We start from the raw sequence: 113923 nt of genomic DNA, 5'->3' as shown, positions 1-113923 counted from the left end.
CGCCACCGACCTGAGCACGCCGAGCACCCGGAGCAGCACGTACTGGCTGCTCGCCGACTGCTGGAACATCGTCCGCCGCGGCCTGACCCACTACCAGCGCCAGCCGGTCAACATCGCCTGGCAACTGGGCTTCCCGATCCTGTCCGTGCTGCTCTACGGCTATGTCTTCGGCAGCGCGATGACGGTACCGGGCGGCGGGGACTACCAGGACTTCCTGATGCCGGGCATGTTCGTGATGACCATGGCGTTCGGCTTCATCAACACGGCGACCGTCGTGGTCTACGACTCCACCAAGGGCGTCATCGACCGCTTCCGCTCCATGCCGATGGCCTCCTCGGCCGTGGTGGCCGGGCGTGGCGTCACCGATCTGCTCGTGGCCTGCGCCGAGTTGGCGATCATGATGCTGACGGCCCTCGCCATGGGCTGGCGCCCGGACGGCGGCTTCGGCTTCCTCGCCGCGTTCGGACTGCTGCTCTGGCTGCGGTTCGCGCTGATCTGGATCGGTGTGTGGCTCGGCCTGCTGGTGCCCAACCCGGAGGCGGCGGGCGGTCTGTTCGCCGTCGCCTTCCCGCTGACGATGATCTCCAGCATCTTCGTCGCACCGCAGTTGATGCCCGACTGGCTGGGCTGGGTGGCGGCCTGGAACCCGATCTCCTCCACGGCGGCGGCGACCCGTGAGCTGTTCGGAACGCCGGTCGGGGGCGGTGACTCCTGGGTGGAGCAGCACGCGCTGCTGATGGCCGGGGTGTGGCCGGTGATCCTGACGGCGATCTTCCTTCCGCTGGCCGTACGGCGGTTCAGGAAGCTGAGCCGCTAGCGGCCGGAGCGGTCGCCCACCTCCGGCCGGATCGGCCGCACATCTCCCGGCCGGATCGGCCGCACACCTCCCGGCCCGATCGGCCGCACACCCCCAGAGTCTTGACGTGTTCATGTTGTGTCAGTTCTCTGGGAGGTGCGCGGCACGATGGGAGCGCTCCCAGTCTGTTCCGGGTGCCGCGCTCTCCCCTCCCCGAGGAACCCGAGAGGAAGCAGCCACATGTTCCGCACTCTGCGCAGAGCGCTGTGTGTTGCCGCGGCGCTCCTGTTACCGCTGGCGGGCGTGCAGTCGGCCCGGGCGGACGGCACCGCCGAGGCCGCCGGTGCCGGTTACTGGCACACCAGCGGCCGGCAGATCCTGGACGCGGCCGGGCAGCCGGTCCGTATCGCCGGCATCAACTGGTTCGGCTTCGAGACCGGCAACCACGTCGTCCACGGCCTGTGGGCCCGCGACTACAAGAGCATGATCGACCAGATGAGGTCGCTCGGCTACAACACCCTCCGCATGCCCTACAGCGACGACATCCTCAAGCCGGGCACCATGCCGGACAGCATCAACACCGACGGCAAGAACACGGACCTGCGCGGGCTGACGTCCCTCCAGGTCCTGGACAGGATCGTCGCCTACGCGGGGCAGTCCGGCCTCAAGGTCGTCCTGGACCGCCACCGTCCGGACGCGGCGGGCCAGTCGGCCCTCTGGTACACCGCGTCGGTCCCCGAGTCGACGTGGATCACCAACCTCAAGGCCCTGGCCGCGCGCTACAAGGGCAACTCCACCGTGATCGGCATCGACCTGCACAACGAGCCGCACGACCCGGCCTGCTGGGGCTGCGGCGACACTTCCCGCGACTGGCGCCTGGCCGCCCAGCGCGCGGGCAACGCGGTGCTGTCGGTCAACCCCGATCTGCTGATCATGGTCGAGGGCGTGCAGTCGTTCAACGGCACGAGCGGCTGGTGGGGCGGCAACCTCATGGGCGTGGCGCAGTACCCGGTCCAGCTGGACGTCCCGGACCGGCTGGTGTACTCGGCGCACGACTACGCGACGTCGGTGGCGCAGCAGTCCTGGTTCTCGGACCCGTCCTTCCCCGCCAACCTGCCGGGGATCTGGGACAAGTACTGGGGCTACGTCTTCAAGCAGAACATCGCCCCGGTGTGGCTCGGCGAGTTCGGTACGACCCTTCAGCCCGCGGTGGACCAGAAGTGGCTGGCCGAGCTGGTGACGTACCTGCGCTCGACGTCGGCGTACGGGGCCGACAGCTTCCACTGGACGTTCTGGTCCTGGAACCCCAACTCCGGTGACACCGGCGGCATCCTGAAGGACGACTGGCAGACGGTCGACACCGCGAAGGACGCGTACCTGGCGTCCGTCAAGGCGCCTGCCTTCGACTCCGGCACCCCCGGCCCCGGGCCCGGCGACCCCGGCGGCTCCACGCCCGCCTGCACCGCCGCCTACACCATCAGCAGCGACTGGGGCGGCGGGTTCAACGCCGAGGTGAAGGTGAGCAACACGGGCGGCGTTCCGTTGAAGTCCTGGCAGGTGAGCTGGACTTGGAGCGGCTCCCAGAAGGTCACGAGCATGTGGAACGCGTCGCACACCCAGAGCGGGGCGACCGTCACGGCGGTCAACGCCGCGCACAACGGGAGTGTGCCGGTGGCGGGTTCGGCGAGCTTCGGCCTGGGCGGTGCGCCCGGTGGTGGGAGCGTGCCGGGCCTTCGGTGCACGGCCACGTGATCACGGAGTGAGGCGGTACGCCCGGTGGCCGCCGGGCGTACCGGGGGCGGCGCGGCCTGTCCGAAATGGCCAGAACTCACCGTTTCCCAGGGGTGTCTGAGAACTTGCTATGACTCGATTCGGTCAAGTCTTGGTCGAATGCGTACGTGTGGCGTGTGCTCTTCCGAAACGATGCGGCACGGCCCGTGTCCCTCACGGGCCCAACCCCCCTCACCGTTGCGAGAGAACTCCATGAGAAGAAGCGCAGCCGTCCTGTGCGGCGCCACGGTCGTCCTGGCCGGGACGCTCACCGCCGCCCCCGCCGACGCCAGCGCGTCGCACTCCGCGAACACCGCCGTGACGACCGCCGCGGCGAAGGTCACCTGGAAGAAGTGCGGGACCGACGACGCCCCGACGCTCCAGTGCGGGTCGGTCAAGGTACCGCTCGACTACGCGAAGCCGCGGGGGAAGCAGATCACGCTGGCGCTGTCCCGCGTGCCGCACACCGCCTCGAAGTCCCAGGGCCCGCTGCTGGTCAACCCCGGTGGCCCCGGCGGCAGCGGTCTGTCGCTGGCCTCGTTCGTCGCGTCCTCCCTGCCCAAGGCGGTCGCCGCCCAGTACGACGTGATCGGCTTCGACCCGCGCGGAGTGGGCGAGAGCCAGCCCGCCCTCGACTGCAAGCCGGGCCATTTCGACCCGGTCCGCCCCGACTCCGTGCCCAGCACGCCGGCGCTGGAGAAGGCCAACCTCGCGCGCGCCAAGGCCTTCGCGAAGGCCTGCGGCACGAAGTACAAGGACGTCCTGCCGTACATCGACACGGTCAGCGCCGTGAAGGACATGGACTCCATCCGCAAGGCCCTCGGCGCGTCGAAGATCAACTACTTCGGCTACTCGTACGGCACCTACCTGGGCGCGGTCTACGCCAAGCTGTTCCCCGAGCGGGTGCGGCGCCTGGTGCTGGACTCGATCGTCGACCCGACCGGCGTCTGGTACGACGACAACATCCAGCAGGACTACGCCTTCGACAAGCGCCACAAGGCGCTCATGGCGTGGATAGCCAAGTACAACGGCACCTACAAGCTCGGCACCGACCCGAAGAAGATCGAGGCCAAGTGGTACGCCATGCGGGCGGCCCTGGCCAAGAAGCCCGCGGGCGGCAAGGTGGGCGCCTCCGAGCTGGAGGACATCTTCATACCCGGCGGCTACAACAACGCCTACTGGCCCACGCTCGCCCAGACGTTCGCGGCCTACGTCAACAACCACGACACCGCCGCACTGGTCAAGGCCTACGACACCATCGCGGCGATCGACGCCTCCGGCGACAACGGCTACAGCGTCTACACCGCGGTGCAGTGCCGTGACGTGTCCTGGCCGCGCGACTGGAAGCAGTGGCGCAAGGACAACTGGGCGGTGTACGAGAAGGCGCCGTTCATGGCCTGGAACAACGCCTGGTACAACGCGCCGTGCGCGTTCTGGCCGACGAAGTCGCTGAAGCCGGTGAACGTCTCCAACAGCAAGCTCCCGCCGGTGCTGCTGTTCCAGGCGACGGACGACGCGGCCACCCCCTACCAGGGCGGCGTCACCATGCACCGCCTGCTGAAGGGCTCCAGCCTGGTGGTGGAGCAGGGCGGCGGCAACCACGGCATCACGCTGAGCGGCAACGCCTGCCTCGACAAGCACCTCGCCACGTACCTGACCAACGGCAAGGTCCCGCACGGCAACGGCGTGGCGGACGCGGTCTGCAAGAAGACCGCCGACCCGAAGCCGCAGGCCGCGGCGCAGCGGGCGGCCGGCGCGACGCAGCCCGCCGTCGCGGGGGTCGGCGACAGCCTGCGCGGCATCCTGGGGTTCGGCCGCTGAGCGACCCGGTGACCCGGGCCTGACGGAACGACACGGGGGCGCCCGGCGATGTTCGCCGGGCGCCCTTAAGATGTCCGGTCATGGGGGAGCGCGCATGAACGACGACATGGTGGATGTCCCGGCGGGGCCCGTCACGCTGTCCGACCGGCGGACGCAGCGCAGTTGGGCGGTGGAGGTCGCGTCGTTCCGGATGTCGGCGTTCCCGGTCACGCAGGAGTGGTACGCCCAGGTCACCGGCGAGCGTCCGAGCACGGCCCGGGGTGAGCTCCTGCCCGTGGAGGGCGTGTCCTGGTGGGACGCGATCCGGTTCTGCAACGCCCTGTCCCGGAGCGAGGGTCTGACCCCCGCCTACGCGGTCCGGCCCGGCGCCGAGGCCGCCGGCTGGGACACCACCGCCGACGGCTACCGGCTGCCGACCGAGGCCGAGTGGGAACACGCCTGCCGGGCCGGCGGCACCGGCCCCCGCTATGGCCCGCTCGACGAGATCGCCTGGTACCGCGGCAACGCCGACGACCGCGTCCACCCTGTGGGCGGCAAGCAGCCCAACGCCTGGGGCCTGTACGACATGCTGGGCAACGTCTGGGACTGGTGCTGGGACATCTACGACCCCGAGGTCTACGGCACCTACCGGGTGCTGCGCGGCGGCGGCTGGTCCGACGAGCACTGGAGCTGCCGCGCCTCGGTGCGCCGCCGGAGCCATCCGACGTTCCGGATCGACGACGTGGGGTTCCGGGTGGCGCGCTCGACGCCGGCCTGAGCACGGGAGAGGGCGCCCCGCACCGGCGGGACGCCCTCGACACTCACCCGCGCGAGAAGGTCAGAGCTTCTCGATCACGTAGTCGACGCACTTCGTGAGCGCCTCGATGTCCGCCGGGTCGATCGCCGGGAACATCGCGACGCGCAGCTGGTTGCGGCCCAGCTTGCGGTACGGCTCGGTGTCGACGATGCCGTTGGCGCGCAGCACCTTCGCGACGGCGGCGGCGTCGACCTCGTCGGTGAAGTCGATCGTGCCGATGACCTGCGAGCGCTTGGCCGGGTCGGTGACGAACGGGTTGGCGTACTTGATGTCCTCGGCCCAGCCGTACAGCGTGCGGGCGGAGGTGGCGGTGCGCCGGACCGACCAGTCCAGGCCGCCCTGGCCGTTGATCCACTCCAGCTGCTGGTTCAGCAGGAAGAGGGTGGCCAGCGCCGGGGTGTTGTACGTCTGGTTCTTGCGGGAGTTGTCGATCGCCGTCGGCAGCGAGAAGAACTCCGGGATGTGGCGGCCCGAGGCGTGGACGCGCTCGGCGCGCTCGATCGCGGCCGGGGAGAACACGCCGATCCACAGGCCGCCGTCGGAGGCGAAGGACTTCTGCGGGGCGAAGTAGTAGACGTCCGTCTCGGAGACGTCGACGGGCAGGCCGCCGGCGCCGGAGGTGGCGTCCACCAGGACCAGGGCGCCCTCGTCGGCACCGGCCACGCGCTTGATCGGCATGGCGACACCGGTCGAGGTCTCGTTGTGGGTGAACGCGTAGACGTCCACGCCCGCCTCGGCGACCGCCTCGGGGTGGGTGCCCGGGTCGGACGCGATGACGTCCGGCTCGGCCAGCCACGGGGCCAGCTTGGCGGCCTTGGCGAACTTCGAGGAGAACTCGCCGAAGTTCAGGTGCTGCGACTTGTTCTCGATCAGGCCGTGCGTCGCGATGTCCCAGAACGCGGTGGAGCCGCCGTTGCCGAGGATCACCTCGTAGCCGTCGGGGAGCTGGAACAGTTCGCTGATGCCCTCGCGCACCTGGCCGACCAGGTTCTTGACGGGGGCCTGGCGGTGGGAGGTGCCCATGAGGGAGGTGCCGGTGGCGGCGAGGGCGTCCAGCGCCTCCGTCCGCACCTTGGAGGGACCCGCGCCGAAACGTCCGTCCGCGGGCTTGATGTCAGAGGGAATCTGGATCTCAGCCACGGAGGGGAGCGTAGCCGTTTCCGGAAACGCGGGCGAAACGTCGTCCGTCGGGTGAGACGGAAAGTGGACGGGTCAGCGCGGGGCCGGGCCGGGCCAGACGGCCGAGGCGTCGTCGCGGTGCGGGTCCGGCAGCCGGAGGGGACGCACGGCGACGGGCCGGACCCCGTCCTCGCCGGCGGCCGTCCAGGGGGCGGGGCGGCCGGAGTAGCACAGGGTGGTGAGGACGAAGACGCCGTCGGCGTAGACCTCGACGTACTCACCGACGGTGAGGACGCGCAGGCGGGTGGCGGGTTCCGGCAGGAGGGTCTCGCCGAGCGGGATGCCGTCGGGGCCGGTGACGCGGAGGTTCTTGCCGTCGCAGCCGACCGTGAGCGCGGGCCGGTCCCCGTCGGAGACATGCGTGCGCAGGGTGATGTCGGTGCGTCCCGAGAGGTCGACGTCGCCGACCGCGTGCAGGGGGGCGTCGTAGGTCTCCTCGCCGAGCCAGGGGTCCAGGCCGGGCCACCATTCCAGGCGGGGGGCCGCGTCCCGCGGTACGACGAGGGACTTGGGCTGGGCGAGCATGCCGCGGCAGCGCTCACCCGTGTCCGTCAGGCCGACGCGGCGCGGGGTGGTGTGCAGCACGACGCGGGAGCCGTCGGGGGCGGTGACGACGCGCGGGGCGTACGCGCCCGTCGGGCCGAGCGGGCCGCGGCGGGTCCACGGGCCGCGCAGGCGCGGAGCGGTCCACGCCTCGAAGCCCCGGGTGGCGCCGATGGAGCCGAGCAGCAGCCAGCCGCCGTCGTCGAGGCGCTCCAGGACCGGGCACTCGAACTCGTCGACGTCACCGGGGGAGACCAGCGGCGGGTGGACGGTCCAGTGCTCCAGGTCCGCGGAGGTCGCCCAGGCGACGCAGCCGCCGACCTCGACGGGCAGGGCGGCGTCGGCGGCGCAGACCAGCATGACCCAGCCGTCGGACTCGTCGTCGCGTACGACGAAGGGGTCGCGCCAGCCCATGCGTTCGCCCGTGCGGTACCAGCGCCCGTCCGCCTCGACGACCGGCCCGGTGCCGTGGCGGCGCCAGCCGGTGCCGTCGGTGCGCTCGGAGCGGGCCAGGCCGACCGATTGCAGGGGCCAGCCGCCCGGGGTGAGTCCGGAGACGGCGGTGTAGAGCATGGCCGTGCCGGTGCCCTGCGGGACGGCGTGCATGGTCCACACCGCCTGCTGGTCGAAGTTGCCCGGCAGGCCGTTGCCGAAGGCCGTGCCCTGCGGTTCCCAGTGGACCAGGTCGGTGGAGGTGGCCCGGCCGTAGGAGGTCTCCATGCGCAGGTGGTCGAACTCGTCCGTCCACGGCCCCTGGAGGTGCAGCACGGTGTAGGTGCCGTCCGCGTGGCGCAGGAGGTCGAAGTCGTTCACGCAGAGGCCGGGCGGCGCGTATCGCATGGACAGGTCCTGTCTGCCGACAGCGGCACTCAAACGTGTGCGCTGTAATCGTGCTGGTGGGAGTTCCTCTGGGAGTCAGCCGAAGTAAATCCGAACGCAAACGCTTGCGCAACCGCAGGTGCGGGTTTACGGTCTCGTCACTCCCTCACACGCCGATGTGTTCCGGACGACCCCGAACGGACGGCGTGCCCCCGATCTAGGAGCGTCCCGTGACGGTCAGCATCACCGATGTCGCCGAGGCCACCGGGGTCTCGGCGTCCACCGTGTCCCGCGCCCTGCGCGGCCGGCCCGGCGTGTCGGAGGAGATGCGGGCCCGGATCGTCGCGGTCGCCGCCGACCTCGGCTACACCGCCTCGCGCTCGGCCTCCAGCCTGGCCAGCGGACGCACCTACACCATCGGTGTCGTCGTGCCGTACGTCGGCCGCTGGTTCTTCGGCACCGTGCTGGACGCCGCCGAGAAGGTCTTCAGCGCCGCCTGCTACGACGTCCTCCTGTACAACCTCGGCTCACCCGAGGCCCGCAAGCGCTTCTTCACCAAGCTGCCGATCCGCAAGCGGGTCGACGCCGTGCTGTCCCTGCTGATCCCCGACCCGGAGGAGGCCGCCGCCCTCAGGTCCCTGGACGTGCCGCTGGCGACCACGGTCGGCGGCGCCCGGCCCGGCTTCACGGTGGTCGGCATCGACGACCGGGGCGGCGCGGAGAGCGCTGTACGGCACCTGGTGAACCTCGGCCACCGGCGGATCGGCATGATCTCCGGCGCCAGCGAGCCGCTGCACTGGACCACCCCCCTCGACCGCCGGCAGGGCTACCTGGACGTGCTCGCCGACTCCGGGATCGAGCCCGACCCCGCCCTGGAGGCGGACGGCGGCTACACGGTCGAGGGCGGTGAGCGGGCCATGACCGAACTGCTGGCGCTGCGCCAGCCGCCGACCGCCGTGTTCGCCCAGTCCGACGAGATGGCGATGGGCGCCCTGCGCGCCCTGCGCCGGCACCGGCTGCGGGTCCCGGAGGACGTGTCCGTGGTCGGCTTCGACGATCACGAGCTGTCCGAGGTGGTCGGGCTGACCACCGTGGCCCAGCCGGTCGCGGCCCAGGGCCGGGAGGCGGCCCGGCTGCTGCTCGCGCAGCTCGACGAGCCGGACGCCGGGCCGCCGCGCCCCGTCGAGATGCCCATCCGCTTCATCCTCCGCGAGACCACCGCCCCGCCGCACACCGGCCGCCGGCGGTAACCCCGCACCCCCCGGCTTCCCCTGCTCCCCTTTCCTCCCCCCGCCCCTCCCCACCGTCCGCGCACCCACCGCACACCCGCTCGGAGGCACCACCATGATCACCGGCCACGGAAGACACCGCCGTACGGGCCTGACGGCCCTCGCCCTGCTGCCCCTGGCCGCGCTGGCCGCCTGCGGCGGGGGCGGAGGCGGCACCGACACCTCCGCCGAACAGGGCAGCGGCAAGGGCACCATCAGCGTCTGGGCCCACCAGGGCCAGGCGGGCGAGGCGACCGCGCTGCAGAACGCGGTGAAGTCCTTCAACTCCTCGCAGAGCGACGTCAAGGCCGAGCTGAAGCTCATACCGGAGAAGGACTACACGAAGACCATCACCGCCACCGACGCCGCCGAACTGCCGGACGTGCTGGAGTTCGACGGCCCGACGATGGCGAACTTCGTCTACAACAGCAAGCTCGCCCCGGTAGACGGCCACGTCTCCGCCAAGACCCTCGCCAACGCCACGGACGCGATCAAGGCGCAGGGCGAGATCGACGGCAAGCACTACGGCCTGGGCATGTTCGACGCCGGGCTCGGCCTGTACGCCAACAAGAAGCTGCTGGACGCGGCCGGCGTGACCTACCCGAAGGGCGTGGACGACGCCTGGACGGCCGAGGAGTTCGGCAAGGCCCTCACGGCACTGAAGGGCAAGGACTCCGACGGCAAGATCCTCGACATCTCGGAGCAGTACGGCCTGGCCTCCGAGTGGGGGACCTTCGGCTTCTCCCCGATCGTCTGGTCGGCCGGCGGCGCCCTGCTGAAGGACGGCAAGGCGGAGGGCGCCCTCGACAGCCCGAAGACCGTCTCCGCATTGAAGACCTTCCAGTCCTGGAAGTCCTACGTCGACCCCAACACCGACGGCAACGCCTTCGCCAAGGGCAAGGTGGCGCTGAGCTGGGTCGGCCACTGGAACTACCCGGCCTACAGCGAGGCCCTCGGGGACGACCTCGCCGTGCTGCCGCTGCCCGACTTCGGCAACGGCCCCAAGACCGGCCAGGGTTCGTGGGCGTGGGGCATCGGCGCCGACAGCAAGAACGGCAAGGCCGCAGGCACCTTCCTGGACTACCTGCTCAACGACACCAACGTCGGCGCCATGACGAAGGCCAACGGCGCGGTGCCCGCCACCAAGTCGGCCCTCGCCAAGAGCGAGCTGTACAAGAAGGGCGGCCCGCTCCAGCTCTTCGCCGACCAGCTGGCCAAGCCGTGCGGCGACAGCGACATCACCTCCTCCTGCGTCGCCGTCACCCGCCCGGTGACCGCCGGATACCCCACCGTCACGGCCAAGTTCAACACGGCCCTCAACTCGATCTACGGCGGCGCCGACCCCGAGGAAGCCCTGCGGAAGGCCGCCCGCGCCATCGACCGGGACTTCACCGACAACGCCGGCTACGAGATCCCGTAACCCGCAGGACGCATCGGCCCGGGCGGGCCGTCGGTGACATGGCGCCGCGACGACGCGGCCCGTGTGCCGGCCGGGCCCGCCCCGCCGGGAAGAGGACCCCTCCCGTGAAAACCGTGGAACCCGCGCAGGCCGCGGCCCCAGGCCGGGCGCCGCAGGCCGTCTCGTCAGCCTCCGCCAGGAAGCCCCCGCGTCCCGCGCGCGGCAACCGTGACCGGCTGCACGGGCTGCTGATGTCCGCCCCGGCGGTCGTCGGGCTGATCGCCTTCGTCGGCATCCCGTTCGGCTACGCCGTGGTGCTCTCCTTCTACAACGTCCGCCTCGGCTCGCCGCTGGAGCCCGCCTTCTTCGGCGTGGAGCACTACCGGCGGCTGTTCACCGACCCTGACCTGTCCGGCCCGTTCCTGCGAGCGCTGCTGAACAACCTGACCTTCGCCGTCGTCGTCGTACCGCTCCAGACGGGTCTCGCGCTGGCGCTGGCGATCCTGCTCAACCGCAAGCTGAAGGCGATCGGCCTGTTCCGGTCCTTCTTCTTCATGCCGGTGGTCTTCCCGATGGCGCTGGTCGCCGTGATCTGGCGGCTGATCCTCGCCCGCAGCGAGGAGGGCATGCTCAACTCCCTGCTGGACACGGTGAGTCTCGGCAACTGGGGCGCCTTCGACTGGCTCGGCGACGGCCTCACCGCGATGGCCTCGGTCATCGTGCTGTCGGTGTGGCAGGGCGTCGGCTTCCAGATGGTCATCCTGCTCGCCGGCCTCCAGCAGATCCCCGGCGAGCTCTACGAGGCCTCCCGACTGGACCGGGCCTCGCGCTGGCAGCAGTTCCGGCACGTCACCCTGCCCGGCATCCGCGGCACCCTGGTGTTCGTCGCGATGCTGACCTCGGTGCTGTCCTTCCGCGTCTTCGACCAGGTGTACGTCCTCATCCGCGGTGGCGGCCTGGACGAGGACGCCACCCGCACGGTGATGTACCAGGCCGTCACCACGGCCTTCGACCAGAACGACATCGGCCAGGCCTCGGCCGTCACGGTGGTGTTCTTCCTGATCGTCGTCGCCCTGACCATCGTCCAGCGCCGCGTCGTCCGGCCCGACAACGAGGACTGACCCGCCCATGGCCATGACCCGCACGCCCGTGCGCCGCGTCCTCGACTACACCGTCCTGAGCGTCCTGGCGTTCGTCTTCGCCCTCCCCGCCCTCTACCTCTTCCTCGGCAGCCTCAAGCCGTCCGACGAGGTCCTGAACGGCCTGTCCGGCTTCCTGCCCACCCACCTCTCCTTCGACAACTACACAGCCGTCCTCGACAGCCTGAACTCCGAGAGCACCGGCTACTTCTGGCAGTTCATGGGCGTCTCCGTGCTGCTGTCGTTCGTGGTGGTGACGGGCGGGCTGATCGTCAACTCGATGGCGGCCTACGGGCTGACGCGGCTGAAGTGGCGGGGGCAGAACGCGGTGTTCACCCTCGTCCTGCTGCTGATGCTGATCCCGTTCGAGTCGGTGGCGGTGCCGCTGTTCTACATGTTCAACGGCCAGCGCAACACCCTGTTCGTCCAGGCGCTGCCGTTCGTCGCCAACGCCTTCGCGATCTACCAGTTCCACACGTTCTTCAAGAAGATCCCGACGAGCATCGAGGAGGCGGCCAGGCTGGACGGGGCGGGCCCCTGGCGGACCTTCTTCGCGATCATCGTGCCCATGTCCAGGCCGGTGTTCGCCTCGGTCGCCATCCTCACCTTCCTCATCCAGTGGGGCTCCTTCCTGTGGCCGGTGCTGATGGTGTCCGACCCGTCCGTGCGCCCCCTGCCGCTGGAGATGAGCGTCTTCCAGGGCCAGCAGCCGCCGGACTGGGGCCAGATCCTCGCTTTCGGTGTGCTGCTGGTGCTTCCCGTGCTGATCGTCTTCGCGTTCTTCCAGCGCTGGTTCGTCGAGGGCGTGGCCGGCTCGGCCGTCAAGGGCTGAGCCCACCGTCACGGGCAGTGGCCGGATGCATCCTGGACGCATGACGGATCTCGAAGCACGGCTGCGTGCCGTCGTCCGGGGCGAGGTCGGGTTCGACGTCACGTCCCGGGCGCTGACGACCATGGACGCGTCCAACTACCGGCGGGTCCCGGCGGGCGTGGTCGCTCCGCGCGACGCCGACGACGTGGCGGCGGTGCTCGCGGTGTGCCGGGAGCGAGGCGTGCCCGTGGTGGCCCGCGGCGGCGGCACCTCCATCGCCGGGCAGGCCACCGGCACCGGTGTCGTCCTGGACTTCACCCGGCACATGAACCGGCTGGTCGCCCTGGACCCCGAGGCGCGGACGGCCGTGGTGCAGCCGGGGCTGGTGCTGGATCGGCTCCAGGAGGCCGCCGCCCCGCACGGCCTGCGCTTCGGCCCCGACCCCTCCACCCACGGCCGCTGCACGCTCGGCGGCATGATCGGCAACAACTCGTGCGGCTCGCACTCGGTGGCGTGGGGGACGACCGCGGACAGCGTGCGGGAGCTGGACGTCGTCACCGCCCGGGGCGGGCGGCTGCGGCTCGGGCGGGACTGGGCCGGGGCGCCGGACGGGCTGAGGGACCTGGCCGAGGGGGAACTCGCCCGGCTGCGCACCGGTTTCCCGGAGCTGCCCCGCCGCATCTCCGGATACGCCCTCGACGCCCTGCTGCCGGAGAACGGCGCCGACGTGGCCCGCTCCTTCTGCGGCTCCGAGGGCACGCTCGGCATCCTGACGGAGGCCGTCGTACGCCTCGTCGAGTCGCCCCGCGCGCGTGCGCTGGCCGTGCTGGGCTACGCCGACGAGAGCGCGGCGGCCGAGGCCGCGTCCGGACTGCTGCTTCTCGGCCCGCTGACGGTGGAGGGCATGGCGGCGGACCTGGTGCCGTCCACCGCCGACCTGCCGCGGGGCGGGGCCTGGCTGTTCGTCGAGACCGGCGGGGAGTCGGCGGGCGAGGCACAAGCGCGTGCGGAGGCGATCGTGCGGGCCGCCGACGTCCTGGACGCGCGCGTGGTCACCGACCCGGCCGAGCAGCGGGCACTGTGGCGGATCCGGGAGGACGCGAGCGGCACGGCGACGCGCATGCCGGACGGCACCGAGGCGTGGCCCGGCTGGGAGGACTGCGCGGTGCCACCCGCCCGGCTCGGGGCGTATCTGCGGGACTTCCGGGCGCTGATGGCGGCGCACGGGCTGCGCGGCACGCCGTACGGGCACTTCGGGGACGGCTGCATCCACGTCCGGATCGACTTCGACCTCCTCACCGAGGCCGGTGTCGCCCGCTTCCGCCGCTTCTCCGAGGAGCTCGCCGACCTGGTGGTGACGCACGGCGGGTCGCTGTCCGGGGAGCACGGCGACGGGCAGGCACGGGCCGAACTGCTGCCGCGGATGTACGGCGCCGACATGGTCGGCCTGTTCGAGCGGGTCAAGGGCGTGTGGGACCCGGACGACCTGCTCAACCCCGGGATGCTGGTCCGCCCCGCGCCCCTGGACAGCGGCCTGCGCTTCTCCGTCCTGCCCCGCGAACCGGTCGACGTGGCCTTCGGCTACCCCGCCGACGGCGGCGACTTCGCGGCGGCGGTGCGGCGCTGCGTGGGCGTCGCCAAGTGCCGTACGACCTCGGTGTCCGGCGCGGGCGTCATGTGCCCGTCCTTCCGGGCGACGGGCGCGGAGGAGCACTCCACGCGCGGGCGGGCCCGGCTGCTGCACGAGATGCTCGCCGGTGAGGTGGTCACGGACGGCTGGCGCTCCGAGGAGGTCCGGGACGCGCTGGACCTGTGCCTGTCCTGCAAGGGCTGCCGGTCGGACTGCCCGGTCGGAGTCGACATGGCCACGTACAAGGCGGAGTTCCTGCACCGGCACTACGCCGGGCGGCGCCGGCCCGCCGCGCACCACGCCCTGGGGCGGTTGCCCGTGTGGCTGCGGGTGGTGTCCCGGACGCGCACGGCGTGGCTGGTCAACGCGCTGACCGCGGTACGGCCGCTGGCCCGGGCGGCGAAACGGCTGGGCGGTATCGCGCCCGAGCGGGAGATCCCACGGCTGGCGACCCGGACGTTCAGCCGGTGGTGGGAGCGGCGCAGGGCCGGGGGTGGCGGCGAGTCTGCTCGTGGCGGTGCCGGAGGCGCAGGGCAGGGGCCGCTCGTCGTGCTGTGGCCCGACACCTTCACCGAGCACCTCTCCCCGGCCGTCGGGCAGGCAGCCGTGCGGGTGTTGGAGGCGGCCGGGCTGCGGGTGGCGCTGCCGCCGACCCTGCGGCTGGAGAAGCCCCCGGTGGGCGACGGCAGGACCGTCGCCCTCGACCCGCTGACCCTGCTGCGCGGCCGGGGCCGGGTCTGCTGCGGGCTGACGTACGTGTCGACGGGCCAGCTCGACCGGGCCCGGGCCGTCATGCGCCGCACCCTCGACCTGATGGAACCGGTCCTGGAGACCGACGCCCCGGTCGTCGTCCTGGAGCCGAGCTGCGCCGCGGCCCTGCGCACGGACGTCCCCGAGCTGCTGCACGACGATCCGCGCGCGGCCCGGCTCGCCGCGAAGGTCCTCACCTTCGCGGAGACGCTGGAGCGCCACGCCCCCGGCTGGACACCGCCGCGCGTGGACCGCCCGGTGGCCGGGCAGACCCACTGCCACCAGCACGCGGTGCTGGGCGACGCCGCCGACCGCCGGCTGCGGGAAGCGGCCCTGCTCACCGGCGAACTGAGCGGCGGCTGCTGCGGCCTCGCGGGCAACTTCGGCTTCGAGAAAGGGCACTTCGAGGTGTCCACGGCCTGCGCGGAGGAACAGCTCCTGCCGTCGGTGCGCGGCGCCCCGGACGACACGGTGGTCCTCGCGGACGGCTACTCCTGCCGCACCCAGCTGGAGCAACTGGCCGGCGTGCGGGGCAGGCACGTGGCGGAGGTACTGGCGGAGGCGCTGGACGGGGACCCCGGGCGCGAGGGGGCGTGAGGCGTTCGGGCACCGGACCGGCCCTCGGATGCGGCGTTCGGGTGCGGCGTTCGGGCCATGGGTGGGGTCCGGCCCTCGGGTGCGGCGTTCGGGCCACGGGGCCGGTGGACCCGAGTGTCTGAGCCGGGGAGGGCCGACGCCGCTCCTAGGCTCGCGGAACCAGTCACCGCCCGCCGAGGGCCGCTGCTCGAAGGAGCCCGCGCATGAGCGTCCGCGTCCAGCCGATCACCCGTGACGAGCACCTCGCGTTCGTCACGGCCCGCCCCTCCGCCAGCCACACCCAGGTGCCGTCCTGGGGCGAGGTGAAGCCCGACTGGAAGGCGGAGAGCCTCGGCTGGTTCGGCGACGGCGGGCAGCTCGTCGGCGCCGGACTGGTGCTGCTGCGCCCCCTGCCCGGGCCGCGGCTGCCCGGACTGCCGCGCTACTTCGCGTACCTGCCCGAGGGCCCCCTCCTCGACTGGCACGAGCCCGGACTCGACCGCCTGCTGGAGCCGATGCTCGCCCACTTGAGACGGCGGGGCGCCTTCGCGGTGCGCATGGGCCCGCCGGTCGTGGTGCGCCGCTGGAGCGCCGACGCGGTCAAGGCGGCCATCGCGGACCCGGCCGCCCGGCGGCTGCGCGACGTGCGGGCGACGTCGTACGAACCGAGGGCCGGCCAGGTCGCCGACCATCTGCGCCGCATGGGCTGGCGGCAGACCGAGGCCACCGGCGAGGACGGCTTCGCCGCGGGACAGCCCCGCTACGTCTTCCAGGTGCCGTTCGCCGGCCGGTCGCTGGAGGACATCCACAACGGCCTGAACCAGCAGTGGCGCCGCAACATCAAGAAGGCGGAGAAGGCCGGGGTGAAGATCGTCCGCGGCGACCTGGAGGACCTGCCGGCCTTCCACGAGCTGTACGGCGAGACCGCCGAGCGGGACCGTTTCATCCCGCGCCCGCTGCCGTACTTCCAGCGCATGTGGAGCGCGCTCACCGCCGAACACCCCGACCGGATGCGGCTCTACCTCGCCTATCACGACGGCGAGGTCCTCGCCGCGGCCACCATGCTGACCGTCGGCGACCACGTCTGGTACTCCTACGGCGCCTCCACGAGCCGCCGCCGCGAGGTCCAGCCGAGCAGCGCCCTTCAGTGGCGGATGATGACCGACGCGCACGAACTCGGCGCCTCCGTCTACGACCTGCGCGGCATCACCGACACCCTGGAGGAGTCCAGCCACCTGCTGGGCCTGCTCCGCTTCAAGGTGGGCACCGGGGGCGAGGCCGTGGAGTACCTGGGCGAATGGGACTACCCGCTCAACCGGCTGCTCCACAAGGCGTTCGACCTCTACCTATCCCGGCGGTGACGTCTCACGCCCTGGGACAGCGGCAAAAAGGGTTCACGCACCTGACGGAGTCCATTACCCTGGACTGTGCAGTGCATCGGGATGCACATTGAGTGTGTCCGGGTGTACGCACCGCACACGCGCACCACCCGGACCCCGCCTCCCCCGAGCCCAGGACCGCCCGTGACCACGCCGGAGACCACCACACCCCAGCCCACGACCGGCGCCGCCGCCCCCGCGGCCGGCCCGGGCCGTCTCGGCTCGCTCGGACCCGTGGGCCTGGTGCTCGCGGGCGGGATCTCCGTGCAGTTCGGCGGCGCGCTGGCGGTGACGCTGATGCCCAGGGCCGGGGCCCTCGGCGTCGTGGCCCTGCGCCTGCTGGTGGCGGCCGTCGTCCTGCTCGTGGTCTGCCGGCCGCGGCTGCGCGGCCACTCGCGCACCGACTGGGGCACGGTGGTCGTCTTCGGCATCACCATGGCCGCGATGAACGGCCTCTTCTACCAGGCCGTCGCACGCATTCCGCTGGGCCCCGCGGTCACGCTTGAGGTCCTCGGCCCGCTCGCCCTGTCGGTCCTCGCCTCCCGCCGCGCGATCAACGTCGTCTGGGCGGCGCTGGCCCTCATCGGCGTCTTCCTCCTCGGCGGCGGAGGCTTCGACGGTCTCGACCCCACCGGTGCGGCCTTCGCCCTGGGGGCCGGCGCCATGTGGGCGGCCTACATCGTCTTCAGCGCCCGTACGGGCCGCCGCTTCCCGCAGGCGGACGGGCTGGCGTTGGCGATGGCGGTGGGAGCGGTGCTGTTCCTGCCGCTGGGCATCGCCGAGTCGGGGACGAAGCTGCTCGACCCGGTGACACTGGGCCTGGGCGCCGCGGTCGCCCTGCTCTCCTCGGTCCTGCCCTACACCCTCGAACTCCTCGCCCTGCGCCGCCTGCCCGCCTCCACCTTCGCGATCCTGATGAGCCTCGAACCGGCCATCGCCGCGACGGCCGGCTTCCTCATCCTCGACCAGGCCCTCAGTGCCGCCGAGGCCGCCGCGATCGCCCTCGTGGTCGCGGCGAGCATGGGCGCGGTGCGCACCCAGGTGGGCCCGGGGCGGCGGAAGAAGGCGGCACTGGAGAGCACGGGCCTGGAGGGCTGACCGACTGCCCGGCGACCGACCGTCGGCTCGGTTGGGTTGCCGATTCGGGTGACCCGGTGTCGGCCCGGACCGGTCGTCGGCTGGCCTGGCCCGACCGTCCGCTTGGCCCGGGCCATCCGTCCGCTTGGCCTGGCCCGGCCGTCCGCCCGGCCCGGCCGTCCGCCTGGCCCGGTCGTCCGCCTGGCCCGGCCCGGCCGTCCGCCGGCCCCGTTGTCAGTGGTGGGTGCCACACTGCCCGGATGACCGCACCGGACCCGAAGGCCGACCTCCTGCGCTATCTCCAAGAGGCGCGTGACGCCCTGCTCTGGAAGCTCGACGGGCTCTCCGAGTACGACATCCGCCGCCCCCTGACCCCGACCGGCACCAACCTGCTGGGACTGGTCAAGCACGCCGCCGGGGTGGAAGTGGGCTACTTCGGGGACACTTTCGGCCGGCCGTTCTTCGCCGAGAACCCACCACCCTGGTGGTACACGCAGGACGCCGACCCCAACGCCGACATGTGGGCCACGCCGGACGAGTCGCGCGAGGACATCGCGGGGCTGTACCGCAGGGCGTGGGAGCACGCGGACGGCACGATCGGGGCGCTGCCGCTGGACGCCACCGGGCAGGTCCCCTGGTGGCCCGAGGAGCGGCGGGAGGCCACACTGCACCACCTCCTGGTGCGCGTGATCGCCGACACCAGCCGTCACGCCGGCCACGCCGACATCGTCCGCGAACTCATCGACGGGTCGGTCGGCCTGACGCCGGGCAAGGACAGCATGCCGCCGGGCGACCGGGCCATGTGGGAGGCCCATCGGCACCGGCTGGAGGAGGCGGCGAGGGCGGCGGACCGGAGCGGGCAGTGAGCCGGACGACGTCCCTCGGGTCGTGTCCGCGAACGGGCACGATCTAGCGCACCAGCATCCCGCGCACCGAGATCCCGTACTGCGTCCGCAGCCGCCGCAGCTCCCACAGGCCCACCGCGGTCACCGACAGCGGCGCCCCGAGCAGGAACACCGCGCGCACCGGCCCGGGCACCCCCGCGTACGCCCCGGTGAACAGATCGACCAGCGTCATCTCCCACACCAGCGTCATGGCGAGCAGCGGCGGCATCGTCTGGTGGATGTCGGCCGTGCGGAACACGTGCAGCAGGGCCAGGCCGACGCCCCAGGCGATGAACGGCAGCACCCACACCAGGACGAGCACCACGATCACCCACGTGACCACGGTCATCGCCGGGTCGGTGGCGAACCGCCCCTCGACGAAGCCGGTGAGCACCATCAGCGGGAACACGAAGACCGCGGCGATCAGGGCCACCATCGCGCCGACCGGCTTGGTGGCCCGGCGCAGCAGGTCCCGCCGGGCGGACGGCGCGGTCAGGGCCAGCAGCACACCCACGGCCACCGGGAACGTCACGGACAGCACCAGCACGCTGGACCACGACTGGTCGAGACGGTCCTCGGCGACGTCGCCCACCGAGCCGCTCACCTTGTAGGCCACCGACACCCACACCACCGCGGCCGGCCTCACCAGCGTGCGGATCCTCTGCATACGCGCGATGAAGGCGTCCTCGACGAGGTCCGGCCGGGACGGCTTGAACACTCGTCGCGCGGTGTGGATCGGGCCGATCCGCCGCCGCAGCCGTGCCACGGGGCCGGGCGGCGGGGGAGCCGGGTGCGGCATGTAGGGGTGCGGCACATGGGGCGGATGACCACCCCCGGGCGGCGGCGCCTGGGGCGGATACCCACATCCCGGCGGCGCGTACGGGCCGGGGAGGAAGGGCGGGGCCCTGGCGGGGGCGGGTACGGCGGCTGCCCGCCCGGGTTCCAGGTGCTCATTCTTGTGTCTCCCCCGACGCGCCACCGATGGAACGAGCGCGACCCGGAGTGTAGTGATCGCGCCGCTGAAGAGCACGCTTCCGGCCGCCCCGACATTTTCATGCAAGCACGCTTGATTGTTTCTGGTGCCGCTGCCATGCTCCTCAGCACGCCGCACCACCCCGCACACCGCCGTGCCCCGAGGGGAGCGCCCGTGTCCGATCCGATGCCCGTGATCGACGATCTGCGCGAGGAGAGCGAGGAACTCGACCGGCTCGTGGCCGCGTTGCCCCCGCAGCGATGGTCGCTCACGACCCCCGCGCCCGGCTGGACCGTGGCCCACCAGATCGCCCATCTCGCCTGGACGGACCGCTCGGCCCTGCTCGCCGTCACCGACGCCGACGGCTTCCGTACGCTGGTCGAGAAGGCCCTCGCCGCGCCGGACTCCTTCGTCGACCAGGGCGCCGAGGAAGGCGCGGACCTCCCGCCCGGCGAGCTCCTCGCCCGGTGGCGTGACGGCCGTACGGCACTGGAGAAGGCGCTGCGGGCCGCTCCGCCGAAGGCACGCTTCCCCTGGTACGGCCCCCCCATGTCGGCCGCCTCCATGGCGACGGCCCGCCTCATGGAGACCTGGGCCCACGGCCAGGATGTGGCCGACGCCCTGGGTGTGGTGCGTCCACCCACCGACCGGCTGCGGCATGTGGTGCGGCTCGGGGTCCGGACCCGGGACTTCGCCTACGGCGTGCACGGCTTGGCCCCGCCGGCCGACCCCTTCCGTGTCGAACTCCGCGCTCCCTCCGGCGACCTGTGGACCTACGGCCCCGAGGACGCCCCGCAGCGCGTCACCGGGCCCGCCCTCGACTTCTGCCTCCTCGTCACCCAGCGCGCCCACCGCTCCGACCTCGCCCTGCGCACCGAGGGCCCCGACACCGACCGCTGGCTCGACCTCGCCCAGGCCTTCGCGGGCCCGCCGGGCGACGGACGCCCTCCGAAGGGGCCGGCCTCGTGACGCCCGAACGCAGCGACAGGGAGGCGGTCTCGTGACGCCCCTGCGCATCGGCAACGCCTCCGGCTTCTACGGCGACCGCTTCGACGCGATGCGCGAGATGCTCACCGGCGGTGAACTCGACGTCCTCACCGGCGACTACCTCGCCGAGCTGACCATGCTCATCCTCGGCCGGGACCGCCTGAAGGACCCGGCCGCCGGATACGCCCGTACGTTTCTGCGGCAGTTGGAGGAGTGCCTGGGGCTCGCACACGAGCGGGGCGTCAGGATCGTCACCAACGCGGGCGGGCTCAACCCGGCCGGACTCGCCGATGCCATGAGGCAGTTGGCCGGCCGGCTGGGCATCCCCGTCCGGGTCGCGCACGTGGCGGGTGACGACCTCACCGCGGCGTACCCCGGCACTCTCGCCGCCCACGCCTACCTCGGCGGCTTCGGCATCGCGGAGGGCCTGCGGGCGGGCGCCGACATCGTCGTCACCGGGCGGGTGACGGACGCGTCCCTGGTCACCGGGCCCGCCGCCGCGCACTTCGGCTGGACGCCGCAGGACCACGACCGGCTCGCGGGCGCGGTGGTCGCGGGGCACGTCCTGGAGTGCGGGGCGCAGGCCACCGGCGGCAACTACGCGTTCTTCCGGGACGGCGACGTCCGCCGCCCCGGCTTCCCGCTCGCCGAGCTGCACGAGGACGGCGGCTGCGTCATCACCAAGCACCCCGGCACCGGCGGCTTCGTCGACGTCGGCACGGTCACCGCACAGCTGCTGTACGAGACGGCCGGCGCCAGGTACGCGGGCCCGGACGTCACCGCCCGGCTGGACACCGTGCGGCTGAGCCAGGACGGGCCCGACCGCGTGCGCATCGAGGGCGTGCGCGGCGAGGCACCGCCGCCCACCCTCAAAGTCGGCCTCAACCGGCTCGGCGGCTTCCGCAACGAGGTGGTCTTCGTGCTCACCGGCCTCGACGTCGAGGCCAAGGCCGCGCTGGTGCGGGAGCAGCTGGAACCGGCCCTCGCCAAAGTGTCCGACGTGCGCTGGGAGCTGGTCCGCACCGACCGCCCCGACGCGCCCACCGAGGAGACGGCGAGCGCGTTGCTGCGGCTCGTCGTACGGGACCCCGACCAGGAGGCCGTGGGGCGGGCGCTGAGCGGGGCGGCCGTGGAGCTGGCCCTCTCCGGCTACCCCGGCTTCCATGTGCTGGCCCCACCCGGAAAGGGCTCCCCCTACGGGGTCTTCGAGGATGTGTACGTCCCCCATGGTGCCGTCGACCATGGGGTGGTCCTCGACGACGGGCACCGCATTCCGGTGCCGCCGCCCCACGACACGCTCGTCCTCGACGAGGTTCCGCGGCCTGCGCTGCCCGAGCCGCTGCCGCCGGGGCCGGTCACCAGGGCAGCCCTCGGCCGTGTCGTGGGTGCCCGCAGCGGCGACAAGGGCGGCAACGCCAACGTCGGGGTGTGGGCGCGCACGGACGACGCCTGGCGGTGGCTCGCCCACGAGCTGACCGCCGACCGGTTCCGCGAACTGATCCCCGAGAGTCGCGAGCTGACCGTCGTACGGCACGTGCTGCCGAATCTGCGCGCCCTCAACTTCGTCGTCGAGGGGATCCTCGGCGCCGGTGCCGCCGCGCAAGCCCGCTTCGACCCGCAGGCCAAGGCCCTCGGCGAATGGCTGCGCTCCCGCCACCTCGACATACCGGAGGCCCTCCTGTGACCGTCCTGACCTCCGGGCTCGACCCGCACGGCGCCGACTTCCGGGCCCACCGCGAGGCGATGCTCGCCAAGCTCGCCGCCCTCGACGCCGAGCACGCCAAGGCCCTCGCGGGCGGCGGCGAGAAGTACGTCGCGCGGCATCGGGGGCGCGGCAAGCTCCTCGCCCGTGAGCGCATCGAGCTGCTCCTCGACCCCGACACGCCGTTCCTGGAACTGTCCCCGCTGGCCGGGTGGGGCAGCGACTACACCGTCGGCGCGTCCCTCGTCACCGGCATCGGGACCGTCGAGGGCGTGGAGTGCCTGATCACCGCCAACGACCCGACCGTGCGCGGCGGGGCGAGCAACCCCTGGTCGCTGAAGAAGGCCCTGCGCGCCAACGACATCGCGCTCGCCAACCGGCTGCCCTGCATCAGCCTGGTGGAGTCGGGCGGCGCCGACCTCCCCTCCCAGAAGGAGATCTTCATCCCCGGCGGCGCCATCTTCCGCGACCTCACCCGGCTCTCCGCCGCCGGGATCCCCACCGTCGCGGTCGTCTTCGGCAACTCCACGGCCGGCGGCGCCTACATCCCCGGCATGTCCGACCACGTGATCATGGTCAAGGAACGGGCGAAGGTGTTCCTCGGCGGCCCGCCGCTGGTGAAGATGGCCACCGGCGAGGAGAGCGACGACGAGTCCCTGGGCGGCGCCGAGATGCACGCCCGCACCTCGGGCCTCGCCGACTACTTCGCCGTCGACGAGCCGGACGCGCTCCGCCAGGCCCGCCGCGTGGTCGCCCGCCTCAACCACCGCAAGGCGTACGAGGATCCGGGGCCCGCCGAGCCGCCCAAGTACGACGCGGAGGAGCTGCTGGGCCTCGTCCCCGGCGACCTGAAGAGCCCCTTCGACCCGCGCGAGGTCATCGCCCGCATCGTCGACGCCTCCGACTTCGACGAGTTCAAGCCCCTGTACGGGACGAGCCTGACCACCGGCTGGGCCACCCTGCACGGCTATCCCGTGGGTGTGCTGGCGAACGCCCAGGGAGTCCTCTTCAGCGAGGAGTCCCAGAAGGCCGCCCAGTTCATCCAGCTCGCCAACCAGCGCGACATCCCCCTGCTCTTCCTCCACAACACCACCGGCTACATGGTCGGCAAGGAGTACGAGCAGGGCGGCATCATCAAACACGGCGCGATGATGATCAACGCGGTCAGCAACAGCCGCGTGCCCCACCTCTCCGTCCTCCTGGGCGCCTCCTACGGCGCCGGCCACTACGGCATGTGCGGCCGCGCCTACGACCCCCGGTTCCTGTTCGCCTGGCCCAGCGCCAAGTCGGCCGTCATGGGCCCGCAGCAGCTCGCGGGCGTCCTGTCGATCGTCGCCCGCCAGTCGGCCGCCGCCAAGGGGCAGCCCTACGACGAGGAGGCGGACGCCGCGCTGCGCGCCATGGTGGAGCAGCAGATCGAGTCGGAGTCGCTGCCGATGTTCCTGTCCGGGCGGTTGTACGACGACGGCGTCATCGACCCGCGCGACACCCGCACCGTCCTCGGCCTGTGCCTCTCCGCGATCCACACCGCCCCCTACGAGGGCGCCCGCGGCGGCTTCGGCGTCTTCCGGATGTGAGGAACCTTCAGTGATCACTTCTGTACTGGTCGCCAACCGGGGCGAGATCGCCTGCCGCGTCTTCCGCACCTGCCACGACCTGGGCATCCGTACCGTCGCCGTGCACTCGGACGCCGACGCGAACGCCCTGCACGCGCGCGTGGCCGACGTGAGCGTACGACTCCCGGGGGAGACGCCCGCCGACACGTACCTGCGCGGCGACCTGATCGTGAAGGCCGCCGTCGCCGCCGGCGCGGACGCCGTGCACCCCGGCTACGGCTTCCTCTCCGAGAACGCCGACTTCGCCCGGGCCGTCCTGGACGCGGGCCTGCGCTGGATCGGCCCGCCCCCGGACGCCATCGAGGCGATGGCGTCCAAGACCCGTGCCAAACAGCTCATGGGCATCCGGCCCCTCGCCGACGTCACGGAGGCCGACCTGCCCGTGCTGGTGAAGGCGGCGGCGGGCGGCGGCGGCCGCGGCATGCGCGTCGTCCGCCGGCTCGCCGACCTGGCGGGCGAGTTGGCCGCCGCCCGGGCCGAGGCCGCGAGCGCCTTCGGCGACGGCGAGGTCTTCGTCGAGCCGTACGTGGAGAACGGCCGGCACGTCGAGGTGCAGATCCTCGCCGACACCCACGGCGCCGTCCGGCCCCTCGGCACCCGCGACTGCTCCCTGCAGCGCCGCCATCAGAAGGTGATCGAGGAGGCCCCGGCGCCCGGCCTGCCCCGGGAGCTCGACGAGGAGGTCCGTGCCCTCGCCGTACGGGCCGCCCGGGCCGTGGACTACGTGGGCGCGGGAACGGTCGAGTTCCTCGTCGCCGACGGCCGGGCGCACTTCCTGGAGATGAACACCCGCCTCCAGGTCGAACATCCCGTCACGGAGGCCGTGTTCGGCGTCGACCTGGTGGCTGAGCAGATCCGGATCGCCGAGGGGCACCCCCTCGCGACCGACCCGCCACGCGCGCGGGGCCACGCCGTGGAGGCCCGCCTGTACGCCGAGGACCCGGCGCGCGACTGGTCCCCGCAGACCGGCACCCTGCACCGCCTGACCGTCCCCGGGCCGGTCCGCCTGGACACCGGGCACACGGACGGCGACGAGATCGGCGTCCACTACGACCCCATGCTCGCCAAGGTGGTCGCCCACGCGCCCACCCGCCCGGAGGCACTGCGCACCCTGGCCTCCGCCCTGGAACGGGCCGCGATCCACGGTCCCGTCACCAACCGCGACCTCCTGGTCCGCTCCCTGCGCCACCCCGAGTTCACCGCGGCCCGCATGGACACCGGCTTCTACGAACGCCACCTGCCGGACCTGACCGCACCGTCCCCCGACCCGCACGCCCCCCTGGCCGCCGCCCTCGCCGACGCCCGGGGCCGCTCCCGCTTCGGCGGCTGGCGCAACGTCCCCTCACAGCCGCAGACCAAGCGGTACCTGATGGCGGGCGAGGAGCACGAGGCCCGCTACCGGCACACCCGGCAGGGCCTGGAGGCGGACGGGGTGCGAGTGGTGCGCGCGGACGCGCACCTCGTGATCCTCGACGTGGACGGGGTGGAGCGGAAGTACGAGGTCACCCGCTACGGCCAGCAGGTCTACGTCAACACCACCACACTGACCGCCCTGCCCCGCTTCCCCGACCCCACCGCCCAGCACGCCCCGGGCTCCCTCCTGGCACCGATGCCCGGCACGGTCGTCCGCGTCGCCGACGGCCTGACGGCGGGGGCGGCCGTGAAGGCGGGCGAGCCCCTGCTCTGGCTGGAGGCGATGAAGATGCAGCACAAGATCACGGCCCCGGCGACCGGAACGCTGACCGACCTGTGCGTCGTACCAGGTCAGCAGGTGGAGCCGGGCGCACTGCTGGCAGTGGTGAAGGAAGCCCCGTAAGGGGCGCGGGGAACTGCGCGATCAGCCACGACGAGCCCGCACGCGAAAGGATCCCCATGGACACCGAAGAGCACACAGCCCTACGAGAAGCCGTAGCCGCACTCGGCAGACGCCACGGCCGAGAAAGCGACACCACCCGACTCTGGTCCGAGGCCGGGAAACTCGGCTACCTGGGCGTCAATCTGCCGGAGGCACACGGCGGCGGAGGCGGCGGCATCCGCGAACTCTCCATCGTCCTCGAGGAGCTCGGCGCGGCCGGCTGCCCCCTCCTCATGCTGATCGTCTCACCGGCCATCTGCGGCACCGTGATAGCCCGGTTCGGCACGGACGCCCAGAAGCAGGAGTGGCTCCCCGGCCTCGCCGACGGCACCCGCCTCATGGCCTTCGGCATCACCGAACCCGACGCCGGCTCCAACAGCCACCGCATCACCACCACGGCCCGCAGGGACGGCACCGACTGGCTCCTCACCGGCCGCAAGGTCTTCATCTCCGGCGTGGACATCGCCGACGCGACCCTCATCGTCGGCCGCACCGAAGACGCCCGCACCGGCCGGCTCAAGCCCTGCCTCTTCATCGTCCCGCGCGACACCCCCGGCTTCTCCCGCCGCCCCATCGACATGGAGCTGAACGCCGCGGAGAAGCAGTTCGAGCTGGTCCTGGACGACGTACGGCTGCCCGCCGACGCCCTGGTCGGAGACGAGGACGCCGGCCTCCTCCAGCTGTTCGCCGGCCTCAACCCCGAACGCATCATGACCGCCGCCTTCGCGATCGGCATGGGCCGTCACGCCCTGGCCGGAGCCATCGCGTACGCCCGCGACCGCAGCGTCTGGAACACCCCCATCGGCGCCCACCAGGCCATCGCCCACCCCCTCGCCCAGGCCCACATCGAGCTCGAACTCGCCCGGCTGATGATGCAGAAGGCCGCCGCCCTCTACGACGCGGGCGACGACATGGGCGCCGGCGAGGCCGCCAACATGGCCAAGTACGCCGCCGGGGAAGCCTGCGTGAAGGCCGTCGACCAGGCCGTGCACACCCTCGGCGGCAACGGCCTCACCCGCGAGTACGGACTGGCCCGGCTGATCGCGGCCTCGCGCGTGGCCCGTATCGCCCCGGTGAGCCGGGAGATGATTCTCAACTACGTCTCCCACCAGACCCTGGGCCTGCCCAAGTCGTACTGAGAACCTGAGACTTCCCGCGCCGCGAGGAGGAACCAGCCATGTTCCGCAGCGAGTACGCAGACGTCCCGCCCGTCGAAGTGCCCATCCACGACGCCGTCCTGGCCCGGGCCGCCGAATTCGGCGACATCCCGGCGCTGATCGACGGCACCGACGGCACCACCCTCACCTACGAGCAGGTCGACCGGTTCCACCGGCGCGTCGCCGCCGCCCTCGCCGAGGCCGGGGTCCGCAAGGGCGACGTCCTCGCCCTGCACAGCCCCAACACCGTCGCCTTCCCGACCGCCTTCTACGCGGCCACGCGCGCGGGTGCCACCGTCACCACCGTGCACCCGCTCGCCACCGCCGACGAGTTCGCCAAGCAGCTCAGGGACTCGGCGGCCCGCTGGATCGTCACCGTGTCACCCCTGCTGAACACCGCCCGGCGCGCCGCCGAACTCGCCGGCGGCGTACGGGAGATCTTCGTGTGCGACAGCGCGACCGGCCACCGCTCCCTGATCGACATGCTGGCCTGCACGGCCCCCGAGCCGCAGGTCGCCATCGACCCGGCCGAGGACGTCGCCGCCCTGCCGTACTCCTCCGGGACCACCGGCATCCCCAAGGGCGTGATGCTCACCCACCGGCAGATCGCCACCAACCTCGCCCAGCTCCACCCGGCCGTCCCGGCGGGCCCGGGAGACCGCGTCCTGGCGGTCCTGCCCTTCTTCCACATCTACGGCCTCACCGCCCTGATGAACGCACCCCTGCGGCAGGGCGCCACCGTCGTCGTGCTGTCCCGCTTCGACCTGCAACAGTTCCTCGCGGCCGTCCAGAACCACCGCATCACGGCCCTCTACGTGGCCCCGCCGATCGTCCTGGCCCTCGCCAAGCACCCGGCCGTCGCCCAATACGACCTGTCGTCGCTGAAGTACATCATCAGCGCCGCCGCACCCCTGGACGCCCGCCTCGCCGCCGCCTGCTCCCAGCGCCTCGGCCTGCCGCTCGGCCAGGCCTACGGCATGACGGAACTGTCGCCCGGCACCCACGTCGTCCCCCTGGACGCCATGGGCGACGCCCCGCCCGGCACCGTCGGCAAGCTCGTCGCCGGCACCGAGATGCGCATCGTCTCCCTCGACGACCCGGACAAGGACCTGCCCTCGGGCGAATCCGGCGAGATCCTCATCCGCGGCCCACAGATCATGAAGGGCTACCTCGGCCGCCCCGACGCCACCGCCGCGATGATCGACCCGGACGGCTGGCTGCACACCGGCGACGTCGGTCATGTGGACGACGTCGGCTGGCTGTTCGTCGTCGACCGGGTCAAGGAACTCATCAAGTACAAGGGCTTCCAGGTGGCCCCCGCCGAGCTGGAGGCGCTGCTCCTCACCCACCCGGGCATCGCCGACGCCGCCGTCATCGGCCGGTACGACGCCGACGGCAACGAGGTCCCGCACGCCTACGTCGTCCGCCAGCCGTCCGCCGCCGACCTCACCGAGGCCGAGATCATGATGTACGTCGCCGAGCGCGTGGCCCCCTACAAGCGGATACGCCACGTCACCTTCATCGTCGGCGTCCCCCGCGCGGCCTCCGGCAAGATCCTCCGCCGCCGGCTCAGGGAGAGCACATGACGCTGATCGCCCGTACCCGCGCACGGGCCGTGGAGACCCTGGCCCTCGACGCTCCGCACCACCGCAACGCCCTGTCGGCGGCCCTCGTCGGCGAACTGGCCGACGCCCTCACCGACGCCGCCAAGGACCCCGGCGTCCGCGCGGTCGTCCTCACCCACACCGGCACCACCTTCAGCGCGGGCGCCGACCTCAAGGACCCGCCGCCGCCCGAGGCGCTGGTCGCCCTGCTGCGGCAGATCGTCGAGCTGCCCAAGCCGGTGGTCGCCCGCGTCACCGGGCACGTCCGCGCGGGCGGCCTCGGCCTCCTGGCCGCCTGCGACATCGCGGCCGCCTCCACGGAAGCCACCTTCGCCTTCTCCGAGGTCCGCATCGGGGTCGCCCCCGCGGTCATCTCCCTGCCGATCCTGCCCCGCGCCGACCCCCGCGCCCTGGCCCGCTTCTACCTCACCGGCGAACGCTTCGACGCGGCACAAGCGCAGGCGACAGGCCTGCTCACCACGCATGGGGACGATGTCGACACGGTCCTCGACCCCATCCTCGACGGTCTGCGCCGCTCCGCCCCCGAAGCCCTGGCCGAGACGAAACGGCTGCTCACGACTAGGGTGCTGGAAGCCTTCGACCGGGACGCGGCCGACCTGACCGCGCTCTCGGCCCGGCTGTTCTCCTCCCCGCAGGCTCGCGAGGGGATGACGGCCTTCCTCGAACGACGGGATCCGGCATGGGTGGTGTGAGCACGGTCGACCGTGCGGAGAGAGTCCCCAAGCAGGACCGCAGCCGGGCCACCCGGCAGCGGCTCCTCGAAGCCGCCGTGTCCTGCCTCGCCGAACACGGCTGGGCGGGATCCACGGTCTCCGTCGTCGCCGAACGCGCCGGTGTCTCCCGCGGCGCCGCCCAGCACCACTTCCCGACGCGCGAGGACCTCTTCACCGCGGCCGTCGAGTACGTCGCCGAGGAACGCTCCACGGCACTGCGCGCCCTGTTCCCCGACGGCGCGGCCGGCGACCGGCACGCCGTCGTCGCCGCCCTGGTCGACCTCTACACCGGGCCGCTCTTCCGCGCCGCCCTCCACCTCTGGGTCGCCGCCTCCAACGAGGAGCAGCTCCGGCCCCGCGTCACCGAACTCGAATCCCGTGTCGGCCGCGAGACCCACCGCATAGCCGTCGACCTCCTCGGAGCCGACGAGTCCGTCCCCGGCGTCCGCGAATCCGTCCAGGGCCTCCTCGACATGGCCCGCGGCCTCGGCCTCGCCAACCTCCTCACGGACGACGCGGCCCGCCGGGAACGGGTGGTCGGGCAGTGGGCGGGGCTGCTGGAGGAGTCGCTGGGCTGAGGAAGCAGGTGTCAGCGCGGACGCGGGATGCGCATACCGCAGTATGCTCGGAGCATGGCGGACACGACACGCATCACGGTGACACTGCCGGCCGACCAGGTCGCCGAACTCAGGAAGCTCACCGACAACGTCTCCGGCTATGTCGCCGAGGCGGTGGCACGCCAGCTGCGGCATCAGCTGCTCGGCGCCGACCTGATGCGTCACCAGGAGGAGTACGGGGCCTTCACCGCGGAGGAACTGGCCGAGGCCCGCTCCAGGCTCTTCGGCACGACGGATGCCGGCGGTTCGGCGAGTGCTGCTTGATGGAGCACGTCGAGACGGTCGTCCTGGATTCTCAGGGGCTCTCCGCCTGGATCGCCCAGGACCGCAAGACGCTGGCCATGTTCCAGGTGCTGCACGCCATGGGCGCCGATTTCGTCATCGGCGCCAACATCATCGTGGAAGTCAGCCATGCGCGGGTGAACATGCCTCGACTGCAGTGGGCGCTCTCGCGTGTCAAGGTCGAGCCGGTGACCGAGGCCGCCGCGAAAGCGTCCGCGGAACTGCTGAAGGCCGCCGGGCTGCACGGCCACAAGTACGCGATCGACGCGACCGTCGCCGAGGTGGCATTGCGGCAGCCGGGCCCGGTGGCCGTGCTGACGTCCGATGCCGACGACATGGCGCGGCTGTGCGGCGACCGCGTCCGGCTCATCGGCATGTGAGCCTCACGGACTGAGCCGCTCCACCCGCCAGCTGCCGTCCGGCTGCTCCACGTACCGCAGGCGGTCGTGCAGCCGGTTCTCGCGGCCCTGCCAGAACTCCACCGTCTGCGGGGCCACCCGGAACCCGCCCCAGTGCGGCGGCACCGGCACCTGCTCGCCCTCCGGGTAGCGGGCGGCCAGCTCGGCGTACGCGGCGTCGATGTCGGCCCGGGTGGGGATCACCGACGACTGGGCGCTGGCCCACGCCCCCAGCTGCGAGCCGTGCGGCCGGGTGCGGAAGTACGCCGCCGTCTCGTCCCGCCCGGTCCGCCGCGCCACCCCGCTCACGATGACCTGCCGGGCCATCGGATGCCAGGGGAACAGCAGCGAGACGTACGGGTTCTCCGCCAGATCGCGCGCCTTGCGGGAGTCGTAGTTGGTGTAGAAGACGAAGCCCTGCGTGTCGAAGTGCTTCAGCAGCACCGTACGGGCGCTCGTCCGCCCCTCGGCGTCCGCCGTCGAGACGATCATGGCGTTCGGCTCGAACAGCCCGCCGTCCGTCGCGGCCTGCTTGAACCAGCGCGCGAACTGCTCGACGGGTGTCGCGGCCAGCTCGCTCTCGGAGAGGCCCTCGGCCCGGTACTGCTTGCGCATCGAGGCCAGGTCGATGGGGACGTCGTCGCGGTCGGTCACCCGGTCATCTTGCCGTACGGACGGTGTCCTTCGTCACTGCGTGGCACTGAGTGCCGTGAACCCTCCCCAAGCGTGGCACTCGGAGATATCGTTTCGGTGCCGTTCCGGTTGGGTGACCGCCATCCGAACGGGGCATCACAGGGGCAACCGGCCAGGACCGCGAGTCGCCCGTACGACCGTGGATCCACTGGACGGCGCCCGCTTCGCCAGCTGACTGACACATGGTTCGTTCGTCCCACCCCATCACACACCATCTGTCACTTACATCACGAGGAGCCGCCTGATGTCCGACTTCGTACCCGGGCTCGAAGGAGTCGTCGCGTTCGAGACGGAGATCGCCGAACCCGACAAGGAGGGCGGCGCACTCCGGTACCGGGGCGTCGACATCGAGGACCTCGTCGGTCACGTCTCGTTCGGCAACGTATGGGGTCTGCTCGTCGACGGCGCCTTCAACCCCGGTCTGCCCGCCGCCGAGCCGTTCCCCATTCCCGTGCACTCCGGCGACATCCGCGTGGACGTCCAGTCCGCCCTGGCCATGCTGGCGCCCGTCTGGGGCCTCAAGCCCCTCCTCGACATCGACGCCGAAGAGGCCCGCGAGGACCTGGCCCGAGCCGCCGTCATGGCCCTCTCCTACGTCGCCCAGTCCGCGCGCGGCCAGGGCATGCCGATGGTCCCGCAGCGGGAGATCGACAAGGCCCGGTCCGTCGTCGAACGCTTCATGATCCGCTGGCGCGGCGAGCCGGACCCCAAGCACGTGGCGGCCGTGGACGCGTACTGGACGAGCGCCGCCGAGCACGGCATGAACGCGTCCACCTTCACCGCCCGGGTCATCGCCTCGACCGGTGCGGACGTGGCGGCGGCGCTGTCCGGCGCCGTGGGCGCGATGTCCGGCCCGCTGCACGGCGGTGCCCCCTCGCGCGTCCTCGGCATGATCGAGGAGATCGAGCGCACCGGCGACGCCGAGGCCTACGTGAAGAACGCGCTCGACAAGGGCGAACGCCTCATGGGCTTCGGCCACCGCGTCTACCGCGCCGAGGACCCCCGCGCCCGGGTCCTGCGCCGCACCGCCCGCGAACTGGGCGCCCCTCGCTTCGAGGTCGCCGAGGCCCTGGAGAAGGCGGCCCTCGCGGAGCTCCACGCCCGCCGCCCCGACCGTGTCCTCGCGACGAACGTCGAGTTCTGGGCGGCCATCGTCCTGGACTTCGCCGAGGTCCCGGCCCACATGTTCACGTCCATGTTCACCTGCGCCCGCACGGCGGGCTGGTCCGCCCACATCCTGGAGCAGAAGCGCACGGGCCGCCTGGTCCGCCCCTCGGCCCGCTACGTGGGCCCGGGCACCCGCAACCCCCGCGAGATCGAGGGCTACGAGGACATCGCCCACTGACGCCCCCCCGTCACGGCCTCACCCGCCCCCGGGTGAGGCCCCCCGGCTCTTCTGCCCCCGCGAGCCGATCCAGCTCCTCCCCGATGGCCTCCCGCAACCGCTCGTGCGCGGGGCCGAGCGCATACCGCTCGTCGCACCACATCTCCCGCGGATACAGCCACACGGGCAACCGCACCCGCTCCTCGGGCTCCCACGCGTACCGAGGCCACACATGCGCGTGCAGAAACCCGTCGGTGTTCCCGAGGATCTCCAGATTGACCCGCCGGAACCCCTGCTCCACCCGCCGGCAGGCCCGCTCGACGGCCTCTCCCAGCCGGTCCATGTCGGCCAGGAACGCCAGCCGCGCGTTCCGCGGCAGCTCGGACAGCCGCTGGACGGCGGGGTCGTCGGTCAGCAGGACCGAGTAGCCCGGCAGGAACTGCACATCGCCGATCGCCGCGAACCCCGAGTCCAGCCTCCGCAGCACGGCCGGGTTCTCACCCCGCAGGGCGCTGCCGATCCGGTCGTCTCGCCATCCGTCCACCGCCATCGCCCCCGGGCACCTCGCACAACGCAGACGACCCGCGAGTCTGGTTCCTCCGGGGAGGAGCCGGCCGGACGTACCGGCGACTCGCGGGTCGGGTGACTGCTGGAGATCGGGCCGGCTGCGCGCTTCGATCACGCGCTGGTCCGGCACCGCACAGTGTGTGGTGACGGGCCGCTAGCCCGCAGCCACCTCACGCGTCCGGTTTCCATACATCTGCCGAACCACCTCCTCTCTCGTGTACCTGAACCCTAGGAAAGCGTTCGGTCTCGCATCAACCGTTTTTTTGAGACCTTGACTCCATGACGCAGCGGCGGGCGATTCTCAGCGGTTCGGTGTTCGAGGAGCGGATCGGGTACGCCCGGGCCGTCGTGGACGGGGACTGGGTGCACGTCTCGGGGACGACCGGGTTCGACTACGCGCGGATGACGATCTCCGAGGACGTGGTGGAGCAGGCCGAGCAGTGTCTGCGGAACATCGGGGCCGCGCTGGCGGAGGCCGGGTGTTCGTTCGCCGACGTCGTGCGGGTGCGGTACCTGCTGCCCGAGCGGGAGGACTTCGAGGCGTGCTGGCCGGTGCTGCGCACGTGCTTCGGAGAGGTGCGGCCGGCCGCGACGATGATGGTGTGCGGTCTCGCGGACCCCCGGATGAGGATCGAGATCGAGGTGTACGCGCGGCGGGGGAGCGGCGGCGGGTCCCTGCCGTTGATCGACTGAGCGACCGGCCCGGGGCGCCGGCCGGCCGGTCGCCGACCCCGGCGGGACGGCCTCGGCGGCGTTGACGTGGGCATTGCCGCCGTACAACGATTCCTTCAATGTTGTGGGAACCCGGTGTGCGCTGGGTCACGTTCCAGTTGAATGATTGCAAGGAGCGAACCGACGTGCCGTACGTGCGGACGCAGCCTGCAGGGGGTCCAGGTGAGTGCTTCCCGGCGTAGTGGGACCACCGACGAGCTGGGGCCGGACGAGCCCGAGCGGGATGGTTCGGATGGTTCGGATCTGCTTGCCGCTTTGCTGGACGGGATGGACGCGGCGCTGTGCGCGTTCGACGCCGACGGTGTCGTCACGCACTGGAACCGCGAGGCCGAGCGGATCCTCGGCTGGAGCGCGGACGAGGCCGTCGGGCGGCGCGGGCTCGCCGGGTGGGCCGCGCGCAGCGCGGACGCCGAGGAGGTCGAGAGCCGGTTGCTGTCGTCGATGCACGCCTCGGGGCGGCAGGTGCACGAGTTCGCGCTGCTGACCAAGGACGGCGGGCGGGTCCTCGTGCGGACGCAGTCGGCGGCCGTGCGCGGGCCCGACGGGAAGCCGGCCGGTGTGTACTGCGCGTTCAGCGAGGTGCACGCGCAGATCGATCTGGAGCGGTCGATCGCGCTGAGCGAGGCGCTGTTCGAGGACGCGAGCTGGGGTGTCGTCCTGGTGGACGTGGACCTGCGGCCGGCCGTGGTCAACGCGCACGCGGCCCGGGCGCTGGGCACGGGCCGTACGTCGGTGCTGGGGCGCCCGCTCGGTGAGCTGCTGTCGCAGGGCGTGGAGGAGCTGGAGAGCGCGCTGCAGCACGTGCTGGCGGAGGGCGCGCCGCCCGCGCCCGCCGAGGTGTGGGTGACCGTGCGTGCCGTGGAGGGCGAGCAGCGCAGGTGCTGGCGCAGCGGCTTCCTGCGACTGGCCTCGCCGCTCGCCGAGGAGCCCGTCCCGCTGGGGGTGGGCTGGCTGTTCCAGGACGTGACGGAGGCCAAGCAGGCCGAGCAGGAGGCGTCCCTGCTGCGGTTCCGTACGCAACAGCTGCACCGGGCGTCGCGGGCGGCGGCCGAGTGCGAGGACCCGGCCGAGGCGGCGACGGTCCACCTGGACTTCGCCCTGGCCGGTTTCGCCGACCACGCGCTGATCGACCGGGTCGCCGGGGGTGCGCTCAGCGACGCGGAGGCCGAGGGGCCCGTCCGGCTGGTCCGGGTCGCCGCCACGCCGTCCGGCGCGCCGGGCCCGAGCAGCCTGTCCGGGCACGCGGGCCTGCCCGTGCGGTACGCCGAGGGGCACCCGGCCCTGCAGTGCGTGGAGCGGGCGGGGGCCCTGCGGGCGAGCGCGGGCACGGCCCCGCCCGAGGCGGCCCGTGAGTGGGCCGTGGCCCGTCAGTGGCCCCCGGACGCGGTGCACGCGCTGTGCGCGGCGCTGCGCAGCCGGGGCCGGACACTGGGTGTCGTGACGTTCTTGCGGGGCGCGGGCCGCAGCGCCTTCGAGCGTTCGGACGCGCTGTACGCGGAGGACGTGGCGGTGCGGATCGCGGCGGCGCTGGATCTCGCGGGGTTGTCGGGCACGGAGTGAGCGACGCCCGGGGGCGATCCCGCCGCTGCGGGGGCGGGCAGGGTCTCCCGTGTGCCTTCGTGCGGGCGTCGCCGCCGGTTCCGGTGCCGGCGTCCGTGCCGGCCGTGGTGCCGGTTTCGGTCCCCCGGTTTGGGTCCCGGTGTCGTATCGGTCGCGGTGCCGGTTCCGGTTTCGGTGCCGGGTGTCGTGTCGGCCTCGGTACCGGCTTCAGTGCCGGTAGAAGATCCGGTCGCGGTACTGCTCCATGACCCGGGCGTTCCATTCGTGGCCGCCGTCCACGTTGCCGGAGCGCAGCAGGGGCGGTTCGACGCCCCGGTCGGCGAGGGTGGTGGCGGTCGTCGCCATGACGGCCTGGAGGAGGGCCGTGGTGACGACCGTCGAGGCGGGGGCGAAGGGGGCCGGGATGTCGTCGTGGGTGAGTGTCGCGTCGCCGACCGCGATCCCCGAGTCGAGGACGAGGTCGCAGTGGTCCTTGAGGTACGTCCCGGAGGAGTGCCGGGACTTCGTCTCTGAGGCGTAGGCCACCGAGGTCACGCCGATGACCTTCACCCCCAGGGCGCGTGCGCTCATGGCCATCTCCACGGGCAGTGCGTTGCGACCGGACAGGGAGATGATCAGCAGGGCGTCGCCCGCGCGGAGCGGCGAGCTGTCGAGGACGGCGCTCGCGAGGCCGTCGACGCGTTCCAGTGCGGAGCCGAGCGGTGCGGGCATGACGTCGACGCCGACCACGCCGGGCACGACGAGCAGGTTCATCAGGGCGAGGCCGCCGGCCCGGTAGACCAGGTCCTGCGCGGCGAGGGAGGAGTGCCCGGCGCCGAAGGCGAAGAGCCGGCCGCCGTCCGCGACGGTGTCGGCGAGGAGCGTCCCGGCCGCGGTGATGCTGTCGGTCTCCTCGTCGCGCAGCCGCCGCAGCAGGCCGATGGCGGCGTCGAGGAACGGGCCGGCCGACGCGCGGTCGCTCATACGGGGTCCCTTCGGGCAGGCCTGGGCGGCTGGTGTCGCGCATCACGGTGCGGTCTGGACCAGTGCGGTGTCAATACGGCCGGGGGAGCCGCGCGCTTCGACGCGGCGCCCGGTGCCGAGCGCCTTAAGACCCCCGAAGGGGAAGTCCGTACCCTTGCGCGCGGCCGGGTAATCCTCCGCTTCGCCTCCCACGGCACGGTTGTCGGTGGTATCCGGCAGAATTGGGTTCAGGGCCAGCGCACACGCCGGTGAGCCGTCCAGCCTCCGGCAGATCTCATTCGAGGGGCACGTATGTCCGGACTGATCGACACCACGGAGATGTATCTCCGCACCATCCTCGAGCTGGAGGAAGAGGGTGTGGTCCCCATGCGCGCCCGTATCGCCGAGCGGTTGGACCAGAGCGGGCCGACCGTGAGCCAGACCGTGGCGCGGATGGAGCGCGACGGCCTGGTGTCCGTCGCGAGCGACCGGCATCTGGAGCTGACCGACGAGGGCCGCCGGCTGGCGACGCGCGTGATGCGCAAGCACCGCCTCGCCGAGTGTCTGCTCGTCGACGTGATCGGTCTGGAGTGGGAGCAGGTCCACGCGGAGGCGTGCCGCTGGGAGCACGTGATGAGCGAGGCCGTCGAGCGCCGCGTCCTGGAGCTGCTGCGGCATCCGACGGAGTCGCCGTACGGCAATCCGATCCCTGGTCTGGAGGAGCTCGGCGAGAAGGACGGCGCCGACCCGTTCCTGGACGAGGGCATGGTGTCGCTGGCCAGCCTCGCTCCGGGCGCCGAGGGCAAGACGGTCGTGGTGCGCCGGATCGGCGAGCCGATCCAGACGGACGCGCAGCTGATGTACACGCTGAGGCGGGCGGGCGTGCAGCCCGGCTCGGTGGTGAGCGTGACGGAGTCGGCGGGCGGGGTGCTGGTGGGCAGCGGCGGCGAGGCGGCCGAGCTGGAGTCGGACGTGGCCTCCCACGTGTTCGTCGCCAAGCCCTGAGCCCGGCCGTCCCCCGCGCCGGGGCTGATGCCAACTCCCGCTGTGTGTGCGGTTGTTGTGGCGTCGGAGGTCTCTTGGCGTGATCCGGACCGAATCCGGTGTGCAGTCCTTCGAACGGCAGCGCGCGTCCGCTTCCCGTGCGAGGCTGTCGCGTGAGGCATATGACCTGAGGGCTCTGGGCCGCGGCTCGACCGTGAGGCCGCCCGGCCGGGGAAGGGGCGGGAGGATGTGCCGTGAGGACGCGGAGGGCCCCGGCGCCGTGTGGCGCCGGGGCCTGTCCTCCCCTGTGCTGACCCGGAGCCCCGAGCTCTCAGGGTCATTCCCCGCGGACCGGTTTCCCCGAGCGGTCCGCCCCCCGCTGAAGATCTCCCCGCGGAAGCGGCGATCAATCCCCGAGGATGGTCACTCGAACGAGGGGTGTTGTCCGCGAGAACCTCATCCTCGAAAGCGCATTCGATAGTCTGCGGGCGGCGCACGGCACAGGTGCACCGAGGCGCACGGCAACCAGCACGGCAGAAGGCACAGCAGGCAGAACACGGTTCACAGGACCGGCCGGCTCGGAAGGGCCGCGGTCCGCGCGAAGCTTGGGGGGTGCCAGACATGGCGCGACGCATCGACGTGACCGGCACGGGCGGCGTACGCCTGGCGGCCTGGGAGTTCGGCGACCCGCCCAAGACCGACCCGGCGCAGGACGGCCAGGGGGCGTACGACGGGCACACCGCGCCGGAGGGCTCGCCCGGCGTGCTGTTACTGCACGGCCTCATGGGCCGCGCCTCGCACTGGGCGTCCACCGCCCGCTGGCTGTCCGCGCGCCATCGCGCGATCGCCCTCGACCAGCGCGGTCACGGCCGCAGCGACAAACCCCCGCAGGGCGCCTTCACACGGGACGCCTACGTCGACGACGCCGAGGCCGCCCTGGAGGAGCTGGGCCTCGCCCCGGCCGTCCTCGTCGGCCACGCCATGGGCGCGCTGACCGCCTGGCAGCTCGCCGCCAAGCGCCCCGACCTGGTCCGCGGACTGATCATCTGCGACATGCGGGCCTCCGCGCTCGGAGCCGCATCGCAGCGCGAGTGGAGCCAGTGGTTCGACTCCTGGCCCCTGCCCTTCGCCACGCTCGCCGACGTCCGCAAGTGGTTCGGCGAGGACGACCCCTGGGTGGAGCGGCCCAATCCGGCCCGCGGCGAGTTCTACGCCGAGGTGATGGCCGAGTCCCCGGACGGCTGGCGCCCGGTCTTCGAGCCGGAGCAGATGCTCCGCTCCCGCGAGACGTGGGTGTACGACGCGCACTGGGAGGAGCTGGCCCAGGTCCGCTGCCCCGCCCTGGTCGTGCGCGGTCTGGACGGCGAGCTGGGCCGCGCCGAGGCCCAGGAGATGGTCCGCGTCCTGCCCCGCGGCCAGTACGCGGAGGTCGCCGACGCCGGCCACCTGGTGCACTACGACCAGCCGGAGGCCTGGCGCGCCGCCATCGAGCCGTTCCTGGACTCGCTGGGCGACGGCGACGGCGACGGCGACAGCAACGGCGACGACCGCGAAGGCTGACGGCCGGCCACCGGCGGGCGGGTCACCCCTTGCTGACCGCCGCCAGGATCTCCGGCAGCCGCCGGGCCGTCCGCGGAGCGGCCAGTTTCAGCCCCGCCGCCGTGAGCGCCGCCCCGTACGCCGTGCCCACCGGCAACAGCAGCCACGCCCAGTCGTCGCCGTCGGCGCTCACGTTCAGCCAGATCGTGAGCGCGATGACGGGCGCGCACAGCAGCGCGGCCGACATCATCCCGCCGAAGATGGAGATCCAGGCGAGCCCGGTCTGCCCGGGGGCGACGTTCTTGTAGCCCTCCTGCGGGATGGAGTAGGGGAAGCGGGCGGAGGTCCACGCCCCGGTCGCGAGCATCGCGCCGAGCAGGGCGAAGGACAGCCCCAGCGCCTCCGGCAGCCGCCGCCAGTCGCCCAGCATGGCCGTCGTCAGAACCGTCACGAGCGTGGCGTACGGCAGGGTGATCAGCAGCAGGGCGTACGCCCGGGCGCGCAGCTCGACGTAGGCGTCCCGGGACGAGGAGATCGTCATCGCGACCATCCAGAACGCCGAGGTGTCCTGCCCGAACTGGTTGTACATCTGGATGCCGAGCATGCCGGCGGCGAAGCACGCGAAGTACACCGACCCGGTGCCCTGCCAGGCGTTGAACACCGGCACGATCAGCCCGATGGCCAGCGACGTCACCCAGGCGGTCTTGGTCTTCGGGTCGCGCCAGACGTACCGCAGGCTGCGCTCCATGACCGTGCCCGTGCGGCCCGCGGGCAGCAGCCGGGCGAGCCCGGTCGAGGCCCGCTCCTTGGCGGCCGCCTCGGCGCTCGGCAGGGTGGATCCGTCGGGCGAGGTCATCAGCCGGGTCAGATGCCGCGACCAGAGGGCCAGGAGCGCCACCAGCGCACCGGCGGTCAGCGCCAGCTGCGCGGCGGCGAGCCCGTAAGAGCCCTCGGACACCGCGTGCACGGCCCCGACCGCCGACGCCGGCGGCACCCACTGCAGGACGTGCGCCGGCGGGTCGAGTTCACCCAGTCCCGACTGTCCGAGCCGCTGGGCGCCGAAGTTGACGATCTGCGCCCCGACCGCGATGACGAGCCCGCTGAGCACCGCGAGGTCCCGCCCCTTGCGGCTGGTCAGCAGCCGTACGTTGGCGGCGGCGACGGCTCGCGCGAGGGCCACGCACACCAGCAGGGCCAGCGCGACGGCCACCCCGCCCACCACGAACGCCGCCCCGCCCCGCGCCACCGCGATCACGGAACCGACCAGCAGGCACAGCGTGAAGAGCGGCCCGATGCCCACCAGCGAGGCCGTGAGCAGGGCCCGCACCAGCGGCCGGGGCCGCAGCGGCAGCATCACCAGCCGGGTCGGGTCGAGGGTCTCGTCACCGCTGGGGAAGAACAACGGCATCACCGCCCACCCGAGCCCCAGCACCGCCACGGCGAGCACCACCACCGACTCGGCGTGCGCGTGGCCGCGCAGTGCGATCAGGCCGATCAGCTGGAGCGCGGCGAACAGCAGGGCGAAGACGGCCGAGGTGATGTAGGCGGCCTTCCGCCCGCCGGACTGCCGCAGCCCGTTGCGCAGCAGCGACAGTTTCAGCCGTACGAAGACGGGGGTGATCGCTTCGGTGCTCACCGGGCCCCGCCACCCAGCCAGTCGAGATCGGATCCGGCGTCCCGGCTCTGCGCGCCGACGAGTTCGAGGAAGGCCCGTTGCAGCGAGGGCGCGTCCCCGCGCACCTCGGCGAGGGTGCCGGTGGCGCGGATCCGCCCGGCGGCCATCACCGCGACCCAGTCGCACAGCGACTCGACGAGCTCCATGACGTGGGAAGAGAACACGACCGTGGCGCCCGAGGCGGTGTACCGCTCCAGGACACCCCGGATGGTCTGGGCGGAGACGGGGTCGACGCCCTCGAACGGCTCGTCCAGGAACAGCACTTCGGGATTGTGGAGGAGAGCGGTGGCGAGCCCGATCTTCTTGCGCATGCCGGTCGAGTAGTCGACGACCAGCTTGTGCTGGGCCCCGGCCAGGTCGAGGACGTCCAGGAGCTGGGTGGCCCGCTTGTCGACCTCGGCGCCGGGCAGTCCGCGCAACCGCCCGTTGTACGCCAGCAGTTCCCGGCCCGACAGCCGCTCGAACAGCCGCAGCCCCTCCGGCAGCACCCCGATCCGGGCCTTCACTTCGACGGGGTCCCGCCACACGTCGTGCCCGACCACCTCGACGGTCCCGTGGTCGGGTCGCAGCAGCCCGGTCACCATCGACAAGGTGGTGGTCTTCCCGGCCCCGTTCGGCCCGACGAGACCGATGAACTTGCCCGCGGGCAACTCCAGATCGACCCCGGCGACAGCGACCTGCTGCCCGAACCGCTTCCAGAGCCCCCGCACACGCACAGCACTGACTCCCACCGCGCCTCCCTCCGTCACCTTGCACCCTACGGTTTCGGTGACGCCTCAGGGGCGCGGGGAACTGCGCGATCAACCACGGACGGACCCGCAGCCGCCACGCAACGACAACGGGGCAGACGTGGGGGCGCTCAGCGATCCCGCCCGCACGCATAGGCCAACGGCGAGATCAACTCCTCCGCATCCGGCAGCCACCGATTGGCCGGGGTCGGCCGGCAGGCCCACTGCACAGCCCCCCGAGACCCGAACCGCGTGGGCGGCGCAGCCACATACGCCCCCTCACCCAGCACCGCCAGATCCAGCGACGACACCGACCACCCCAGCTTCCGCACCAGGTCGGGCACCTTCACCCCGGCCCCCGGCAGCACGAAGAACTCCATCCGCCGGTCCGGGGTGAGCGTCACCGGCCCGAGCGTCAGCTCCATCCGCTCCATCCGCGCCAACGCCAGGAACCCGGCCGTCTCCGGCACGGAGATCGCGTCGAACGTCCGCCCCGTCGGCAGCAGGATCGACGCCGTCGGCTGCCTCTGCCACATCCGCCGCGCGACCGTCGCGCTGCCCGTCGCCTGCGTCGCCCAGTCCGGACGCGCCGGGTGCGAGCCGGGCGCCGGACACGCCGCGTCACCGCAGGAACAGCGCTGGCTGCCGTCGAGGGCTTCCAGCCAGGTGCCGGGGAACACGTCCCAGTGGCGCTCCTCGGTGTAGCGAACAGCGGTCTCCAGCAGCGAATCCCCGCGCTGCTTCGGGATCTGGGCGGCTTCGGTGCCGGCGATCGTCTCTTCCACGATGAACACAACTCTGGTCGTCACCAGGGGTTACGCCCACCCGTGTGCGCGGGGGAGAGCATCGCCCCTGTTCGCGGGGCGCATGGGTGCATGTGCGGGGGCGCGCAGGAGGATCCGTCGCGGAGCTGGGTAGCCACGAGTGGGGCCGGCAACAGCCGATACCCCGGCATTCCTCACATGCCTCGCATTTTCGTCTGGTCGGCGGGGCATTGATCTTCACGGCCGGATCTCTTCGCCGGGACGTGAGGGGTACGGCCGCGGAAGACACGTCAACTCGGTGCGTGGGCAGGCACCGCAGCCTCAGGGGGTACGCCATGGCCGCAAGGCCGCTCGTCGCCCGGCAGCCGAACGAACGGCTCCAGGCGCTCATCCAGGAAGCCGGATGCTCCAACGCCGGCCTGGCCCGCCGGGTCAACATGTGCGGTGCCGAGCACGGCCTCGACCTGCGCTACGACAAGACGTCGGTGGCGCGCTGGCTGCGCGGACAGCAGCCGCGGGGCCGCGCGCCGGCGATCATCGCCGAGGCCCTGGGCCGCAAGCTCGGCCGGACGGTCACGATCGACGAGATCGGGATGGCCAACGGCAAGAACCTCGCCTCGGGCGTGGGTCTCCAGTTCTCGCCGACGGTGCTGGGCGCCATCGAGCAGGTCTGCGAGCTGTGGCGCAGCGACGTGGGGCGGCGGGACTTCCTGTCCGGCTCCTCCGTCGCCTCGTCCGCGCTGGTCGAGCCCAGCCGGGACTGGCTGATCTCCGTGCCCGACGCGCAGGTGTCGCGCACGGCGGGGCCGCGGGTCGGGCAGTCCGACGTGCAGGCCGTGCAGGCCATGACGCAGGCGCTGGTGGACCTCGATCACCAGTACGGCAGCGGGCATGTGCGGCCGGTCGTCGTGCACTACCTCAACAGCGTGGTCTCGGGACTGCTGGCGGGGTCGTATCGGGAGGCGGTCGGGCGGGACCTGTTCGCCGCCGTGGCCCGGCTGACGGAGCTCGCCGGGTACATGGCCGTCGACACCGGGCAGCCCGGTCTGGCCCAGCGCTACTACATCCAGGCGTTGCGGCTGGCGCAGGCCGCGGGGGACCGCGGCTACGGCGGGTACGTCCTCGCGGCGTCCATGAGCCATCTCGCCGCGCAGCTCGGAAACCCGCGGGAGATCGCGCAGTTGGCACGGGCGGCGCAGGAGGGGGCGCGGGGGCGCGTGTCGCCGCGGGCGGAGTCGATGTTCCTCGCGGCTGAGGCGCGCGGGCACGCCCTCATGGGCGACGTGCGCGCCGCGCATTCGTCGGCGGGGCGCGCGGTGAGCGCCCTGGAGGCCGCCGACCCGGCCGCCGGTGACGACCCGGTGTGGATCGCGCACTTCGACGAGGCCTATCTCGCCGACGAGTTGGCGCACTGCCACCGGGACCTCGGACAGGCCGACGCGGCGGCCCGGTGTGCGCAGGAGTCGCTGGCCGGGCATCCCCGGACGCGGGCGCGCCGCCGCGCCATCGGCTATGTGCTGCTCGCCACGGCGCAGGTGCAGCAGCGTGAGATCGAGGAGGCGTGCAACACCGGCATGAAGGCCGTGGAACTGCTGGAGGGGCTGCGTTCCAACCGGGGCGCCGAGTACCTGGAGGACTTCCAGCAGCGGCTGGAGCCGTACCGGGACGAGGCGGTGGTGCGGGAGTTCGGGGCGCGACTCGACTTGCAGGCGGCGGCGTGAACAGAGGGTCTGCGAATGCGTGAACGTGAAGGAAACGGCCGTTCGGCGCGAGGGAGGTGACGTGGGCGACATGCCGTGAGCCGCCGGTGTTACCGCGCTCACAGGGCGGGCGGTCGGGCCCTGTGCTGCGTGGCACGGGGCTCTGGGGACCCGGTAGCGTGACCCGACGATTCACAAGGTCCCCCATAAGTAGGAGTCCCGGTGACGCAGAGTGGACAGGGCGAGGAGCCCTCGGCGCGCCCCGCGCGCGAAGGCATCGTGCTGCCCTCCGACGGTGGCGAACCCCTGCTGCCGGGCATGTCGGGCGGACCCGCCGACGCTTCCGGCCGCCGGCCCGCCCCGCCCTCGGCGGGCGGGCCGGCGGCGGCGGCCCCCGCGGAGGGCCAGACGTGGGGCCAGCCGTGGGGCCCCGACCAGCAGCAGACCTCGCCCCCGCCGCCGGGCCAGACCTGGCAGTCCCCGTCGCAGCAGTGGAGTACGCCGGAGCAGCCCGGGTGGGACGCCCAGGCCCCGGGTGCCCTCCCCCCGGAGGGCGGTCAGGCCCCGAACCCGTACCCCGGCACACCGGCCGACCCCGGCCCGTACGGCACGCCACAGCAGTCGGCCGGCACCGACGGCTACGCCTCGTACGGAGCCCAGGGCGGCGGCGCCCCCCTGCCTCCGGAGGGCTCCGGCACGCCCGGATCCGGCCGCCCGCCGCAGTCCGCCGCCGACTACGGGCAGCCGCCCGCCGCGGGACCGTACGGCGCCCCGGGCGGGGGAGCCGCGCAGCAGCAGGGTGCCGGCGCGTACGGGGCAGGCCCGCAGCAGCCGGGCGCCGACGCCTACGGGGATGGCCTGCCGCCTGCCTCCGGTGCGTACGGGGCCCCGGCCGGGGGCGCCCCCCTGCCCGCGCCCGCTGACGAGGGCGCGACCCCGTACATACCGCCCGTCGCGGGCGACGCCGCCGCGGCCACGCAGTATCTGCCGCCCGTCGCCCCGGCCGCCGACGAGGGGGCGACCCAGTACATACCCCCGGTGACCCCGGGGGCGCTGCCGCCCGAGATGCCCGCCGGGGAGGACCCGGAGGCGACGCGTTTCCTCGGCACCGGTCCCCTGGCCGGAGCCGGCGCGGGGCCGCTGCCGCCCGCCTCGCATCCGGACGCCGAGGCGACGCAGTACATCCCACCGGTGCCCGGCGGTGGCGACAAGCAGCCGCCCGCCGGGTTCGAGAACCTCTTCCGCGACGACCGGGGCGCCGAGGGCCCCGCCGGGGCCACCCAGCAGATGCCCCGCATCGAGCAGCCGCAGCAGCAGTCCCAGCCGCAGGCTCCGTACGGCGCTCCGCAGCCGTCCCACGCCCCGCCGGCCGGAGGCCGCTCGCGCGGGGGCCGCACCGGATCGCGCGTGCCCGTCATCGCCGCCGTCGGCATCGGCATCGCCGTCCTCGGTGTCGGCGCGGGCGCGCTGCTCGCCGGTGGCGGGGGCGGCGGTGACGACGAGGGCGGCGACAACAAGACCGTGGCCGCCTCCGCACCCGCGACGGACGACTCCGCGTCGCCGTCGGCCGACCCGGCCCGGGCCCAGGCGGTCGAACTGGACAAGCTGCTCGCCGACAGCGGCAACAGCCGCAGCACGGTGATCAACGCGGTTGCCGACGTCAAGCGCTGCGACGACCTCCCCCAGGCCGCCAAGGACCTGCGCGACGCGGCCAAGCAGCGCAACTCGCTGGTCACCCGGCTCTCCGGCATCGAGGTCGACAAGCTCCCCGACCATGCCGCGCTGACCACCGCCCTCACCAAGGCCTGGCAGGCCTCCGCCTCGGCCGACAACCACTACGCGGCCTGGGCCGACCAGACGGCCGGCAAGAAGGGCTGCAAGAAGGGCCAGGCCCGCGCCACGGGCCAGACCCAGGCCGGCAACCGGGCCAGCGGCATCGCCAGCACGGAGAAGACCAAGGCGGCCGGACTGTGGAACGGCATCGCCAGGAAGTACGGCCTGACCGAGCGCCAGCCGACCCAGCTGTGACGGGGAGGACCCGCCCGGCGTGAACTCACCGGGCGGGGACGCTCAGGAGTTCACGTCGGCGTTCTCCAGCGTCCTGGTCGTGTCGATGAAGCCCTTGCGGGCCGCGACGAGCCGCCCGTCCCGCACCACCTGAAGGGTCACGTTCGCGTTGACCAGGCGGGGGAAGCCCACCCCGGCGAGCTTGTCCTGGAAGCGCCACCGCAGCGTCGGGGTGAGCCCGCCCGTCTCGACTTCCAGGCCGTCGTCCAGGGCCTCCGCCACCGTGTCGGCACTCACCTCGCCGTCGCCGAGCGACTCGACGATCTGCCGGAACACCGTGTAGGCGATCCACGTGGTCTGCACTCCGGCGTCCGCGGGGTCGATGCGGTTGTCACCGAAGGCCTCCTCGCGGATCACCCGCTTCATCCCGTCCCAGCGCGGATCGGTCGCCACCGGGTACCAGCCGGTGATGTACGAGCCCTCGTAGGGCCCCGACGCCCCGCCGGTCGCGTCGATCACCGTCTGGTCGACGCTGCCCAGCACGGTGGCCGTCCGCACCTCGGGGTAGTCCTCGCGGGCCCGCCGGAAGGAGTCCATGAAGGTGCCGTTGCGGTCCCCCAGCGCGGGCACCACGCACCCGTCGTCCGTCCCGCCGGCGGTGGTCGTGCGCAGGGCCCGGCCGGCCTGTCCGTCGTACTCGGTGGCGTCCTCCGCCGCCCGCTGGTCGGTCGAGGCGCGGTGCCCGCCCGCCTTCAGACCGGAGTCGAGCAGCGGGGGCAGCTGGTCGCCCGCGATGGTGTCGGGCCGGATCAGCGCGACGGGCCCGCAGTCGGCGAGGGCACTGCCCAGACCGGCGAGCAGCGCGGGCTGTCCGCCGTTGACGGGGTAGGACAGGGGGCTGGTGAACTCGGCGTTGGTGATGCCGTAGCCGCCTATGTAGGGGATGCCCGCGCCCTCCAGCGAGGGGAAGAAGGAGTCCGCGTACTGGCTGTAGGATCCGACGACCGCGACCACGTTCTCCTTGGCCGCACGCCGGGCGCACTTCGCGGCGGCCACGCTGTCGTTGTGGTCGTTGCAGGTCAGCACGTCGAGCTTGCGGCCGTTGATCCCGCCGTTGGCGTTGATCCAGCGGGCGTAGGCGCGGGCGAAGGCGGGCATGCCGGGCTTGTTGGTGGCCTTGGTGTCCTGCGGGGCCCAGGTCATGACGGTGATGGTGTCGTCGTCCCCGACTCCCCCCGTGGTGCCGGGGACGACCCCGCATCCGGCGAGGAGCGACGCACACGCGACCGCCGCGCCCGCGCAGAGGACGGCGCCTCTGGCGTGGCGGGTGAGGAGGCCGGGGAGGAATGTGCTGCGGGTGCGTCGCCTGCCGGTCATGCATCCGCACGATTCCGTCACACGGCTAACCCGTGCGTGATGTCCGGTCAACAATGGGTGACGCGCAGGTGAATTGCGGGGGCCTGTGGGAGCCATATGGAGGGGAACGTACGATCGATGACCGTGCAAGCTTCGGAGAACTCTTCCCGTCGTGGCCGTCGCTCCTCCACCATGGGCGGCATGCCTGTCAACGACATGCCGTGGTGGCGCTGGCGCAGCAACGTGCGCTCGGCGCTGCACATGCTCTCCGATCCCGGGTTCCAGCGGGACGTCTGGCTGGCCGGCGTGGACGGCTACGGCGACGTGACCGACGCGGTGTACCGGCTGGTCGAGGACACCTGGCTGGACCACTGGTCCGCCGAGAAGTACGTCGGCACGATCTTCCGTGACTCGCAGGAGGCGGCCCTCGTCGACACCGCGGTGCTGCGGGTGCTGCGGATCATGCACCAGGTCGGTCCCGACGCACCGGTCGCCGCGTACCTGGAGCACGAGGCGTGGCCGGAGGCGGTCCAGGCGGCCCGGGACGCGCACGTGCGGCTCGCCGCGAGCGACGGCGAGGAGCCGGACGCGGCGCCGCGCAGCCTGGAAGTACTGCGGATCATGACCAGGTCCGCCTAGCGGGACGATTGCCGGTGGTGTCGTTCCTTGTGGGAACCTGTCCTGCATGAACGAGCAGTCCACCAGCGCCGCGGTCCCGGCCGACCAGTACGTCCTCACCCTTTCCTGCCCTGACCGCAAGGGCATCGTGCACGCCGTGTCGAGCTACCTGTTCATGACCGGTTGCAACATCGAGGACAGCCAGCAGTTCGGCGACCACGACACGGGACTGTTCTTCATGCGGGTGCACTTCTCGGCGGACGCCCCCGTGACCGTGGAGAAGCTGCGGGCGAGCTTCGCGGCGATCGGTGACTCCTTCCAGATGGACTGGCAGATCAACCGGGGCGACCAGAAGATGCGCATCCTGCTGATGGTCAGCAAGTTCGGGCACTGCCTGAACGACCTGCTGTTCCGCGCGCGGACCGGGGCGCTGCCGGTGGAGATCGCCGGAGTGGTGTCGAACCATACGGACTTCGCCGAGCTGGTGGGCTCGTACAACCTCCCCTTCCACCACATTCCGGTGACGAAGGACACGAAGGCCGAGGCGGAGGGGCGGCTGCTCGACATCGTGCGTGAGGAGGGTGTCGAGCTGGTCGTGCTCGCGCGGTACATGCAGGTGCTGTCGGACGACCTGTGCAAGGCGCTGTCCGGGCGGATCATCAACATCCACCACTCGTTCCTGCCGAGCTTCAAGGGGGCGAAGCCGTATCACCAGGCGCATGCGCGGGGTGTGAAGCTGATCGGTGCGACGGCGCACTATGTGACGGCCGATCTCGACGAGGGGCCGATCATCGAGCAGGAGGTCGAGCGGGTCGGGCATGACGTGACGCCTGAGGGGCTTGTCGCGATCGGGCGTGATGTGGAGTGCCAGGCGCTGGCCCGGGCTGTGAAGTGGCATGCCGAGCGGAGGATTCTGCTCAATGGGCGGCGGACGGTGATCTTCGCCTAGCGGGCGGGTTTGTTCCGTTTCGTGGCGCGTGCGGGCTGTTTGTGGCTTGTCGCGCGGTTCCCCGCGCCCCTTCGGGCGCGTCCCTGAGGGCGGGGCTACATCCGGCTGAGTGAAGCGGCTGCGAACAGGACGTCTCTGATCGCCTCTTTGTCACCCACCTGGCCGGCCGCCGCCTCCTGGGGAGGGACGTGGCCGGCGGCCAGGCGGCAGAACTCGACGCCGTCCAGGGCCACGTGGGCCACCTCGTGCTCGGCGGAGCCCTTCGCCCCGGGGGAGTCCAGCGGGATCAGCCACTCGCCGCCGCCCGAGCCCTCGATCTCCAGCCGGAGACTGCGGCCCGGTTCGCCCGCGGCGACCAGGTGGCGGTGGTGGGCCGGGGCGGCCAGACCGGCCCGGCGGCGCTGGGCCAGAGCCGTCGGCAGCATGCGGGCCGCCAGGTCGATCATGCGGTGCAGATGGCGCGGCGACGGCGGGTCGTAGGGGTAGTCGACGGCGTCGGCGATGTCCTCCGCGTGCACCCAGCACTCGAAGGCGCGGTCCAGCATCGCGTCGGGCAGCGGCAGTTCGAAGTCGCCGTACGACACCGGCGTCCGCTCGGCGCCGCCGCCCGTGAAGGACACCGTGCGCACGAGGCTGTGGCTCTGCTCCCGCCAGGGCGCGCGCACGGACCGGGTGGGCGGGAAGTGGGAGGCGCGCCAGAACGCCTCGGTGCGGGCCGCCGGTGTCGGACGCCGGGCCGGGGCGTCGCCCAACGGGTCGTCCAGACCGAGCGCGACCCCCACCAGGCCGTCGACGCAGAGCAGGTGCGCGATGACCCCGGCGACGGTGGTGCGGCGGCTCGTCGACTCGTCGGAGCGGAACCAGCGCAGCCGTACCGGCGCATGCCACTCGGCGTCGCCGAAGTCCTGCAGCAGCGCGTCCAGTCGCGCGGTCTCGGCGTCGTACGCGGCGGCCCACTCCGGCACGGGGACGCGTGGCGGGCGCCGCTCCAGGCAGGTGTCCAGGACGCGGGTGCGCAGCCCCGGGTCCAGGTCGAGGCTCTCGGGGCGTTGCAGCAGTCCGACCGCCTCGCGCAGCCGCCGGGCCTCGTCGGCGCAGGAGCCGCACGCGCCGAGGTGCTCCTCGACGGCCGCGGCCTCCTCGGCCGAGCACGCGGCCAGCGCCCAGGCGCCGAGCAGGGCCTTCAGCACGGGGTGTGCGAAGACGGGCGGGGCGGGCGGCGGTGGCGGGTCACCGAGGTCCCCCGTCGCGGGCAGCGGCAGCCCGCTGTCCTCCACGGAGACCCGGGGCGTCGGTATCCGCGCCGAACGCCCACGCTCCGCCCCCTCCCCGGACGCGGCCCGCCCCAGCCCGCCGGTGCTTTCCGGTGTGTCCGGTCCGCCGGTGCTTTCCGGGCTGCCGGGCGTTCCGGGCTCGTCCGGTCCGCGGGTGCTTTCCGGGCTGCTGGGCGTTCCCGGCCCGCCGGTGCCTTCCGGGGCCTCCGGCCTGCCGGGGCCTCCCAGCCCGTCCGACCTGCCCGATCCTCCCGGGCTGCCGGGGTTTTCCGGTGTGTCCGGTCCGCCGGAGTCTTGCGGGCTCCCGGAGCCGCCCGGGCCGCCCGGGGCGGGGGCGTTCTCGGCATCTCCGTCCGGGGTGCCGTTCTCGTCCCGTGTGCCGCTCTCGTGCTGGAGGGCGCCCACATCCCTGATGCCGTCCCCGTCCCGGGGGTCGGCCTGCTCGTCGTGGTCGTTCTCCCCCTCGTCGCCGTCGTACGCCTCGAAGCGGTCCGGTCCGTTCACACCGCACCCCCGTATCCGGGCGGGGCGCCCGGAGGTTCGGTGTCGTGGGCGGTGGAGAGCAGTTGCAGGCCGAGCCGCAGGCGGCGGCGGGCCTCGTCCTCGGTGATGTCGAGGTCCGTGGCCGTCTGGCGGTAGTCGCGGCGCTGGAAGTAGGCCCGCTCCAGGGCCGAGCGCAGCGGGACCGGCATGGACTGGACGATGTAGTCGGCGCGGGCGGCGACCGAGGCGCGGCGCACCCTGTGCTCCAGTTCCTCCGCCGTGCCGCCGCCGTCCCGGGCGAGGGCGGCGGTCTCGGTGGCGCGCAGCCGTTGTACCGCGAGCCGGTGCGTCAGGGTCGCGACCCAGGTGCGCAGCGGCCCCTGCCTGGGGTCGTAGGAGTCGGGATGCTCCCAGACATGGGCGAAGACCTCGCGGGTGACGCCGTCGGCGGCCCGCTCGTCGCCGAGCACGCGGTGGGCGAGGCCGTGCACGAGGGAGGCGAACCGGTCGTAGAACTCACCGAGGGCGGCCGCTTCGCCGCGGGCGAGCCGCTGCTGCATGGTGCGGTCCCAGCGAGGCGGTACGTCCTTTTTCGCCATGCGGCCCCCTCACCCCCTGCTCGTGTTCCGCGCCCGTGCTGTGTCCAGCCTCAGTCCGGCGTCTCCTCGAATGTAGTCGGCACGTCCGCTCACGCACGCCCCTTTGTGGCAATGTGCGCCCCCTGACCGGCCGCAGGTGGTAGAGGACGGCCGGCGCTCGCACCGCATGCCTTTGGGCTCGCGCCTACCCCACCGACCGTCGATCAGGCCTGACTGAAGAGGATCGAACAGGATCGAAGCCGACTAAAACAAGCCTCTTCCGCGGGGGATCCGTTTTCCGGGGTGCGTTTCAGGGAACCGCCGCTGGGCAGCCGCGCTGCAAGGAAGCGTAGGGTCTGCTTCCGGTTTGGCGATCGAAGGGCGTGGTGGTGACCTTCAAAGTGACCGGCGGCGAGCAGGGCGAATGGGCCGTGCTCCAGGTGTCGGGCGAGCTGGATCTGGTGACGTCACCGATGCTGCGTCAGCGCGTGCACGACGTGGTGGCCGAGGGTTATCACTGTCTCGTCCTGGATCTGTCCGAGGTGTTCTTCTGCGACTCCAGCGGCGTCGGCGTGCTCATCGCGGCCCGCCGGCTGATCCGCTCGTGCCAGGGCCGGCTGCGCCTCGTGCTGCCCGCCCGCGGCGCGGCCGACGGCTCCCACGTCAACCGGGTCCTCGGCGCGCTGGGCGTCCGCAGGCTGTTCGACGTGTACGGCGACGTGGAGGCGGCCCTCGGTGACGAGGGCGAACCCCTGTCCGCGTGACGGCCCGGTGACGCACCGTACGGCGAATGTCGCCGTTCCGACACGCCGTTGTCCCGGAATTCCCCCGGTCTTGGCACAAGTGACGTTTTCCCGCGTCCGAACGGCACCCTCCGTCGTACGCTCCGACCGAGACGCACCCCACCCGACGTAAGGCGGCCCGAGAGAGACATGGTCAGCAGCGAGTACGAGAGCAGGATCGCCGCCCGGTTCGCCACCTTCGACCAGGACGGCAACGGCTACATCGACCGCGAGGACTTCTACGGCGCGGCCAAGGCGCTGCTCACGGAGTTCGCCGTGGCGGCCCGGTCCGACAAGGGCCAGGCCCTGTACGGCGGTGCCGAGGCGTTCTGGCAGGGCATGGCCGGGATAGCGGACCGCGACGGCGACCAGCGCATCACGCGCGAGGAGTTCGTCAACGGCGCGGTCAAGCGCCTGCGCGACAACCCCGACCGGTTCGCCGAGATCGCCCGCCCCTTCCTGCACGCGGCCCTCGACGTCGCGGACACCGACGGCGACGGCGCGGCGACGGTCGACGAGGCCGGACGCGTCCTGAAGTGCCTGGGCGTTCCCGAGGACGTCGCCGGACCGGCCGCCGCCACGCTCGACACGGACCATGACGGCAAGGTCGGCGAGGCCGAGGTCGTCCCGGCCTTCGCCCGCTACTTCACCGTGCCCGAATAGCCCGGGCGGGGGCGTGTCCGCAGCGGGTCACGTGCCCGCGTAGCGCTCGCGCAGCTTGTACTTCAGCACCTTCCGCAGGGTCTCGCCCCGCGGAAGGGCGTCCACCACCTCCAGCCGCTCCGGCAGCTTGTGCACCGACAGTCCCTCGGCGCGCAGGAAGGCGGTGACGTCGGCGAGCGTCAAGGTCGCTGCCCCCGGCGGCTGTTCCACCACCGCGCACACCAGCTCGCCGCGCGCCGCGTCGGGCAGGCCGATCACCGCCACGTCCCCGACCGCCGGATGCCGGTGCAGCAGGTCCTCGACCTCCTGGGCCGAGATGTTCTCGCCCTTGCGGATGATCACGTCCTTCAGCCGGCCGGTGAGCACCAGGTGTCCGGTGTCCGTGAGCCGGCCGAGGTCACCGGTGCGCAGGAACCCCTCGGCGTCGAAGGCCTCCGCCGTCTGCCGCGGATCCAGGTAGCCACGGCACACGGCCTCCCCGCGCAGCCGCACCTCCCCGTCCACGATCCGGATCTCCATCCCCTCCGGCGGCCGTCCCTCGGTGGTCGCCAGCAGCTCGGGGTCGTCGTCGGGCGCGCCCATGGTGATCATCGGCACCTCGGTCATGCCGTAGCCGTGGGTGAGCCGCACGCCCATCTCCCGCACCACCGCGTGGTACAGCTCCGGCGGCTTGGGCGCCCCGCCGCCCGCCAGCAGCCGCAGTGAGGGCACCACCGGCTCGCCCGGCCGCTTCCGCTGCTCCGTCAGGAACATCGAGTAGAACGCCGTCGAGCCACCCGCCATCGTCACCCCGTGCGCGCGGTACGCCGCCAGCGCGTCCGGCAGCGCGAACTGCTCGAACAACACCGCCGGGAAGCCGTACAGCAGCAGCATCACCGTGTAGTCGGGGCCGCCGATGTGGGCGTACGGGAAGGCGATCGAGCCCACGTCGTCCGCCGAGGGGCGCAGTGCGTGCGCGAGGCAGGAGCCGCCCGCGAGCAGCGAACGGTCCGTGTGCAGCACGCCCTTGGGGTCGGAGGCCGTGCCGGACGTCCAGTAGATCCAGCGGACGGCGGTGCCGTCGGCCGGCGGGGGAGGCAGGAGGGACGGATCGCCGTCGGGCAGGTCGTCGTAGGCCTCGAAGACGCCCTTCGCGCCCAGCCGCCGGGCCATCTCCGCGTGGTCGAAGCCGCGCCAGGTGCCGGGCACCGCGAAGAACTCGGCCCTCGACTCGCGCAGCGCGAAGCCGACCTCGCGGTCCCGGTAGAAGGGGATCACCGGGGTCTGCACGGCGCCGAGCCGGGCCAGGGCGAAGGACAGCACGGCCGTCTCGACACGGGTGGGCAGCTGCCAGGCGACCACCGTGCCGGGGCGTACGCCCATGCCGTACAGCCCGGCCGCGACCCGCTCGGCCCGGGCGTGCAGAGCGCCGAAGGTCAGCGTCCGGTCGTCCTGGAGGAAGAGCGGGCGGTCGGGCGTGAGGGCCGCGCGGCGGGTGACCAGCTCCCACAGCGTGCGGGACGCGCTCAGGGCGTGCGGGGTGTCGTTCACGGCTGCCCCCTGCTGCTCGGCAAGCTCCTTGGCTGACGGGTCGTCAGGTGCGATGCTATCTGACGAGTCATCAGATAAGTACCGTCCGGCGGAGGGGACCCATGGCGACCGAACTGCCCCGCATCATCAGCGTCGACGACCACGTGATCGAACCCGCCCACCTCTTCGACACCTGGCTGCCGGCCAAGTACCGCGAGCGTGGCCCCAAGGCGGTGACCGCCGGCATCGGTGACCTCGCCTACATCGGCGGCACCTACCGCATCACCATGGACCCGGACGGGCCGCCCACCGACTGGTGGGTCTACGAGGACCTGAAGTTCCCGTACAAGCGCAACATCGCCGCCGTCGGCTTCGACCGCGACGCGATGACCCTGGAGGGCATCACCCGCGAGGAGATGCGGCCCGGCTGCTGGGACCCGAAGGAACGCCTGAAGGACATGGACCTCAACCATGTCGAGGCGAGCCTGTGCTTCCCGAGCTTCCCGCGCTTCTGCGGCCAGACCTTCGCCGAGGCGCACGACAAGGAGGTCGCCCTCGCCTGCGTGCGCGCCTACAACGACTGGATGGTCGAGGAGTGGTGCGGCGACAGCGGCGGGCGGCTCGTCCCGCTGTGCCTGATCCCGCTGTGGGACGTCGGCCTGGCGGTCGAGGAGATCCACCGCAACGCCGCCCGCGGGGTGCGCGCGGTGACCTTCTCCGAGATCCCCACCCACCTAGGGTTGCCGTCCATCCACTCCGGCTACTGGGACCCGTTCTTCGCGGCCTGCCAGGAGACCGGGACGGTCGTCAACATGCACATCGGCAGCAGCTCCCAGATGCCCGCCGCCTCCCCGGACGCCCCGCCCGCCGTCCAGGCCTCACTCAGCTTCAACAACGCGATGGCCTCGATGATGGACTTCCTCTTCAGCGGCGTCCTGGTGCGCTTCCCCCGCCTCAAACTGGCCTACTCCGAAGGCCAGATGGGCTGGATCCCCTACGCCCTGGAGCGCGCCGACGACGTCTGGGAGGAGCACCGCGCCTGGGGCGGGGTGCGGGACACCGTCCCCGAGCCGCCGTCCACGTACTACTACAGGCAGATCTTCTGCTGCTTCTTCCGCGACCGGCACGGGGTGGCGTCCCTGGACGTGGTGGGCCGTGACAACGCCACCTTCGAGACCGACTACCCGCACGTCGACTCGACCTTCCCGCACACCAAGGAGGTCGCCCTGGAGCACGTCGAGGGCCTCGACGACGAGACGGTGTACAAGCTGATGCGGGGCAACGCCATCCGGATGCTCGACCTGGACCTCGACCGCTGATGGACCTGTCGGACACGCCCGAGGAGGCCGCCTTCCGGGCCCGGCTGCGGGAGTGGCTCGCGGCGGTGCTGCCCGGCCTCCCGCCCAAGCCGTCCCCCGACGACTGGCCGGGGCGGCGCGCCTACGACCTCGGCTGGCAGCGCCGGCTCCACGACGCCGGGTACGCCGACGTCCACTGGGACGCCTCCCCGACGACCCGTCTGATCTTCCTGGAGGAGACCGAGAAGGCGGGCGCGCCCTACGTCGGTGCCAACTTCGTGGGCCTGCTGCACGCGGGTCCGACCATCGCCGCCGAGGGCACCGCGGAGCAGCGGGAGCGCTGGCTGCCGCCGATCCTGCGCGGGGAGGAGGTCTGGTGCCAGGGCTTCAGCGAACCGGGCGCCGGTTCCGACCTCGCGGCCCTGCGCACCCGCGCGCGGCGCGACGGCGACGCCTACGTGGTGACCGGCTCCAAGATCTGGACCTCCCACGCGGAAGTCGCCGACTGGTGCGAGCTGTTGGTCCGCACCGACCCCGAGGCGCCGAAGCACCGGGGCATCACCTGGCTGGCGATGCCCATGGACGCACCCGGCATCACCGTCCGGCCGCTGCGGACCCTTGCGGGGTCGGCCGAGTTCGCCGAGGTGTTCCTGGACGAGGTGCGGGTGCCGGTGGCGAACCGGGTCGGGGACGAGGACGACGGCTGGCGCGTGACCATGGTGACGCTGTCCTTCGAACGCGGCACGGCGTTCGCGGGCGAGGTCGTGGCCTGCCGGCGCGTGCTGGGCGAACTGGCCGTCGAGGCCCGCAAGAACGGCCGGTGGGACGACCCGGCACTGCGGCGCCGGCTGGGCCGGCTGCACGCCGAGTTCCGGGCGCTGTGGCGGCTCACGCAGTGGAACGTCAGTGCGGCGGAGGCGACGGGCGGGGTGCCGGGCGCCTCCGGCTCCGTCTTCAAGCTCCGCTACTCGCACGCCCGCCAGGAGCTCTACGACACCGCCGCCGCGGTACTGGGGCCCGACTGCCTGGACCTCGAACGCCCGTGGACCCTCGACCGGCTGTCCGCCCTGTCCTACACCATCGCGGCCGGCACCTCGCAGATCCAGCACGACATCATCGCCGAGCGCATCCTCGGCCTGCCCAGGGGACGGTGAGCTGCGGTGCGCTTCCGGCTGACGGACGACCAGCGGGCGCTACGGGAGGGCGTACGCGAGGTGCTCGCGCGGCGGTTCGACGGGGAGGCGCTGCGGGCGGCGGTGGACCGTGCGGACGGGGCGGGCGCCGGCTCCGGAAGCGAGGGGAGGGGGGCTGTCCCCGGCGCCGGTGACGGGGCGGACGGTTCCGGTCCGGGCGGTGGCGCCCAGCACGCTGCCGGCGGCGGCAGCGTGCTGGGCGACGGCGCGGGCCGGTTCGGTTCGGGCGGTGGGTGGCCTGCCGAGGGGCCCGGTGGTGCGGGCGGTGTGCGGGCGGCGCGGGTCGACCGGGGGTTGTGGCGGGATCTCGGGGAGCTCGGGTTCTTCGCCCTGCGGCTGCCGGAGTCGGAGGGTGGGGTCGGACTCGGGCTGCCGGAGGCCGTGTTGGTGTTCGAGGAGGCGGGGCGGATGCTGCTGCCCGGCCCGCTCGTCGCCACCCATCTCGCGGCCGGTGCCGTACCGGGCGCGGCCACCGGGGAGACGGTCGTGGCGGCCGTGGACGGCGGGCTCGTGGAATGGCTGGCGGAGGCGGACGTAGTCCGCGGCGACGCCACCGGGGCCGTCGCCCTGCGCTCGATCGACCCGCTGACGCCCCTGCACCGCGTGCCCGCCCGCCGAGCCGCGGCCGACCCCGTCGCGATCCTGCTCACCGCGGCGGAACAACTCGGCACGGCCACCCGCGTCTGCGAACTCGCGGCGCAACACGCCCGGGCGCGCGAACAGTTCGGCCGGCCCGTCGGGGCCTTCCAGGCGGTGGCGCACCTGTGCGCGGGGATCCTGGTCCGGGTCGAGACGGCCCGCGCCGCGGTCCACGCCGCCGCCGTCACCGGCGACCCGGCCGACATCGCGGCGGCCCGGCTCCTCGCCGACGAGGCCGCCGTGCGCGGCGCCCGCGACTGCCTCCAGGTGCACGGCGGCATGGGCTTCACCTGGGAGTCCGAGGTCCATCTGCATCTGAAACGCGCATGGGTTCGAACCCAGCGTGCGGGCGGTGTCACGGAGAGTGAGGAGCTGCTCGCGGCGGCGCTGGCGTCCGAAACGGTCTGACGGGCCGTCTGGCTGCGGTATCGCCGTACGCCCTCCCGGAGATGTCACGGATCGTGGCATACCGGAATCACGGAGCGTTGATATCGGCTTGTGTCCTCAGTGTGACTCGTTACGGCCTGGAGTCGATTGCCGACTCCGGTACCTTGTGTCAGATGCGAGTGGCTCCGAGCGCAGTGCGACCCCATGGCGCCGCCTGTTCGACTGCCCGCGGCGAGCGTCGCACAGTATGCCGCAGGGGTACTCCTTCGCGCTGGAATATGCCCGAAGCGCTTGTTGGCGTGACTGTACGTCAACCATGCTGTCCCACAAGGGATTCACGTTCTGTGATCCTCGTCCCGGCCGTTGTTCTGGCCATGCAGAAAATGGCTACGATCGTGGCCCTCGTGAGGCGCGAGCCTAAGTGTCCGCCGGTTCGGATGGTGTGAGCGGTGCAGGTGCTTCAAGTGCAGCTGGAGATCCGGCCCGACCCCGCAGAAGTGGGGCGAGCCCGGCGGTGGGCCCGCTCCCGCCTGGCCGGGTCCGGCATACAGGCCGATGAGCCCGTCGCCGAGACGTTGATCCTGCTCGTCTCCGAACTCGTCACCAATGCCGTGGTGCACACCGGGTGCCCGGCGGTGCTGCGGCTCTCCCTGCCGGGTGCGGCGTCCGGGGAGGCCATCGTCCGCCTCGAGGTCGCCGACCGCAGTGTCCGCGCCCCCGTGCCCCGATGCGCGGACGACGACGCGACCGGCGGCCGCGGTCTCGCCCTCGTCGACGGTCTCGCCGACCGTTGGGGCTGGAGCGCCGAGGGTACCGGCAAGCGCATCTGGTGCGAGCTGGACTGCGGTGCCGAACCGCGCGGCACCGCCGTGTGCGGGAGCCGTGTCGTGTCGTACGGCGGGGCCGCGGCGCCTCGCGAGGGGATCACCTACGAGGCGGTGTAGGGCCCGGTCGTCCGGCTGGTGACCGAGGTGTACGGGGGCACGGCGACTGAACGCTCCAGTCCTGCCGCGATGCGGTGCGCCTGGGTGTGCTTCCGTGCGCGCCTGGATCAAAAAGGGCATAAGTGGCAAACCCTCGAACGGGCGTTGACGCGTCGTAATGATTTGATCACGCTTGTGGGAACGATTCGCCGTGAGGGGACGGCGAGGGCTTCAGCGACGGGAGTCCTCGGCGAGTGTGGGTCGTGATCCGGTGTCCGTCGCCTCAGGGCCGGGGGGACCCGGGACGGGACGCTGGATCGGGGTGGCGGCGCGGGCTGCCGGGCTCGGGGTGTGCAGTGCCGCGCCGTCGGCCGTCCTTCCGCAGGGGGTGGTGAAGGGCGCCAGAACCGTCCCGGGCCGCAGGCATCCGGCCCGGGACGGTGCGGCCGCCGCCGGTCAGATGACCGGGGCCGCGATCCGGGAGTAGGTGACGGCGTTGCTCGTGCCGGCGGGAGTGGTGACGCGACGGGGCCGGTCCGGCCGGTCCCTGGTGAGAGTGACGGTGGTGCCGCCGGAGGCCGGCCCCTGTACGGGGGTGACGGAAGAAACCACAGGAGCGGCCAAAGCTGCACTCCCTCGCATGGGACACGGCCTGCAAACGAAGGGGACCCGTCCGGGCGGAGGGGGGCCACCGCCCGGACGGGCGTCATCACCTCCGCTGCGCGGAGGCCGCCAGAGGGCCGCCGGTGGACCCCTGGTGGGGAGAAATGTGCATGCGCCTCCTACTGGTCGATGCAGACGTGCGAGGAACCGGCGCAAGGCGTCCGGCGACGTCGGAGGTGTCATCGCTGCCGGGCCCCTGAGCGGGCGAAGAGACAGGTCCGGTACGTCCCCTGGGCAAGGAGAAAACCGGCATGAGCTGCCTCTGGCGTTCCCCCGGCTCGGGGATGGGCAGCCCGCCGGTTCGTACTCTCAGTGACCCACAAGGCCAACCGAGTGACAAGGGGGTGTCATCGCACGTCACCCGGACGGAGTAATGGGTGACGGGGCGCGTGGCCGGCTCCGGCACGGCGTCGGCCGGTGTCGTGGACGACACCGGCCGACTGGATCCAAGTCCCCACCAGGGGTGCCCATCGCGGTCTGCCAACATTCACTCCCGGCTTCTCCGGAGAAGCCGCAGGTGGTGCGGCTGCCGCAACCCCCGGTGCGGATGGGCAGCCCACCGGTTGGATCTCCTTCAGTAATCCACCTCCGCCACGGGACCGGCAAGACGCTCTGTGCCATGTCACGCGAATGGCCCATCGGAATATGCGACCGGCCCCGGCGCGGAACTCACTCATCCGGCTTGCCCTGAGTGCGCCCGGTCAACGGCCACGGTCAAGTGGGACTGCCGAGAGGCAGTCCGGCGCACCGACCAAGGGAGATCCCGTGCTGACCGTGAGAAGAGGGCGCTGCCTGGTGCTGGCCGCGCTGCTGGGTACGGCGGTGGCGGGTACAGTGCCGCCCGCCGCCCACAGCCTCGGCCCACGCCGGGCGGCGGCGGTGCCGTGCGGGAACGTCACCGCGCTGATCCAGGAGATCAACCAGGCCAACAGCCGTGGTTCCGGCTCCATTTCGCTCACGCCGGGCTGTGACTACCGGCTCACCGCCCCGGCCCGGTCCCCGGGTCCCAACGGCCCCAACGGGCTGCCCGTGATCACCGGGAACCTGGTCATCAGCGGCGCGTCCGCCAGCATCACCCGCGTCGCCGGCGCACCGTTCCGCATCGCCGAGGTCGCCGCCGGCGGCTCACTCACGCTCAACGGGATCACACTGGCGAACGGCAGCGCCACGGCGCCCCCGGAGGGGTCCGGGGGCGTCGTCCTCACGCAAGGGATCCTGTCGCTGGCCAACTCCCGCGTCACCGGTGGCGAGGCCGCGCGACTCGGCGGCGGGGTCGCCGTCGCCTCCGGCGGGACCGCCCGCCTGTCCAACAGCTTCGTGTCGGGCAACACCGCCTCGGACGGCGGTGGCATCCATGTCGGCACCACCGGCCGGCTGATCATGGGCGGCGGATCCGTCACGGAGAACACCGCCACCTACACCGGTGGGGGACTGGCCACCTACGGAAGCACGTCGCTCAGCAGCGTGACGGTGAGCCGCAACGACGCCGAGACCTTCGAAGGCGGAGGCCTCTTCGCCGGTGCCGGTGACCTGACCGTCAACTCGTCGACGATCGCGACGAACTCGGCCGCCTCGAACGGTGGCGGCATCGCCAACCTCGGCGCCTCGGTGCGGCTGGTCGCCACCCGTGTGACACAGAACGAGGCCGAGCTCGGCGGCGGCGGGCTGTACCACCTCGCCGGCACCTCCACACTGGTCCTCGCCACCGTCACCGGGAACACCGCGGGCGAGCAGGGCGGCGGTGTCCTCCGGGACGGCGGTGCGGTCGTGCCGGCGGGTTCCGTCATCACCGGCAACACACCCGACCAGTGCGCCCCGCCCGGGGCGGTCCTCGGCTGCTCCTCGTGAACGCTCCCCCTGGGGGCAGCCGAGCTCTTCGAGGTGCTGGATTGTTCTGCCCCCGGTTAGAGGACGGCCACGGGCGCCACCGGGGCACCTGTGGCACCCGTGAACGGCTCGGGTGTCGCAGTCAGCAGAAACGTGTAGCGGCCCGTTTCTCCACAGGCTGTGGACAATGCTTCGAGATTCCAGTTCTGCCCTTGCGGCATTCCCATCTCCACGAGATGCAGGGCGTGCACCGGCAGCCACAGTCCGTCCACCTCGGGCGGGAACACCTCGAAGGTCAAGGTGTCGTTGGCGACGGCCGCGACATCGCGCGCGTGGAACCACTCCGGCGTACGGATCGACAGCCCCGGCGACGGATACGCGTAGCCGTGCCGGTCCCCGGCCAGGAGGCTCCGGATCTGCCCGGTCCGCACGAGCACGACGTCACCGGCCCGCACCCGGGTGCCGGCCAGCTCTTCGGCGGCGTCCAGGTCCTCGGGTGTGACGGCGTACCCGCCGTCGAGCCGCTCGGATCCCCGGGCCCGGGCGACGTCCAGCAGCACTCCGCGTGAGACCACGTGCCGGACCGTACCGATGCCGCTGAAGCCGGCGCCGCCGTGCGGGGTGACGGTGTGGGCCGGGCGGCCGTTGTAGATCCGGCCCGAGTGCGAGACGTGCGGCAGCGCGTCCCAGTGTGTGGCGGCCTGGAGCCCCATGGTGACGACGTCGTCGCTGCACGCGACCGTGCCCGGGCCGAAGATCTCCTGGTTGATCTGCACCATGGCGTGCAGGGGGTTGACGCGGCCGGGGATCACGCCGGTCTGCACGCCGTCCTGCTGGAGGGGCAGCGCCAGCGGGACGCGGAGGCCGGTGCGGACGGTCGCCGCCGCCTCCCGGATCACCTGGTCGGTGATCAGGTTCAGCGTGCCGATCTCGTCGTCGGCCCCCCAACGCCCCCAGTTGTTCACGCGCTCGGCGATGTCGTGGAACGCGTCCGGCAGCGACATGAGTCCTCCCCGGGGCTTGTCTTCCCGTATCTGACGGGTCGTAGAATTTGGGAACCGACAATCTAACGGTCCGTCAGAAACCGTGGGACGGGAAGGGGCCGGGCGTGGGGAACTTCTTGGCAGGCAAGGTCGTCGCCGTCACGGGTGCCGGGCGCGGCATCGGCCGGGCGGTCGCGCTCGCCGCGGCGGCCGAGGGGGCGAAGGTCGTCGTCAACGACTACGGGGTCGCGGTCGACGGTGCCTCACCGACGAGCGAGGTCGCCGAGGCCGTCGTCAAGGAGATCGAGGCGGCGGGCGGGGAGGCGGTGGCCGTCGCCGACGACATCTCCACCATGGCGGGCGGGCAGCGGGTCGTCGACGTGGCGCTGGCGTCGTACGGGCGGCTGGACGGGGTCGTCTGCGTGGCCGGGATCCTGCGTGAGCGGATGCTGTTCAACATGACCGAGGAAGAGTGGGACCCGGTCGTCGCGACGCACCTGAAGGGCACGTTCACGGTGTTCCGGGCGGCTTCCGCGGTCATGCGGAAGCAGCGGGCCGGGACGCTGATCGGCTTCACCAGCGGCAACCACCAGGGGTCCGTCTCGCAGGCCAACTACAGCGCCGCTAAGGGCGGGATCATCTCGCTGGTGCGGAGCGCTGCGCTGGGCCTGCACAAGTACGGGGTGACCGCGAACGCGGTGGCGCCGGTGGCGCGGACGCGGATGTCGGCGGGGGTGCCGATGGAGCTGGCGGAGATCGGGGAGCCGGAGGACGTCGCCGCGCTGGTGGTGTACCTGCTGTCCGACGCTGCCTCCCGGGAGGGGATCACCGGGCAGGTGTACACGGTCGCCGGGGCGAAGATCGCGGTGTGGGCGCAGCCGAGGGAGCTGCGGGCGGCGTATGCCTCCGGCGGGTGGACCGTGGAGGGGATCGCGGAGTTTCTGCCCGGGTCGGTGGGGGTGGATCCGATGCCGATGCTGGAGCGGGTGGTGGCCATGGAGAAGGCGGCGGCTCGGGGAGAGCGGCCGAACGCCCAGTAGCTCGGGGGCGGCGGTGGTGCGGCGGGCGCGGGTGCGTCGTGGCTTGTCGCGCAGTTCCCCGCGCCCCTTCGGGGCGTTGGTCCGCGGGCAGTCGTGCCGTCTGGGGCGGCACGGGTGGGCGCGGGCGGCACCCCGCGGCGCCGGGTTGCGCACTCGGCCCGCCTCAGCTCGCCCACCCAGTCACTTCGACCCAAGGCGGCGATCGTGGACTTCGGATTCACTCGAGAGGACCAGGACTTCCGTGAGGAAGCCCGGGCCTGGCTGGCCGGGAACGTCAAAGGCGGGATCGACCGCCGCACTTGGGAACGCACCCTCGGTGCTGAGGGGTGGATCGGGCTCGGGTGGGGGGAGGTCGGCTACGGGAATCGGTGCGCCACTCTCACCCAGCAGGTGGTGTGGGCCGAGGAGTACGCGCGGTCGGGGGCGCCGGCGCGTTCCGGGCACATCGGGGAGAACCTGCTCGCGCCCACGCTCCTCGCCCACGGCAGCGACGAGCAGAAGTCCCGGTTCCTCCCGCCGATCGCCGCCGGCGAGGAGCTCTGGTGCCAGGGCTACAGCGAACCCGGCGCCGGATCCGATCTGGCCGGGATCCGTACCGCGGCCGTGCGCGAGCCGGACGGCCGTACCTACCGCGTCACCGGCCAGAAGGTCTGGACGTCGCTCGCGCACGTGGCGGACTGGTGTTTCGTGCTGGCCAGGACCGAGCCCGGCTCGGCGCGGCACCACGGGCTGAGCTTCCTGCTCGTGCCCATGGACCAGCCCGGCCGGATCGAGGTCCGCCCCATCCGCCAGATGACCGGCACCAGCGACTTCAACGAGGTCTTCTTCGACGGCGCCCGAGCGGAGCACGTCGTCGGCGGGGCGGGCCACGGCTGGCGTGTCGCGATGAGCCTGCTCGGCTTCGAACGCGGCGTGTCCACGCTGGCCCAGCAGATCGGCTTCGCCGAGGAACTGGGCGCGGTGGTGCGGGCGGCCGTCGAGTCGGGCGCGGCGCGGGATCCCGTCGTACGGGAACGGCTCGTGCGGCAGTGGGCCGAGCTGCGCACGATGCGCTGGAACGCCCTGCGCACCCTGGGGAGTTCCGGTGACGCGGGCGCTCCGAGCGTGGCCAAGCTGCTGTGGGCCGGCTGGCACCAGCGGCTCGGGGAGCTGGCGGTGCTGGTGCGGGGCGCGCGGGCGGCCGTGGGCCCCGTCGACTGGTCGGCGTCGACGCCGTACGAACTGGACGCCTCCCAGCACCTGTTCCTCTTCTCCCGGGCCGACACGATCTACGGCGGCTCGGACCAGATCCAGCGCACGATCATCGCCGAGCGCGTGCTCGGCCTGCCCAGGGAGCCCAAGGGGGCCGTGTGATGCGAGGCGTGATCTTCGACGGGAAGCAGGTCCGGGTCGTGGCGGACCTGGAGGTGCGCGAGCCGGGGCCGGGCGAGGTGCGGGTGGCGATCTCGGCGGCCGGGCTGTGCCACAGCGATCTGTCGGTGGTGGACGGGACCATCCCCTTCCCCGTTCCCGTGGTGCTGGGCCATGAGGGGGCGGGAGTGGTGGAGACGGTGGGTGTGGGCGTCGCCCATGTCGCACCCGGTGACCATGTGGCGCTGTCCACGCTGGCGAACTGCGGTACGTGCGCGGAGTGCGACCGCGGGCGGCCCACCATGTGCCGGCGGGCCATCGGACGCCCGGGCCGGCCGTTCCGCCACGGCGGCTCGCCGGTGCACCAGTTCGCATCCAACTCGGCGTTCGCCGAGCGCACGGTGGTCAAGGCCGTGCAGGCGGTCCCGATCCCCGACGACGTCCCGCCGACGTCGGCGGCGCTGATCGGGTGCGGGGTGCTGACGGGCGTGGGTGCGGTACTGAACCGGGCGCGGGTCGACCGCGGCGACAGCGTCCTGGTCATCGGGACGGGCGGCATCGGTCTGAACGTGCTCCAGGGGGCCCGGCTGGCGGGTGCCGGGCGGATCGTCGCCGTCGACGCCAACCCGGCGAAGGAGGAAGCGGCGCGACGGTTCGGCGCGACCGAATTCCTCACCTCGGCCGAGGGTGTGCGCGACCTCCTGCCCACGGGCGTGGACCACGCCTTCGAGTGCGTCGGCCGCGTCGAGCTGATCCGGCAGGCGATCGACGCGCTGGACCGGCACGGCCAGGCCGTCCTCCTCGGGGTCCCGCCCGCCGCGGCCGAGGCGTCCTTCCGTGTCTCCTCCCTGTACCTCGACAAGTCCATCCTGGGCTGCCGCTACGGCTCCTCACGCCCGCAGCGGGACATCGCCCTGTACGCCGAGCTGTACCGCCAGGGGCGGCTCCTGCTCGACGAACTGGTCACCCGCACCTACCCGGTCGAGGACTTCGAGAAGGCGGCGGCGGACGCGGAAGCGGGGCGGGTGGCGCGGGCGGTGCTCACTTTCTGAGGACCGCCCCGTTCACGATCCGAGGGCCGCGGTGCTCATCGTTCAAGGGCCGCGGCGCTCATCGTTCAAGGGCCGCGGCACTCTCGTTCTCCGCCCGGAACGTGCGCCGGTAGGCCGTGGGCGTGACGCCCAGGGCCGACTGGAGGTGCTGGCGCATCGACTGGGCCGTGCCGAAGCCCGCGTCCCGGGCGACCCGGTCGACGGAGCGGTCGGTGGACTCCAGGAGGTGACGGGCCCGCTCCACGCGCTGCTGGGTGAGCCACTGGCCCGGGCTGACGCCGGTCTCCTCACGGAAGCGGCGGGTGAAGGTGCGGACGGACATGGACTCCTGGGCGGCCATGTCGCGCAGCTGGATGGGCTCGTGGAGACGGCCCAGGGCCCAGGCGCGGGCCGAGGTCGTGGTCGCCTGCTGCGGGTCGGGCACGGGCCGGTGGATGTACTGCGCCTGACCGCCGTCGCGGTGCGGCGGTACCACCGTGCGGCGGGCCACGTCGTTGGCGACCGCCGTGCCGTGGTCCCGGCGCACCATGTGCAGGCACAGGTCGATGCCGGCCGCGACACCGGCGGAGGTCAGGACGTCGCCGTCGTCGATGAACAGGACGTCGGGGTCGACCTCGATCCGCGGGAAGAGGCGCTGGAAACGGTCGGCGTCGGCCCAGTGGGTGGTGGCGGGGCGGCCGTCCAGGAGACCGGCGGCCGCGAGCACGTAGACGCCGGTGCAGATCGAGGCGAGCCGGGTGCCCGGGCGGATGTGAGCGAGGGCGGCGGCCAGTTCGCCGGTCAGCACGCCCTGCTCGAAGACGGGGCCGAGTTCGTACGAAGCCGGGACGATCACCGTGTCGGCGGTGGCCAGGGCCTCGGGGCCGTGCTCGACCTGGATGGCGAAGTCGGCGTCGGTCTGCACCGGTCCGGGCGGGCGGACCGAGCAGGTGACGACGTCGTACAGCAGGCGTCCCTCGGGGTCCCGGGGGCGGCCGAAGATGCGGTGCGGGATGCCCAGCTCGAAGGGGAGCAGGCCGTCCAGGGCGAGGACGACGACCCGGTGCGGGCGGAACTCCGGCTCACGGCTCATGGCCCGATCCTAACGAATGCTGTCCTTCGGGCCACTCGATGGAGCGCACCGCAGGCCGGAAGCTCTATGTCGTGACCCAGACAACCGAAGCAGCGGCTGTCCAGCAGCCGCCGAAGCCGACCCGCGGGCGCGTGCACCGCGCCTGGTTCGTCGCCGCCGTGACCTTCGTGACGATCATCGGTGCCGCCGCCTTCCGTTCCGTGCCGGGCCTGCTCATCGACCCGCTGCACGCCGAGTTCGACTGGTCGCGCGGCACGATCGGTGCCGCCGTCTCGGTGAATCTCGCGCTGTACGGTCTGACGGCCCCGTTCGCGGCGGCTCTGATGGACCGCTTCGGCATCCGCCGGGTCGTCGCGGTCGCCCTGACGGTGATCGCGGCCGGCTCCTGGCTCACCGTGTGGATGACCGCGGCCTGGCAGCTGATGCTGTGCTGGGGGCTGCTGGTGGGCCTCGGGTCCGGCTCCATGGCGCTGGCCTTCGCCGCGACCGTCACCAACCGCTGGTTCACCGAGCGGCGCGGCCTGGTCAGCGGCATCCTCACCGCCGCCTCGGCCTCCGGCCAGCTGATCTTCCTCCCTCTGCTGTCCTGGATCATCGACCGCTACGACTGGCGCCCGGCGGCCGTGACGGTCGCGCTCGCCGCGCTCGCGGTCGTGCCGTTCGTGTGGCTCCTGCTGCACGACCACCCGGCGGACGTGGGCCAGAAGCCGTACGGCGCGGCTGAGTTCGTGCCGAAGCCGCCGCCCGTCCCCGGCGCCGCCCGCCGGGCCGTGACCGTGCTGCTGTCCGCCGTGCGCACCGGCCCGTTCTGGCTGCTCGCCGGCACCTTCGCGATCTGCGGCGCCTCCACCAACGGGCTGATCCAGACGCACTTCATCCCCGCCGCCCACGACCAGCACATGCCCGTCCAGGCCGCCGCGTCCCTGCTCGCCGTCATCGGCGTCTTCGACGTCGTCGGCACGATCGCCTCCGGCTGGTTCACGGACCGCTTCGAGCCGCGCCGTCTGCTGGCGGTGTACTACGCGCTGCGGGGCGTGTCGCTGATGTTCCTCCCGCTCCTGCTGGGCCCCGCGGTTCACCCTCCGATGGTCTTCTTCATCGTCTTCTACGGCCTCGACTGGGTCGCCACGGTCCCGCCCACCCTGGCCCTGTGCCGCGAGCAGTACGGCGAGGACAGCGCGATCGTCTTCGGCTGGGTCCTGGCCTCCCACCAGGTCGGTGCCGCCCTCGTGGCCTTCCTCGGCGGCGTCGCCCGCGACACGTTCGGCACGTACGACGTCGTCTGGTACGCGTCGGGGGCGCTGTGCGCGGCGGCGGCGCTGATGGCCCTGGTGATCCGCCGCCGCCCGCTGCTCACGACGGCGGCCTGAACCCGCCGCCCCTCAGGCGGTGTCCAGCCGCGTGAGACCCGCCCGGGAGCACCACGGCCCGGGACATGCCCCGCGCCCACGCCTCCCACCCGGACCCCCGGCACAGCTCAGCGGCCCGTCGGTCCAGATGCCGCAGTACGGCGGACCGGGCCATGGTGTGATCCGGGTCCGTCAGCACGCGAATGACCAGGCCGGTTTCGTCCTTCTCGGACACCTGCCGCAACTGATCCAGATACCCGGCGAATCGCGCGTGCTCGGCGGGCTCCGTGTCGGTGTCCTCGGGGTTCATGGGGTCTGCCTCCCGACGTGTGCGGCGCTCCGCCTCACTGGTGGGCGGCGGGGAGCACGCCGGACGGTACACGGCCGGGTCGGCGGGCACCGGCCTTTTTCGGGCCGGTCACGGGTTGTCGGGCAGCCGGGTGAACCGCCCCTGGTGGAACAGGAGCGGTCCGGCCGGGGTGTCGCCCGTGGCCAAGGCGTTCACGCGGCCGATCACGACGAGGTGGTCGCCGCCGGTGTGGACGGCGTGGATCGTGCAGTCGATCCAGGCGACGGTGCCCGACAGCCGTGGGGCGCCCGACACCGGCGCCGCGTCGTACGCCACCCCCGCGAACTTGTCCGCGCCGCTCACCGCGAAGGCCCGGCACACCTCGTCCTGGTCTGCCGCCAGCACGTTCACGCAGAACACCCCGGCGCGGGCGATGCGCGGCCAGGTCGTCGACGTGCGGCCCACCATGAAGGCGACCAGCGGCGGGTCCAGGGAGAGGGAGGTGAAGGACTGGCAGGCGAAACCGGCGGGGGAGCCGCCGTCGGTGGCCGGGGGTGCCGTGATCACGGCCAAGCCCGTGGCGAAGTTCCCCAGGACCCTGCGGAACTCCCGGGCGTCCAGCGGAGCGCGTTCGTCGGCGCCGACGCACCTCAACTCGGGGCGGGGCAGCGGCTCGACGGGCTCCGGTGCGGCCGTGCGGACCGACCTGAGGTAGCGGACGGCGGCTTCCGCCATCCCTGCTTGTCCCATCACCCCGCCATTGAAGCTGACGTATCGTCAGATAGGAAGGGTCAGCGTCCCCGGAACTCCGCGCCCCGCCGCTCCACGAAGCTCCGCACGCCCTCCTGCGCGTCCGCCGTCGTCATGTTGATCTCCTGCGCCGCGGCCTCGGCGGCGAAGGCGGTGGCGCGGTCGGTGTCGAGGGAGGCGTTGACGAGCTGCTTGGTCAGGGCGAGGGCGCGGGTCGGTCCGGTGGCCAGGCGTTCGGCCCAGGCGCGTGCCGTCTTCTCCAGCTCCTCGTCCCGTACGACCCGGTTGACCAGCCCCAGGCGTTCGGCGTCCGGGGCGGTGAGCGCGTCGCCGAAGAACATCAGCTCCTTCGCGCGCTGCGGGCCGACGAGACGGGGGAGGAGATAGGCGCCGCCGCCGTCGGGGACCAGCCCGCGGCGTACGAACACCTCGATGAAGCGGGCGGATTCGGCCGCGAGGACCAGGTCGCAGGCGAACGCGAGGTGCGCGCCCAGGCCCGCCGCCGTGCCGTTCACGGCGGCGATCACCGGCTTCTCGCAGTCGAGCACCGCGGTGATCAGCCGCTGGGCCCCGGTGCGCAGGGTGCGGGCGACGTCGCCCGCGAGCCGTTCGCCGGGCGTGCCGGCACCCCGCAGGTCCGCCCCGGCGCAGAAGCCGCGGCCCGCCCCCGTGATCACCACGGCCCGCACCTCCGCCGTGGCGGACGCCTCCGACAGCAGCCCGATCACCTCCTCGCGCTGCCCGGGCGTCAGGGCGTTGAGGCTCCCGGGCCGGTTGAGGGTGACGGTGAGGACCTGGTCCGAGGTCGTGTGCAGCAGCGTGGGCCCCGTCATCAGCGGCACACCGCCAGCGCGTCCAGCGCCACGGCGCCCTGCCCCTGCGGCAGCACCATCAGCGGGTTGATGTCCAGTTCCGCCAGCTGGTCCCCGAGTTCCAGGGCCATGCGCTGCACGCGCAGGACGACCTCGACCAGCGCGTCCAGGTCCGCCGGGGGCCGCCCCCGCACCCCGTCGAGCAGGGCCCGGCCGCGCAGCCCGGCGAGCATGTCCCGTGCCTGCTCCTCCCCGAAGGGCGGCACCCCCACGGCGGTGTCCCGCAGCACTTCGACGAGCACACCGCCGAGCCCGACGGTCACGGTCGGGCCGAACAGGTCGTCGTGGGCGACGCCGACGACCATCTCCACGCCCTGCTCGACCATCTGGCAGACCAGCACGCCGTCCAGGGCGATGTCCTCGTAGCGGGCGATGTCGGTCAGCTCCCGGTAGGCGTCGCGGACCTGGCTGGCCGAGGTCAGCCCGATCTTCACCAGACCCAGCTCCGTCTTGTGGGCGATCCGGGCGCCGGAGGCCTTCATCACCACCGGGTAGCCGACCAGCCCGGCCGCGCGGACGGCCGCCGCCGCACTGGTCACGAGCTGCTCGCGCGGCACGCGGATGCCGTACGCCCGCAGCAGCTGCTTCGCCGCGTGCTCGCTCAGCTGCCCGCCCGGGTGCATCAGGGCCTGCGCCTTGCGGTAGGACGGCGAGAGGGTGCGCGGGGCCTCGTCGAAGGGGGAGCGGTAGGCGGCCGTGAAGCGGTGGTGGGCGAGATGGGCGCGGACCGCGCTGAGGCAGTTGCCGACCGTGCGGAAGGTGGCCACCCGGGAGGAGCCGAGCAGGACCTCGCGGTAGGCGGGCTCGGTGCCGACCGGCGACCCCCACACCACGCAGACGAGCTTGTCGGTCTGCTCGGCCGCGTCCACCAGGTCCCGGACGAGCCGGTCGCTGAGCGGCGGGAACGGCCCGGTGACCGGGCAGATCAGCACACCCACCTCCGGGTCGTCGAGGAGAGCGTCGATGATCTTCCGGCCGCGTTCGTCCCCGACCGGGTGCCCGCCGTTGTCGACCGGGTTGGCGACGGACAGGTAGTCGGGGATCCACTGGTGCAGCTCGGCCTGCTTGGCCTCGGACAGGACCGGCAGGCTCAGACCCGCCTCGGTCGCCAGGTCGGCGACGTGCGCGCCCGTGCCGCCGGAGATGGAGTAGACGACGACGCCGTCGGCGCGCGGGGGCCGGGCCCGGGCCAGGAGGGCGGCGGTGTCCTGGAGTTCGTCGAGCCCGTCGACGCGGATCACGCCGTACTGGCGCAGCGCCGCGTCCACCACCGCGTCGGCGCCGGTCAGTTTGCCGGTGTGGGAGGCGGCCGTGCGGGCGCCGGTCTCGGTACGGCCCACCTTGACTGCGACGACCGGCACCCCGCGCCGGGCGGCCCGGTCGGCGGCGAGCAGGAAGGCACGGCCGTCCTTCAGCCCTTCGAGGTAGCAGGCGATGGCGCCGACCTCGGGCTGCTCGGCGAAGTAGGCCAGGAAGTCGGCGCTGTCCAGGTCGGCCTCGTTGCCGGTGGGGGCCCAGTGGGACAGGCGGATGCCGAGTTCCTGGAGGGCGAAGACGGGACGGCCCTGGTGTCCGGACTGGGTGATCAGCGCGATCGCCGGCCCCTGAAGGTCGTCGCGGAACCGCTCGAAGGCGTTGAGGTTGGTGTTGGGCCCCAGCAGCCGCATCCCGGACTGCTCCACGGCGGCGGCCAGTCGCCGCTGGGCGGCCTCGCCCTCGGGCCCGGTCTCCGCGAACCCGGACGCGAAGACCACCGCGAACCGGGCTTTGGCGTCGGCCAGTTCCTCGATCACCGGCAGCGGGTCGCCGACCAGCACCACGGCCAGATCGACCTGCTCGGGCAGGGCGGCGACGGACGAGGAGCAGGGGATGCCGAAGACGGCCGGCCGGCCGGGATGCACCGGGTGCAGCCGCGCGCCGACCCGCTCCGCCCAGTCGACCAGCTGCCGCGTGATGCCGGTGTTCGGACGGCCCTCGGTGTCCGAGGCGCCGATCACGGCGACGGACCGGGGGCGGAAGAAGCGGTCGAGATCGGGTACGCCGGCGTGCAAAGGCCGCCCGCTGACGTCCAGGTCGCCCACCTGGGCCGGTCGGCCGTGCACGACTGGCCCGGACCGCTCGCCACAGGCGATGGCCCGGGTCCGGCGGGAGTCGGTGGTGAGGGTGCCGTGAGTCGATCCAAGCATCGTTTCCGCCCGCTCCTGTGAGACAGCAGCCAACTGACGCACAGTCAGGTTACTGAACTGATGCGACGTCAGGAACGGTGCGGGCAGGTGAAGTTGCTGCGACGCCGGACCTGATGGAGGCGGGCGCCCCACCCGGCAGCACGCCGGACCGGGCGCCGACCCGGGTGGGGAGGGCGTCGACCGGGGTGGGGCGGGGATCGGCCAGGCAGCCCGCGCCGATCCGGGCGCGGGGCGCGCCTATGGCCCGGCAGTGTGCCGGACGGGGCCGGGGCGCCTATGGGTCCGGCAGCGCGCCGGACCGGGCGCGGGGCGGGTATGGGTCCGGTGGTGCGCCGATCCGGGTGCGGGCGCCCATGGCCGGGCAGTGCGCCGGGCCGGGCGGGGGTGCCTGTTGGCCCGGCAGTGTGCCCGACCGGGCGCGGGGCGGGTATGGGGCCCGGCGGTGCGCCGATCCGGGTGCGGGCGCCTATGTCCCGGCAGTGTGTCGGACGGGACGGGGCGCCTGTGGCCCGGCAGTGTGCCGGGCCGTACGCGGGGCGAGTCTCACCCCGGCAGGCGGGACACGCCCTCCGCACCGTTCCGTGCGACGGCCTTCGCGATCTTCACCGCGTCCAGTGCCATCTCGCGGAGGTTGCCGCTGATCGGGTTGGTGAAGCCGGTGAAGTACAGGCCCGGGGCGGCCTTCGGGGTGCGGGCGCCGTGGGCGACGGGCCTGCCGCGGTCGTCGAGGACGCCGAGGTGGCCGACGAGGCCTTCCAGGGCGCGGACGTATCCGGTGGCGGCGATCACCACGTCCGGGGAGATCCGGCTGCCGTCGGCCAGCGCGACCTTGCCGCCGTCCTCGAAGCCCTCCACGGCGGCCACGATCTCCACCCTGCCCTTGCGCACGGCGTCGATCAGGCCGACGTCCTGCACCGGGATCGCCCCCTCCTTCACCCGCGTGTACAGGCCGGTGTCGGGACGCGGCAGCCCGTGGGCGGACAGGTCGGGCACGGCCACCCTGGCCTGCACGCGGGAGATCCGGTCGACCAGGCCGACCGGCAGCCGGCGCACGAGGACGCCGCTGTACTGGGCGGCCCAGCCGGCGGTCGAACGGCGCACGATGTGGGGGACGGTGCGCACGGCGAGCCGGACCCGCGAGGCGCCGGCCTCCACCAGGTCGACGGCGATCTCGGCGCCGGTGTTGCCCACCCCGACGACGAGGACGTCCCGGCCCGCGTAGTGCTTGCCGCTGCGGTACTCACCGGCGTGCAGCAACTCGCCGGTGAAGGCGGAGCGATCGGGCCAGTCCGGCAGGCGCGGGGTGTGGTTGTAGCCGGTGGCGACGACCACCGCCGCGCCGGTCAGTTCCCGGCCGCCGGTGGCGTGCAGCAGCCAGCCCGCCCCGTCGGGGGCGCGCTCGACGCGGGTCACCTCGACGCCGGTGACGATCTCCAGACGGTGGTGCTCGGCGTACTTCTCCAGGTAGCGCACCACGTCGTCCCGGGACACCCACCGTCCGAACCGGCGCGGTATCGGCAGTCCGGGCAGGGCGGAGAGGCGGCGGGTGGTGTGCAGGTGCAGCCGGTCGTAGTGGCGGCGCCAGGACGCCCCGACGCGGTCGGACTTCTCCAGGACGACGGCCCGGACGCCCCGGGCGCGCAGCGCGTACGCCACGGACAGTCCGCCGGGGCCGCCGCCGATGACGTAGACGGGACGGTCGGGTGGGGGCTGTGCGGAGGCGTGTGTGGGGGGTGTGGAGTCGGCCATGAGCGGGAGCGTAATCACGGGACCGCTTGATGGGTCTCGGTCAAGACCGGAATTGGTTACGGAATGATCACGGCTGTAGGGGGAGGGGGCGGGGCTCGTGGCCGGCGGGCCCGGTTGTGGTGGTGCGGTGATCGTTTCTGGCGGTACCGGGCCGGCCGGGGGGTCGTCCCGCTCGCCGGAACGGGTCGCAGCCGGGGTCTTGCGCATCCCTGTAACTGACGTACCGTCAGATCTCATGGACGCGATCTGGCTCACCGGGGCGGAATGGCTGGCCGTGCTGCGGATCGGGCTCGGGCTGTGGTGGCTGGAGAGCTGGCGGTACAAGGACCGCAAGGCCTGGTTCGAGCGGGGTGCCGGCATCGCCTGGGCGGCCGGAATAGCCGCCGAGCACCGCTGGGGCGTGGTCCGTTCGGGCTTCGAGGCGGCCGTGGCGCCCCGTCCGCGCGTGATGGCGTACGTCGTCGTCTACGCGGAACTGGCCCTCGGGCTGGGCCTGATCAGCGGCTTCCTCACCCCGGTCGCCCTGGTCGGCGGCCTCCTGCTCAACGCGCTCTACTTCACGCTGATGGTCCACGACGTCGCCGAGCAGGGGCAGAACTCGATGATGGCGCTGATGTCGGTGGTCGGGCTGTTCGGAATGTGCTGGCAGACGTGGTCGCTGGACAGCGCGCTGGGGCTGTTCCTGTGACCGGCCGCTTCGACCTGCCCGAGCCCGACGCCTTCACCCGGACGTACTGGGACGCGGCCGCCGAGGGCAGGCTGCTGATCCGCCGCTGCGGGGCGTGCGGCCGGGCCCACCACTACCCGCGCGAGTTCTGTCCCCGCTGCTGGAGCGAGGACGTGTCGTGGGAGGCGGCGAGCGGCCGCGCCACGCTCTACACCTGGTCCGTCGTCCACCGCAACGACCTGCCGCCCTTCCGGGACCGTGTCCCGTACGTCGCGGCCGTGGTCCGACTGGCGGAGGGCCCGCGGATGATGACGGAGATCGTGGGGGCGGATCCCCACCGGACCGATGGGGATCCCGGTCTGTCGGACGGGGCGGACCTGGAGGTGGTGTTCCGGGACGGGATCCCGCTGTTCCGGCCGGTGCCGAGGGGCTGAACGGCCGCTGCGGCGGGGCGGGCGGACGTGGCGCCGCGAGGGGTGATGCCGTGGCTCCGCAAGCCTGCGCCGGCCCTCCGCCGTGATCAGGCGCGAGGAGCCCGGCCTCCCTCCCGGCACCCGGGTGCTCGGGGGTGGCGGACTTCTTCCCGTGCCGGCATCCCGGATCGGGCCCCGAGGGATTGAATGGGCCCCATGGCCCCCATACGCGACCAGTCCCCGACCGGCCCCCACCCGGATCTGTACGGCCACGGCCTCCGCCTGCGCCCCTGGGACGCGGGGTCGGGTGCCGACGTCGACACGTGGCTGCGAGGGCTGCGCGATCCGGAGTTCCGGCGCTGGAACACCCCGCTGCGGCCGGTCACCGACCGGGCGAGTGCGCGGGAGTCCCTGCTCGCGCGGGCGCAGAGCGCCCTGGAGGGGACGTCGGTGTCGCTCCGGATCGCGGACGCGCGCAGCGACGCCCCGCTGGGCCACATCGGCGTCAACGAGATCAAGTACCACCTGAAGGTCGCCCGGGTCGGCTACTGGGTCCTGCCGGAGGCCCGCGGCCAGGGCGTCGCCACGCGCGCTCTCCTGCTCGCCGCGCGCTGGGCCCTCACGGAACTCGGCCTGCACCGGCTGGAGTTGGACCACGCGGTCGGCCACGACGCGTCGTGCCGGATCGCCGAGCGGTGCGGGTTCCGCCACGAGGGCACCCTGCGCGGCGCGATCTTCCAGGAGGACCGGTACGACGCCTTCCGGGACGCCCATCTGCACGCCCGCCTGGCAACGGACCCGGAGCCGCGGGATCCCCAGGAGGAGACGACGACGGTGATGTGACGCGCATCACTCTGCCTGGGTGATCAGTTCCTCCCGCACCACCGGTCCGACCCCGTGACCGAAGCACCACCGCAGTGCCGAGAAGGGACCGCCCGAGATGACCGCAGCCGTGAAGGGCCCCGCCCGTTACTTCCCGTCCATCGAGAAGAAGTACGGCCGGCCGATCGCCGACTGGCAGGAGCTGATCCGCACCTCGCCGCTGACCCGGCACATGGAGCTCGTCACCTGGCTCAAGACCGAACACGGCCTGGGGCACGGCCACGCCAACGCGCTGGTGGCGTACACACTCGCCGAGGACAGCGGCAGGTGAGCCGACCGGGCCCGCCGAAAATCAGGAGTACCCGTCGGCCGGCGGACGGCACCATGAACCATGGGCACCGACACGAACACACGTAAGGGGAGGGCCGGTTGGCACCTCACCCATGACCTCGACGACTTCCTCGCCCGAGCCGGCGCCTTCCTCCGCTCCCGTCCGGCGCCGCACACCGTGCCGCTGACGGTCACGGAGACCCTGCGGACGCGCGGCCGGTCCGTGTACGGGGAGGGGGCACCGGAGTTCGGCGTACTGGAACGGGACGGCGAGGTCCGGGCGGCCTTCTTCCGCACCCCGCCGCACTGGCTGAACCTCACGGCCGTGACCCCCGAGGAGGCCGACACCCTCGCCGCGCGCCTGGCCGCCCTCGGCCGGCGCCCGCCCGGGGTGCACGCGGACTCCGGCACCGCGGCCGCCTTCGCCGAAGCCTGGCAGCGGCACACGGGCGCCCCGGCCGCCCTGCGCCAACGCCAGCGGCTCTACCGGCTCGGCACCCTGACCGCGCCCGGACCCGTGCCGCCCGGCCGCCCCAGGGTCGCCGTCGCGTCCGACCGCGAGCTGCTCCGGCGCTGGCACGACGAGTTCAGCGCATCCGTCGGCCTGGGCACCGTCCGCGGCTCCGCGGAGTGGGCGGACGCCCGCATCGACAGCGGCACCATCACCTTCTGGGAGACCCCCGACGGCACGCCCGTCGCGATGGCCGGCACCAGCCCCCGGGTCGCCGGTCAGGTCCGCGTCACCACCGTCTACACCCCACCCGGCCTGCGGGGCCGCGGCTACGCGGGCGCCGCGACGACCGAGGTCAGCCGAGCGGCCCGAGCCGCCGGAGCAGCCGAGGTCCTCCTCTTCACGGACCTGTCCAACCCCACCAGCAACGGCCTCTATCAGCGCATCGGCTACCACGCGGTGGCGGACTTCGCGGTGTACGACTTCACGTGGGTATCACCTACGGGGGCCGTCCGGGCTCACGGCCACAGCAGCTCCCGCGACCAGCCGTCCCCGGCCCGCTCCTCCTCCCGCCGGTAGCGGAGCCGGACGTGGCGGCGGCGCTCGTCGCCCTGGAAGAACTCGACCTCCTCGGCCCGCAGCCGGTACAGCGTCCAGGACGGCACCGGTGCCTCCGGCTCGCGGGACGCTCGTTCCCACGCCGACTCCGAGGCCCGGGCCAGGTCGTCCAGGGAGCGGAGCACCTCGCTCTGCCGCCCGGTCAGCGCCGCCGCCAGCGCGCCCGTCGACCGGGCGTGCAGGTCGCCCTGGGCGTCCTCGGACGGGGCCGCGGTCACGGGGCCGCGGACCCGGACCTGGCGGCCCAGCACCGGCCAGTAGAAGCCGAGCGCGGCGTACGGGCGGCCCGCGAGGTGCCGGCCCTTGCGGCTGCCGGCGTGCGACGCGAAGGACCAGCCGTCGGCGTCCGCGCCGTGCAGCATCACGATCCGCACGTCGGGCAGGCCCGACTCGTCCGACGTCGCCAGCGACATGGTGTGCGGCTCGGTCTGGCCGGCCGCCACCGCCGCCGCGAACCACTCGGTGAACAGGGGCAGGGGCGCGGCGGGAGCAGTGTCCGGGTCGAAGGAGGGCAGGTCCGTGACCTTCGGGTCCCAGACCCGCAGTGACCTCAGCAGCTCGTGAAGATCGGTTGCCATGCCTCGATTGTCACCGGTCGCGTGCGAGGGCGGTGGAGGAGGACGCCACCCTGGTTCGGTGCGTGCGGTCCGGGAGTGGTGCCGGCCGCTCACTCCGCCCCCAGCACCACCGTCCCCGACGAGCAGAACCAGCCGCCCGTCCCCGACGCCACCGCCAGCCGCGGCAACGACCCGTCGGTCCGCCGCACCTGCCGCTGCGCGCACTCCCCGCGCAGCTGCCGCACCGCCTCCACCAGCAGGAACAGCCCCCGCATCCCGGGATGCTGCGCTGACAGACCGCCCCCGTCGGTGTTCACGGGCAGCTCTCCGCCCTCGACCCGCAGCCGCCCCTTCTCCACGAACGCCCCGCCCTCGCCCTTCCCGCAGAAGCCCAGGTCCTCCAGCGTCACCAAGGTCATGTAGGTGAACGCGTCGTAGATCTCGGCCAAGTCGATCTCCGACGGCCGTACCCCGGCCCGCCCGAAGGCGAGCCGCCCGCTCTCCGCCGCCGGCGACACCGTGAAGTCCGGCCACTCGGACATCGCGGCGTGCGAGACGGACTCCCCGCTCCCCAGCACCCACACCGGGGAGGTGCGGCAGTCCCGTGCGTACTCCTGCGCCACCAGCAGCACCGCCGCCCCGCCGTCGCTGCGGACGCAGCAGTGCAGCTTGGTGAAGGGGTCCGCGATCATGGGCCCGGCCAGGACCTCGTCGACCGTGACCGGGGTGCGGAACATCGCCTCCGGGTTGAGGGCCGCGTTGGCCCGGGCCTGCACCGCGACCTCGGCCAGCTGCTCGATCGTCGTGCCGTACTCGATCATGTGCCGACGGGCTGCCATGGCGTACTTGGCGATCAGGGTGTGGCCGTAGGGGACTTCGAACTGCAGGGGGCCGCGCGCGCCGAAGGACAGGGTCCCGGTGCGGCGGCCCGCCCGGACGTCGGCGCGGGCCGTCGAGCCGTAGACGAGCAGCACCGCGCGGGCGTGTCCGGCCGCGATCGCGTCCGCCGCGTGGGCCGCCATGACCTCCCAGGTCGAGCCGCCCACCGAGGTGGAGTCGACCCAGGTGGGGCGCAGGCCCAGGTACTCGGCGACCTCCACGGGCGCCAGGGTGCCGAGGCCCGCCGAGGCGAAGCCGTCGACCACCGACCGGTCCAGGCCCGCGTCGGCCAGGGCGCGCCGGGCCGCCTGGGCGTGCAGGGCGTACGGGGTCGCGTCGTCCACGCGGCCGCAGTCCGAGAGGGCCACGCCGACGACGGCCGCTTTCCTCCGGGCCACCATGAATCTGACGGTACATCAGGTACGGCTGGGTGTGGCAGGCCTCTGGGCTTCCCCGTTTCCCCGTCCTAATATGACGCTCCGTCAGAAACGGCGACTGGTGCTTGCGGAGAGAGGTGCCCCATGGACGCCCGCTTCACCGACGAACAGGTCGAGATCCGCCGCACCCTGCGCGAACTGCTCGCCCAGCGGTGCGGTCCACAGGAGCTGCGGGCCGCCGTCGACACCCCGGCCGGGCACGACCCCGCCCTGTGGGCCACCCTCGCCGGAGATCTCGGCCTGCCCGCACTGGCCCTCCCCGACACCTATGGCGGCGCCGGCTGCACCCCGACCGAACTGGCCCTGGCCTGCGAGGAGACCGGCCGGGCCCTCGCCCCCACCCCCCTGCTCGCCACCGCCGTCCTCGCCGCCCCGCTGCTGCTCACCCTCGGTACCGGTGCCCAGCGCGCCGAGCTGCTGCCGCGCATCGCCTCCGGCGCACTCACCGCCGCCCTCGCCGTACCCGGGCCCGCCCTCGCCACCGCCCTCGCGCTCACCGGCCACGACCGGCAGGGCCGGTGGGCCGGAGGGGGACGGGCCGGAGGCGTCCAGGCCCGGCGGACGGAGGACGGCTGGCAGGTGTACGGGCAGGTGGACCAGGTTCTCGACGGGCACAGCGCCGGGCTGCTCGTCGTCGCCGCACACACCGGGGGGTTCGCCCGCTCCCGGGTGCTGCTCTTCCTCGTGCGCGAAGAGGCCGCCGGTCTCACCCGGGTACGGCAGACCGCACTCGACGCGACCCGCCCCCAGGCCCGCATCCAACTGCGCCACACCCCGGCGGAGTTGCTGGGCGACGCGACGGCCGACGCCCTGCCCGCCCTCGCCCGGCTCGGCCACACCGCCGCCGCCTGCCTCGCCGCCGAGGCGGTGGGCGCCGCCGCCCGGGTGCTGGAGCGGACGGTCGAGTACGTCGGGCAGCGCGAGCAGTTCGGCCGGCCGGTCGGCTCCTTCCAGGCCGTCAAGCACCGGCTGGCCGACGCCTGCGTCCAGGTCCAGGCGGCCCGCTCGGCGGCGTACTACGCGGCCTGGACCGCCGCCGCACCGGCTCCCGAGGAGACGGTCGGCACCCTGGCCCTCGCCCAGGCGCTCGAAGCGCTGCGCGGCGCCGCCGCCGAGGGGGTCCAGCTGCACGGCGGGATCGGATTCACCTGGGAACACGAGGCCCACCTGTACTTCAAGCGCGCCGCGGGCGACGAGCTGCTGTTCGGGCCGGTGCACCGGCTGCGGGCGCACGCGGCCGACGCGGCCCGCGTCTTCGAGGAGGCCGGCACGTGAGAGGTGCCCGTGTGGTGCAGAAGGTGTCGTCGACCAGGGGCTTCGCGCGGGTGGCGCCGCACGTGGTGCCCGCCCTGGACCGGGCCGTCCACCGGCTCACCGGAGGGCGGGTGCTGCTCAGCGCGCGGATGCTGCCCGGTGTGGTGCTGACCTCGACCGGGGCGAGGAGCGGGCTGCCCCGTCGTACGCCCCTGGCCTGCATGCCGGAGGACGGCGGGCGCCGCTGGATCCTCGTCGGGTCCAACTTCGGGCGGCCGGGGCACCCCGCCTGGAGCCACAACCTCCTCGCGCATCCCGACGCGGAGATCAGCTGGAAGGGCCGGGACGTCCCGGTCACAGCCGTGCTGCTGGCGGGGGAGGAGCGGGCGGCGGCGTGGCAGGCACTGCTGGCGTTCTGGCCGCCGTACGCGGCCTACCAGGCGCGGGTGGAGCGGGAGATCCGGGTGTTCCGGCTCGTACCGAGGAAGTGACCGGCGCAAAAGCGCGACAGGCGGCGGTCCACCGGGGTGAACCACCGCCTGCCAGACAGGACTTGCGTGCGCGAGGGGCCGCCGCCCCGCCCTACTTCGTCGGCTTCCGGCCGGTCACGCCGAGGTGTACCAACAGGGCCAGGTTCGGTTTCAGTTCGGCCTGCTTCACACCCCAGGAGGAGAAGCCCTTCTGGTGGGAGGCGACCGCCGCGAGCATCGCGACCAGCGAACCGGCGACGGCCGCCGGGTTCACGTCCTTGTCGACCCGTCCCTTGGCCTGGAGCTCGGCGACGGCGTCCGCGAGGGAGTTGTTCACGGAGTTGAGGATCTTCATCCGGAGTTTGTAGAAGCGCTTGTCGCCCTCGGCGGCGCCGAGATCGACGACCCGGAGGATGGCGTCGTTCTTGCGCCAGAACTCCAGGAAGCCGTCGACGAGTTCCTGGGCGGTCTGCCATCCGGCCTTGCCGGCCCAGGAACGGCCTTCCAGGAGTTCCGTCAACGCGGCGCCCTCGGCCGCCATTTGCTCGGCGATCTCCAGGACGGCGCCCTCGACGTCCGGGAAGTACTGGTAGAAGGTCGCGGGCGAAGTGCCCGCCTTCCGGGCGACATCGATGACCTTGACGTCCCGGTACGGGGAGGAGCTGAGCATCTCGCTGAGGCAGTCGAGCAGCTTCTGCCGGGTCGCCTGCCCACGCCGGCCGGCCACCCGGCCGTCGACGGTACGCACTTGTCCTGTCATGCCGTCAGCTTACCGAGGCGTGATCGGGGCGCGATTCGGCCGACTGCAAATGGGGTGCGAGGGAGTACAGGGGCTGGTGTGCCTGGTCTGCGGGGTGCGGCCGTCGCGGTTACGTTGTCGACATGGCCGAAAACAGGGCATCGGTGTACGGAGAGGGCGTCCCCTGCTGGGTGGACGCGCAGCTCCCGGACGTCGAGGCGGGCAAGCGGTTCTACGGTGAACTTTTCGGGTGGACCTTCGAGGACTGGTTCGGCTCCTTCGCGCAGGCGCTGAAGGACGGCGAACCGGTGGCCGCTCTGGTCCGCAAGGTGGACGGACGTCTGCCCAGCGTCTGGACGGTGTACTTCGCGACCCCGGACGCCCCGGCCCTGGCCCGGCGCATCCGGGACGCGGGCGGACAGGTCGTCTCGGCACCGGTGCCGGCCGGTGAGCTGGGCGTCACCGCGCTCGTCACCGATCCCGAGGGCGCCGTCTTCGCCCTGTGGCAGCCGGAGGACCACCCCGGCTTCGGCAAACGGCACGAGCCGGGCACCTTCGCCTGGGTCGAGCTGTACGCCCGGGACACCGAGGCGGCCAACGCCTTCTACGGCGACCTCTTCCGGGACGCCCTGTTCGGGCCGGACGCCGAGCCCGACTTCGGCCGGGCCGCCGTCACGGACGTCTTCTCCGAGCGGATGCCGCCCCACTTCCTCGTGCACTTCGCCGTCGAGGACGTACCGGCCGCCCTGGAGGACGTGCGGCGGCTCGGCGGCCGGGTCCAGGCCCCGCCTTTCGAGACCTCGTACGGAGAGGTCGCCGTCGTCACCGACAATCAGGGGGCGTCGTTCGCGCTGTTGCGCCGCTGAGCAGGCATTGTTTGGTCATCTTTTGATCGCTTCCATGCCGAGACACCCCAATTGTCAGCGGGTTCGCCACCAGGGCTCCGGCCAGGAAGAATCAGGGTGCGTGCCGCCATGGCGGTGCGGTGGTGAGACGCTGCACGAAGGTCGCGTGGAACATGTGGCTTGGCGCGGCTCGTACGGGGAGGTGGCAGGCAGAGTGGTGGATCAGCTGACGCAGCACGATCCGCGGCGGATCGGGCCGTTCGAGGTGCTGGGACGGCTGGGTGCCGGCGGCATGGGGCTGGTCTATCTCGCGCGTTCGGCGTCCGGCCGGCGCGTGGCGATCAAGACCGTCCGGACGGAGCTGGCCGAGGACCAGCTGTTCCGGGTCCGCTTCACGCGTGAGGTGGAGGCGGCCCGCGCCGTCTCCGGCTTCTACACGGCCGCCGTCGTGGACGCCGACCCGCGCGCCGCCGTGCCCTGGCTGGCCACCGCCTACGTCCCCGCACCCTCCCTCGAGGAGATAGTGAACGACTGCGGCCCGATGCCGGCCCAGGCGGTGCGCTGGCTGGCGGCGGGCGTGGCCGAGGCCCTCCAGTCCATCCACGGCGCGGGCCTGGTGCACCGCGACCTCAAGCCGTCCAACGTCCTCGTGGTGGAGGACGGCCCCCGGGTGATCGACTTCGGCATCGCGTCGGGCGTGTCGAACACGCGTCTGACGATGACGAACGTCGCCGTCGGCACCCCCGCCTACATGTCACCCGAGCAGGCCAAGGACTCCCGCAGCGTCACCGGCGCCAGCGACGTCTTCTCCCTGGGCTCGATGCTGGTCTTCGCCGCCACCGGACACCCGCCCTTCCACGGCGCCAACCCCGTCGAGACGGTCTTCATGCTGCTGCGTGAGGGCCCGGACCTCGAAGGGCTCCCGGACGAACTGCGTCCGCTCATCGAGTCCTGTATGCAGATGGACCCCACGGCCCGCCCCAACCCGGCCGACCTCCAGGCGCAGCTGGCCCCCCACCTCTTCGGCTCCGGCTCCGACGACAGCGGCACGGCTTCCGCGTGGCTGCCTGAGCGCGCCGTCGGCCTGATCGAGTCCCGCCGCAACGGCCGCCCGGCCGGCAAGCCCGCCCCGGGCGCCGGCCGCAGCGGCGGCGGACGCCCCGGCCCCGCGCCGGGCCCCGCCCCCCTCCCGCCCCCGCCCGCGCACGACCCCGTCGTCCCGGCGCCCGTGCCCGCCGGTTCGGTGGCCGCCCCGGCCGGCGGCCCCGACACCGGCCCCGTCCGGCTGGCCGGCGCCCAGGTGCCCATCGGCCCGGGACCGCGCGTCGCCGACGTGCGCGCCGCCGCCGTCGCGGCACCCCGCCCGGAGGCCGCCCTCGCCGCGTCCTGGTCCAAGCCCCGCCCGGGCGTCAACGGCACCGACCCCGCCGTGGGCCCCGCCGTCGCCGCACCGGCCCCCGCCGCGGCACCGGAGCAGGCCGGCGGCTGGCGGCCCTGGCGCTTCCGCATGTCCAACGACGTCTGGGGCACCCCCTCGGTCGCCGACGACCTGGTCTACGTCACCTCCTTCGAGGTGCACGCCCTGGACGTCGCCACCGGCCGTCGCCGCTTCAAGACCCGGGACGTCGCCTGGTCCATGGCGGTCGCCGAGGGCCGCATCCACGCCTCCGACGGACCCACCCTGTTCGCCCTGGACGCCCGCGAGGGCGGCGACCTGTGGCGCCTGCAGACCGACGCCTGGGTCTACTCGCTCAAGGCCGGCCGCGGCACCGTCGTCACCGGCACCCGCGGCGGCGGCGTCCAGGGCTGGGAGGCATCGAGCGGCCAGAAGCTGTGGGAGATCACCGGCTGCCAGACCGACTTCGAGTCCCCCGAGGCCGGACCCGCCCTGCACGACGGCACGGTCTACGTGTGGCAGGACGCCCGGCTGCGCGCCCTGGACGCCCGCACGGGCGACGAGCGCTGGTCGTACCCGATCGGCGACACGGCCTCCTGCGGCGGCGTCCCGGTCCGGCTCACCCAGGCCTCCGACGGCTACGTCTACGTCTGCGCCGGCACCCGCGTCCTCGCCCTCGACGTGGCCGCCGGGCACGTCAAGTGGCACTTCGAGGCCCCGGCCGTGTTCCTCTGCCCGCCCACCTTCGTCCCCGGCCCGGCCGTCACCGGCGGCGGCGTCTACCTCGCCGACTACCTCGGCACGGTCTACGCCCTCGACGCCACCGACGGCCGCGACCGCTGGCGCATCGCCACCGAGGCCCGCTCCTGCGTCGACCCCGTCCTGGTCGCCGCCGGTCACGTCCACGTGGGCAGCGGCAAGGGCCTGTACACGCTCGACGCGGTCACCGGCACACCCAAGTGGCGCTTCCAGGCGGGCGGCGACATCGTGGGCGCCCCCTCGGTCGCCGAGGGCCGGATCCACTTCGGCTCCACCGACCACCTGCTCTACACCCTGAAGGCCGACGACGGCCGGCTCCGCTGGAAACTCGCCACCGGCGGCGAGATCACCGGCTCCCCGGTCGTCCGGGACGGGGTGGTGTACGCGTGCAGCAAGGACCGCTGCGTCTACGCGCTCGACGCGGAGAAGGGCACGGGCACGGCGCGCACCGCCTGACCGGCCCGGGACGGCCGTCGCACCGGCGTACGGAAGGGGCTCCGGACGGCGGCCGTCGCTCGCAGGGGAGCGGACCGTTCACCGCTTCCACCCCAGACGCTACGCCGGGCACGCTCCGGTCGCCACGCGGTGACATGACCGTGACAGGCGATCACTAGGCTCTCCGGCATGCAGACACGGGGGAGCAGACTCAGGTTCACGGCGGTGCTGGTCATGGTGGTCCTGGCACTGACCGGTTTCTCGTCCGGCCGGGGCCGGGGCGCAAGCCACGGTCACGGTGGCGGGGGAGGCGGATGCAGCAGCTCCAGCCAGGACCACGACAGTTCCAGCTCGTCCAGCTCGGATGGCTCCTACGGCTCCAGCGGCGGTTCCTACGGCTCCGACGACGATGACTACAGCGGCAGCTCCGGCAGCTCCGGTGGCAGCTCCTCCACCCGCAGGCCCGACTACGGCTCCACGCCGACGTCCTCCTCCGGCTCCGGCAGCGGGAAGGCGCTCAAGGACGGCACCGCGCGGCTGGTGCGCTGCGCGAGCCCCGCGGCTCCCTACGCGACCGTCGAGGTCAGCAACCCCAACGGCCGCGCGGCGGACTTCTCCGTCTCGGTGACCTTCGAGGACGAGCGCGGCATCACCGTCGTCGACCGGTACGGGGACGTCACGGTCCCCGCGCACGGCAAGGCCACCGTCGACGTCCGCGTGGGCGGAGCGGGCCTGGTGGACTCGGTCGACCACTGCGAGGTCGACGGCCAGGCCCTCGTCGACGACTGACCGGCCCGGGCGACGGGACGTCAGACCCGCAGGTCGTATGCCCTTGACGTGGATCATCCGATGCTCAACCACGCCCCGGGCATAGGTGTGCAGAGGGAAACGATTTCCTAGCGCAACCGGTACTGCCGCGACCGTCCTGCGAACAACCGGGCCTGCCGCTCACCCGCCGCGTTCCCGAGTGCGATCAAATGGGGCGCCTGTGCGAACCCCTGCGCCCGGCCCGCCTCACTCGCGGCCCACAGCGCCCGCACGGTGCCCTGCACGGCCTCGGCCGGATACCCGGCGAGGACGGTGGCGCAGGCGGTCGCCGCGGCCGGCGCCCCGCCCTCCGCGACGAGTTCCGACACCAGGCCCACCTCGTACGCCCGCCGGGCCGAGATCCGCTCCGCCGTGCCCATCAACGCCATCCGGGCGACCTCCCCGTACGGCATGCGCTGGGCCATGAGCACGGACTCGTAGGCGCTGACCATGCCGTACGTGGTGTGCGGGTCGAAGAACGAGGCGGTGGTGTCGGCGACGACGAACTCCGCCTCGCCGAGCAGGTAGAAGGCGCCTCCGCAGGCCATGCCCTGCACGGCGGCGACGACCGGCTTCCACAGGTCGTTCGCCTTCGGCCCGATGCCGAGCAGCGGATCGTCCTGCGCATAGGGCGAGTTGGGCTGCGGTACGACGGCGTCCCGGTCGATGCCGGTGCAGAAGGCGCGCTCACCGGCCCCGGTGAGGACGATCGCCCGCACGGAGTCGTCGAACCGCAACTCCTGCCAGGCGGAGGCCAGTTCGTCGGCCATGGCGAGGTCGACGGCGTTGAGCCGCCCGGGCCGGTTCAGCGTCACGACGGCGACCCCGCTGTCCTGGTCGGTCCTCACGAGGACACTGCTCATGACCGCTCCGGAACCCACTGGACGAGCCCGTCGTGGAAGACGGCCCGCACCCGCACCCCGATGCGCAGGTTCTCCACCGGGAAGGAGCCCAGCGGCTGTCCGGCTCCGGTGACCAGGTTGCCCACCAGCCGGATGCGGGGCGCCTCGTCCAGCTCGACGACGACCACGTTGTACGGCGCCTGCGCCGCGTAGTCGGGCAGCAGCGGCGGATGGGCGACGACGTACGACCAGACCCGGCCGCGGCCGGACACAGGCCGCCACTCGCTGTCGAAGGACTGGCAGTGCGGACAGCAGGGCCGGGGCGGGAAGCGCGGCTCGCCGCACGCCGCGCACGCCTGGACGCGCAGTTCGCCCTGGGCGGCGTACTCCCAGAAGGGGGCACCGTCGGTGTCGGGGACGGGACGCAGCATCGGTGGCTCCTCAACTCCTCAGAAGCAGCGCGGAGGTCGGGACTCCTTCGCCCGCCGTGACCAGACATACGGAGGCGCCCGGCACCTGCGCGGTACTGGTCCCGCGCAGCTGCCTGACCCCCTCGTTGATGAGGTTGAAACCGTGGACGTAGGCCTCGGACAGGCCGCCCCCGCCGGTGTTCAGCGGCAGCAGCCCGCCGGTCTCCAGCGCCCCGCCCTCGGTGAACGCCCCGCCCTCGCCGCGCCCGCAGAAGCCGTAGCCCTCCAGAGAGAGCAGCACCAGGGGCGTGAAGGCGTCGTAGATCTGGGCGACGTCGACGTCCTCGGGGGTCAGATCGGAGTGCTTCCACAGGTGCCGGGCGGCGGCCCAGGCGGGGCCCGTGAGGGGGTCGTCGTTCCAGTAGTTGACCATGCCGTGGTGCTGGGCGGGCAGCGACTGGGCGGCGGAGTGGACGTACACGGGCCGGTGCCGGCAGTCGCGGGCGCGCTCGGCGGAGACCACGACGCAGGCCAGCGCCCCGTCGGTCTCCAGGCAGTTGTCGAAGAGGCAGAGCGGCTCGCTGATCCAGCGGGAGGTCATGTACATCTCGCGGGTCAGGGGCCGGTCGTACATGATCGCGTCGGGGTTCTGGTTGGCCCGGTTGCGGCAGGCCAGGGCGACGTTGAACAGGTGGTCCCGGGTGGCGCCGTACTCGTGCATGTAGCGGCGGGTGAGCATCGCGATCTCGTCGGCGGGCCTGAGCAGTCCGTACGGGCGGGTCCACTGCGCCGGGGTCGGGAGCTGGACGGTGGTGCTGGTCCAGGGCCGGGGCCCGCTGCCCCGCTTGCGGGAGCGCCACGCCACCCCGACGCTCGCCTGCCCGGCGGCGACGGCGGCGGCGAGATGGGCGACGGTGGCGCACGAACCGCCGCCCCCGAAACCGACCTTGCTGAAGAACGTCAGATCGCCGAAGCCGCAGGCCTTCGCCAGCTCCACCTCGTCCGTCTCCTCCATGGTGTAGGAGGCGAGGGCGTCGACCTCGCCGGGCGCGATCCCGGCGTCGTCGAGAGCGGCCAGGACGGCGCGGCAGGCGAGGGTGCGTTCGTCCTCCGGGAGCCGTTTGGCGAAGGGCGTCCGGCCTATGCCGACGAGAGCGGTGGCGTCCTTGAGGCCTCCCGATCCTGCTGCCATGCTGCGCGCACCTCCGGGGCCGAACCGTCACTGACAGGTCGTCAGATTACCGATAATCTGACGCATAGTCAGCTCCTACGTTGTCGGGAGGCGCACTGTGCGAGCGGATACGGCATGGGCGAGCATCCCCGCCCTGGTCAGGGCGGCGGCCGAGCGGTACTCCGACACCGAAGCCGTCGTCGAGGGCCGGACCCGCGTCACCTACGCGGAACTGGGCGCGCGCGTGGAGCGCGCGGCGGCGGCCTGCCTCGCGACCGGGCTGGAACCGGGCGACCGGGTCGGCATCTGGGCCCCGAACTCCCTCGACTGGATAGTCGGCGCCCTGGGCGCGGTCTCGGCCGGGGCGGTGCTCGTCCCGCTCAACACCCGCTTCAAGGGCGCCGAGACGGCGGACGTACTGCGCCGCAGCGGCGCCCGGCTGCTGTTCGTGACCGGCACGTTCCTCGGCACCTCGTACGTGGCGTCCCTGCGCAGGGCGGCCGGCGACGGCCCGGGCGCCGGCCCCCTGCCCGGCCTGCCCGCCCTGCACCACGCGGTCGTCCTCTCGGACGACGCCCCGCCCGGCTTCCTCACCTGGAAGGACTTCCTGGCCGCAGGGGAGGGGGTGGCGACGGCGGACGTCCGGGAGCGCTCCGCCGCCGTGGAGGGAACCCGGCCCTCGGACATCATCTTCACCTCGGGCACGACCGGCCGCCCCAAGGGCGCGGTCATCACCCACGAGCAGACCCTGCGCGCCTACGACATCTGGAGCGAACTGGCGGGCCTCACCCGGGGCGACCGCTACCTGATCGTCAACCCCTTCTTCCACACCTTCGGTTACAAGGCCGGAGTGATCGCCTGCCTCATGCGGGGCGCGACGATGATCCCCCAGCCGGTGTTCGACGTGACCACCGTCCTGGCCAACATCGCCGCCGAGCGGGTCTCCGTCCTCCCCGGCCCCCCGACCCTCCTCCAGTCCCTCCTCGACCACCCCGCACGCGCCGCCCACGACCTGTCGTCCCTCCGGCTGGTCGTGACGGGAGCGGCCGTCGTACCACTGCGCCTGGTGGAACGTCTGCGCAGAGAACTCGGCATCGGCACCGTCCTCACCGCGTACGGCCTCTCCGAGGCGAGCGGCGTCGTCACGATGTGCCGGCGCGGCGACGCCCCGACCGTGATCGCGTCCACGTCGGGCCGGGCCATCCCCGGCACGCGGCTGCGCGTCGCGGACCCCGAGGGCCGGCCCCTCCCGCCCGGCGTTCCCGGCGAGGTCCTGGTCCGCGGCTTCCACGTCATGACCGGCTATCACGAGGACGAGCAGGCCACCGCCGAGGTGCTGACCCCCGACGGCTGGCTGCGCACCGGCGACATCGGCGTCCTGGACGAGGCGGGCAACCTGCGCATCACCGACCGCCTGAAGGACATGTTCATCGTCGGCGGCTTCAACGCCTACCCCGCCGAGATCGAGCAGCTCCTGTGCCTCCACCCGGACGTGGCCGACGCGGCGGTGATCGGCGTACCCGACACCCGCCTCGGAGAGGTCGGCCGGGCCTACGTCGTACGCCGCCCCGGCGCCCTGCTCACCGCCGACGACCTGATCGCCTGGTCCCGCAGGGAGATGGCGAACTACAAGGTCCCCAGAAGCGTCGAGTTCGTCGCGGAACTGCCGCGCAACGCGAGCGGGAAGGTGGTGAAGGGCGCGCTGCGGGACGCGGTCAACGGCCGGGCGGCAGGGCCGGGGTTCCGGTGACCGACATCATCAGGGAGTACAGGGTGGTGTCGGCGGCGATGAACAGGCGGTTGCGGCGGGCCCCGCCGAAGCGGACGTTGGCGACGGTGCCGGGTACCAGGATGCGGCCGAGCAGCGTGCCGTCGGGGTCGTAGCAGTGCACGCCCCCGCCCATGGCGGCGGCCCACAGCCGTCCCTCGTCGTCGAACCGGATGTTGTCGAAGGTGCCGTGCGCGCACGCGGCGAACACCTCGCCGCCGCAGAGCGAGGTGCCGTCCTCGCCGACGTCGAAGACGCGGATGTGGTTGGCCAGGCTGTCGGAAACGTACAGCCGCCGCTCGTCCGGTGAGAAGACCAGCCCGTTGGGCCCCTGGAAACCGTCCGCGACCAGCCGCACCTCGCCGTTCGCGGGGTCGGCGCGGTAGACGTTGCGGGCGCCGATCTCGCTCTCGGCGCGGTGCCCCTCGTAGTCGGTGGCGATCCCGAACTCCGGGTCGGAGAACCACACCGACCCGTCCGACCTCACCACGGCGTCGTTCGGGCTGTTGAGCCGCTTGCCCCGGAACCGCTCGGCGATCACGGTGACCGACCCGTCGTGCTCGGTCCGGGTCACCCGCCGGTTGCCCTGCTCACAGGTGACGAGGCGGCCCTGGGAGTCCAGGGTGTTGCCGTTCGGGTACCCGGCGGGGGAGCGGTAGACGCCGACGGCCCCGGTGGTCTCGTCCCACCTCAGCAGCCGGTCGTTGGGGATGTCGCTCCACACGAGATACCGCCCCGCGGGCACGTACACCGGCCCCTCCGCCCACCGGCACCCCCCGTACAGCGTCTCCAGCCGCGAGTCCCCCGCCTGGCACCTGCCGGTCCGGAACCGCTCGTCGAGCGTCTCGTAGAGGTGGGGCTGCTCGCCGGGCATGGGGCCGCCTTCAGGTGTGGAGCGACGGTGATCTGCGCCGACCCACTATCGCGCGCTCCGGTCCGTGACGCACGTCGCCGGGCCGACGGCGCTCCCGGCCGGTATGGTAAGCGGTATGGCAACGAAGAAGTACACCGTGACGCTGCCGGAGGAGCTCGCCGAGGAGATCCGGCACGAGGTCGGTGCCGGCGGCTTCAGCGCCTATGTCACGCGGGCCATAGAGCGCCAACGCGAGCTGGACCGGCTGGGAGAGCTGGTGACCTGGCTGGAAGCGGAGCACGGCCCCGTCACCGACGAGGAGCTCGCCTCGGCTGAGGCCGAGCGCAGGGAGTTCGAGCGCCACTTCGCGGAGCAGGGCCCGGGGCCGGCCGGCGAGCGGCACCGGAAGGCGAGCTAGTGGTTCCGTCCTGCTACGTGCTGGACTGCGAGGCACTGTCGCGGGTCGTCCTGGGCGACCGGGTGATGCTCGGGCGGCTCAAGGATGCGCACCGATCCGGCATCCGTGTCGTGACCGGCTCGATGACGCTGATCGAGGCGTATCACGGCCGGGTGAAGCGTGCGGCCTGGGCATGGGCGATGTCGCGCGTCGTCGTGGAACCCGTGACCAAGGAGGTCGCCGACGCGGCGGTCGCCCTGCTCCAGGACACCGGCCTGTACGGCCACAAGTACGCGATCGACGCGGCCCTGGCCGTGATCGCGAGCCGGCAGCCCGCGGGCGTGGTGCTCTTCACGTCCGACGAGGACGACATGGGGAAGCTGTGCGGGCCGGGAGTGCGGGTCGTTTCGCTCTGAAGCGACGCCCCTGCCCGCGGACACACCTCGGCCGCGGCGGCTCCCCCTCCGCGCCGCCGCGGCCGATCCCCCGGTTCCGGTGGCTTACTTCGTCGGCTTGAACGGCTCCGACGTGGCGTGCAGGTCCTTCGTCTCCAGCGGCTCGTCCGTGGCGTGCAGGTCCTGCTTCTTGACGGCGCCCCCGTCCGTCGCGTGCAGGTCCTTCGTCTCCAGCGGCTCGTCCGTGGCGTGCAGGTCCTGCGGCTTGAGCTCGTCGCCCATGTTCGTCAACTCCCCTTGGCTTAAATGAGGCAGTGCGGTCGGCGGGCCCGTCCGGTCACTCCCCCGAGGGTGGCCGGGCGGGCCCGCCCGGGCCTCGCCCCGGACATCAGGGCGAGGCCCGTGCGACGACCCGTCTGCCCCCCGACGCGACGGATCGACTGCGTCCATCATGGCGGGGGGCGATAAACGAATGATGAACGCCCCGGCGAACCCTCAGGCCGCCTGCACCGGGGACAGCAGCGCCCGCACCTCGGCGGCCTCGGGCGAGCCCAACTCCTCGTAGATGGCGGCCGCTTCCTGCCAGCAGACATGAGCCCGGCCGGTCTGGCCGATACCGCTGAGCGCGCGCCCGAGGACCGTGAGGACATTGCCCCGCCGCCACTCCCCGCCGATCCCGCGCAGCACCGTGAGCGCCATCTCGGCATTCGCCGCGGCCCGCGCCGCACGCCGGGCGGCGAGATCCACCTCGGCCAGCCGGAACAGGCTCATGCCCTCCCAGAGGCGCTGCCTGCTGTCGCGGAACACCTCCAGCGCCTCTTGGAGGCGGTCGGCCGCCTTGCCCAGTTCGCCGCTCTGGGTGAGAGCGAGCCCCAGGGCGTAGCGGGCGTTCGCCCCGCGCATCGAGTTGCCCAGGCCGTCATAGATGTCGAGGCCCTGCCGGGCCAGCGCGACAGCGCTCTGGGTGCGCCCGGTCGCGAGATGGATCCGGGAGAGGTTGCAGAGGGCGGCGGCCTCGCCGGGGCGGTCGCCCAGGGCCCGGAAGTGCTCGATGGCCCGGGAGAGGTGCTCCTCGCCGTCGGTGTGCCGGTTCTGGTACAGCGCGATGATGCCGCGCGCGTTGCGGGCCCAGCACACCGGGAGCAGGTCGTACGACTCCTGCGCGAGCAGGATGGCCCGCTCCGCCTCCTCCTCGGCCCGTTCGAAACGGCCGCTCACGTGGTGGACGTTGACGAGCGTCATCAGGGCCCGTGCCTCCGCCCGTCCGAGGCCGTGCGAGCGGGCCGCTCCCACGAGTGCCTCGGCCGTCGCCTCGTACTCCCGGGAGTTGGCCCCCGACTCGGACAGGTCGTGCGCGGCCCACAGCATGTCGATGGCCCGGGCCAGGCTCTCCGGCTGCCCCGCGGACTGCCGTGCGCAGGCGAGGAGGCACATGGCCTCCGCGTACAGCCAGTCCTGCGCCGCGTGCCGGTCGTCGAACCGAAGCCCCGGATACGACGTGGGCTCCAGATGGTCCACCAGCCGGTCGCCCGGCCGCTCGATCGCGTACACGCCGGCCGCGGACGCCAGGTAGAAGTCCAGCAGCCGGGACAGCGCCGCTCCCCGTTCGCTGGGAGGCAGTTCGTCCCGCTCCGCGCACGCACGCGCGTAGAGCCGCACCAGGTCGTGGAAGCGGTAGCGGCCGGGGGCCGCCGATTCGAGGAGGGAGGTGTCCACCAGGGACTCCAGCAGATCCTCCGTGTCCTCGGCCGGCAGGTCCAGAACCGCCGCCGCGGCGGTGACGGAGATGTCGGGGCCGTCCGCCAGGCCGAGCAGGCGGAACGCGCGGGCCTGGGCGGGCTCCAGCTGGCCGTAGCCGAGCTCGAAGGTCGCCTTGACGGCCAGGTCGCCGGCCTGCAGTTCATCCAGGCGGCGGCGCTCGTCGGCGAGCTTCGCCGCGAGGACCGACACCGTCCAGGTGCGGCGGGCCGCCAGGCGGGACGCCGCGATGCGGATCGCCAGCGGCAGGAAACCGCAGGCGGCCACCACGTCCAGCGCGGCCTTCCGCTCGGACGCCACCCGCTCCTCGCCCACGATCTTCGTGAACAGTGCCAGCGCCTCGTCCGGGGACATCACGTCGAGGTCGATCAGGTGGGCGCCCGCCAGGTCCAGCATCCGCACCCGGGAGGTGATCAGCGCGGCGCAGCCGTCCGTGCCGGGAAGCAGGGGGCGCACCTGGGCGGCGTCCCGGGCGTTGTCCAGCAGGACCAGCACCCGGCGCCCCGCCAGGACCGAGCGGTACAGGGCCGCGCGCTCCTCCAGGGAGTCGGGGATCGCCGAGTCGGCCGTGCCGAGGGCGCGCAGGAAGGAGCCGAGGACCGTCTCCGGTTCCGCCGCCCGGGCGCCCGCACCCTGGAGGTCGACGTACAACTGCCCGTCGGGGAAGGCCGTGCGGGCCTGCTGCGCCACGTGCACCGCGAGGGTCGTCTTGCCGACGCCGCCGATGCCCGCGAGGGCCGAGACCGCCATGACCCGTCCCTCGGCGGAGGTGAGGATGTCGCCGAGTTCACGGACGAACGCGGAGCGGCCGGTGAAGTCGGGCACGGTGGCCGGCAGTTGTGCCGGGCGGACGGGGACGGCGGCCGGCTCGGGCGCCGGGGAGGAGGGCTCCGCCAGCGAGGGGTCCGCCTGGAGGATCCGCTGCTGCAGGTCGCTCAGGCCGGGGCGCGGGTCCACGCCGAGTTCGTCGGCGAGCAGGCGGCGGGTGTCGGCGTACACGGCGAGTGCCTCGGCCTGGCGGCCGCTGCGGTAGAGCGCCAGCATCAGGAGCTCGCGCAGCCGCTCGCGCAGGGGATGGGCGGCGGTGAGAGCCGTGAGTTCGGAGACCGCCTCGGCGTGGGAGCCCTGCTCCAGGTCCATGTCCAACCGCGATTCGAGCAGTTGGAGCCGCCACTCCTCCAGACGGACACGCTGGGCCTCCGCGTAGGGGCCGGGCACGCCGGCCAGTGTCTCCCCGTCCCACAGGGCGAGGGCGCGGCGCAGGGTGGTGCGGGCGTGGCTGAGGTCGCCCGCGGAGCGGGCCTTCTCCGCCTCGGTCGCCAGGTCCTGGGCGACGGTGAGGTCCAGGGCGCCCTCGGCGAGGTCGCGGACCGCGTAGCCGCCGGACTCGCTGACCAGGACGGCGGAGGCGGTGCCGCCCGACCGGCGTGCCTCGCCGCCCGGGTCCAGCACCTTGCGCAGGCGGGAGGCGTAGGTCCGTACCGCCGCCAGGGCCTGCGAGGGCGGTTCCTCGCCCCACAGGGCGTCGATCAGTTCCGCCGCCGTGGCGGTGCGGCCCTCGCGCAGCAGCAGGGCGGCGAGCAGCGCGCGTTGCTGGGGGGATCCGGTGCTGACGGGCTCGTCGCCGCGCCAGGCGCGCACGGGGCCGAGCACTCCGAAACGCAGCGCCACGGCCTGTGCCGGTCCGGCCGGGCCGGTCGTCGTCACCGGCTCCGGCGTGGAGTCGTGACGCCGCTGCTCCGGTACGCGCGGCACACCCTTCGGTACACCGTCCATGCAGTCCCCCTAGACATCCTGAGCAACCAGGCCAGTTTGCCTTGTGGGCGGCGGATACGTCAGCCGTGGGAGACACCGATCACAGGGCGACGCGGGGAGTCCACCGGGTCTGCACCATCTCTTCGCACGCACCCGGCCGCACCCGCGCGCATCACGCCATCGCGGCCGGAACCGACCTCCGCCCACACAGCTGACGCCCCGTCAGATCAGCGCTACCGTGACGCCATGGACACCCACGACAGCACCTTTCCGCTGATCATCTCCGTGGACGACCACACCGTGGAGCCCGCCGGCGTCTGGCAGGAGCGGCTTCCGGGGAAGTACCGGGACGTCGGGCCGCGGATCGTGCGGGCTCCCGTGAAGGAGATGACCTTCCTCGGGGGGCGCTTCAAACCGGTCATGGGGCAGCCCGGGGACGACGGGCCCGTCGGGGACTGGTGGGTCTACGAGGACCTGCGGCGGCCGCTGACCCGGCTCGACACCGCCGTCGGGTACGACAGGGACGAGATCCGGCTGGAGGTCATCACCTACGAGCAGATGCGCCCCGGCTCCTACGACGTCACCGCGCGGCTCGCCGACATGGGCGTCAACCACGTCCAGTCCGCCCTGTGTTTCCCCACGTTCCCGCGCTTCTGCGGCCAGACCTTCACCGAGGCGAAGGACCACGAGCTGGGCCTGCTCTGCGTCCGGGCCTACAACGACTGGATGGTGGAGGAGTGGTGCGGCCCGGACGCGCACGGGCGGCTCATCCCCCTGCCCATCGTCCCTCTGTGGGACGCCGGGCTGGCCGCGGCGGAGGTCCGGCGCAACGCCGCCCGCGGCGTCCGAGCCGTCGCCTTCTCCGAGATACCGCCCTTCCTCGGACTGCCGTCCGTCCACACCGACGACTGGGACCCCTTCCTCGAAGCCTGCGACGAGACCGGCACGGTCGTCGCCATGCACATCGGCTCCAGCAGCCGCATGCCGTCCACCTCCGAGGACGCCCCGCCCGCCGTCGGCTCCACCATCACGTACGCCAACTGCTGCTTCTCCATGGTCGACTGGCTGATGAGCGGCAAGTTCGAACGCTTCCCGAACCTCAAGGTCATGTACGCCGAGGGGCAGATCGGCTGGATCCCCTACATCCTGGAGCGGGCCGACGTCGTGTGGGAGGAGAACCGCGGCTGGGGCGGCGTCGCCGACAAGGTGCACCGGCCGCCGTCCCAACTCTTCGCCGAGCACGTGTACGGCTGTTTCTTCGACGACGCCTTCGGGCTGCGCAACATCGACTCCATCGGCGTCGGCAACGTTCTCTACGAGACCGACTACCCCCACTCCGACTCCACCTGGCCCAAGTCCCGGGAGGTCGGGGAGGCGCAGATGGGGCACCTGGCGCCCGACGTGGTCGAGCGGATCGTGCGTGGCAACGCCATCGAGCTGCTCGGGCTGACCCCCGAGGGCCTGTGGCCGGGCGCCGGCGGGGGTGCGCGGTGAGCCTGCGGTACGGGATGCAGCTTCCCGTCCAGTCGCAGAGCACCCTGTACGCCGAGGGCTGGGAGGCGGCGGCCGGGCCGGAGGACCTGCTGGAGATCGCCCGCGCCGCCGACCGGGCCGGGTTCGACTACCTCGCGAGCTGCGACCACGTCGGCATCCCCCGCCGGCTCGCCGCCGCGATGAGCACCGTCTGGTACGACCCCGTCGCCACCCTCGCCTTCCTGGCCGCCGCCACCGAACACATCCGGCTGCTCAGCCACGTCGCGATCGTCGGTCTGCGGCACCCCCTGCTCACGGCCAAGCAGTACGCGACCCTGGACCGGCTTAGCGGAGGCCGGCTGGTCCTCGGGGTCGGCGCCGGCCACGTCCAGGAGGAGTTCGAGGCCCTGGGCGTCGACTTCCGCGGGCGCGGGGCCGTGCTGGACGAGTCGATCGACGCGCTGCGCGCCGCCCTCGGACCCGACGAGTTCCCCGAGCACCACGGCAAGCGGTACGCGTTCGAGGGGCTCGGACAGCGGCCCCGCCCCGTCCAGGACCCCGTCCCCCTGTGGGTCGGCGGCTCCTCGCCCGCCGCCGTGCGACGGGCCGCGCTCAAGGGCGACGGCTGGCTGCCGCAGGGCGATCCCAGGGACCGGCTGCCCGGGCAGATCGCCCGCATCAGGGAGGTGCGTGAACAGGCCGGCGCGAGGGGCGCGTTCACCGTGGGCGCCATCACCGAGCCGCTGTACGTGGGCACGCCCCGCTGGGAGGTGGGGCGCTGCACCCTCACCGGCGGTCCGCTTGAGCTCGCCGAGTCGCTGCGGGCGTACCGGGCGATGGGGGTGCACCAGATCCAGGTGCGGTTCCGCAGCCGGAGCCGCAGTGAACTCATCGACCAGATCGCGGCGTTCGGCGCCGAGGTCGCTCCCGAGCTGTGAGGAGACCCCATGGGCAGGCTCGACGGACGGGTCGTCATCGTCACCGGCGCCGCACGCGGCCAGGGCGAGCAGGAGGCCCGGCTGTTCGCGGCCGAGGGCGCCCGGGTGATTCTCGGGGACGTCCTCGACGACCAGGGCGAGGCCCTCGCGAAGGAGATCGGAGGGCGGTACGTCCATCTGGACGTGGGCCGGGAGGAGGACTGGCGGGCCGCCGTCAACGCCGCCAAGGATGCCTACGGCCACGTCGACGGGCTGGTCAACAACGCCGGGATCCTGCGCTTCAACTCCCTCCTCGACACGCCCCTCGACGAGTTCATGCAGGTCGTGCAGGTCAACCAGGTGGGCTGCCTGCTCGGCATCAAGGCGGTCGCCCCGGAGATGACCGACGGGGGCACGATCGTGAACACCGCCTCCTGCACGGGCCTGACCGGGATGGCGGCGGTGGGTTCCTACGCGGCGACCAAGCACGCCGTGGTCGGTCTGACCCGGGTCGCGGCCCTGGAGCTGGCGGGGCGCGGGATACGGGTCAACGCCGTCTGTCCGGGGGCGATCGACACCCCGATGGCCAACCCGGCCCGGCTCGACCCGGACGCCGACCCGGAGGAGACGGCGAAGGGCCTCGACCGGCTGTACCGCAAGCTCGTGCCGCTGGGCAGGGTCGGCCGGCCCGAGGAGGTGGCGAGGCTCGCGCTGTTCCTGACCTCGGAGGACTCCTCGTACATCACGGGCCAGCCGTTCGTGATCGACGGCGGGTGGCTGGCCGGGGTCACCGTTATCTGACGGACCATCAGCTATTGACGCCCCCAGGGGCCGGTGGAACAGTCGGAGCCATCATCTGACGCATCGTCAGAACTGACCGTGGGGCGGTGAACCTCCTTGGAATTCGGCATCTTCGTTCAGGGATACGTCGGCAAACGGGCCGAGACCGACCCGCTCGCCGAGCACAAGGCGCTGATGGAGGAGACCGAGTACGTCATCCAGGCGGACAAGTCCGGCTTCAAGTACGCCTGGGCGTCCGAGCACCACTTCCTGGACGAGTACTCGCACCTCTCCGCCAACGACGTGTTCCTCGGCTACCTGGCGCACGCGACCGAGCGGATCCACCTCGGCTCGGGGATCTTCAACCCGCTCGCCCCGGTCAACCACCCCGTGAAGGTCGCAGAGAAGGTCGCCATGCTCGACCACCTCAGCGGCAACCGCTTCGAGTTCGGCAGCGGCCGGGGCGCCGGGTCCCACGAGATCCTCGGGTTCATGCCGGGGGTGACCGACATGAACCACACCAAGGAACTCTGGGAGGAGACCATCGCCGAGTTCCCCAGGATGTGGCTCCAGGACGAGTACCAGGGCTTCCAGGGCAAGCACTGGTCACTCCCGCCGCGCAAGGTCCTGCCCAAGCCGTACGGCGGCTCCCACCCGGCGATGTGGTACGCGGCCGGGTCGCCGCCGTCGTACGCGATGGCCGCGAGGAAGGGCCTCGGCGTGCTCGGCTTCAGCGTGCAGAAGGTCTCCGACATGGAGTGGGTGCTGGAGCAGTACAAGACGGCGATCGTGGACGCGGAGCCGGTCGGGGACTTCGTCAACGACAACGTCATGGTGACGACGACCGCGATCTGTGCTCCGACCCACGCGGAAGCCGTGCGCATCGCGGCGAGCGGGGGGTTGCACTATCTGCCCTCGCTGGTGTTCCGGTACCACGACACGTTCCCGCGGCCCGAGGGGTTCCCGGTGTGGCCGGAGACGTTGCCGGAGTACACCGAGGAGTTCGTGGAGGTGCTGATCGAGGAGGAGTTGCTGATCTGCGGGGATCCGGACGAGGTGCTGCGGCAGTGCGAGCGGTGGGAGCGGGCCGGGGCGGACCAGTTGAGTTTCGGATTGCCGGTGGGGGTGCCGAAGGAGGAGACGTTGCAGACGATCCGGCTGGTCGGGGAGTACGTGATTCCCAAGATCGATACGGATCCTGTGCATCGGACTTCACGGTTCCGTCGGGGTGGTTGAGCGTTCGTTGGCGGGTGCGGATGCGTCGTGGCTTGTCGCGCAGTTCCCCGCGCCCCTGAGCAGGACATCTCACCGGAGTGGAGAGGAAGCCCCCCATGCTCGATCACGTCATCAAGGGCGCGACCGTCGTGGACGGGACGGGTGCCCCGGCGTTCACCGCCGACGTCGGCGTACGAGACGGCCGGATCGCCGTCATAGGCCAGGTCACCCAGGAAGCCCGCACCACCGAGGACGCCACCGGGCTCGTCCTCACGCCCGGGTTCGTCGACCCGCACACCCACTACGACGCCCAGCTCTTCTGGGATCCGTACGCCACGCCGTCGCTCAACCACGGGGTCACCACCGTCGTCGGCGGCAACTGTGGGTTCACGCTCGCGCCGCTGCATCCCGGGCGGCCCGAGGACGCCGACTACACGCGGCGGATGATGTCCCGGGTCGAGGGCATGGCGCTGGTGGCGCTGGAGCAAGGGGCGCCGTGGAGCTGGCACTCCTTCGGTGAGTATCTGGACGCCCTGGAGGGGCGGATCGCCGTCAACGCCGGGTTCATGGTGGGGCACTGTGCGCTGCGGCGGCACGTCATGGGACCGGAGGCGGTGGGCGGGCAGCCGAGCCAGGAGCAGCTCGCCGCGATGGTGCGGCTGCTGCGGGAGGCCATGGACGCCGGGGCGTGGGGGCTGTCCACCACCCAGTCGACCAGCCACTCCGACGGCGACGGACAGCCCGTCGCCTCCCGGCACGCCCGGCCGGCCGAGCTGCTGGCGCTGTCGCGGGCCGTCGGCGAGTGTGAGGGCACGCAGATCGAGGCGATCGTCGCCGGCTGTCTGGATCAGTTCAGCGACGCCGAGATCGATCTGTTCGTGGAGATGAGCGCGGTGGCCGGGCGGCCGCTGAACTGGAACGTGCTGACGATCGACGCGGCCGTTCCCGAGCGGGTGCCCCGGCAGCTGCTGGCGAGTGAGCAGGCGCGGAAGGCGGGCGGCAGGGTCGTGGCCCTGACCATGCCGATCCTCACGCCGATGAACATGTCGCTGGGGACCTTCTGCGCCCTCAATCTGATCCCGGGATGGGGGCCGGTCCTCGGACTGCCGGTGCCCGAGCGGATCCGGAAGCTGCGCGACCCGGACGTGCGGGCCGAACTCCTGCGCCGCGCCGACTCCAAGGAGGCGGGTGTCTTCCGGCGGCTCGCGAACTTCGGGCGGTACGTCATCGGCGACACCTACAGCGAGGCCAACGCCGGGCTGACCGGGCGCGTGGTGGGGGACATCGCCGAGGAGCGCGGGCAGGAGCCCTTCGCGTGCCTGGTGGAGATCTGCGCCCAGGACGACCTGCGCACGGTGCTGTGGCCGATGCCGGCCGACAACGACCCGGCGTCCTGGGCGCTGCGCGCGGAGACCTGGCAGCACGAGGACGTGCTGCTCGGCGGGTCCGACGCGGGCGCCCACCTGGACCGGATGTGCGGGGCGCCGTACACGACCCGGTTCCTGGGGGACTGCCTGCGGGGGCGGAGGCTGGTCGGGCTGGAGCAGGCCGTGAAGATGCTGACCGACGACCCGGCCCGGCTCTTCGGGCTGCGCGAGCGGGGCCGGATCGAGGAGGGCCTGCACGCGGACCTCGTGCTGCTCGACCCGGAGCGGATCGACGCGGGCCCGGCCACCCTGGTGCACGACCTGCCGGGCGGCAGTCCGCGGCTGGACTCCCGGGCGCTGGGCGTGCGGGCCGTCTGGGTCAACGGGGTCGAGGCGATCCGGGACGACGTGGTGACCGGGGCCGTGCCGGGCCGGGTGCTCCGCTCGGGGCGTGACACGGAGACGGTGAGCACGAGGTGACGGCACGGCAGTCGCTGTTCGTCGGCGGCTCCTGGGTGGAGCCGGAGGGCGGGCACTACGAGGTGATCGACCCGGCGACCGAGCGGCCCGTCGGGTGGGCGCCGGAAGCCTCGCGGGACCAGGTGCGGGCGGCGTGCGCCGCGGCCCGCGAGGCCTTCGGGCCCTGGTCGCGCACGGCGCCGGAGGAACGGGCCGCGGTGCTCGCCCGGGCGGCGGGGCTCATCGCCACCCGGCTGAAGGAGCACGCGGAGCTGGCCGCGGCCGAGACCGGAGCGACCCTGCGCACCGCACGCGCCCTGCAGGTCGGGGTCGCGGCCGCCCGCTTCCGGCGCTACGCCCGCGTGGAGCCCGCAGAGTGGGCGGTGCCGCCGCAGATCAACGAGGCCGGTCCGATGGGCAGGGCGGGCGTGATGGGCGCCCTGGCCGTCCGGCAGCCCGTCGGAGTGGTCACCTGCATCACCTCGTACAACAACCCCTGGGCCAACCCGGCCGGCAAGGTCGCCCCGGCCCTGGCCATGGGCAACACGGTCGTGGTGAAGCCGGCTCCGCAGGATCCGCTGTCGGTCTACCGGATGGCCGAGGCGCTGGAGGCGGCCGGCGTGCCGCCGGGTGTGGTGAACGTGGTCAGCGGCACACGTACGGAGGTCGGCGAGGCGGCCGTCGCCTCGCCGGACGTCGACATGGTGAGCTTCACCGGCTCCACGGCGGTCGGGCGGAGCATCGCCGAGGTGTGCGGGCGGGGCATGAAGCGGCAGTTGATGGAGCTGGGCGGCAAGGGCGCCGCGCTCGTCTTCGACGACGCCGACCTCGCCTCGGCCGTGGCCGGGATCGGCACCACCTTCTCCTTCTACAGCGGACAGATCTGCACGGCACCGACGCGGGTGCTGGCCCAGCGAGGGATCCACGACCGGCTGGTGGAGCAACTGGTGTCTTATGCAACGCGGTTGAAGGTCGGGGATCCACGGGAGCCGGACACCGTGGTCGGGCCGGTGATCTCGGCGGCGCACCGCGACCGCGTGGAGTCGTACGTCGAACTGGGCCGCAAGGAGGGGGCGGTGGTGGTCGCGGGCGGACAACGCCCGGACCTGCCGGCCGGCTTCTACGTCGCCCCGACCCTCCTGGCCGACTGCGGCAGCGGCATGCGCGTGGCCCGTGAGGAGATCTTCGGGCCGGTGGTGGTCGTCATCCCCTTCGACGACGAGGAGGAGGGCATCGCGCTCGCCGACGACACCGACTACGGGCTGATCGACTACGTCTGGTCGGGCGACGTGGCCCGGGCCTTCCGGGTGGCCCGGCGGCTGCGGGCCGGCGGGGTCGGGATCAACACGGTCGGGCGGAACATGGAGGCGCCCTTCGGCGGCTTCAAGCAGAGCGGTGTGGGCCGGGACGTCGGCTCGTACGCCCTGCACACCTACAGCGAGGTGCAGTCGATCGTGTGGCCGGGCTGAGGCCTCTCAGGCGTCCAGGTCCACCCGCACGGTCAGCAGGTTCGTCCCGAGGGCCCGCACCCCCAGGCTGTTGACCCGGGGCAGGCCCCGCAGCCGTGCCACCGGGTCGTCCTGCGGCATCGGATGCGCCGTGCCCTGGTGCCATCGGCCGCGGATGCGCACCCGCACCCGCGGATCGGCCTTGATGTTGCGGACGTACTGCGACCGTTCGCCGAACTCCGACACCAGCCAGAAGGAGCCGCCGACCAGGCGCCCGCCCACCGGTGTGCGGCGGGGCAGCCCGGAGACGCGGCCCGTCGTCTCCAGGACCGTCTGGAAGGGGAGGCGGCGCAGGATCGGGTTGAGGCGGCGCTGGAACGCCGTCGTCGCACGGAACCTCAGGTCGGTGCTGCGGGACATCGTCTGCGGGTCTCCTTTCGCACGAAGCTCTCACGGATTTCCGCAACGCGGCCTGCTTCAATGATCCCCCACGCGGCAACGAGGAGAGCGGGTGGCTGCGGATGCGGATCGTGACCTGGAACCTGTGGTGGCGCTTCGGGCCGTGGCAGACGCGGCAGAAGGCGATCGTCACGGCCCTGCGGGAGCTGCGGCCCGACGTCGTCGGACTGCAGGAGGTGTGGGCGGCCGACGGCGAGAACCTCGCCGAGTGGCTCGCCGGTGAGCTGGGCCTGCACTGGGCCTGGGGAGCCTCGCCCGCCCCGGAGCGCTGGCAGCGGCGGATCGGGGACCCCACGGTCGGCATAGGCAACGCGGTGCTGAGCAGATGGCCGGTCGTCGCCCAGGACGTGCTGCCGCTGCCCGCCCCGGCCGACACGGACGACGGCCGCCTCGCCCTCTACGCCCGTCTGGCCGCGCCCGGCCACGAAGTGCCCTTCTTCACCGCCCACTTCAGTTCCGTCCTGCACGGCTCGGCGATCCGCTGCGGGCAGGCCGCCGCGCTCGCCGGGTTCGTCGCCCGGCACCGCGGCGACACCCCGTTCCCGCCCGTCGTCACCGGCGACCTCAACGCCTGGCCCGACTCCGACGAGGTCCGCCTCCTCGGCGGCTACAGGACCGCCCCGGCCGTGCCCGGGCAGGTCCTCCTCGACGCCTGGGAGTACGCCGACCCGGCCGCCCCCTCCGTCACCTGGGACGCGGCCAACCCGTACGTGGCACCCACCCGGGAGCCCGGCGTGCGCATCGACTACATCCACGTGGGCCCGCCCGGCCCCGGCGGACTCGGCCACGTACGGTCCGTCCGGCGGGCCTGCGACGGCCCCGTCGACGGGGTGTGGCCCTCCGACCACGCGGCGGTCGTCGCCGACCTGGCGGACACGACCTAGTCGCGCCCCAGGAAGATCGGATTGGTGAACGCCGCCAGCGGACCGGGCAGCGGTCCCGCGGCCGCCTCGTGCCGGAGTTCCGCCCGTACGTACGCCGCGTACGACGGTGTGGTGCTCCACTCGACCACGCCCGAGCCGGAGACCGGCAGCGGGGCGCTGGTGTGCAGGACGCCCTGGTCGGTGACGAAGCGGACCGTGCAGCGCGGGGCGCCGGTGACCTCCAGGCGGACGGTGACCGGGGTGTCGCGGCCGACGGCGAGCCGCTCGCCGATGCCCGCGTGCTCGCCGCGCCCGCCGGACGCCCGCAGCGACAGCGTGACGCGCGCGGACTCGGCGATGTAGGACCGTCCCGCCCGGATGCCCTCCTGGATCGCCTCCCGGGTGAGGTCGTCGGCCAGGACGACCGTCTGGGGGCTGCCCACCGCGTCCGGGGAGCGGTGGGCGTCGCTGCTGCCCATCGCCGGGAGCCAGCCGCGCCCGTCCCGCACCGACGCCACGAGCATGCTGTCCCAGTCGGCCAGCGCCACCTCGTCGTCGGGCGTGTAGGGGCCGTTCCACACCTCCACGGCGTCCGCCTCGGAGAAGCCGAACTTCCAGTTGCAGCCGACGCAGGTGGCGTGCGGGTGGGCCGGGACGACCAGGCCGCCGGCCCGGCGGATCTGCCGCGCGAACCGGCCGAAGCGGTTGTCGCGGGCGCGGTAGCGCCAGTCGACGAAGGTGCCCGGGTCGGTGCCCAGAGCCACCACGTGACCATTGCGCGTGGTGATCTCCTCGCCCAGCATGACCAGCAGGTCGTCCCCGGCCACGTCGGCCCAGTGGGCGTGCGCGGCATGGGTGTTGTGCTCGGAGGAGTTGATGAAGTCCAGCCCGGCGGCCCTGGCCAGGTCGCCGATCTCGGCGGGGGTGCGGCGGCCGTCGGAGTGCCAGGAGTGCAGATGGCAGTCGCCCCGGTACCAGGCCCGCCCCCGGCCCTTCGCCCGCTGCCGCGGATACACCGGCCGGGCGGCCTCGCCCGGCTCCCCGTAGGTCAGCGTGATCGTGATCTCGTACGACAGGCCCTGCGGGGCGACGGTGTACGGGCCGAGCGCGATGTGCCAGGTGCCCTCGTGCACCGGGCCCGGGATGTAGCCGGGCGTCGCGTCGTCCGCCCGTACGAAGAACTCCGTGCGCGCCCCGCCCGACCAGCCCCGGAAGCCCCGGCCGCCGAGCTCGGTGCCGCGCTCGTCGAAGACGCCGATGTCCAGGGCGTTGCCCGCGGTGCCGGCCGGGACGGACGGCCGGTCGTAGGTGTAGGCGACCTTCAGCTCGCGGACCCCGGCCGGGACCTCGACGGGCACGTACACGAAGTCCGGGGAGCCGGGCGGCAGCGTGCCGCGCACGGTCCTGCTCTCCCGGCCCCCGTCGGCCGCTGCAGCGAAGCTCACGCTTCCCAACGTAAGGGCGGCCGCCGCTCCCGTCACGAACAGGGCGCGCCGGCCGGGCCCGCCGTGGCTGTCCTCGCACATGCTGCTGCTCCCCAGGTGTCGTCGGTGACGTGGCACGGGTCGTGCGGGGTGGTGCGTGTGCACCCTTGTAGTCAGCCGTGAACAGGCGTGCAAGACAGGGGAATCGGCCGGGGAAAACAGGGGGAGGCTCGGGGAGTACCGACCGGGGGCCCACCGGACAGGGGACGGTCATCCGAACGTCCGACCGGTCGGTATCGACAGTGCGGCCGACCTCCGGTACAGATACGTCATGCGCATCGCCGTGACGATCTTCCTCACCGACGAGACGATCACCCCGACCCGGCTCGCCCGGGAGCTGGAGGAGCGCGGTTTCGCCGGGCTGTACCTGCCCGAGCACACCCACATCCCCGTCGAGCGGACCACGCCGTACCCGGCGGGCGGTGAGCTGCCGCCCGAGTACGGCCGTACCCTCCACCCGTTCGTGGCGCTCGGCCAGGCCGCCGCCGTCACCGGGCGGCTCGGTCTGGGCACGGGCATCACGCTCGTCGCGCAGCACGACCCGATCGACCTGGCCAAGCAGGTCGCGACCCTCGACCACCTCTCCGGCGGCCGGTTCACCCTCGGCGTCGGCTTCGGCTGGAACGTCGAGGAGGCCGCCGACCACGGCGTGCGCTGGAGCACCCGGCGCGAGCTGGTCAGGGACCGGATGGCGCTGATGCGGGCCCTGTGGTCGCGGGAACCGGCCGCCTACGAGGGGGAGTTCGGCAGCGTCCGGGCCAGCCACGCGTTCCCGAAGCCCGTGCGCGAGCCGCGCGGCCCGGTCATCGGCCCGCGCACGCTCGTCGGCGGGGCCGCCGGACCCCGGCTGTTCGCGCACATCAGCGAGTACGCCGACGGCTGGCTGCCGATCGGCGGCCGGGGCCTGGGCGAGGCCCTGCCGTTGCTGCGCACCGTGTGGGCCGACGCCGGCCGCGATCCCGAGGCCCTCCAGGTCGTGCCCTACGCCATTCACCCCACCCCGGGCAAGCTCGCCCACTACGCCGACCTCGGCCTCGAGGAGGTCGTGGCGCAGCTGCCCCCGGCGGGGGAGACGGAGGTGCTGAAGGCCCTGGACGGCCTCGCCGACCACCTCTGACAACTCCCCTACGGGACGGGCCCTTTGGCGCTCCCTACTAAACTGGGGGTCAACAACCGGGCCGGGAGCACACCGGTGCGCGGCCGACCACCGCGCACGACACGGGTGACGGCCCGGCTCACTGATTCCACGGGGGAGAGCGTCTTGAGGCTTTGGTGGTTTTCCTGGCTCCTGCGGCACTTCACGGAGTACGGCTACAGCCAGGGGCTGCTGCGCGCCGCGATCGGCACGACGGCCGTGCTGGTGACCGCCGCGCTGGTCTGGTTGACCCTGCACCGCAACCGGCCGGCCGCCGTGGCCGCCGCCGGTCTCACCTCGGCCCTGGGCATCGGGTGGCTGGCCTTCCACTGACGGGGCTTCTCCGAGCCTGATCAGCGCACTCGTATGCTCGAAGGATGACGACTCCCGCGACCTCCGGAACCGGCCCCACCGAGAACTCCATGCGTCGCGCCCTGAAACGGGCCAGGGACGGCGTCTCGCTCGACGTCGCCGAGGCGGCGGTGCTGCTCCAGGCCCGGGGTGAGCAGCTGGGGGACCTGTCGGCCTCGGCCGCACGGGTGCGGGACGCGGGGCTGGAGGCGGCCGGGCGGCCCGGCGTCATCACGTACTCCAAGTCCGTCTTCATCCCGCTGACGCGGCTGTGCCGGGACAAGTGCCACTACTGCACGTTCGTCACCGTCCCGGGCAAGCTGCGCCGCGAGGGCCACGGGATGTTCATGTCGCCCGACGAAGTGCTGGACGTGGCCCGCAGGGGTGCTGCCCGCGGCTGCAAGGAAGCCCTCATCACCCTCGGCGACAAGCCCGAGGACCGCTGGCCGGAGGCGCGCGAGTGGCTCGACGCGCACGGCTACGACGACACCCTCGCCTACGTCCGTGCCGTCTCCGTCCGCATCCTGGAGGAGACCGGCCTGCTTCCCCACCTCAACCCGGGCGTCATGAGCTGGAGCGACTTCCAGCGGCTCAAGCCGGTCGCGCCGAGCATGGGCATGATGCTGGAGACCACCGCGACCCGCCTCTGGTCGGAGCCGGGCGGCCCTCACCACGGCTCCCCCGACAAGGAGCCCGCAGTGCGGCTTCGGGTGCTGGAGGACGCCGGGCGGTCCTCCGTGCCCTTCACCTCGGGCGTCCTCATAGGCATCGGGGAGACCTACGAGGAGCGCGCCGAGTCGCTGTTCGCGCTGCGGAAGGTCTCCCGGGCCTACCACGGCGTGCAGGAACTGATCATCCAGAACTTCCGCGCCAAGCCGGACACCGCGATGCGCGGCATGCCCGACGCCGAGCTCGACGAACTGGTCGCCACGGTGGCCGTCGCCCGTCTCCTGATGGGCCCGAACGGCAACATCCAGGCCCCGCCCAACCTCGTCGACGACGAGTACGAGCGGCTGATCCGCGCCGGCATCGACGACTGGGGCGGCGTCTCCCCGCTCACCATCGACCACGTCAACCCCGAGCGCCCCTGGCCGCAGATCGAGCAGCTCGCCGAGAAGTCCCGGGCGGCCGGGTTCGAGCTGCGTGAACGGCTGTGCGTGTACCCGGAGTTCGTCAAGCGCGGCGAGCCGTGGCTGGACCCGCGGCTGCGCCCGCACGTGGCCGCTCTGGCCGACCCGGAGACCGGCCTGGCCCGGCCCGAGGCCCTCCCGCAGGGTCTGCCGTGGCAGGAGCCGGAGGAGGTCTTCACGGCGTCCGGCCGCACCGACCTGCACAGCTCCATCGACACCGAGGGCCGTACGTCGGACCGCCGGGACGACTTCGACGAGGTGTACGGCGACTGGGGTGCCCTGCGCGAGGCCGCCGCCCCGGGCATGGCCCCCGAGCGCATCGACACCGACGTGCGCGAGGCGCTGCGCACGGCCGCCGACGATCCGACGAAGCTCACCGACGACGAGGCCCTGGCCCTGCTGCACGCGGACGGCCCGGCGCTGGACGCCCTCGCCCGGGTCGCCGACGACGTGCGCAAGTCGGCCGTGGGCGACGACGTCACCTACATCGTCACGCGCAACATCAACTTCACCAACGTCTGCTACACCGGCTGCCGTTTCTGCGCGTTCGCCCAGCGCCGCACGGACGCCGACGCCTACACCCTCTCCCTGGACCAGGTCGCCGACCGGGCCCAGCAGGCGTGGGACGTGGGCGCGGTGGAGGTGTGCATGCAGGGCGGCATCCACCCGGACCTGCCCGGCACGGCGTACTTCGACATCGCGCGGGCCGTGAAGGAACGCGTCCCCGGCATGCATGTGCACGCCTTCTCGCCGATGGAGGTCGTCAACGGCGCGACCCGCACGGGCATGTCGGTCCGTGAGTGGCTGACCGCGGCCAAGGAGGCGGGTCTGGACACCATCCCGGGCACGGCCGCCGAGATCCTCGACGACGAGGTCCGCTGGATCCTCACCAAGGGCAAGCTGCCCGCCGCCGACTGGATCGACGTCGTCACGACGGCCCACGAGCTGGGCATCCGCTCGTCCTCGACGATGATGTACGGCCATGTCGACCAGCCGCGCCACTGGCTCGGGCATCTGCGCACGCTGGCCGGCATCCAGCAGCGCACGGGCGGGTTCACGGAGTTCGTGACGCTGCCGTTCGTGCACACCAACGCGCCGGTGTACCTCGCGGGGATCGCGCGTCCGGGCCCGACCATGCGGGACAACCGCGCGGTGACGGCCATGGCCCGGCTGCTGCTGCACCCGTACATCCCCAACATCCAGACGAGCTGGGTGAAGCTCGGCACCGAGGGCGCCGCCGAGATGCTCCGCTCGGGGGCGAACGACCTCGGCGGGACGCTCATGGAGGAGACCATCTCCCGCATGGCGGGCTCGTCGTACGGCTCGTACAAGTCGGTGAAGGACCTGATCGCCGTGGCGGACGCGGCGGGCCGCCCGGCCCGGCCCCGGAACACCCTCTACGGCGAGGTCCCCGAGGAGCGGCAGCGGGCGGCGACGGCGTCGGACGGGCATCTGCCGGAGCTGCTGCCGGTACTCGACTGACCGAAACCCGACCGGCCGAAACCCGACCGGCCGGTGCCTGACCGGCCGGGTGTCCGACTGGCCGGTGCCGACCGGCCGGGGTGCCCGAGCGGCCGGTGGTCTACTGGCTCCCGGCGTCCGCCGGCTCGTGTGCCGTCAGGGTGCGGCCGGCCGTGGCGCCGGGGGCCGTCGGGGGCGGTGCGGGCCTGCCCCGGCCCAGCAGGAGCAGCAGCAGGCCGAGCGAGCAGGCGATCGCCGGCCAGTACACGTACCGGTAGTCCGTCGCCGGCATGATCGGCAGATAGCCGAGGATGTACGCCGCCGAGCTGACGCCCAGCGCCCGGACCGGCATCGCGAACACGCCCCGGCCGGGACGGATCGTCAGCACCAGCGCGACGGCGAGCCAGAACCAGCCGCGGAACAGCCACGGCAGGTCCTGCGCCATGCCCTTGACGTACGTGCCGAGCAGGTCCTCCAGACGCGGGTTCGCCACCTCGACGCCCAGGTCGTTGCGGGTGATCCCCGCCTTGTACACGTAGTCGGTCTCGAACAGCAGGGTCGTGAACAGCAGCAGCCGGTACTGGAGGTACTGCGGCACGTGCCCGCTCATCTCCCGCAGCCACAGGGACGTGATCGCGCCCGCGTCGCCGCGCAGCCCGTCCGCCGGGCGGCGGTAGCAGGCCCAGTAGGCGTCGGAGAGGGCGCCGACGCGTTCGCACTCCCGCGCGGAGGCCACGAGCCGGTCCCGCAGCGCGGGTGACACGTCCACCGAGCGCAGTTCGTCCACGGTCAGCACGTGGACGAGGTCGTCCAGCATGATCTGCGCGCCCTGCTTGGTCTGCAACGGCGCGGCGAACAGGGAGATGGCGGCGGCGGGGACGACGAGCGCCGCCGCGAGGGCCGCCGTGCAGGTCACCCACGTACGGCGGCCGGGGGTGCCCCACAGTGCGAGGACCAGCATGACGAAGACGGGGATCGCGGCGAGGAAGGCGTTCTTGCGCACCAGCATGGCGTAGGCGAGGAACAGCACGCCCAGCGCGAGCAGGCCCCAGCGCACGGCGGGCCGGGGGTCGCGGTCCCGCAGCAGCAGGCCGGTGAACGCGACCGCGCAGGCGGCGAGCAGCGCGAACGCCGCGTGCACGTCCTTCCACACCACCCCGACGAACGTCAGCACGTACGGCAGCAGCCCGAGACCGAGCACGGCGAGCGAACCGCCCCGGCTCGCGGTGAGCCGCCACACGCAGCGGGCCAGCACCCACAGCGCCGCCCAGAAGACGAAGGACTGCACGACCAGCAGGGACGTGAGCGAACCGGTCACCGCGATGAGGGCCCGCCACACCAGGGCGAGCACGGGCGGGTGCCAGTCCGTCAGCTGCGTCATGCCCCGGGCCTGCCGCAACTGGTCGAGGCTGTCGGGACTCAGATAGCCGGGGGCGAAGACGAGGGCCGTGGCCGCCCAGCAGACCGCGGCGACGGCGGTCAGTGCCCAGGTCCAGTGCTGCCGCCCCCGCCGCCTCCACCCTGTTTGTCCCATATGCCGGATGCTAACGGCTGGGTGGGGTCCGGCCGGCCGGGGAGCGACGAAGACGTAGCGCCGGTAGGCGTAGAACCGGAACAGGGTCGCGAGGACCCAGCCGATGATGCGGGCGGTGTTGTCGCTGAGCGCCGAGTCCAGTCCGAGCAGCTGCCGGGAGGCGAAGACCGTGCCCGCGGTGATGGCGAGCCCGGCCCCGTTCGCGACGAGGAACAGCATCAGCTCCTCGGTCACCTTCTCGCGGTGCCGGCCGCGGTAGGTCCAGTAGCGGTTCCCGACCCAGCTGAAGAGCGCGGCGACGGCCGTCGCGACGACGGAGGCCTGCACGGGAGCGGTCCGCATCACCCCGCCCGCCGCGCCGCCGGGCAGGCCGAAGACGAGCAGGTTGTACCCGCCGTTGTCGACGACGAAGGCCAGGACCCCGACGACACCGAACTTGGCGGCCTCGCGCCAGAGGCCCTTGATGGCGTCACGCGCACGCAGCGTCACAGACTCGAGGACCGGCACACGGCGAGCGTAGCGACCGGGCGTGCCCCATCCGGTCAGGCGCGCTCATATCGCATGATGTCCGACTATGTGAGGTGCTGATGTATGAGGTGCCGAGGCAGGGGGCGCCGGCGGTGTGAGGAACCGGTCGAGTGAGGAGTGGTCGTGGAACCGACGATCGCGTGTGTCGTGCCGTGCCACAACGAGGAGGCGGCCGTCGGCAAGGTCGTCCGTGACCTGCGCGCGGCCCTGCCCGAGGCGGTCGTCTACGTGTACGACAACGCCTCCACCGACCGGACCGTGGAGGTCGCCCGGGCGGCCGGCGCGATCGTCCGGCAGGAGACCCGCAAGGGCAAGGGCAACGTCATCCGCCGCGCCTTCGCCGATGTCGACGCCGACGCGCTGCTCCTCATCGACGGCGACGACACCTACGACGCCTCCCGCGCCCGGGACCTGGTGAACCTGCTCTTCGAAGGCCCCTACGACCAGGTCGTCGGCGCCCGCCGGGTGACGGTCGACGGGGCCTACCGGGCCGGGCACGCGGTCGGCAACAAGCTGCTCACCGGGGCCGTGCGGGCCCTGTTCGGCAACGACGTCACCGACATGCTCAGCGGCTACCGGGTCTTCTCACGGCGCTTCGTGAAGTCCTTCCCGGCGCTGGCCCGCGAGTTCGAGACCGAGACCGAGATGACGATCCACGCGCTGCACCTACGGCTGCCCACCGCGGAGGTCCTCACCGACTACCGGGTCCGGCCCGCCGGCGGCGAGAGCAAGCTGCGCACCTACCGGGACGGCTGGCGCATCCTGCGGGTCATCCTCGACCTGGCCCGGCGCGAGCGCCCCTCACTGGTCCACACCGTGATCGCGGGTGTCCTCGCCCTCATCTCGCTCGTCCTCGGCATCCCCGTCATCGCCGACTTCGTCGAGACCGGCACCGTGCCCCGGGTGCCCACGGCGATCCTCGCCGCCGCGATCATGACCATCGCGGCCCTGGTCCTGCTCGTGGGCTACATCCTCGAATCCCTCATGCACATGCGCCAGGAGCAGACCCGTCTGGTGCACCTCTCCTACGCGGCCCCGCTGCGCACCCCGCGCTACGCGGCCCGCGGCGCGGGCACGGGCCCGGTCCCGGTCCGCAAGACCCCCGGGGGCCCCTGAGGGATCCGAGGGGCGGCGGGTGCGCAGTACGATGATCGGAACCCCGCTGGGATGCGGGGTCCCGTGACTGAGGAGATGCGTGCCGGTGCCTGCCCGACTTCCTTCGTGGGCCTGGGTGACCGGGCTGACCGTGGGAGCGATAGCCGCGGTGACGGTCCTGGGCGTGCGGGCGGACCAGGGCTCGCACCCCACCGCCACCTCGGCCAAGCCGAGCAGCACGGCCTCGGCGCAGCCCACCCCCACGGCCTCGGCCCCCGAGCGGGTGCCCGACGGCTCCGGCACCGGCCGGCGCGTCGTCTACTCCCTCGGCGAGAAGCGGGTGTGGCTGGTCGACGCGAGCGAGTCGGCCCGCCGGACGTTCACCGTCTGGCCCGGCTCGGTCAGCCCCGACCCCGGCCGCTACACGGTCTCCTCGCGCAACCCGGCCACGACCGGCTCGGACGGCGTCCGGATCGAGCACATCCTGTACTTCACCGCGAAGGACGGGGTCTCCGTCGCCTTCTCCAACGCGGTCGACGGCGCCTCGCCGCCGCCCGCCGCCTCCGGCACCAGGACCGGCGGGGTCAGGATGCGGAAGGCGGACGGCACGGCCCTGTGGGCGTTCGGCACGGTCGGCACGACCGTGACCGTCGTCAAGTAGCGGCCCGGTCGCGCGGGAGCGGCGCTCAGGTGGCGGACGTCTCCGTCCGCGGGCCCGACAGCTGATTGACGATCAGCACGACCCCGCTGAACAGGAAGATCCGCGTCGCCGCGTCCAGCCCGTTCCAGTTCTCCGACTGCCACATCGAGAACCACTCGCCGCCGATCGCGATGAACCCGGCCCCGAACAGCAGCATCACCATCAGCAGCCCGTAGGTGGACATCCGCCGGGCCCGCAGGTCGTCGCGGCGGACCCACAGCCAGCTGCCGTATATGAGGACCAGTGCGGTGAGGGTCTCCCAGACGATGATCCCGACGTAGGCGGCGTCCTGGAGCCCCCGGCTCGTGACGGCCCGCCACATCAGGTCCTCGTCCTTGAACGTGGTGTCCATGGCCAGCACATGGCGGACGAACTGCTGGTTGGTCCCGAAGTCGGTGATGTTCCCGAAGGCGACGAGCGCCATGTAGAGGGCGATGGTCGTGGTGAGCAGCGTGGCGGCGAGCGACAGCGTGCCGCGTGAAGTGGGGGTGGTCATGACGATCATTCTCCCCGCGCACGGTCTTCCGTTGTACCCCACGGCAGTTGGGCGAGAATGACGACCGAGCCCGACCGCGCGAGACGAGGGGAATGTACCGATGGCGCAGCCCGGACCGTCCCTTCAGGAGCTGATACGGCAGCGCAGCCGGGCCGGATTCGTCGGACGGTCCGCCGAACGCGCGGCGTT

102 protein-coding genes (2 of these 102 running past the window's edge) are annotated in these 113923 nt (G+C 72.7%); 68 read left to right on the top strand and 34 right to left on the bottom strand.

Annotated elements, in window-relative coordinates; translation table 11 throughout:
• The 4 genes from ACFZDI_RS26250 to ACFZDI_RS26235 all read left to right on the top strand — a co-directional run.
• Positions 1 to 817, top strand: partial view of an ABC transporter permease gene (locus tag ACFZDI_RS26250; protein ID WP_234850210.1) — the 3' portion only. Its footprint begins 5 nt before the window's first position; the window shows 817 of its 822 coding nt (coding positions 6–822); its start codon lies off the left edge, out of view; its stop codon occupies positions 815 to 817.
• A gap of 219 nt (positions 818 to 1036) precedes the next feature.
• A complete protein-coding gene (locus ACFZDI_RS26245) occupies positions 1037 to 2548 on the top strand; it encodes a cellulase family glycosylhydrolase (protein WP_391253686.1) in 1512 nt (503 codons plus the stop codon).
• A gap of 231 nt (positions 2549 to 2779) precedes the next feature.
• A complete protein-coding gene (locus ACFZDI_RS26240; protein WP_391253684.1) occupies positions 2780 to 4387 on the top strand; it encodes an alpha/beta fold hydrolase in 1608 nt (535 codons plus the stop codon).
• Between the two features lie 94 nt (positions 4388 to 4481).
• Positions 4482 to 5144, top strand: a complete 663-nt coding sequence (locus tag ACFZDI_RS26235) for an SUMF1/EgtB/PvdO family nonheme iron enzyme (protein WP_391253682.1) — start codon at positions 4482 to 4484, stop codon at positions 5142 to 5144.
• A gap of 60 nt (positions 5145 to 5204) precedes the next feature.
• Here the strand turns inward: ACFZDI_RS26235 and serC are convergent, their stop codons facing one another.
• A complete protein-coding gene (gene serC / locus ACFZDI_RS26230; protein WP_391253680.1) occupies positions 5205 to 6323 on the bottom strand; it encodes a phosphoserine transaminase in 1119 nt (372 codons plus the stop codon).
• Between the two features lie 72 nt (positions 6324 to 6395).
• The gene (locus tag ACFZDI_RS26225; RefSeq protein ID WP_391253679.1) at positions 6396 to 7745 is read right to left on the bottom strand and encodes a mucin-1; all 1350 of its coding nucleotides are present in this window, start codon (positions 7743 to 7745) and stop codon (positions 6396 to 6398) included.
• Between the two features lie 209 nt (positions 7746 to 7954).
• Here ACFZDI_RS26225 and ACFZDI_RS26220 point away from each other — a divergent pair, with 209 nt between their 5' ends.
• From ACFZDI_RS26220 to ACFZDI_RS26185, 8 genes are all read left to right on the top strand, one after another.
• Positions 7955 to 8974, top strand: coding sequence for a substrate-binding domain-containing protein (locus ACFZDI_RS26220; protein ID WP_391253677.1), 1020 nt, complete (start codon positions 7955 to 7957; stop codon positions 8972 to 8974).
• Between the two features lie 94 nt (positions 8975 to 9068).
• Positions 9069 to 10412, top strand: a complete 1344-nt coding sequence (locus ACFZDI_RS26215; protein WP_391253675.1) for an extracellular solute-binding protein — start codon at positions 9069 to 9071, stop codon at positions 10410 to 10412.
• 104 nt (positions 10413 to 10516) lie between these two features.
• Positions 10517 to 11512 (top strand): carbohydrate ABC transporter permease, encoded by a 996-nt coding sequence (locus ACFZDI_RS26210; protein ID WP_234849632.1) that lies wholly within the window; start codon positions 10517 to 10519, stop codon positions 11510 to 11512.
• Between the two features lie 7 nt (positions 11513 to 11519).
• Positions 11520 to 12362, top strand: a complete 843-nt coding sequence (locus ACFZDI_RS26205; protein WP_234849631.1) for a carbohydrate ABC transporter permease — start codon at positions 11520 to 11522, stop codon at positions 12360 to 12362.
• 40 nt (positions 12363 to 12402) lie between these two features.
• Positions 12403 to 15318 (top strand): FAD-linked oxidase C-terminal domain-containing protein, encoded by a 2916-nt coding sequence (locus ACFZDI_RS26200; protein ID WP_391253672.1) that lies wholly within the window; start codon positions 12403 to 12405, stop codon positions 15316 to 15318.
• A 203-nt stretch (positions 15319 to 15521) separates the two neighbouring features.
• Positions 15522 to 16658, top strand: a complete 1137-nt coding sequence (locus ACFZDI_RS26195) for a peptidoglycan bridge formation glycyltransferase FemA/FemB family protein (RefSeq protein WP_391253670.1) — start codon at positions 15522 to 15524, stop codon at positions 16656 to 16658.
• Positions 16659 to 16820: 162 nt separating this feature from the next.
• Positions 16821 to 17774 carry a DMT family transporter gene (locus ACFZDI_RS26190; RefSeq protein ID WP_234849628.1) on the top strand — a complete coding sequence of 318 codons (954 nt, stop codon included), beginning with the start codon at positions 16821 to 16823 and terminating at the stop codon, positions 17772 to 17774.
• Positions 17775 to 18013: 239 nt separating this feature from the next.
• Positions 18014 to 18619: a DUF664 domain-containing protein gene (locus ACFZDI_RS26185; protein ID WP_391253668.1), complete on the top strand. Its 606-nt coding sequence runs from the start codon at positions 18014 to 18016 to the stop codon at positions 18617 to 18619.
• A gap of 43 nt (positions 18620 to 18662) precedes the next feature.
• Here ACFZDI_RS26185 and ACFZDI_RS26180 read toward each other — a convergent pair whose 3' ends face one another.
• Entirely contained in the window at positions 18663 to 19451 is a 789-nt protein-coding gene (locus tag ACFZDI_RS26180; protein ID WP_391253666.1) for a hypothetical protein, read from the bottom strand.
• Between the two features lie 333 nt (positions 19452 to 19784).
• Here ACFZDI_RS26180 and ACFZDI_RS26175 point away from each other — a divergent pair, with 333 nt between their 5' ends.
• The 10 genes from ACFZDI_RS26175 to ACFZDI_RS26130 are packed head-to-tail and all read left to right on the top strand — an operon-like array spanning position 19785 to position 30544.
• On the top strand, positions 19785 to 20579 hold the full coding sequence (locus ACFZDI_RS26175) for a TIGR03084 family metal-binding protein (RefSeq protein WP_391253664.1): 795 nt from the start codon (positions 19785 to 19787) through the stop codon (positions 20577 to 20579).
• Positions 20580 to 20610: 31 nt separating this feature from the next.
• Entirely contained in the window at positions 20611 to 22281 is a 1671-nt protein-coding gene (locus ACFZDI_RS26170; RefSeq protein ID WP_391253662.1) for an acyclic terpene utilization AtuA family protein, read from the top strand.
• Positions 22278 to 23876, top strand: coding sequence for a carboxyl transferase domain-containing protein (locus ACFZDI_RS26165; protein ID WP_391253660.1), 1599 nt, complete (start codon positions 22278 to 22280; stop codon positions 23874 to 23876). Before ACFZDI_RS26170 ends, ACFZDI_RS26165 begins: the two co-directional genes overlap by 4 nt.
• Before the next feature lie 10 nt (positions 23877 to 23886).
• Complete coding sequence (locus ACFZDI_RS26160) at positions 23887 to 25731, top strand: biotin carboxylase N-terminal domain-containing protein (RefSeq protein ID WP_391253658.1); 1845 nt, start codon at positions 23887 to 23889, stop codon at positions 25729 to 25731.
• 56 nt (positions 25732 to 25787) lie between these two features.
• Entirely contained in the window at positions 25788 to 26909 is a 1122-nt protein-coding gene (locus ACFZDI_RS26155; protein ID WP_391253656.1) for an acyl-CoA dehydrogenase family protein, read from the top strand.
• 38 nt (positions 26910 to 26947) lie between these two features.
• Positions 26948 to 28513: an AMP-binding protein gene (locus ACFZDI_RS26150; protein WP_391253654.1), complete on the top strand. Its 1566-nt coding sequence runs from the start codon at positions 26948 to 26950 to the stop codon at positions 28511 to 28513.
• A complete protein-coding gene (locus ACFZDI_RS26145; RefSeq protein ID WP_391253652.1) occupies positions 28510 to 29244 on the top strand; it encodes an enoyl-CoA hydratase family protein in 735 nt (244 codons plus the stop codon). Before ACFZDI_RS26150 ends, ACFZDI_RS26145 begins: the two co-directional genes overlap by 4 nt.
• Positions 29232 to 29843: a TetR family transcriptional regulator gene (locus tag ACFZDI_RS26140; RefSeq protein WP_391253650.1), complete on the top strand. Its 612-nt coding sequence runs from the start codon at positions 29232 to 29234 to the stop codon at positions 29841 to 29843. Before ACFZDI_RS26145 ends, ACFZDI_RS26140 begins: the two co-directional genes overlap by 13 nt.
• 54 nt (positions 29844 to 29897) lie before the next feature.
• Positions 29898 to 30146 carry a hypothetical protein gene (locus tag ACFZDI_RS26135; protein WP_391253648.1) on the top strand — a complete coding sequence of 83 codons (249 nt, stop codon included), beginning with the start codon at positions 29898 to 29900 and terminating at the stop codon, positions 30144 to 30146.
• On the top strand, positions 30143 to 30544 hold the full coding sequence (locus ACFZDI_RS26130; RefSeq protein WP_234849614.1) for a DNA-binding protein: 402 nt from the start codon (positions 30143 to 30145) through the stop codon (positions 30542 to 30544). The genes ACFZDI_RS26135 and ACFZDI_RS26130 overlap by 4 nt, the downstream gene beginning before the upstream one ends.
• A gap of 3 nt (positions 30545 to 30547) precedes the next feature.
• On the opposite strand, the gene pdxH is transcribed toward ACFZDI_RS26130, so the two are convergent.
• Positions 30548 to 31216, bottom strand: a complete 669-nt coding sequence (gene pdxH, locus ACFZDI_RS26125; RefSeq protein ID WP_391253646.1) for a pyridoxamine 5'-phosphate oxidase — start codon at positions 31214 to 31216, stop codon at positions 30548 to 30550.
• A gap of 283 nt (positions 31217 to 31499) precedes the next feature.
• On the opposite strand from pdxH, the gene ACFZDI_RS26120 reads away from it, so the two are divergent.
• Positions 31500 to 32600 (top strand): citrate synthase, encoded by a 1101-nt coding sequence (locus tag ACFZDI_RS26120; protein WP_391253644.1) that lies wholly within the window; start codon positions 31500 to 31502, stop codon positions 32598 to 32600.
• 10 nt (positions 32601 to 32610) lie between these two features.
• Here ACFZDI_RS26120 and ACFZDI_RS26115 read toward each other — a convergent pair whose 3' ends face one another.
• Positions 32611 to 33129, bottom strand: coding sequence for an HIT family protein (locus tag ACFZDI_RS26115; RefSeq protein WP_391253642.1), 519 nt, complete (start codon positions 33127 to 33129; stop codon positions 32611 to 32613).
• Positions 33130 to 33425: 296 nt separating this feature from the next.
• Here ACFZDI_RS26115 and ACFZDI_RS26110 point away from each other — a divergent pair, with 296 nt between their 5' ends.
• Entirely contained in the window at positions 33426 to 33839 is a 414-nt protein-coding gene (locus ACFZDI_RS26110) for a RidA family protein (RefSeq protein ID WP_234850201.1), read from the top strand.
• 141 nt (positions 33840 to 33980) lie between these two features.
• Positions 33981 to 35438 (top strand): PAS domain-containing protein, encoded by a 1458-nt coding sequence (locus ACFZDI_RS26105; protein WP_391253640.1) that lies wholly within the window; start codon positions 33981 to 33983, stop codon positions 35436 to 35438.
• 207 nt (positions 35439 to 35645) lie between these two features.
• Here the strand turns inward: ACFZDI_RS26105 and ACFZDI_RS26100 are convergent, their stop codons facing one another.
• Positions 35646 to 36401: an SIS domain-containing protein gene (locus ACFZDI_RS26100; protein WP_234850199.1), complete on the bottom strand. Its 756-nt coding sequence runs from the start codon at positions 36399 to 36401 to the stop codon at positions 35646 to 35648.
• A 291-nt stretch (positions 36402 to 36692) separates the two neighbouring features.
• Here ACFZDI_RS26100 and ACFZDI_RS26095 point away from each other — a divergent pair, with 291 nt between their 5' ends.
• The gene (locus ACFZDI_RS26095) at positions 36693 to 37385 is read left to right on the top strand and encodes a metal-dependent transcriptional regulator (protein WP_020276329.1); all 693 of its coding nucleotides are present in this window, start codon (positions 36693 to 36695) and stop codon (positions 37383 to 37385) included.
• 600 nt (positions 37386 to 37985) lie between these two features.
• Positions 37986 to 38924: an alpha/beta fold hydrolase gene (locus tag ACFZDI_RS26090; RefSeq protein ID WP_391253638.1), complete on the top strand. Its 939-nt coding sequence runs from the start codon at positions 37986 to 37988 to the stop codon at positions 38922 to 38924.
• A gap of 22 nt (positions 38925 to 38946) precedes the next feature.
• On the opposite strand, the gene ACFZDI_RS26085 is transcribed toward ACFZDI_RS26090, so the two are convergent.
• The 3 genes from ACFZDI_RS26085 to ACFZDI_RS26075 form a co-directional block, all read right to left on the bottom strand.
• On the bottom strand, positions 38947 to 40539 hold the full coding sequence (locus ACFZDI_RS26085) for a transporter (protein ID WP_234850197.1): 1593 nt from the start codon (positions 40537 to 40539) through the stop codon (positions 38947 to 38949).
• A complete protein-coding gene (locus ACFZDI_RS26080) occupies positions 40536 to 41327 on the bottom strand; it encodes an ABC transporter ATP-binding protein (protein WP_361116763.1) in 792 nt (263 codons plus the stop codon). Before ACFZDI_RS26080 ends, ACFZDI_RS26085 begins: the two co-directional genes overlap by 4 nt.
• A 110-nt stretch (positions 41328 to 41437) precedes the next feature.
• Positions 41438 to 42100, bottom strand: a complete 663-nt coding sequence (locus ACFZDI_RS26075) for a bifunctional DNA primase/polymerase (RefSeq protein WP_234850204.1) — start codon at positions 42098 to 42100, stop codon at positions 41438 to 41440.
• 305 nt (positions 42101 to 42405) lie between these two features.
• Between ACFZDI_RS26075 and ACFZDI_RS26070 the strand changes: the two genes are divergently transcribed.
• Positions 42406 to 43791: a transcriptional regulator gene (locus ACFZDI_RS26070; protein ID WP_234850195.1), complete on the top strand. Its 1386-nt coding sequence runs from the start codon at positions 42406 to 42408 to the stop codon at positions 43789 to 43791.
• A 201-nt stretch (positions 43792 to 43992) separates the two neighbouring features.
• Positions 43993 to 45798: a hypothetical protein gene (locus ACFZDI_RS26065; protein ID WP_391253635.1), complete on the top strand. Its 1806-nt coding sequence runs from the start codon at positions 43993 to 43995 to the stop codon at positions 45796 to 45798.
• Between the two features lie 42 nt (positions 45799 to 45840).
• Here the strand turns inward: ACFZDI_RS26065 and ACFZDI_RS26060 are convergent, their stop codons facing one another.
• Positions 45841 to 47154 carry an ABC transporter substrate-binding protein gene (locus ACFZDI_RS26060; protein ID WP_391253633.1) on the bottom strand — a complete coding sequence of 438 codons (1314 nt, stop codon included), beginning with the start codon at positions 47152 to 47154 and terminating at the stop codon, positions 45841 to 45843.
• Between the two features lie 117 nt (positions 47155 to 47271).
• On the opposite strand from ACFZDI_RS26060, the gene ACFZDI_RS26055 reads away from it, so the two are divergent.
• Positions 47272 to 47772, top strand: a complete 501-nt coding sequence (locus ACFZDI_RS26055; protein ID WP_234850192.1) for a hypothetical protein — start codon at positions 47272 to 47274, stop codon at positions 47770 to 47772.
• Between the two features lie 46 nt (positions 47773 to 47818).
• Positions 47819 to 48700 (top strand): formyltetrahydrofolate deformylase, encoded by an 882-nt coding sequence (purU, locus tag ACFZDI_RS26050; RefSeq protein WP_234850191.1) that lies wholly within the window; start codon positions 47819 to 47821, stop codon positions 48698 to 48700.
• Between the two features lie 95 nt (positions 48701 to 48795).
• On the opposite strand, the gene ACFZDI_RS26045 is transcribed toward purU, so the two are convergent.
• Complete coding sequence (locus ACFZDI_RS26045) at positions 48796 to 50478, bottom strand: zf-HC2 domain-containing protein (protein ID WP_391253630.1); 1683 nt, start codon at positions 50476 to 50478, stop codon at positions 48796 to 48798.
• The gene (locus ACFZDI_RS26040; RefSeq protein WP_391253629.1) at positions 50475 to 51056 is read right to left on the bottom strand and encodes a sigma-70 family RNA polymerase sigma factor; all 582 of its coding nucleotides are present in this window, start codon (positions 51054 to 51056) and stop codon (positions 50475 to 50477) included. Before ACFZDI_RS26040 ends, ACFZDI_RS26045 begins: the two co-directional genes overlap by 4 nt.
• Positions 51057 to 51418: 362 nt before the next feature.
• Here ACFZDI_RS26040 and ACFZDI_RS26035 point away from each other — a divergent pair, with 362 nt between their 5' ends.
• Both ACFZDI_RS26035 and ACFZDI_RS26030 read left to right on the top strand, forming a co-directional pair.
• Positions 51419 to 51799: an STAS domain-containing protein gene (locus tag ACFZDI_RS26035; RefSeq protein ID WP_234849040.1), complete on the top strand. Its 381-nt coding sequence runs from the start codon at positions 51419 to 51421 to the stop codon at positions 51797 to 51799.
• A 168-nt stretch (positions 51800 to 51967) separates the two neighbouring features.
• Positions 51968 to 52480 carry an EF-hand domain-containing protein gene (locus tag ACFZDI_RS26030; protein ID WP_234849042.1) on the top strand — a complete coding sequence of 171 codons (513 nt, stop codon included), beginning with the start codon at positions 51968 to 51970 and terminating at the stop codon, positions 52478 to 52480.
• Between the two features lie 27 nt (positions 52481 to 52507).
• Here ACFZDI_RS26030 and ACFZDI_RS26025 read toward each other — a convergent pair whose 3' ends face one another.
• Positions 52508 to 54010, bottom strand: coding sequence for an AMP-binding protein (locus ACFZDI_RS26025; RefSeq protein WP_391253626.1), 1503 nt, complete (start codon positions 54008 to 54010; stop codon positions 52508 to 52510).
• A gap of 101 nt (positions 54011 to 54111) precedes the next feature.
• Between ACFZDI_RS26025 and ACFZDI_RS26020 the strand changes: the two genes are divergently transcribed.
• From ACFZDI_RS26020 to ACFZDI_RS26005, 4 genes are all read left to right on the top strand, one after another.
• The gene (locus ACFZDI_RS26020; protein ID WP_234849045.1) at positions 54112 to 55308 is read left to right on the top strand and encodes an amidohydrolase family protein; all 1197 of its coding nucleotides are present in this window, start codon (positions 54112 to 54114) and stop codon (positions 55306 to 55308) included.
• Positions 55308 to 56441 (top strand): acyl-CoA dehydrogenase family protein, encoded by a 1134-nt coding sequence (locus tag ACFZDI_RS26015; RefSeq protein WP_391253624.1) that lies wholly within the window; start codon positions 55308 to 55310, stop codon positions 56439 to 56441. The genes ACFZDI_RS26020 and ACFZDI_RS26015 overlap by 1 nt, the downstream gene beginning before the upstream one ends.
• Positions 56442 to 56447: 6 nt before the next feature.
• Entirely contained in the window at positions 56448 to 57527 is a 1080-nt protein-coding gene (locus ACFZDI_RS26010; protein ID WP_391253622.1) for an acyl-CoA dehydrogenase family protein, read from the top strand.
• A gap of 443 nt (positions 57528 to 57970) precedes the next feature.
• Positions 57971 to 58450, top strand: coding sequence for an ATP-binding protein (locus ACFZDI_RS26005; protein ID WP_234849073.1), 480 nt, complete (start codon positions 57971 to 57973; stop codon positions 58448 to 58450).
• Between the two features lie 435 nt (positions 58451 to 58885).
• Here ACFZDI_RS26005 and ACFZDI_RS26000 read toward each other — a convergent pair whose 3' ends face one another.
• Entirely contained in the window at positions 58886 to 59053 is a 168-nt protein-coding gene (locus tag ACFZDI_RS26000; RefSeq protein WP_391253620.1) for a hypothetical protein, read from the bottom strand.
• An 804-nt stretch (positions 59054 to 59857) separates the two neighbouring features.
• Here ACFZDI_RS26000 and ACFZDI_RS25995 point away from each other — a divergent pair.
• Positions 59858 to 60940 (top strand): right-handed parallel beta-helix repeat-containing protein, encoded by a 1083-nt coding sequence (locus ACFZDI_RS25995; RefSeq protein ID WP_391253618.1) that lies wholly within the window; start codon positions 59858 to 59860, stop codon positions 60938 to 60940.
• Positions 60941 to 60996: 56 nt separating this feature from the next.
• On the opposite strand, the gene ACFZDI_RS25990 is transcribed toward ACFZDI_RS25995, so the two are convergent.
• A complete protein-coding gene (locus tag ACFZDI_RS25990; RefSeq protein WP_391253616.1) occupies positions 60997 to 61923 on the bottom strand; it encodes a cyclase family protein in 927 nt (308 codons plus the stop codon).
• Between the two features lie 104 nt (positions 61924 to 62027).
• On the opposite strand from ACFZDI_RS25990, the gene ACFZDI_RS25985 reads away from it, so the two are divergent.
• The 3 genes from ACFZDI_RS25985 to ACFZDI_RS25975 all read left to right on the top strand — a co-directional run bounded on the left by ACFZDI_RS25985 (position 62028) and on the right by ACFZDI_RS25975 (position 65344).
• Positions 62028 to 62942, top strand: a complete 915-nt coding sequence (locus tag ACFZDI_RS25985; RefSeq protein WP_234849050.1) for an SDR family oxidoreductase — start codon at positions 62028 to 62030, stop codon at positions 62940 to 62942.
• A gap of 204 nt (positions 62943 to 63146) precedes the next feature.
• Positions 63147 to 64295, top strand: coding sequence for an acyl-CoA dehydrogenase family protein (locus tag ACFZDI_RS25980; protein ID WP_391253614.1), 1149 nt, complete (start codon positions 63147 to 63149; stop codon positions 64293 to 64295).
• On the top strand, positions 64295 to 65344 hold the full coding sequence (locus ACFZDI_RS25975; RefSeq protein ID WP_391253612.1) for an alcohol dehydrogenase catalytic domain-containing protein: 1050 nt from the start codon (positions 64295 to 64297) through the stop codon (positions 65342 to 65344). Before ACFZDI_RS25980 ends, ACFZDI_RS25975 begins: the two co-directional genes overlap by 1 nt.
• 58 nt (positions 65345 to 65402) lie before the next feature.
• Here the strand turns inward: ACFZDI_RS25975 and ACFZDI_RS25970 are convergent, their stop codons facing one another.
• Positions 65403 to 66416: a helix-turn-helix domain-containing protein gene (locus ACFZDI_RS25970; RefSeq protein ID WP_391253610.1), complete on the bottom strand. Its 1014-nt coding sequence runs from the start codon at positions 66414 to 66416 to the stop codon at positions 65403 to 65405.
• A gap of 71 nt (positions 66417 to 66487) precedes the next feature.
• Here ACFZDI_RS25970 and ACFZDI_RS25965 point away from each other — a divergent pair, with 71 nt between their 5' ends.
• Positions 66488 to 67786, top strand: a complete 1299-nt coding sequence (locus tag ACFZDI_RS25965) for an MFS transporter (protein ID WP_234849054.1) — start codon at positions 66488 to 66490, stop codon at positions 67784 to 67786.
• On the opposite strand, the gene ACFZDI_RS25960 is transcribed toward ACFZDI_RS25965, so the two are convergent.
• The 5 genes from ACFZDI_RS25960 to ACFZDI_RS25940 form a co-directional block, all read right to left on the bottom strand.
• On the bottom strand, positions 67770 to 68075 hold the full coding sequence (locus ACFZDI_RS25960) for a hypothetical protein (protein ID WP_391253608.1): 306 nt from the start codon (positions 68073 to 68075) through the stop codon (positions 67770 to 67772). The two genes, ACFZDI_RS25965 and ACFZDI_RS25960, sit on opposite strands and share 17 nt — an antisense overlap.
• A 108-nt stretch (positions 68076 to 68183) precedes the next feature.
• Positions 68184 to 68804, bottom strand: a complete 621-nt coding sequence (locus ACFZDI_RS25955; RefSeq protein WP_391253607.1) for a flavin reductase — start codon at positions 68802 to 68804, stop codon at positions 68184 to 68186.
• A gap of 41 nt (positions 68805 to 68845) precedes the next feature.
• The gene (locus ACFZDI_RS25950; protein WP_391253605.1) at positions 68846 to 69637 is read right to left on the bottom strand and encodes an enoyl-CoA hydratase-related protein; all 792 of its coding nucleotides are present in this window, start codon (positions 69635 to 69637) and stop codon (positions 68846 to 68848) included.
• Entirely contained in the window at positions 69637 to 71862 is a 2226-nt protein-coding gene (locus ACFZDI_RS25945) for an acetate--CoA ligase family protein (protein ID WP_391253603.1), read from the bottom strand. Before ACFZDI_RS25945 ends, ACFZDI_RS25950 begins: the two co-directional genes overlap by 1 nt.
• A gap of 543 nt (positions 71863 to 72405) precedes the next feature.
• Positions 72406 to 73611 (bottom strand): NAD(P)-binding domain-containing protein, encoded by a 1206-nt coding sequence (locus ACFZDI_RS25940; RefSeq protein ID WP_391253601.1) that lies wholly within the window; start codon positions 73609 to 73611, stop codon positions 72406 to 72408.
• 235 nt (positions 73612 to 73846) lie between these two features.
• On the opposite strand from ACFZDI_RS25940, the gene ACFZDI_RS25935 reads away from it, so the two are divergent.
• From ACFZDI_RS25935 to ACFZDI_RS25915, 5 genes are all read left to right on the top strand, one after another.
• Entirely contained in the window at positions 73847 to 74299 is a 453-nt protein-coding gene (locus tag ACFZDI_RS25935) for a DoxX family protein (RefSeq protein ID WP_391253599.1), read from the top strand.
• Complete coding sequence (locus tag ACFZDI_RS25930; protein ID WP_391253597.1) at positions 74296 to 74712, top strand: OB-fold domain-containing protein; 417 nt, start codon at positions 74296 to 74298, stop codon at positions 74710 to 74712. Before ACFZDI_RS25935 ends, ACFZDI_RS25930 begins: the two co-directional genes overlap by 4 nt.
• Positions 74713 to 74907: 195 nt before the next feature.
• Positions 74908 to 75534: a GNAT family N-acetyltransferase gene (locus ACFZDI_RS25925; RefSeq protein ID WP_391253595.1), complete on the top strand. Its 627-nt coding sequence runs from the start codon at positions 74908 to 74910 to the stop codon at positions 75532 to 75534.
• A gap of 97 nt (positions 75535 to 75631) precedes the next feature.
• Positions 75632 to 75844: a DUF4287 domain-containing protein gene (locus ACFZDI_RS25920; protein WP_234849067.1), complete on the top strand. Its 213-nt coding sequence runs from the start codon at positions 75632 to 75634 to the stop codon at positions 75842 to 75844.
• 60 nt (positions 75845 to 75904) lie between these two features.
• On the top strand, positions 75905 to 76873 hold the full coding sequence (locus ACFZDI_RS25915; RefSeq protein ID WP_391253592.1) for a GNAT family N-acetyltransferase: 969 nt from the start codon (positions 75905 to 75907) through the stop codon (positions 76871 to 76873).
• Here the strand turns inward: ACFZDI_RS25915 and ACFZDI_RS25910 are convergent.
• Positions 76813 to 77490 carry a pyridoxal 5'-phosphate synthase gene (locus tag ACFZDI_RS25910; protein ID WP_234849069.1) on the bottom strand — a complete coding sequence of 226 codons (678 nt, stop codon included), beginning with the start codon at positions 77488 to 77490 and terminating at the stop codon, positions 76813 to 76815. The two genes, ACFZDI_RS25915 and ACFZDI_RS25910, sit on opposite strands and share 61 nt — an antisense overlap.
• Before the next feature lie 89 nt (positions 77491 to 77579).
• Entirely contained in the window at positions 77580 to 78749 is a 1170-nt protein-coding gene (locus tag ACFZDI_RS25905; RefSeq protein WP_391253590.1) for an acetyl-CoA acetyltransferase, read from the bottom strand.
• A 120-nt stretch (positions 78750 to 78869) separates the two neighbouring features.
• On the opposite strand from ACFZDI_RS25905, the gene ACFZDI_RS25900 reads away from it, so the two are divergent.
• The gene (locus ACFZDI_RS25900; RefSeq protein ID WP_391253588.1) at positions 78870 to 80060 is read left to right on the top strand and encodes an acyl-CoA dehydrogenase family protein; all 1191 of its coding nucleotides are present in this window, start codon (positions 78870 to 78872) and stop codon (positions 80058 to 80060) included.
• Positions 80057 to 80530: a nitroreductase/quinone reductase family protein gene (locus ACFZDI_RS25895; RefSeq protein ID WP_234850913.1), complete on the top strand. Its 474-nt coding sequence runs from the start codon at positions 80057 to 80059 to the stop codon at positions 80528 to 80530. Before ACFZDI_RS25900 ends, ACFZDI_RS25895 begins: the two co-directional genes overlap by 4 nt.
• 91 nt (positions 80531 to 80621) lie before the next feature.
• Here ACFZDI_RS25895 and ACFZDI_RS25890 read toward each other — a convergent pair whose 3' ends face one another.
• Positions 80622 to 81257: a TetR family transcriptional regulator gene (locus ACFZDI_RS25890; RefSeq protein ID WP_102913743.1), complete on the bottom strand. Its 636-nt coding sequence runs from the start codon at positions 81255 to 81257 to the stop codon at positions 80622 to 80624.
• 134 nt (positions 81258 to 81391) lie between these two features.
• Here ACFZDI_RS25890 and ACFZDI_RS25885 point away from each other — a divergent pair, with 134 nt between their 5' ends.
• From ACFZDI_RS25885 to ACFZDI_RS25875, 3 genes are all read left to right on the top strand, one after another.
• Positions 81392 to 82114 carry a VOC family protein gene (locus ACFZDI_RS25885; protein ID WP_234850914.1) on the top strand — a complete coding sequence of 241 codons (723 nt, stop codon included), beginning with the start codon at positions 81392 to 81394 and terminating at the stop codon, positions 82112 to 82114.
• A 193-nt stretch (positions 82115 to 82307) separates the two neighbouring features.
• Positions 82308 to 84704, top strand: coding sequence for a PQQ-binding-like beta-propeller repeat protein (locus tag ACFZDI_RS25880; protein WP_391253586.1), 2397 nt, complete (start codon positions 82308 to 82310; stop codon positions 84702 to 84704).
• Between the two features lie 168 nt (positions 84705 to 84872).
• Positions 84873 to 85472 (top strand): hypothetical protein, encoded by a 600-nt coding sequence (locus ACFZDI_RS25875; protein ID WP_391253584.1) that lies wholly within the window; start codon positions 84873 to 84875, stop codon positions 85470 to 85472.
• 107 nt (positions 85473 to 85579) lie between these two features.
• Here the strand turns inward: ACFZDI_RS25875 and ACFZDI_RS25870 are convergent, their stop codons facing one another.
• The 3 genes from ACFZDI_RS25870 to ACFZDI_RS25860 are packed head-to-tail and all read right to left on the bottom strand — an operon-like array spanning position 85580 to position 87934.
• The gene (locus tag ACFZDI_RS25870) at positions 85580 to 86353 is read right to left on the bottom strand and encodes an enoyl-CoA hydratase/isomerase family protein (RefSeq protein ID WP_234847941.1); all 774 of its coding nucleotides are present in this window, start codon (positions 86351 to 86353) and stop codon (positions 85580 to 85582) included.
• On the bottom strand, positions 86350 to 86763 hold the full coding sequence (locus tag ACFZDI_RS25865; protein ID WP_234847940.1) for a Zn-ribbon domain-containing OB-fold protein: 414 nt from the start codon (positions 86761 to 86763) through the stop codon (positions 86350 to 86352). The genes ACFZDI_RS25870 and ACFZDI_RS25865 overlap by 4 nt, the downstream gene beginning before the upstream one ends.
• A gap of 10 nt (positions 86764 to 86773) precedes the next feature.
• Positions 86774 to 87934: a lipid-transfer protein gene (locus tag ACFZDI_RS25860; protein ID WP_234847939.1), complete on the bottom strand. Its 1161-nt coding sequence runs from the start codon at positions 87932 to 87934 to the stop codon at positions 86774 to 86776.
• Between the two features lie 97 nt (positions 87935 to 88031).
• On the opposite strand from ACFZDI_RS25860, the gene ACFZDI_RS25855 reads away from it, so the two are divergent.
• Positions 88032 to 89663, top strand: coding sequence for a FadD3 family acyl-CoA ligase (locus ACFZDI_RS25855; RefSeq protein ID WP_391253581.1), 1632 nt, complete (start codon positions 88032 to 88034; stop codon positions 89661 to 89663).
• On the opposite strand, the gene ACFZDI_RS25850 is transcribed toward ACFZDI_RS25855, so the two are convergent.
• Positions 89629 to 90555, bottom strand: coding sequence for an SMP-30/gluconolactonase/LRE family protein (locus ACFZDI_RS25850; protein WP_391253579.1), 927 nt, complete (start codon positions 90553 to 90555; stop codon positions 89629 to 89631). The two genes, ACFZDI_RS25855 and ACFZDI_RS25850, sit on opposite strands and share 35 nt — an antisense overlap.
• A 115-nt stretch (positions 90556 to 90670) precedes the next feature.
• Between ACFZDI_RS25850 and ACFZDI_RS25845 the strand changes: the two genes are divergently transcribed.
• Positions 90671 to 90952 carry a hypothetical protein gene (locus ACFZDI_RS25845; protein WP_391253577.1) on the top strand — a complete coding sequence of 94 codons (282 nt, stop codon included), beginning with the start codon at positions 90671 to 90673 and terminating at the stop codon, positions 90950 to 90952.
• 65 nt (positions 90953 to 91017) lie between these two features.
• Entirely contained in the window at positions 91018 to 91347 is a 330-nt protein-coding gene (locus ACFZDI_RS25840) for a hypothetical protein (RefSeq protein ID WP_391253897.1), read from the top strand.
• Positions 91348 to 91431: 84 nt separating this feature from the next.
• On the opposite strand, the gene ACFZDI_RS25835 is transcribed toward ACFZDI_RS25840, so the two are convergent.
• Complete coding sequence (locus ACFZDI_RS25835; protein WP_391253575.1) at positions 91432 to 91608, bottom strand: hypothetical protein; 177 nt, start codon at positions 91606 to 91608, stop codon at positions 91432 to 91434.
• Between the two features lie 213 nt (positions 91609 to 91821).
• Positions 91822 to 94860 carry a BTAD domain-containing putative transcriptional regulator gene (locus ACFZDI_RS25830; protein WP_391253574.1) on the bottom strand — a complete coding sequence of 1013 codons (3039 nt, stop codon included), beginning with the start codon at positions 94858 to 94860 and terminating at the stop codon, positions 91822 to 91824.
• A 225-nt stretch (positions 94861 to 95085) separates the two neighbouring features.
• On the opposite strand from ACFZDI_RS25830, the gene ACFZDI_RS25825 reads away from it, so the two are divergent.
• The 6 genes from ACFZDI_RS25825 to ACFZDI_RS25800 all read left to right on the top strand — a co-directional run bounded on the left by ACFZDI_RS25825 (position 95086) and on the right by ACFZDI_RS25800 (position 102519).
• The gene (locus ACFZDI_RS25825; protein ID WP_391253572.1) at positions 95086 to 96333 is read left to right on the top strand and encodes an amidohydrolase family protein; all 1248 of its coding nucleotides are present in this window, start codon (positions 95086 to 95088) and stop codon (positions 96331 to 96333) included.
• Positions 96334 to 96347: 14 nt separating this feature from the next.
• Positions 96348 to 97250, top strand: a complete 903-nt coding sequence (locus ACFZDI_RS25820; protein ID WP_391253571.1) for a TIGR03619 family F420-dependent LLM class oxidoreductase — start codon at positions 96348 to 96350, stop codon at positions 97248 to 97250.
• A 9-nt stretch (positions 97251 to 97259) separates the two neighbouring features.
• The gene (locus tag ACFZDI_RS25815; RefSeq protein ID WP_391253570.1) at positions 97260 to 98030 is read left to right on the top strand and encodes a glucose 1-dehydrogenase; all 771 of its coding nucleotides are present in this window, start codon (positions 97260 to 97262) and stop codon (positions 98028 to 98030) included.
• A 96-nt stretch (positions 98031 to 98126) separates the two neighbouring features.
• Entirely contained in the window at positions 98127 to 99245 is a 1119-nt protein-coding gene (locus ACFZDI_RS25810; protein ID WP_391253568.1) for an LLM class flavin-dependent oxidoreductase, read from the top strand.
• A gap of 95 nt (positions 99246 to 99340) precedes the next feature.
• Positions 99341 to 101071 (top strand): amidohydrolase family protein, encoded by a 1731-nt coding sequence (locus ACFZDI_RS25805; protein ID WP_234847928.1) that lies wholly within the window; start codon positions 99341 to 99343, stop codon positions 101069 to 101071.
• Positions 101068 to 102519 (top strand): aldehyde dehydrogenase family protein, encoded by a 1452-nt coding sequence (locus ACFZDI_RS25800; RefSeq protein ID WP_391253566.1) that lies wholly within the window; start codon positions 101068 to 101070, stop codon positions 102517 to 102519. Before ACFZDI_RS25805 ends, ACFZDI_RS25800 begins: the two co-directional genes overlap by 4 nt.
• Positions 102520 to 102525: 6 nt before the next feature.
• Here the strand turns inward: ACFZDI_RS25800 and ACFZDI_RS25795 are convergent, their stop codons facing one another.
• Positions 102526 to 102918 carry a nitroreductase/quinone reductase family protein gene (locus ACFZDI_RS25795; protein ID WP_234847926.1) on the bottom strand — a complete coding sequence of 131 codons (393 nt, stop codon included), beginning with the start codon at positions 102916 to 102918 and terminating at the stop codon, positions 102526 to 102528.
• Positions 102919 to 103019: 101 nt separating this feature from the next.
• On the opposite strand from ACFZDI_RS25795, the gene ACFZDI_RS25790 reads away from it, so the two are divergent.
• Entirely contained in the window at positions 103020 to 103841 is an 822-nt protein-coding gene (locus tag ACFZDI_RS25790) for an endonuclease/exonuclease/phosphatase family protein (RefSeq protein ID WP_234847925.1), read from the top strand.
• Here ACFZDI_RS25790 and ACFZDI_RS25785 read toward each other — a convergent pair.
• A complete protein-coding gene (locus ACFZDI_RS25785) occupies positions 103838 to 105346 on the bottom strand; it encodes a CehA/McbA family metallohydrolase (RefSeq protein ID WP_391253562.1) in 1509 nt (502 codons plus the stop codon). The genes ACFZDI_RS25790 and ACFZDI_RS25785 overlap by 4 nt on opposite strands.
• 229 nt (positions 105347 to 105575) lie before the next feature.
• Here ACFZDI_RS25785 and ACFZDI_RS25780 point away from each other — a divergent pair, with 229 nt between their 5' ends.
• The 3 genes from ACFZDI_RS25780 to ACFZDI_RS25770 all read left to right on the top strand — a co-directional run bounded on the left by ACFZDI_RS25780 (position 105576) and on the right by ACFZDI_RS25770 (position 109402).
• Positions 105576 to 106421: a TIGR03619 family F420-dependent LLM class oxidoreductase gene (locus ACFZDI_RS25780; protein ID WP_391253560.1), complete on the top strand. Its 846-nt coding sequence runs from the start codon at positions 105576 to 105578 to the stop codon at positions 106419 to 106421.
• Between the two features lie 144 nt (positions 106422 to 106565).
• On the top strand, positions 106566 to 106772 hold the full coding sequence (locus ACFZDI_RS25775) for a hypothetical protein (RefSeq protein ID WP_234847922.1): 207 nt from the start codon (positions 106566 to 106568) through the stop codon (positions 106770 to 106772).
• A gap of 44 nt (positions 106773 to 106816) precedes the next feature.
• Positions 106817 to 109402, top strand: a complete 2586-nt coding sequence (locus tag ACFZDI_RS25770) for a bifunctional FO biosynthesis protein CofGH (protein ID WP_391253557.1) — start codon at positions 106817 to 106819, stop codon at positions 109400 to 109402.
• Between the two features lie 100 nt (positions 109403 to 109502).
• On the opposite strand, the gene ACFZDI_RS25765 is transcribed toward ACFZDI_RS25770, so the two are convergent.
• Positions 109503 to 111422 (bottom strand): GtrA family protein, encoded by a 1920-nt coding sequence (locus tag ACFZDI_RS25765; protein ID WP_391253555.1) that lies wholly within the window; start codon positions 111420 to 111422, stop codon positions 109503 to 109505.
• Positions 111423 to 111560: 138 nt separating this feature from the next.
• On the opposite strand from ACFZDI_RS25765, the gene ACFZDI_RS25760 reads away from it, so the two are divergent.
• Both ACFZDI_RS25760 and ACFZDI_RS25755 read left to right on the top strand, forming a co-directional pair.
• Positions 111561 to 112559: a glycosyltransferase gene (locus tag ACFZDI_RS25760; protein WP_391253553.1), complete on the top strand. Its 999-nt coding sequence runs from the start codon at positions 111561 to 111563 to the stop codon at positions 112557 to 112559.
• A gap of 85 nt (positions 112560 to 112644) precedes the next feature.
• A complete protein-coding gene (locus tag ACFZDI_RS25755) occupies positions 112645 to 113199 on the top strand; it encodes a hypothetical protein (protein WP_234847918.1) in 555 nt (184 codons plus the stop codon).
• Between the two features lie 25 nt (positions 113200 to 113224).
• Here ACFZDI_RS25755 and ACFZDI_RS25750 read toward each other — a convergent pair whose 3' ends face one another.
• Positions 113225 to 113734, bottom strand: coding sequence for a DUF2165 family protein (locus ACFZDI_RS25750; protein ID WP_391253551.1), 510 nt, complete (start codon positions 113732 to 113734; stop codon positions 113225 to 113227).
• Positions 113735 to 113834: 100 nt separating this feature from the next.
• Here ACFZDI_RS25750 and ACFZDI_RS25745 point away from each other — a divergent pair, with 100 nt between their 5' ends.
• Positions 113835 to 113923: the 5' end (the start) of a tetratricopeptide repeat protein gene (locus ACFZDI_RS25745; protein ID WP_391253549.1), read on the top strand. The gene runs 2392 nt beyond the window's last position; only the first 89 of its 2481 coding nucleotides appear in the window; the start codon lies at positions 113835 to 113837; its stop codon lies beyond the right edge, outside the window.

It is taken from the genome of Streptomyces sp. NPDC007907 (assembly GCF_042959365.1).
GTDB classification, from domain to species: Bacteria; Actinomycetota; Actinomycetes; order Streptomycetales; family Streptomycetaceae; genus Streptomyces; species Streptomyces indiaensis.
Note: the sequence above shows the minus strand (reverse complement) of the source record. Positions and strands in the feature narration are given on the sequence as shown.

Coding starts and splice junctions, on each gene's coding strand:
- ACFZDI_RS25940 (WP_391253601.1), bottom strand. CDS start 73,611: ATGGCCGACTCCACACCCCCCACACACGCCTCCGCACAGCCCCCACCC.
- ACFZDI_RS26135 (WP_391253648.1), top strand. CDS start 29,898: ATGGCGGACACGACACGCATCACGGTGACACTGCCGGCCGACCAGGTC.
- ACFZDI_RS25955 (WP_391253607.1), bottom strand. CDS start 68,804: ATGGGACAAGCAGGGATGGCGGAAGCCGCCGTCCGCTACCTCAGGTCG.
- ACFZDI_RS25795 (WP_234847926.1), bottom strand. CDS start 102,918: ATGTCCCGCAGCACCGACCTGAGGTTCCGTGCGACGACGGCGTTCCAG.
- ACFZDI_RS26040 (WP_391253629.1), bottom strand. CDS start 51,056: ATGGCGAAAAAGGACGTACCGCCTCGCTGGGACCGCACCATGCAGCAG.
- ACFZDI_RS26015 (WP_391253624.1), top strand. CDS start 55,308: ATGGACCTGTCGGACACGCCCGAGGAGGCCGCCTTCCGGGCCCGGCTG.
- ACFZDI_RS25825 (WP_391253572.1), top strand. CDS start 95,086: ATGGACACCCACGACAGCACCTTTCCGCTGATCATCTCCGTGGACGAC.
- ACFZDI_RS26100 (WP_234850199.1), bottom strand. CDS start 36,401: ATGAGCGACCGCGCGTCGGCCGGCCCGTTCCTCGACGCCGCCATCGGC.
- ACFZDI_RS26235 (WP_391253682.1), top strand. CDS start 4,482: ATGAACGACGACATGGTGGATGTCCCGGCGGGGCCCGTCACGCTGTCC.
- ACFZDI_RS25820 (WP_391253571.1), top strand. CDS start 96,348: ATGCAGCTTCCCGTCCAGTCGCAGAGCACCCTGTACGCCGAGGGCTGG.
- ACFZDI_RS26120 (WP_391253644.1), top strand. CDS start 31,500: ATGTCCGACTTCGTACCCGGGCTCGAAGGAGTCGTCGCGTTCGAGACG.
- ACFZDI_RS25865 (WP_234847940.1), bottom strand. CDS start 86,763: ATGCTGCGTCCCGTCCCCGACACCGACGGTGCCCCCTTCTGGGAGTAC.
- ACFZDI_RS26115 (WP_391253642.1), bottom strand. CDS start 33,129: ATGGCGGTGGACGGATGGCGAGACGACCGGATCGGCAGCGCCCTGCGG.
- ACFZDI_RS26140 (WP_391253650.1), top strand. CDS start 29,232: ATGGGTGGTGTGAGCACGGTCGACCGTGCGGAGAGAGTCCCCAAGCAG.
- ACFZDI_RS26090 (WP_391253638.1), top strand. CDS start 37,986: ATGGCGCGACGCATCGACGTGACCGGCACGGGCGGCGTACGCCTGGCG.
- ACFZDI_RS25830 (WP_391253574.1), bottom strand. CDS start 94,860: ATGGACGGTGTACCGAAGGGTGTGCCGCGCGTACCGGAGCAGCGGCGT.
- ACFZDI_RS26095 (WP_020276329.1), top strand. CDS start 36,693: ATGTCCGGACTGATCGACACCACGGAGATGTATCTCCGCACCATCCTC.
- ACFZDI_RS25935 (WP_391253599.1), top strand. CDS start 73,847: ATGGACGCGATCTGGCTCACCGGGGCGGAATGGCTGGCCGTGCTGCGG.
- ACFZDI_RS25905 (WP_391253590.1), bottom strand. CDS start 78,749: ATGGTGGCCCGGAGGAAAGCGGCCGTCGTCGGCGTGGCCCTCTCGGAC.
- ACFZDI_RS25845 (WP_391253577.1), top strand. CDS start 90,671: ATGGCAACGAAGAAGTACACCGTGACGCTGCCGGAGGAGCTCGCCGAG.
- ACFZDI_RS26055 (WP_234850192.1), top strand. CDS start 47,272: ATGACCGTGCAAGCTTCGGAGAACTCTTCCCGTCGTGGCCGTCGCTCC.
- ACFZDI_RS26060 (WP_391253633.1), bottom strand. CDS start 47,154: ATGACCGGCAGGCGACGCACCCGCAGCACATTCCTCCCCGGCCTCCTC.
- ACFZDI_RS25915 (WP_391253592.1), top strand. CDS start 75,905: ATGGGCACCGACACGAACACACGTAAGGGGAGGGCCGGTTGGCACCTC.
- ACFZDI_RS25920 (WP_234849067.1), top strand. CDS start 75,632: ATGACCGCAGCCGTGAAGGGCCCCGCCCGTTACTTCCCGTCCATCGAG.
- ACFZDI_RS26145 (WP_391253652.1), top strand. CDS start 28,510: ATGACGCTGATCGCCCGTACCCGCGCACGGGCCGTGGAGACCCTGGCC.
- ACFZDI_RS26200 (WP_391253672.1), top strand. CDS start 12,403: ATGACGGATCTCGAAGCACGGCTGCGTGCCGTCGTCCGGGGCGAGGTC.
- ACFZDI_RS26215 (WP_391253675.1), top strand. CDS start 9,069: ATGATCACCGGCCACGGAAGACACCGCCGTACGGGCCTGACGGCCCTC.
- ACFZDI_RS25885 (WP_234850914.1), top strand. CDS start 81,392: ATGGCCGAAAACAGGGCATCGGTGTACGGAGAGGGCGTCCCCTGCTGG.
- ACFZDI_RS25815 (WP_391253570.1), top strand. CDS start 97,260: ATGGGCAGGCTCGACGGACGGGTCGTCATCGTCACCGGCGCCGCACGC.
- ACFZDI_RS25785 (WP_391253562.1), bottom strand. CDS start 105,346: ATGTGCGAGGACAGCCACGGCGGGCCCGGCCGGCGCGCCCTGTTCGTG.
- ACFZDI_RS25975 (WP_391253612.1), top strand. CDS start 64,295: ATGCGAGGCGTGATCTTCGACGGGAAGCAGGTCCGGGTCGTGGCGGAC.
- ACFZDI_RS26110 (WP_234850201.1), top strand. CDS start 33,426: ATGACGCAGCGGCGGGCGATTCTCAGCGGTTCGGTGTTCGAGGAGCGG.
- ACFZDI_RS26185 (WP_391253668.1), top strand. CDS start 18,014: ATGACCGCACCGGACCCGAAGGCCGACCTCCTGCGCTATCTCCAAGAG.
- ACFZDI_RS25790 (WP_234847925.1), top strand. CDS start 103,020: ATGCGGATCGTGACCTGGAACCTGTGGTGGCGCTTCGGGCCGTGGCAG.
- ACFZDI_RS25960 (WP_391253608.1), bottom strand. CDS start 68,075: ATGAACCCCGAGGACACCGACACGGAGCCCGCCGAGCACGCGCGATTC.
- ACFZDI_RS25870 (WP_234847941.1), bottom strand. CDS start 86,353: ATGAGCAGTGTCCTCGTGAGGACCGACCAGGACAGCGGGGTCGCCGTC.
- ACFZDI_RS25805 (WP_234847928.1), top strand. CDS start 99,341: ATGCTCGATCACGTCATCAAGGGCGCGACCGTCGTGGACGGGACGGGT.
- ACFZDI_RS25950 (WP_391253605.1), bottom strand. CDS start 69,637: ATGACGGGGCCCACGCTGCTGCACACGACCTCGGACCAGGTCCTCACC.
- ACFZDI_RS25945 (WP_391253603.1), bottom strand. CDS start 71,862: ATGCTTGGATCGACTCACGGCACCCTCACCACCGACTCCCGCCGGACC.
- ACFZDI_RS26240 (WP_391253684.1), top strand. CDS start 2,780: ATGAGAAGAAGCGCAGCCGTCCTGTGCGGCGCCACGGTCGTCCTGGCC.
- ACFZDI_RS25840 (WP_391253897.1), top strand. CDS start 91,018: ATGCTCGGGCGGCTCAAGGATGCGCACCGATCCGGCATCCGTGTCGTG.
- ACFZDI_RS26105 (WP_391253640.1), top strand. CDS start 33,981: ATGATTGCAAGGAGCGAACCGACGTGCCGTACGTGCGGACGCAGCCTG.
- ACFZDI_RS25835 (WP_391253575.1), bottom strand. CDS start 91,608: ATGGGCGACGAGCTCAAGCCGCAGGACCTGCACGCCACGGACGAGCCG.
- ACFZDI_RS25970 (WP_391253610.1), bottom strand. CDS start 66,416: ATGAGCCGTGAGCCGGAGTTCCGCCCGCACCGGGTCGTCGTCCTCGCC.
- ACFZDI_RS25850 (WP_391253579.1), bottom strand. CDS start 90,555: ATGCCCGGCGAGCAGCCCCACCTCTACGAGACGCTCGACGAGCGGTTC.
- ACFZDI_RS25990 (WP_391253616.1), bottom strand. CDS start 61,923: ATGTCGCTGCCGGACGCGTTCCACGACATCGCCGAGCGCGTGAACAAC.
- ACFZDI_RS26245 (WP_391253686.1), top strand. CDS start 1,037: ATGTTCCGCACTCTGCGCAGAGCGCTGTGTGTTGCCGCGGCGCTCCTG.
- ACFZDI_RS25770 (WP_391253557.1), top strand. CDS start 106,817: ATGACGACTCCCGCGACCTCCGGAACCGGCCCCACCGAGAACTCCATG.
- ACFZDI_RS26155 (WP_391253656.1), top strand. CDS start 25,788: ATGGACACCGAAGAGCACACAGCCCTACGAGAAGCCGTAGCCGCACTC.
- ACFZDI_RS26070 (WP_234850195.1), top strand. CDS start 42,406: ATGGCCGCAAGGCCGCTCGTCGCCCGGCAGCCGAACGAACGGCTCCAG.
- ACFZDI_RS26205 (WP_234849631.1), top strand. CDS start 11,520: ATGGCCATGACCCGCACGCCCGTGCGCCGCGTCCTCGACTACACCGTC.
- purU (WP_234850191.1), top strand. CDS start 47,819: ATGAACGAGCAGTCCACCAGCGCCGCGGTCCCGGCCGACCAGTACGTC.
- ACFZDI_RS26225 (WP_391253679.1), bottom strand. CDS start 7,745: ATGCGATACGCGCCGCCCGGCCTCTGCGTGAACGACTTCGACCTCCTG.
- ACFZDI_RS26195 (WP_391253670.1), top strand. CDS start 15,522: ATGAGCGTCCGCGTCCAGCCGATCACCCGTGACGAGCACCTCGCGTTC.
- ACFZDI_RS25925 (WP_391253595.1), top strand. CDS start 74,908: ATGGCCCCCATACGCGACCAGTCCCCGACCGGCCCCCACCCGGATCTG.
- ACFZDI_RS26150 (WP_391253654.1), top strand. CDS start 26,948: ATGTTCCGCAGCGAGTACGCAGACGTCCCGCCCGTCGAAGTGCCCATC.
- ACFZDI_RS25910 (WP_234849069.1), bottom strand. CDS start 77,490: ATGGCAACCGATCTTCACGAGCTGCTGAGGTCACTGCGGGTCTGGGAC.
- ACFZDI_RS25900 (WP_391253588.1), top strand. CDS start 78,870: ATGGACGCCCGCTTCACCGACGAACAGGTCGAGATCCGCCGCACCCTG.
- ACFZDI_RS25780 (WP_391253560.1), top strand. CDS start 105,576: ATGCGCATCGCCGTGACGATCTTCCTCACCGACGAGACGATCACCCCG.
- ACFZDI_RS25750 (WP_391253551.1), bottom strand. CDS start 113,734: ATGACCACCCCCACTTCACGCGGCACGCTGTCGCTCGCCGCCACGCTG.
- ACFZDI_RS25875 (WP_391253584.1), top strand. CDS start 84,873: ATGCAGACACGGGGGAGCAGACTCAGGTTCACGGCGGTGCTGGTCATG.
- ACFZDI_RS25860 (WP_234847939.1), bottom strand. CDS start 87,934: ATGGCAGCAGGATCGGGAGGCCTCAAGGACGCCACCGCTCTCGTCGGC.
- ACFZDI_RS26030 (WP_234849042.1), top strand. CDS start 51,968: ATGGTCAGCAGCGAGTACGAGAGCAGGATCGCCGCCCGGTTCGCCACC.
- ACFZDI_RS26020 (WP_234849045.1), top strand. CDS start 54,112: ATGGCGACCGAACTGCCCCGCATCATCAGCGTCGACGACCACGTGATC.